This window comes from Phyllobacterium sp. MT110 (genome assembly GCF_058792715.1).
This window is the reverse complement of sequence record NZ_JBXAFE010000003.1, coordinates 516139-609870: the sequence shown is the minus strand read 5'-3', so window position 1 is coordinate 609870 and position 93732 is coordinate 516139. Positions and strand designations below refer to the sequence as shown.

At 59.9% G+C, this 93732-nt stretch carries 85 protein-coding genes and 1 pseudogene (1 of these 86 only partly in view); 47 read left to right on the top strand and 39 right to left on the bottom strand.

The window, feature by feature from the left end; genetic code table 11:
- Positions 1-108: 108 nt before the first annotated feature.
- The 10 genes and pseudogenes from AC1Q5O_RS17925 to AC1Q5O_RS17880 form a co-directional block, all read right to left on the bottom strand.
- Positions 109-1725 carry a GMC family oxidoreductase gene (locus AC1Q5O_RS17925; RefSeq protein WP_492564758.1) on the bottom strand — a complete coding sequence of 539 codons (1617 nt, stop codon included), beginning with the start codon at positions 1723-1725 and terminating at the stop codon, positions 109-111.
- Positions 1722-3251: an FGGY-family carbohydrate kinase gene (locus tag AC1Q5O_RS17920; protein WP_492564756.1), complete on the bottom strand. Its 1530-nt coding sequence runs from the start codon at positions 3249-3251 to the stop codon at positions 1722-1724. The genes AC1Q5O_RS17925 and AC1Q5O_RS17920 overlap by 4 nt, the downstream gene beginning before the upstream one ends.
- Positions 3252-3284: 33 nt before the next feature.
- Positions 3285-4127, bottom strand: coding sequence for a class I fructose-bisphosphate aldolase (locus AC1Q5O_RS17915; RefSeq protein WP_492564754.1), 843 nt, complete (start codon positions 4125-4127; stop codon positions 3285-3287).
- Positions 4100-5844: pseudogene (locus AC1Q5O_RS17910) on the bottom strand (glycerol-3-phosphate dehydrogenase/oxidase). Before AC1Q5O_RS17910 ends, AC1Q5O_RS17915 begins: the two are co-directional and overlap by 28 nt.
- 11 nt (positions 5845-5855) lie before the next feature.
- A complete protein-coding gene (locus AC1Q5O_RS17905) occupies positions 5856-6848 on the bottom strand; it encodes an aldo/keto reductase (protein WP_492564753.1) in 993 nt (330 codons plus the stop codon).
- The gene (locus tag AC1Q5O_RS17900) at positions 6845-7849 is read right to left on the bottom strand and encodes a sugar-binding transcriptional regulator (protein WP_492564751.1); all 1005 of its coding nucleotides are present in this window, start codon (positions 7847-7849) and stop codon (positions 6845-6847) included. The genes AC1Q5O_RS17905 and AC1Q5O_RS17900 overlap by 4 nt, the downstream gene beginning before the upstream one ends.
- Position 7850: 1 nt before the next feature.
- Positions 7851-8840: an ABC transporter permease gene (locus tag AC1Q5O_RS17895; protein WP_492564749.1), complete on the bottom strand. Its 990-nt coding sequence runs from the start codon at positions 8838-8840 to the stop codon at positions 7851-7853.
- Between the two features lie 22 nt (positions 8841-8862).
- Entirely contained in the window at positions 8863-10398 is a 1536-nt protein-coding gene (locus AC1Q5O_RS17890) for a sugar ABC transporter ATP-binding protein (protein WP_492564747.1), read from the bottom strand.
- A 69-nt stretch (positions 10399-10467) separates the two neighbouring features.
- The gene (locus AC1Q5O_RS17885) at positions 10468-11496 is read right to left on the bottom strand and encodes a substrate-binding domain-containing protein (protein ID WP_223614911.1); all 1029 of its coding nucleotides are present in this window, start codon (positions 11494-11496) and stop codon (positions 10468-10470) included.
- 131 nt (positions 11497-11627) lie between these two features.
- Positions 11628-11879, bottom strand: coding sequence for a hypothetical protein (locus AC1Q5O_RS17880; protein WP_492564744.1), 252 nt, complete (start codon positions 11877-11879; stop codon positions 11628-11630).
- Positions 11880-11952: 73 nt separating this feature from the next.
- Between AC1Q5O_RS17880 and AC1Q5O_RS17875 the strand changes: the two genes are divergently transcribed.
- Together AC1Q5O_RS17875 and cfa are read left to right on the top strand one after the other, a co-directional pair.
- Positions 11953-13038 (top strand): diguanylate cyclase, encoded by a 1086-nt coding sequence (locus tag AC1Q5O_RS17875; protein WP_492564742.1) that lies wholly within the window; start codon positions 11953-11955, stop codon positions 13036-13038.
- A 96-nt stretch (positions 13039-13134) separates the two neighbouring features.
- Positions 13135-14325, top strand: coding sequence for a cyclopropane fatty acyl phospholipid synthase (cfa, locus tag AC1Q5O_RS17870; protein ID WP_492564740.1), 1191 nt, complete (start codon positions 13135-13137; stop codon positions 14323-14325).
- A gap of 53 nt (positions 14326-14378) precedes the next feature.
- On the opposite strand, the gene AC1Q5O_RS17865 is transcribed toward cfa, so the two are convergent.
- The 5 genes from AC1Q5O_RS17865 to AC1Q5O_RS17845 form a co-directional block, all read right to left on the bottom strand.
- Complete coding sequence (locus AC1Q5O_RS17865) at positions 14379-14885, bottom strand: Csu type fimbrial protein (protein WP_492564738.1); 507 nt, start codon at positions 14883-14885, stop codon at positions 14379-14381.
- A 343-nt stretch (positions 14886-15228) separates the two neighbouring features.
- Positions 15229-18006: an autotransporter family protein gene (locus AC1Q5O_RS17860; RefSeq protein ID WP_492564737.1), complete on the bottom strand. Its 2778-nt coding sequence runs from the start codon at positions 18004-18006 to the stop codon at positions 15229-15231.
- Positions 18007-18322: 316 nt separating this feature from the next.
- Positions 18323-19261 carry a CDF family Co(II)/Ni(II) efflux transporter DmeF gene (dmeF, locus tag AC1Q5O_RS17855; RefSeq protein ID WP_492564735.1) on the bottom strand — a complete coding sequence of 313 codons (939 nt, stop codon included), beginning with the start codon at positions 19259-19261 and terminating at the stop codon, positions 18323-18325.
- Complete coding sequence (locus tag AC1Q5O_RS17850; RefSeq protein ID WP_472459894.1) at positions 19258-19536, bottom strand: metal/formaldehyde-sensitive transcriptional repressor; 279 nt, start codon at positions 19534-19536, stop codon at positions 19258-19260. The genes dmeF and AC1Q5O_RS17850 overlap by 4 nt, the downstream gene beginning before the upstream one ends.
- 93 nt (positions 19537-19629) lie before the next feature.
- On the bottom strand, positions 19630-20196 hold the full coding sequence (locus AC1Q5O_RS17845; protein WP_403182464.1) for a DUF4337 family protein: 567 nt from the start codon (positions 20194-20196) through the stop codon (positions 19630-19632).
- 258 nt (positions 20197-20454) lie between these two features.
- On the opposite strand from AC1Q5O_RS17845, the gene AC1Q5O_RS17840 reads away from it, so the two are divergent.
- A complete protein-coding gene (locus AC1Q5O_RS17840; RefSeq protein WP_492564731.1) occupies positions 20455-21168 on the top strand; it encodes a transglutaminase-like cysteine peptidase in 714 nt (237 codons plus the stop codon).
- 11 nt (positions 21169-21179) lie between these two features.
- Here AC1Q5O_RS17840 and AC1Q5O_RS17835 read toward each other — a convergent pair whose 3' ends face one another.
- Positions 21180-22166: a DUF1402 family protein gene (locus AC1Q5O_RS17835; protein WP_492564729.1), complete on the bottom strand. Its 987-nt coding sequence runs from the start codon at positions 22164-22166 to the stop codon at positions 21180-21182.
- Positions 22167-22403: 237 nt separating this feature from the next.
- On the opposite strand from AC1Q5O_RS17835, the gene AC1Q5O_RS17830 reads away from it, so the two are divergent.
- On the top strand, positions 22404-23072 hold the full coding sequence (locus tag AC1Q5O_RS17830; protein ID WP_105733521.1) for a response regulator: 669 nt from the start codon (positions 22404-22406) through the stop codon (positions 23070-23072).
- Positions 23062-24504, top strand: coding sequence for a sensor histidine kinase (locus AC1Q5O_RS17825; protein ID WP_492564727.1), 1443 nt, complete (start codon positions 23062-23064; stop codon positions 24502-24504). Before AC1Q5O_RS17830 ends, AC1Q5O_RS17825 begins: the two co-directional genes overlap by 11 nt.
- Positions 24505-24520: 16 nt before the next feature.
- Here AC1Q5O_RS17825 and AC1Q5O_RS17820 read toward each other — a convergent pair whose 3' ends face one another.
- The 4 genes from AC1Q5O_RS17820 to AC1Q5O_RS17805 form a co-directional block, all read right to left on the bottom strand.
- Positions 24521-25399, bottom strand: coding sequence for an ABC transporter permease (locus tag AC1Q5O_RS17820; RefSeq protein ID WP_346305088.1), 879 nt, complete (start codon positions 25397-25399; stop codon positions 24521-24523).
- A gap of 17 nt (positions 25400-25416) precedes the next feature.
- A complete protein-coding gene (locus AC1Q5O_RS17815; RefSeq protein WP_223614899.1) occupies positions 25417-26235 on the bottom strand; it encodes an ABC transporter ATP-binding protein in 819 nt (272 codons plus the stop codon).
- 103 nt (positions 26236-26338) lie between these two features.
- Positions 26339-27355, bottom strand: coding sequence for an ABC transporter substrate-binding protein (locus AC1Q5O_RS17810; protein WP_223614898.1), 1017 nt, complete (start codon positions 27353-27355; stop codon positions 26339-26341).
- A 163-nt stretch (positions 27356-27518) separates the two neighbouring features.
- Positions 27519-29609, bottom strand: a complete 2091-nt coding sequence (locus tag AC1Q5O_RS17805; protein ID WP_492564724.1) for a putative bifunctional diguanylate cyclase/phosphodiesterase — start codon at positions 29607-29609, stop codon at positions 27519-27521.
- A 272-nt stretch (positions 29610-29881) separates the two neighbouring features.
- Between AC1Q5O_RS17805 and AC1Q5O_RS17800 the strand changes: the two genes are divergently transcribed.
- The 4 genes from AC1Q5O_RS17800 (at position 29882) to AC1Q5O_RS17785 (ending at position 33309) form a co-directional block, all read left to right on the top strand.
- Entirely contained in the window at positions 29882-30643 is a 762-nt protein-coding gene (locus tag AC1Q5O_RS17800) for a transporter substrate-binding domain-containing protein (RefSeq protein ID WP_492564722.1), read from the top strand.
- A 46-nt stretch (positions 30644-30689) separates the two neighbouring features.
- The gene (locus tag AC1Q5O_RS17795) at positions 30690-32015 is read left to right on the top strand and encodes a GGDEF domain-containing protein (protein WP_492564720.1); all 1326 of its coding nucleotides are present in this window, start codon (positions 30690-30692) and stop codon (positions 32013-32015) included.
- Between the two features lie 263 nt (positions 32016-32278).
- A complete protein-coding gene (locus AC1Q5O_RS17790) occupies positions 32279-32947 on the top strand; it encodes a helix-hairpin-helix domain-containing protein (RefSeq protein WP_492564719.1) in 669 nt (222 codons plus the stop codon).
- A gap of 41 nt (positions 32948-32988) precedes the next feature.
- On the top strand, positions 32989-33309 hold the full coding sequence (locus tag AC1Q5O_RS17785; protein ID WP_492564717.1) for a DUF982 domain-containing protein: 321 nt from the start codon (positions 32989-32991) through the stop codon (positions 33307-33309).
- Between the two features lie 112 nt (positions 33310-33421).
- Here AC1Q5O_RS17785 and AC1Q5O_RS17780 read toward each other — a convergent pair whose 3' ends face one another.
- Positions 33422-34315, bottom strand: coding sequence for a LysR family transcriptional regulator (locus AC1Q5O_RS17780; RefSeq protein WP_492564716.1), 894 nt, complete (start codon positions 34313-34315; stop codon positions 33422-33424).
- A 103-nt stretch (positions 34316-34418) separates the two neighbouring features.
- Between AC1Q5O_RS17780 and AC1Q5O_RS17775 the strand changes: the two genes are divergently transcribed.
- The 3 genes from AC1Q5O_RS17775 (at position 34419) to AC1Q5O_RS17765 (ending at position 37751) form a co-directional block, all read left to right on the top strand.
- Positions 34419-35654, top strand: a complete 1236-nt coding sequence (locus AC1Q5O_RS17775) for an MFS transporter (RefSeq protein ID WP_492564713.1) — start codon at positions 34419-34421, stop codon at positions 35652-35654.
- A 116-nt stretch (positions 35655-35770) separates the two neighbouring features.
- Positions 35771-36841, top strand: a complete 1071-nt coding sequence (locus AC1Q5O_RS17770) for a DmpA family aminopeptidase (protein WP_492564711.1) — start codon at positions 35771-35773, stop codon at positions 36839-36841.
- 40 nt (positions 36842-36881) lie between these two features.
- Positions 36882-37751 carry a D-amino-acid transaminase gene (locus AC1Q5O_RS17765; protein WP_492564710.1) on the top strand — a complete coding sequence of 290 codons (870 nt, stop codon included), beginning with the start codon at positions 36882-36884 and terminating at the stop codon, positions 37749-37751.
- A gap of 54 nt (positions 37752-37805) precedes the next feature.
- Here AC1Q5O_RS17765 and AC1Q5O_RS17760 read toward each other — a convergent pair whose 3' ends face one another.
- The 8 genes from AC1Q5O_RS17760 to AC1Q5O_RS17725 all read right to left on the bottom strand — a co-directional run bounded on the left by AC1Q5O_RS17760 (position 37806) and on the right by AC1Q5O_RS17725 (position 45752).
- Positions 37806-38714, bottom strand: a complete 909-nt coding sequence (locus AC1Q5O_RS17760) for a LysR family transcriptional regulator (RefSeq protein WP_492564708.1) — start codon at positions 38712-38714, stop codon at positions 37806-37808.
- 91 nt (positions 38715-38805) lie between these two features.
- Complete coding sequence (locus AC1Q5O_RS17755) at positions 38806-40320, bottom strand: serine hydrolase domain-containing protein (protein ID WP_492564706.1); 1515 nt, start codon at positions 40318-40320, stop codon at positions 38806-38808.
- Between the two features lie 11 nt (positions 40321-40331).
- On the bottom strand, positions 40332-41072 hold the full coding sequence (locus tag AC1Q5O_RS17750) for an ABC transporter ATP-binding protein (RefSeq protein WP_223614890.1): 741 nt from the start codon (positions 41070-41072) through the stop codon (positions 40332-40334).
- Positions 41069-41899 (bottom strand): ABC transporter ATP-binding protein, encoded by an 831-nt coding sequence (locus AC1Q5O_RS17745; protein ID WP_223614889.1) that lies wholly within the window; start codon positions 41897-41899, stop codon positions 41069-41071. The genes AC1Q5O_RS17750 and AC1Q5O_RS17745 overlap by 4 nt, the downstream gene beginning before the upstream one ends.
- An 8-nt stretch (positions 41900-41907) precedes the next feature.
- Entirely contained in the window at positions 41908-42810 is a 903-nt protein-coding gene (locus AC1Q5O_RS17740) for an ABC transporter permease (RefSeq protein WP_223614888.1), read from the bottom strand.
- Complete coding sequence (locus AC1Q5O_RS17735) at positions 42807-43820, bottom strand: ABC transporter permease (RefSeq protein WP_105733501.1); 1014 nt, start codon at positions 43818-43820, stop codon at positions 42807-42809. Before AC1Q5O_RS17735 ends, AC1Q5O_RS17740 begins: the two co-directional genes overlap by 4 nt.
- A complete protein-coding gene (locus tag AC1Q5O_RS17730; RefSeq protein WP_492564800.1) occupies positions 43817-45415 on the bottom strand; it encodes an ABC transporter substrate-binding protein in 1599 nt (532 codons plus the stop codon). Before AC1Q5O_RS17730 ends, AC1Q5O_RS17735 begins: the two co-directional genes overlap by 4 nt.
- 94 nt (positions 45416-45509) lie before the next feature.
- On the bottom strand, positions 45510-45752 hold the full coding sequence (locus tag AC1Q5O_RS17725) for a hypothetical protein (RefSeq protein ID WP_492564701.1): 243 nt from the start codon (positions 45750-45752) through the stop codon (positions 45510-45512).
- On the opposite strand from AC1Q5O_RS17725, the gene AC1Q5O_RS17720 reads away from it, so the two are divergent.
- Complete coding sequence (locus AC1Q5O_RS17720) at positions 45751-46791, top strand: dipeptidase (protein WP_492564700.1); 1041 nt, start codon at positions 45751-45753, stop codon at positions 46789-46791. The genes AC1Q5O_RS17725 and AC1Q5O_RS17720 overlap by 2 nt on opposite strands.
- Positions 46792-46824: 33 nt before the next feature.
- Here AC1Q5O_RS17720 and AC1Q5O_RS17715 read toward each other — a convergent pair whose 3' ends face one another.
- Positions 46825-47214, bottom strand: a complete 390-nt coding sequence (locus AC1Q5O_RS17715) for a nuclear transport factor 2 family protein (protein ID WP_223614884.1) — start codon at positions 47212-47214, stop codon at positions 46825-46827.
- A 166-nt stretch (positions 47215-47380) separates the two neighbouring features.
- Complete coding sequence (locus AC1Q5O_RS17710) at positions 47381-48763, bottom strand: FAD-containing oxidoreductase (RefSeq protein ID WP_492564698.1); 1383 nt, start codon at positions 48761-48763, stop codon at positions 47381-47383.
- Positions 48764-48882: 119 nt separating this feature from the next.
- Between AC1Q5O_RS17710 and AC1Q5O_RS17705 the strand changes: the two genes are divergently transcribed.
- The 4 genes from AC1Q5O_RS17705 to AC1Q5O_RS17690 all read left to right on the top strand — a co-directional run bounded on the left by AC1Q5O_RS17705 (position 48883) and on the right by AC1Q5O_RS17690 (position 53742).
- Positions 48883-50043: an FUSC family protein gene (locus AC1Q5O_RS17705; RefSeq protein WP_492564696.1), complete on the top strand. Its 1161-nt coding sequence runs from the start codon at positions 48883-48885 to the stop codon at positions 50041-50043.
- A gap of 227 nt (positions 50044-50270) precedes the next feature.
- Positions 50271-51170 (top strand): substrate-binding domain-containing protein, encoded by a 900-nt coding sequence (locus AC1Q5O_RS17700; protein ID WP_403182400.1) that lies wholly within the window; start codon positions 50271-50273, stop codon positions 51168-51170.
- A gap of 92 nt (positions 51171-51262) precedes the next feature.
- Entirely contained in the window at positions 51263-52777 is a 1515-nt protein-coding gene (locus AC1Q5O_RS17695) for a sugar ABC transporter ATP-binding protein (protein ID WP_492564693.1), read from the top strand.
- Positions 52774-53742: an ABC transporter permease gene (locus AC1Q5O_RS17690; protein WP_223614879.1), complete on the top strand. Its 969-nt coding sequence runs from the start codon at positions 52774-52776 to the stop codon at positions 53740-53742. Before AC1Q5O_RS17695 ends, AC1Q5O_RS17690 begins: the two co-directional genes overlap by 4 nt.
- Here the strand turns inward: AC1Q5O_RS17690 and AC1Q5O_RS17685 are convergent.
- Complete coding sequence (locus tag AC1Q5O_RS17685) at positions 53739-54518, bottom strand: helix-turn-helix domain-containing protein (protein ID WP_464664558.1); 780 nt, start codon at positions 54516-54518, stop codon at positions 53739-53741. The genes AC1Q5O_RS17690 and AC1Q5O_RS17685 overlap by 4 nt on opposite strands.
- A gap of 221 nt (positions 54519-54739) precedes the next feature.
- Between AC1Q5O_RS17685 and AC1Q5O_RS17680 the strand changes: the two genes are divergently transcribed.
- Positions 54740-56962 carry a marine proteobacterial sortase target protein gene (locus tag AC1Q5O_RS17680; protein ID WP_492564798.1) on the top strand — a complete coding sequence of 741 codons (2223 nt, stop codon included), beginning with the start codon at positions 54740-54742 and terminating at the stop codon, positions 56960-56962.
- Positions 56962-57582 carry a class GN sortase gene (locus AC1Q5O_RS17675; RefSeq protein ID WP_492564690.1) on the top strand — a complete coding sequence of 207 codons (621 nt, stop codon included), beginning with the start codon at positions 56962-56964 and terminating at the stop codon, positions 57580-57582. The genes AC1Q5O_RS17680 and AC1Q5O_RS17675 overlap by 1 nt, the downstream gene beginning before the upstream one ends.
- Positions 57583-57584: 2 nt before the next feature.
- Here the strand turns inward: AC1Q5O_RS17675 and AC1Q5O_RS17670 are convergent, their stop codons facing one another.
- Together AC1Q5O_RS17670 and AC1Q5O_RS17665 are read right to left on the bottom strand one after the other, a co-directional pair.
- Positions 57585-59192, bottom strand: a complete 1608-nt coding sequence (locus tag AC1Q5O_RS17670; protein WP_492564688.1) for an acyl-CoA synthetase — start codon at positions 59190-59192, stop codon at positions 57585-57587.
- Entirely contained in the window at positions 59189-60046 is an 858-nt protein-coding gene (locus AC1Q5O_RS17665; RefSeq protein WP_492564686.1) for an IclR family transcriptional regulator, read from the bottom strand. Before AC1Q5O_RS17665 ends, AC1Q5O_RS17670 begins: the two co-directional genes overlap by 4 nt.
- A gap of 236 nt (positions 60047-60282) precedes the next feature.
- Between AC1Q5O_RS17665 and AC1Q5O_RS17660 the strand changes: the two genes are divergently transcribed.
- Genes AC1Q5O_RS17660 through AC1Q5O_RS17640 form a run of 5 tightly spaced genes read left to right on the top strand, consistent with a single transcriptional unit; the run spans position 60283 to position 65667 of the window.
- Positions 60283-61299 carry a TRAP transporter substrate-binding protein gene (locus tag AC1Q5O_RS17660; protein ID WP_492564685.1) on the top strand — a complete coding sequence of 339 codons (1017 nt, stop codon included), beginning with the start codon at positions 60283-60285 and terminating at the stop codon, positions 61297-61299.
- Between the two features lie 11 nt (positions 61300-61310).
- Positions 61311-63212 carry a TRAP transporter large permease gene (locus AC1Q5O_RS17655; protein WP_492564683.1) on the top strand — a complete coding sequence of 634 codons (1902 nt, stop codon included), beginning with the start codon at positions 61311-61313 and terminating at the stop codon, positions 63210-63212.
- The gene (locus AC1Q5O_RS17650) at positions 63212-64015 is read left to right on the top strand and encodes an SDR family NAD(P)-dependent oxidoreductase (protein WP_492564682.1); all 804 of its coding nucleotides are present in this window, start codon (positions 63212-63214) and stop codon (positions 64013-64015) included. Before AC1Q5O_RS17655 ends, AC1Q5O_RS17650 begins: the two co-directional genes overlap by 1 nt.
- Positions 64008-64865 carry a PCC domain-containing protein gene (locus tag AC1Q5O_RS17645; RefSeq protein WP_492564680.1) on the top strand — a complete coding sequence of 286 codons (858 nt, stop codon included), beginning with the start codon at positions 64008-64010 and terminating at the stop codon, positions 64863-64865. Before AC1Q5O_RS17650 ends, AC1Q5O_RS17645 begins: the two co-directional genes overlap by 8 nt.
- Before the next feature lie 34 nt (positions 64866-64899).
- Positions 64900-65667 carry an SDR family NAD(P)-dependent oxidoreductase gene (locus AC1Q5O_RS17640; RefSeq protein WP_492564678.1) on the top strand — a complete coding sequence of 256 codons (768 nt, stop codon included), beginning with the start codon at positions 64900-64902 and terminating at the stop codon, positions 65665-65667.
- A 12-nt stretch (positions 65668-65679) separates the two neighbouring features.
- Here the strand turns inward: AC1Q5O_RS17640 and AC1Q5O_RS17635 are convergent, their stop codons facing one another.
- Positions 65680-66726, bottom strand: coding sequence for a LacI family transcriptional regulator (locus tag AC1Q5O_RS17635; protein ID WP_223614869.1), 1047 nt, complete (start codon positions 66724-66726; stop codon positions 65680-65682).
- A 350-nt stretch (positions 66727-67076) separates the two neighbouring features.
- Here AC1Q5O_RS17635 and AC1Q5O_RS17630 point away from each other — a divergent pair, with 350 nt between their 5' ends.
- The 6 genes from AC1Q5O_RS17630 to AC1Q5O_RS17605 all read left to right on the top strand — a co-directional run bounded on the left by AC1Q5O_RS17630 (position 67077) and on the right by AC1Q5O_RS17605 (position 73263).
- Positions 67077-68321 carry an ABC transporter substrate-binding protein gene (locus AC1Q5O_RS17630; RefSeq protein ID WP_492564675.1) on the top strand — a complete coding sequence of 415 codons (1245 nt, stop codon included), beginning with the start codon at positions 67077-67079 and terminating at the stop codon, positions 68319-68321.
- Between the two features lie 75 nt (positions 68322-68396).
- A complete protein-coding gene (locus AC1Q5O_RS17625) occupies positions 68397-69290 on the top strand; it encodes a carbohydrate ABC transporter permease (protein ID WP_492564673.1) in 894 nt (297 codons plus the stop codon).
- Between the two features lie 2 nt (positions 69291-69292).
- Positions 69293-70189 carry a carbohydrate ABC transporter permease gene (locus AC1Q5O_RS17620; RefSeq protein WP_403182564.1) on the top strand — a complete coding sequence of 299 codons (897 nt, stop codon included), beginning with the start codon at positions 69293-69295 and terminating at the stop codon, positions 70187-70189.
- A gap of 50 nt (positions 70190-70239) precedes the next feature.
- Positions 70240-71340 (top strand): ABC transporter ATP-binding protein, encoded by a 1101-nt coding sequence (locus AC1Q5O_RS17615; protein WP_492564671.1) that lies wholly within the window; start codon positions 70240-70242, stop codon positions 71338-71340.
- A 22-nt stretch (positions 71341-71362) separates the two neighbouring features.
- Positions 71363-72109, top strand: a complete 747-nt coding sequence (locus tag AC1Q5O_RS17610; protein ID WP_492564669.1) for a sugar phosphate isomerase/epimerase family protein — start codon at positions 71363-71365, stop codon at positions 72107-72109.
- A gap of 14 nt (positions 72110-72123) precedes the next feature.
- Complete coding sequence (locus tag AC1Q5O_RS17605; RefSeq protein ID WP_492564668.1) at positions 72124-73263, top strand: Gfo/Idh/MocA family protein; 1140 nt, start codon at positions 72124-72126, stop codon at positions 73261-73263.
- Positions 73264-73321: 58 nt separating this feature from the next.
- Here AC1Q5O_RS17605 and soxR read toward each other — a convergent pair whose 3' ends face one another.
- Positions 73322-73792 carry a redox-sensitive transcriptional activator SoxR gene (soxR, locus tag AC1Q5O_RS17600; RefSeq protein ID WP_464664546.1) on the bottom strand — a complete coding sequence of 157 codons (471 nt, stop codon included), beginning with the start codon at positions 73790-73792 and terminating at the stop codon, positions 73322-73324.
- 149 nt (positions 73793-73941) lie between these two features.
- On the opposite strand from soxR, the gene ggt reads away from it, so the two are divergent.
- Entirely contained in the window at positions 73942-75687 is a 1746-nt protein-coding gene (ggt, locus tag AC1Q5O_RS17595) for a gamma-glutamyltransferase (RefSeq protein WP_492564665.1), read from the top strand.
- A gap of 39 nt (positions 75688-75726) precedes the next feature.
- Here the strand turns inward: ggt and AC1Q5O_RS17590 are convergent, their stop codons facing one another.
- Together AC1Q5O_RS17590 and AC1Q5O_RS17585 are read right to left on the bottom strand one after the other, a co-directional pair.
- Complete coding sequence (locus AC1Q5O_RS17590; protein WP_492564663.1) at positions 75727-76902, bottom strand: aminotransferase; 1176 nt, start codon at positions 76900-76902, stop codon at positions 75727-75729.
- An 11-nt stretch (positions 76903-76913) separates the two neighbouring features.
- Positions 76914-77960 carry a LysR substrate-binding domain-containing protein gene (locus tag AC1Q5O_RS17585; protein ID WP_492564662.1) on the bottom strand — a complete coding sequence of 349 codons (1047 nt, stop codon included), beginning with the start codon at positions 77958-77960 and terminating at the stop codon, positions 76914-76916.
- A gap of 223 nt (positions 77961-78183) precedes the next feature.
- On the opposite strand from AC1Q5O_RS17585, the gene speB reads away from it, so the two are divergent.
- The 10 genes from speB (at position 78184) to AC1Q5O_RS17535 (ending at position 87318) form a co-directional block, all read left to right on the top strand.
- Positions 78184-79248 carry an agmatinase gene (speB, locus tag AC1Q5O_RS17580; RefSeq protein WP_492564661.1) on the top strand — a complete coding sequence of 355 codons (1065 nt, stop codon included), beginning with the start codon at positions 78184-78186 and terminating at the stop codon, positions 79246-79248.
- Positions 79249-79323: 75 nt separating this feature from the next.
- Entirely contained in the window at positions 79324-80133 is an 810-nt protein-coding gene (locus AC1Q5O_RS17575) for a transporter substrate-binding domain-containing protein (protein WP_223614857.1), read from the top strand.
- A gap of 3 nt (positions 80134-80136) precedes the next feature.
- On the top strand, positions 80137-80805 hold the full coding sequence (locus AC1Q5O_RS17570) for an amino acid ABC transporter permease (RefSeq protein ID WP_492564658.1): 669 nt from the start codon (positions 80137-80139) through the stop codon (positions 80803-80805).
- On the top strand, positions 80802-81449 hold the full coding sequence (locus AC1Q5O_RS17565) for an amino acid ABC transporter permease (protein WP_492564656.1): 648 nt from the start codon (positions 80802-80804) through the stop codon (positions 81447-81449). Before AC1Q5O_RS17570 ends, AC1Q5O_RS17565 begins: the two co-directional genes overlap by 4 nt.
- Positions 81450-81526: 77 nt before the next feature.
- Entirely contained in the window at positions 81527-82606 is a 1080-nt protein-coding gene (locus tag AC1Q5O_RS17560; RefSeq protein WP_464664856.1) for an ABC transporter substrate-binding protein, read from the top strand.
- 129 nt (positions 82607-82735) lie between these two features.
- On the top strand, positions 82736-83773 hold the full coding sequence (locus AC1Q5O_RS17555; protein WP_464664539.1) for an ABC transporter ATP-binding protein: 1038 nt from the start codon (positions 82736-82738) through the stop codon (positions 83771-83773).
- Entirely contained in the window at positions 83770-84624 is an 855-nt protein-coding gene (locus tag AC1Q5O_RS17550; RefSeq protein WP_288192218.1) for an ABC transporter permease, read from the top strand. The genes AC1Q5O_RS17555 and AC1Q5O_RS17550 overlap by 4 nt, the downstream gene beginning before the upstream one ends.
- Positions 84621-85421, top strand: a complete 801-nt coding sequence (locus AC1Q5O_RS17545) for an ABC transporter permease (RefSeq protein WP_464664537.1) — start codon at positions 84621-84623, stop codon at positions 85419-85421. Before AC1Q5O_RS17550 ends, AC1Q5O_RS17545 begins: the two co-directional genes overlap by 4 nt.
- Entirely contained in the window at positions 85418-86197 is a 780-nt protein-coding gene (locus AC1Q5O_RS17540; protein WP_492564653.1) for a carbon-nitrogen hydrolase family protein, read from the top strand. The genes AC1Q5O_RS17545 and AC1Q5O_RS17540 overlap by 4 nt, the downstream gene beginning before the upstream one ends.
- Positions 86194-87318, top strand: coding sequence for an NAD(P)/FAD-dependent oxidoreductase (locus tag AC1Q5O_RS17535; RefSeq protein ID WP_492564651.1), 1125 nt, complete (start codon positions 86194-86196; stop codon positions 87316-87318). The genes AC1Q5O_RS17540 and AC1Q5O_RS17535 overlap by 4 nt, the downstream gene beginning before the upstream one ends.
- Here AC1Q5O_RS17535 and AC1Q5O_RS17530 read toward each other — a convergent pair.
- Positions 87300-88211 (bottom strand): LysR family transcriptional regulator, encoded by a 912-nt coding sequence (locus tag AC1Q5O_RS17530; RefSeq protein ID WP_492564649.1) that lies wholly within the window; start codon positions 88209-88211, stop codon positions 87300-87302. The genes AC1Q5O_RS17535 and AC1Q5O_RS17530 overlap by 19 nt on opposite strands.
- A gap of 303 nt (positions 88212-88514) precedes the next feature.
- Between AC1Q5O_RS17530 and AC1Q5O_RS17525 the strand changes: the two genes are divergently transcribed.
- The 6 genes in view from AC1Q5O_RS17525 to AC1Q5O_RS17500 are tightly spaced (at most 55 nt apart) and all read left to right on the top strand, a layout consistent with a single transcriptional unit that may run on beyond the window.
- Positions 88515-89720 carry an ABC transporter substrate-binding protein gene (locus AC1Q5O_RS17525; RefSeq protein WP_464664534.1) on the top strand — a complete coding sequence of 402 codons (1206 nt, stop codon included), beginning with the start codon at positions 88515-88517 and terminating at the stop codon, positions 89718-89720.
- Positions 89721-89725: 5 nt separating this feature from the next.
- Positions 89726-90547, top strand: coding sequence for an ABC transporter ATP-binding protein (locus tag AC1Q5O_RS17520; protein ID WP_492564647.1), 822 nt, complete (start codon positions 89726-89728; stop codon positions 90545-90547).
- Positions 90540-91250: an ABC transporter ATP-binding protein gene (locus AC1Q5O_RS17515; protein WP_223614847.1), complete on the top strand. Its 711-nt coding sequence runs from the start codon at positions 90540-90542 to the stop codon at positions 91248-91250. Before AC1Q5O_RS17520 ends, AC1Q5O_RS17515 begins: the two co-directional genes overlap by 8 nt.
- Positions 91251-91253: 3 nt before the next feature.
- Positions 91254-92141, top strand: coding sequence for a branched-chain amino acid ABC transporter permease (locus AC1Q5O_RS17510; protein ID WP_223614846.1), 888 nt, complete (start codon positions 91254-91256; stop codon positions 92139-92141).
- A gap of 55 nt (positions 92142-92196) precedes the next feature.
- Entirely contained in the window at positions 92197-93126 is a 930-nt protein-coding gene (locus tag AC1Q5O_RS17505) for a branched-chain amino acid ABC transporter permease (RefSeq protein WP_245421075.1), read from the top strand.
- 1 nt (position 93127) lies between these two features.
- Positions 93128-93732, top strand: the 5' end (the start) of a protein-coding gene (locus AC1Q5O_RS17500; protein ID WP_492564643.1) for a GMC family oxidoreductase. Its footprint extends 988 nt past the window's final position; the window shows 605 of its 1593 coding nt (coding positions 1-605); the start codon lies at positions 93128-93130; the stop codon falls past the right edge of the window.

The window sequence follows — 93732 nt, the reverse complement described above, 5'->3', positions numbered from 1 at the left end:
GCCAGCCAATATAGCACCACTGCGAAACAAATACGAAACCAAAAGAAAATATAACGCGCATCAACTCACCCGGCAAGATATATTGCGGACGGGGATGTTCTCCGGCAGCTATTGCACCCCGCGAAGAATGAGATCGGCAGCCTTTTCTGCAATCATGATGACAGGCGAATTGGTATTGCCGGAGACGATGCTTGGCATGATGGACGCATCGACAACGCGCAGGCCCGCGACACCGTGCACCCGCAGGGCATGGTCGACAACGGACCGGTCGTCGCTGCCCATCCTGCAAGTCCCGACAGGATGAAAAATCGTGGTCGCGATATCCCCGGCGCGCTGGATCAATTCGTCGTCGCTCTGGTACTGCGTGCCGGGCAGCATCTCGGACGGACGATACTTTTTCAAGGTTTGCGTCGCCATGAGATTACGCGCGTGGCGGATCGACCGGGCCGCCAGCAGCCTGTCACCCGGCGTGGAGAGGTAGTTCGGCCGGATTTCCGGCTGCCGGCTGGCATCGGGTCCGGTGACATGGACGCTGCCACGGCTTTCCGGGCGCAGATTGCAGACGGACACGGTCACGGCGGGATAGCGGTGCAGCGGTTCGCCGAGACGATCCGTGCTGAGCGGCTGGACGTGGTATTCCAGATCGGGTGTCAGCAGCGCGGGGTCGCTTTTGGCAAAAATGCCAAGCTGGCTCGGTGCCATCGACAATGGCCCTGAACGGCGCAACGCGTATTCCAGTCCCATCGCGGCGCGCGACAAGAGGTTGTGGTAGAGCTGGTTCAGCGTTTTCGCCCCTTCGATGCGGAAAACCGTGCGGATCTGCAGATGATCCTGCAGGTTCTCGCCGACGCCACGCAGGTCGTGAAACGATTCAATACCCGCCTGCTTCAGGAGATGAGAGTCTCCAATACCCGATAGTTCAAGGATTTTCGGCGAGTTGATCGCGCCCGCCGCCAGGATGATTTCGCGAGCGGCAGCCTTGCAAAGCTGGCCGTTTCGTTCGAAGCGGATGGCTGTTGCGCGCTTGCCGTCGAACTCCAGCCTTCGCACCTCCGCGCCGGTCAATACCCGGAGATTGGACCGCTTCAAGACAGGACGCAGAAACGCCTTGGTGGTGTTCCAGCGAACGCCGCCACGCTGATTGACCTCGAAATAGCCGGAGCCCTCATTGTCACCGCCATTGAAGTCATCGGTCTTGCCAATGCCAAGCTCTTCGGCCGCATCGCGGAACGCATCGAGGATGGGCCAGGACAGGCGTTGCCGTTCCACGCGCCATTCGCCCCCTGCCCCATGCAGCGGCGAACGTCCACGGTAATTGTCTTCGGATTTGAGGAAATAGGGCAGGACATCGTCCCAGCCCCAGCCGGCGTTCCCGGCCTGCCGCCAGCCATCGTAATCGGCGGCCTGCCCCCGCATGTAGATCATGCCGTTGATCGACGAACAGCCGCCCAGCACCTTGCCACGCGGATAGGGAAGCGAGCGGCCGTTCAGCCCTGCCTCCGCAGCGGTTTTCATCATCCAGTCCGTGCGCGGATTGCCCATGCAATACAGATAGCCGATGGGCACGTGAATCCAGTGATAGCGGTCGCTGCCGCCCGCCTCGAGCAGGAGCACGCGGTTTTTCGGGTCGGCTGACAGGCGGTTGGCCAGCACGCAGCCGGCCGATCCGGCCCCCACGATGATAAAATCATAGGCGCCTTCATCTATTGGCGATGCATTGCTCACGCTGCAGCCTCCGCCATCACGGCGTCACGCGCGGCCATGCGCTTCCAGACCGGCGCCATGGCGTCGGCGATATCCCGATAGAGCTGATAGCGTCTGGCATAATGGCCAGCCCTTGCAGCATCCGGCCGGTAGGACCGCTCCGTCACCACCATGGCCGCGGCACCGGCATCGAAATCGGGGAAAATGCCGACCGCTGTACCCGCGGCGATTGCTGCGCCGAGCGCCCCGGTCTGGCTCGACCGCGCCACTGTCACCGGAACCCCCAGGACATCGGCAAAAATCTGCGGCCAGATCAGGCTGCGTGAACCGCCGCCGGACAGCACCGCCTCATCGAAATTGGCGCCTGCGTCCCGCAAAGTTTCGATGTGCTGGCGATGGCCAAAGGCCACGCCTTCGAGCAAGGCCCGGATCAGGTGACCTTTCGTATGCCAGCCCGCGACGCCATGAAAACCTGCCCGGGCATTGCCGTCCTGCTGCGCGCCGTAGAGGAACGGGTGATAGATCGGATCGTCGGCGGCCGGTTCCACCGCCGCCGCCAGTTCACAGCAGCGATCGAATGGCGAGCCTCCATCCGGCTGTTCGCCGTGGAAGAATTCACGCACCAGCCACTCAAGGTTGGCGGCCGACGTCGCGCTCGATTCAATCGCCATGTAACGCTCGCGATCGAAGGTCGACGACATGAAGAACGGTTTTTTGAGGCGGGGCGCGTCAACGACGACCTGATTGATGCTCCAGGTACCGGCGATGATCGACGCTGCACCCGTGCGGGTTACGCCCGAGCCGATTGCCGAGGCAATCACGTCGAAAAGCCCGCCAATGACGGGCGTGCCAACGGCAAGTCCGGTCTGGTCGGCGGCGGCCTGCGTGACCGTTCCGGCGATATCGGCACTTTCTATGAGCGGCGGCAGCAGGTCCATGCAATCGCCGAGCCCGAAGGCGGTCATCAGCTCGCGGTCATACCGCCGCTGCGCGACGTCGAGCAGGCCGCAACCTGCCATGTCGGACACCTCGCTCACGCGCTTTCCCGTCAGGCGGTTGACGATGAAATCCTTGCACAGGAACACCGTGCCGATCCGCGCGAATGTTTCCGGCCGATGACGTTTGATCCAGGCAAGCAGCGTCGGGGTCTGTGACGGCCAGGGCCGCTGCAGGCCGATCGGATAGGTGCGGTCGCCGACACCTTCCGCCTGCCATTCTTCCACGAGATCCGCCGCCCGCGTGTCCAGGGACTGGATTGCCAGCAAAGGATTACCCTGACGGTCAAGGGTATAAAGACCGTTGCCATGCCCGGCGCAGCCGATGGCAGCAATCTGCTCCGGGCCAATTCCGGCGTCGGCGATGCAGCGTTGAATGACCCGGCGCGCATTGGTCCAAAGCTCGTCCAGCCCGCGCTCGACGTGACCGGGATGCGGCATGCTGCTGTGCCCCTCCTCGGCAGCCGCCGCAATCTCGTTGCCTTGCCGGTCGAAGATGATGGCCTTGATGATGGTGTTGCCGGCATCAAGACCCAAAAGATACTCTCCCATACGGAACCCCTCCTCAGGTTCTTGTTTTCATTCTCAGCCCTGCTGGTAGAGCGCGTAGGCATCCTCGCCGCTGGCATTGTCATGGATGATGGCCATCAGCCCGCGCACCACCGCGCTCGGATTGGTATGCTGATAGATGTTCCGGCCATAGACCATGCCCACGGCCCCCTGCCGCATCAGGGCAGCCGATTTCTCGAAGACGATGCGCAGATCCTCCTTGCCGCCGCCCCGCACAAGAACCGGACACCGCGCCGCCTCCACCACGCGATGAAAATCCTCCGCCGCCGCCGTCGGGTCCGCCTTGATGATATCAGCGCCCATTTCGCGGGCAAGGCGGGTGAGCGTGACGATCTTGTCGGCATCGCCATCCACCATATAGCCGCCGCGTTCCGTGACGGGCTGCATGACGAGCGGCTCGATCATCAGGGGCATGCCGTATTTGTCGCAGTCGGCGCGGACCCGCGCGATATTCTGCACGCATTGGCGGAACAGGTCCGGCTCGTCGGGCAACATGAAAAGATTGACGACGACGCAGGCCGCATCCATCTGGATTGCGCCGATCAGCGGCTCGGCCTCGTTCTGCAGCACCGCCCACATGTCGCGATGGCGGATGGCATTGTACGGATTGCCCATGTCGATGCGCATGACCAGCGCCGGCTTGTCCTTGCCGGCGACATCCTGCAAAAGATCGGCCTGACCGTAATTCATCTGGATGGCATCCGGCCCTGCCGCCACCAGCGCACGGACGACACCCGCCATGTCCTCAAGACCATTCAGGAATGACGGCTCATTGCATACGCCGTGATCGATCGCCACATCGAGGCAGCGCCCCGCGCCGAACAGCCGGTTCATCCGGACCTTAAGATTGTTGCGCATATCGTACTCCTTGTTCATTGCGTGCGGTGAGTGTGCCGAGGCCAACGCCGTGGCGCCCGGCAAGAAGAGTGAGGAAGCGGTCAAGCTCTGCTTTCCGGCAGGCGGGCGACCAGCCCTTTTCGCGTGCGAGCACGTCGAGCACCGCTTCCGTCATGTCGAGGGATAGCTGGCCGCTGATGGCGAGCGTGGTGCGCCGCAACAGCAGATCGTCAAGATGTTCAACCGCTTCGTTGCGGATGAGGAACGCGATTTCCCGGCTCGAATATCCGGCATTTGCCATGTCCGTGTCCGGGCCGGCCGCGATAAAATGTGCAATCGCGTCGGCATCGGTACCATATCGCTCAAAGAGCTCCGCAATCCGTTTTGGCGGAACGTTTGTTTCGCTGTAAATCCGCGAAATCCATTGGCCGATATCCTCCGGAAATGCCCGTCCGCCGCCTATAGGACGGGCTGTCGTCGTTACGTCCCGTGCCCGGTGCAAGCGCTCCAGCGTCATGTCGGCGGCAAGCTCGCCGAAGGAGCGGAATGTCGTCCATTTGCCGCCGATCATGCACAGCACCGGCGGCGCGCCATCGGATGGTTCGATGATCGTGCAGTAGTGATCGCGCGGGATGCGGCCGGTAAAATCATCCTTGCTGGCCGGGAGGGGACGCACCCCGGAGAACTGAAAGACAATGTCTTCCGGCCGGATGCGGATGCCAGGCAGGACAAAGGCCAGCGACTGCAGGATATAATCCCGCTCGTCCGGTTCGCACCGAACGCTCTCGGGATCGTCAACGCGGATATCGGTCGAGCCGACCAGAACCTTGCCGAGATAGGGAAAGAGGATGCAGATGCGCCCGTCCTCGTTCTCGTAATAGATCATGTGATCGTCGAGAGCTCCGGCGAGGTCCGCATTGTCGATGATGAGATGCGATCCTTTCGTGCCGCCCATCAGCGGCACCGGCCGCTTTTCCTGCGAAAACAGACCGGCATTGGCGATATCGATCCACCCGCCTGTCGCATTGATGATGAAGGCGGGCTCGACTTGCGTTGCCGCGCCGGTGACGTGATCGTGGACGACGAAGCCGTCAGCAGACCGCCGCAGTTCGGCGTAATTCAAGGCGCAGGCGTGATCGCCTGCCGCAAGACCATCTCTCAGCACCTCCATGCCGATGCGTTCGGGATGCTTGACCCAGGCATCGTGATAGGTCGCGGAGCTTTTGACGGCGGGATTTAGCGCCGGCCATTTGGCCAGTGTCGCCTGCCGTCTGCGGAAGCGGTGACGCGGCATCAGAGCCCGCTTGCGGGTCAGGAAGTCATAAATGCTCAAGCCCGCCTTGACCGCAACCGCACCGCGCCGGCTTGGCCTGCGGCTCAGCCCGAGAAACCGCACGATGCCGTTGGCAAGACCGGAGAAAATATCGAAGACCGGGACGGTCGTCGGCAGCGGCGCAACAAGATGCGGCGCGTTTTTCAACAGGCGGTCGCGTTCGGCCAGCGATTCCCGCACCAGGCTGAATTCACCGTTTTCAAGATAACGCAGGCCGCCATGCACCATGCGCGACAGGGCAGCGCTGGCACCGGAACAGTAGTCATGCTTCTCGACGAGCAGTACATTGACGCCCTGCAGCGCCAGCTCGCGGAAGACGCTGATGCCGTTGATACCGCCGCCGACGACGCACACGTCCACCTTCGGACTCCGGCGAAGTCCGTCAAACATCTCTTCACGGTTCATGATGCAGCCTGTTACCTCATGTCTGCCAGTTGCACTGCGATGGCCGCGTCAATGGCCGAGAGGTCGTCTGTGCCGAGCCGGATGGTTCCCGCCCGCGCATTGTCGAGCGCCTGATCGGGGTTGCGCGCCCCGCACAGCGCAAAGGTGATGCCCGGTTGCGCCAGCGTCCACGCGATGACGATCTGGGCGATGCTGGCTGTGTGTTTGTCCGCGACAGGCCGAATGGCATCGGCAAACTGTTTTGCTTTCAGGCGGTTGCCCACGGAAAAACGCGGATTGTCCTTGCGCTGGTCGTCGCCGGAGAACACACGCCCGGGATCAACGGTCCCGGACAGCAATCCCAGCGCCAGCGATGAATAACTCAGCAATGAAACGTTATCTTTGCGCGTTACCGGCAGCAATTCGGTCTCAAGCTCCCGGTCGATCATGCTGAACCGTTCCTGGATCGCATCCAGCGCGCCGGTGGCGATATAGGCATTCAGCTCGGCCAGATTGACATTGCTCGCACCGATGGCGCGGATCTTGCCAGCCCCGCGCAAATCCTCCATGGCCCGCACCGTCTCCTCAATCGGCGTCGTCGGGTCCTGCCAATGGGTGATGTAGAGATCGATGTAATCGGTGCCGAGACGCCGCAGGCTTTCCTCAACCTCGTGAACAACGGCATCGCGCCCGAGATAGCGGTGCACCGGCTTGCCGTCCTGATCGAAAAAGTGCGTGCCTTTGGTTGTGTGCCAGACGAGACCGCATTTCGTGGCAATGACGGCCTTGTCGCGGCGTCCCTTGAGGGCCTTGCCGACGATTTCCTCCGAACGCCCAAGCCCGTAAGCGGGAGCCGTGTCGATGAGACTGACACCGGCGTCCAGCGATGCCTGGATGGCGGCAATCGATTCCTGCTCGTCGGTGCCGCCCCACATCCAGCCGCCGATGGCCCAGGTGCCCAGCCCCACGGCCGACGCCTGCACGCCGGATTTGCCGATTGCCCGCGTCAATTGCTCGTTGCTCATGCCTGTTCTCCTTCAGCGGCAATGTCCAGAATGCGCTGTCCCGTCGCTTCGTCCGTCACCAGCGTGTCCAGATGGTTGCCGCGCATGATGCTAAGGATCGGCCGCGCCTTGTTCGGTCCGCTGGCAACGCCGATCTTGGTCGGAATGGAGGCGAACTCCTGCAGCGTCAGCGAGACCAGCGAACTGTTCAGGCTGTAATCGCAGACCTGTCCGCGCTCATCGAGCAAATGGGCCAGCAGTTCGCAGCGCGCGCCGGAACGCTCGATCGCCTCGAGATCCGTGCTCGATGACGGATGCAGGTCGTAATAACTCGAGTCATCCGTGAGGATCGAGCCGATACCGACGACGGCGATTTTGGCCTCGCGCGCCCGTTTGAAGACATCGGCGACCGAGCGCATGTTGATCAGCATGGCGCGCTCGGAAGGGCTGTCGGCAAACAGCGGCGCGTGAATCTGGTAGGCGCGCCCGCCGAGCCTGTCGGCCATCAGGGTCGAGACATGGTTGACATCGGTATAGTGCTTGCCCTGGACGCAGCCGGTGGCCGGGATCACCTCGACATCGAAACGGCGCGGCGCCTGCAATCCGGCAACCACGGCGCTAACACCCTTGCCACCGGTAATGCAGATCGTATCGCCATCGGTGATCTCCTCGATCAGCAATCGCGCCGCAGCCTCGCCGACCGCCTGAAGCGCCGTCTGCGGATTGTCGGACACCGTCGGCACGACAATGGCACGGCTGATACCGCCCAGCGCCAGCAGCTGTTCCTCCATATCGACCAGCGGCTCGACCGGCGATTTGATCTTGATCTCGACGAGGCCAAGCTGGCGGCCGCGCTTGATGAGGCGGTTGACTGTCGGCTGCGAAAGCCCGAGCTGGTCGGCAATCTGCGCCTGGGTCAGCCCCTCGAGAAAGTGCAGGACCAGCGCCTGGTGCATCTGCCGCGCGATGACGATCTCCTCGCGTGGAGCCGCGTGTTTCGGATTGAGTTTGATAATCGCCATGTCAGGAGGCCTTCCGCTTGTGCAGGAAATGATCGATGGAGACGGCCGTCAGAAGAATGCACCCCTTTATCATGTCCTGCCAGTAGACGGAGACATCGAGCAGTACCAGCGAGCTGGTGACGAGCGACAGCAGCGCTATGCCAAGGATGGCGCCAAGGATCGTGCCGGACCCGCCATTGAGCGAGGCACCGCCGATAACCGCAGCCGCAATGATGTTGAGCTCCATGCCGACGCCGAAGGTCGGTGTCGCCGCGCCAAAGCGCGACATGTAGATCACCCCGGCGAACCCCGCGAGCGTCGAGCAGAGAACCGTTACCCAGAATTTCACCTGCTTCGTGCGGATGCCTGAATAAAGCGCCGCCTTTTCATTGCTGCCTGTATAGAAAACCTTGCGCAGGGCGGTGGCGCGCCGCAGCAGGAAATCGAACAGCATGACCACCGCGAAGAAGATAAGGATGACGTAGGGCACCCCGTAAAACGAGCCCTGCCCGACCGCCTTGAATGCGGGCGGCAGGGTGAAAAGCGAAAGCGGCGTTCCCTTGGTGATGATCAGGCACAGGCCGCGCACGATCACCATGCCGGCCAGCGAGGTGATGAAGTGGTTGAGCCCCACCACCGTGACGAAGAACCCCATGACACAACCGATCAGCCCGCTGGCCAGAACGCCGATGAGCGAGGCTGTCCACGGGTCGAGCCCGGCCAGGAACAGCGTGCCGGAAAGCACCATGGCAAAGCAGACAACCGAACCGACGGCGAGATCGATGCCGCCGACGATCAAAAGGATCGTCATGCCGACAACGACAATGCCTTCCACGGAAAAGCTCATCAGCATGGCGCGGAAGTTGCCAAGCGTCAGAAAATGCGGCGAGACAAAACTCATCGCGATGCAGAGCGCGAGAATGATGGCGATGAGACCGGCTTCGCGCATCGAGCCCAATTTCTTCCAGGATGAAACCTGCACCGTTTTTGCCGTCATCGTCTCGACCGCCATTCGTGTATCTCCCAATCGCTCTTCAGGCTGCATGTTCTGGTGCATGCGTCGTTGTATGTTTCAGTCCGGATGCGAGCCGGATGATCGCTTCTTCGCTCATTTCATCGCTGCCGAGTTCACCGGCCACCGCACCTTCACGGATGACAAGCACCCGGTCACACAGGCCCAACAGCTCCGGAAGCTCGGAGGAAATGACGACAATACCGATCCCGGAGCGGGCGAGTTCGCGCAGAAGCTGATGAATTTCGGATTTCGCGCCGACATCGATGCCGCGCGTCGGCTCGTCCATCAGGATAACCTTCGGTTGGACCGCCAGTTGCTTGGCGATGGCCACCTTCTGCTGGTTGCCGCCGCTGAGCGATGACACCGGCATGTCGACATGGTTCATCCGCACGCCGAGCCTGCGCGCAAAGTCGCGGGCGAGCTGGCCTTCGGCCTTGGCATCGATCAAGCCGAGATGACCGGTGACTGCTTTCAGGTTAAGAACCGAAATGTTCTGCGCAATCGACAGGTCCAGGAAAACGCCCGAGCCCTTGCGGTCTTCGGAGAGATAGACAATGCCGGCCCGGACCGCATCCGCATAGGTTCGAATGGTCTGAGACGTGCCATGCAGGGAAACCTCACCCTCGACAGCCGCACGCAAGCCGCAAATGCCCTCGGCAATCTCGGTGCGCCCGGACCCGATCAGCCCGCCAATCCCGAGGATTTCGCCGCGCTTCAGATCAAACGACACGCGGCTGAAACGGTCCCCGTCGCCAAGCGCGCGAACCGACAAGATTGTCTCGCCCGAGCGCTCGGTTTCGATCTGCTTGGGTGGATAGAGCTGCGTGATCTCGCGTCCCACCATGCGCCGCACCACGTCGTCGGGGGTGACATCGGCGATCGCTTCGGTGGAGACGTAGCGGCCATCGCGCAGCACGGTGACCCGGTCGCACAGGCTGAAAATCTCCGCCATCCGGTGGCTGATATAGATAATGGAAATGCCATGCGCCTTCAGTTCCCGGATGATGCCGAAGAGTATCCGCGTTTCCGCTTCCGTCAGCGCCGCCGTCGGTTCGTCGAAAATCAGCACCCGGCAGTCGAGCGTGAGTGCCTTGGCAATCTCCACCAGCTGCTGGCTGGAAATCGCCAGATCGCCGACCCTTTGCCGGACGTCAATGGGTGCCAAGCGGTCCATGACCGCCTGCGCGTCGCGTTCCAGCCTGCGGTAATTCATCAGAAACGACCGGCGGCGGCTGGTGGTCGCCATGAAAATGTTCTCGGCGACGCTGGCGTCGGGGCAGAGTGCGATTTCCTGATGCACCAATCCAATGCCTAGTGATTGCGCAACCGAAGGCGATCCGATCTTCTGCGGTTTGCCATCGAGCAGAATCTCACCGTCATCGGGCTGAAGGACGCCGGCAAGAATGTTCATGAGCGTGGATTTTCCGGCACCGTTCTCACCGCAAAGCGCATGGACCTCGCCGCGCGCCAGCGTGAAGTCGACGCCCGTCAGCGCTTTCACCGCACCGAAATGCTTGGTGATACCGCGGATACTCAAGACCGGTTCCGATGCCATCGCGCCTTCCTCCCTCCCGTTCGCCGAGGCTATCCGGACCTTGCGAGCCCGGATAGCCGTCTACGAAGACTACTCGTCGATGCCCTTGGTGCCGCGACGCTTGAGGTACTTGTCCCAGAAGAAGTCATCCGCATTGTCGGCTGTTACAATGGACAGGCCATTGTCGACGAAGGGGATGCTCATAGGGTTGGACCCGGCGCGCTTGGCATCGTTCATGGGATCGATCAGTTCCGGATGCTTGGCGAACCAGAGCAGCATGAAACCCATATAGCCCTGCATGCCCTGATTTGGATTGATCGAGCCGAAGACCTGACCGGCCTTGATCATATCAAGGATATTGGCATTGACGTCGGCACACATGACAAGAATCTTGCCGCCGCTTTCCTTGTTGGCCTGCGCGGCGCCAATCGCCGAGTTGGCTTCCGGCATGAAGACGGCTGCCAGATTGGGATTGGCCTGGGCGATGCTCATCAGGCCCTGATACGCCTTTGTCGGGTCCTGATTCGACGCCGCCCTGCCGACCAGCTTCATATCCGGCCACTTTTCCTTCATCCGGTCGATAAAGGCCGTGACGCGGCGGTCATGATTGTCCTGGCCCGGATTTTCCAGAACGGCATATTCGCCCTTGCCACCCAGCTTCGTGGCGATGGCGTCGGCTGCATAAATGCCTTCACGCTTGTTATCCGAGGTGATGAATGAAATCCGCTTGGACAGCGGCGAGTCGGCGGCAAAGGTGACGACCGCGGTGCCCTGGTCGACCGCCCGGTTGATCGGTTCGATGAAGGGATCCGAATTCATCGGATGCACCAGAATACCGGCAGGGTTCTGCGCCAGTGCCTGATCGAAACTCGCTATCTGCTTGTTGACGTCATATTCCGGCGTGCCCGTATAGGCTGTCTCGCAGCCCAGCTGCTTGCCCGCCTGCTTGAACATTTCATAGACGGGAAACCAGTATTCAACGCCCGAAACCATGACGTTCATGACGTATTTTTCACCCGGCTTGCAGCGGAACGGATTTTCCGTTTCCGCGTTCGCCGATGATGCAAAGAGTGTGGTCGCAAGGACCGCCATGGCGGTCGTGCCCAGAAAAGTGCGCAAGTGTCCTCCTCGAGGCCGAAGCCCCTCCCATTGGTGTGTGGCGCCTTGAATGGCGGCCGCTGTTCCTTATGAAGACCAGCAATCCTCCTCGAGTGCTGGCAGGGCTAACTAAGCGTATGATAAAGCGGCTGTCAATATAATTCATAACGTGAATTATAATTCATACAATCCGGGATTTGCCCGGTCAGACGCGGATATGCCCGCGCCTGATAGCCCATTGGAATGGCGCCTCCGGTTGGTGACGATTGCCAGCTGGCCGCGCTGGCGAAAACAGCACCCGCCATGAAACGTTTCATCCATCTCGCGCCGAATTGACCTTTTCTCAACCTATACACGGCAAGTGAAGGCAGTGATAAAATGTGACCGGCAAGCGCTTGCCACATTCTGTCTTCGCTGATCTGATATGCTCATCATCTGCCGCGGCCAGGTTTGATGCACAAACACCAAGAGGGCCACATGGACTACAGCATATTGTTGACCGGTGTTGTTCGTATCCTTGGTCTGACGGCGCTTGTCATCCTCAGCTATTCCATTGTCATCCGCACCTTTTCCAAAGGGTGGAAAAAGGGCGCGGCCGTCGGTGTTCTGCTGGCGCTCGGCGGAATCTTGTCGATGAATGATCCGGTTGTTATCGCACCGGGGGTCATCTTTGATGGACGGACAGCATTGCTTGCCATCGCATACCCCTATGGCGGGCCTGTCGGCACAATCGTTGCCGCCCTCTTCATGGCGGGATACCGAATCTGGCTCGGCGGCGTCGGGGTGGTACCGGGGCTGATTTCGATTGTCCTGATTTGCGCCATAGGGTGCGGGGTCGCGCTTATCCCCGTGCGCAAGCTTCCGATCGGGTTTATCCGTTCCGTTGTGACAGGTATGCTCGCCTCATTGTCACTCGTCTCGATCAGCCTGTTGCCGCACGACATCATTGCAACGATCGTCGGGTTTCCCCTCTTTGCCGTCGTCATCGCCAACATTGTGAATGTCGTGATTCTCTCGGATTTTCTCGAGCGGGAAAAGTCGCGCCTGCGGATCATGCGGGCTCTGGAGCATGAAGCCTGGGTGGACCCGCTGACAAAGCTGCAGAACCGGCGCGCTTTCGATCGCGCGGCGCTTCGGGCCATGAATGACAACAAGTCCAAGGCAGCCCATTGTTCCCTGGTCATGATCGACATCGATCATTTCAAGGCCATCAATGACCGGTGGGGTCACGATACGGGTGACATGGTGCTGGCGGATGTCGCCGCAATCATCCGCAGGAATGTTCGCATCACCGACGTTGTTGTCCGTTACGGCGGCGAGGAAATCGTCCTGCTGCTGACGAATACGCCGCAGAATGTAGCCAATGAACTCGCCGAGCGGGTGCGCAGCGAAATCGAGCTTGCGCGCTTTTCCACGGACCTTGAGAACGTAACCGTCACGGTCAGTGCGGGTGTTGCCAGTCTCAACGGGCAGCACACCAGCATGGAAGCATTGCTGAAAGCGGCAGACAGGGCGCTCTATCGCGCGAAAACCAGCGGACGCAACCGGGTGGAAGTCGCCTGAACAATTTTTGACATTGCGTCGTCCTTTCTGCTCATATGGCTGCAAATCAGGTTTCGATCCCAACGGCACACTTGAAGCACCAGCGCTGGAGCAAACATGGACGTGGATTTCGACGACGCATCAAAGAGAGAAGCCAAACCACAGCCGGCGCCGGTCAGCGGCAGCAAGTCTTCAGCACTCGGTACATTGAGCAATCTTCTGGGCCGTGCCGGCATTCGCGTCAACGGCGACGCCCCCTGGGACATCCAGATCAAGGATCCGAGAGCCGCAACCCGCATTCTGGGGCAAGGCAGTCTGGGCCTCGGCGAAAGCTACATGGACGGATGGTGGGACTGCGCGGCGTTGGATCAGTTCTTTGACCGCATATTTCGCGCCAATCTGACCGAACATGTGACGGCCAAGGACGTGTTGCAAACACTGCGGGCGCGATTGCTCAACTTGCAGAACAGCAGGCGCTCCTGGCAGGTTGGAAAGGAACATTACGATGTTGGTAATGACCTGTTTTCCGCGATGCTTGACCGCCGCATGACCTATTCCTGCGGATACTGGAAAGACGCCGGCAATCTCGACGACGCCCAGAGTGCAAAGCTCGATCTCGTTTGCCGCAAGCTCGGTCTTCAACCGGGCATGCGCCTTCTGGATGTCGGCTGCGGCTGGGGCAGCCTGATGCAGTTTGCCGCCGAGAACTATGGCGTCTCCTGTGTCGGCTTGACCATTTCCAGGGAACAGGCGGAATTCGCGCAACGGACATTGCAGGGCCTGCCCGTCGAATTCCGCCTCGCGGATTACCGGTCGTTCAATGTCGAGGGACTTGAGAAATTCGACCGGATTGCCTCGATCGGCATGTTTGAGCATGTCGGGCACAAGAACTACCCCGCTTTCTTTGACGCCTGCAGGCGCAGCCTGTCGGACGACGGATTGTTCCTGCTGCATACGATCGGGCGGAAACGCACCCGGAACATGATCGATCCATGGTTTGACCGGTATATCTTCCCCAATGGCGAACTGCCGTCCCTGGCTGAGATTTCCACCAGCGTGGATGGCCGCTTCGTCATCGAGGACGTGCACAATTTCGGTGCCGACTACGACAGGACACTGCTGGCATGGCATGCGCGGTTCGAAGCCGCATGGCCGCAATTTGCTTCCAAATATGGCGAGCGTTTCTATCGCATGTGGCGCTATTATCTGTTGTGCATGGCCGGATGCTTTCGGGCGCGCCAGATCCAGCTTTGGCAGACGGTCCTCTCGCCCCAGGGGGTTGCCGGAGGATATCAGCGGCATTCCTGAACGAGAGCAGGAAGACCTGTGCGGCAGATCAGCCGCGCATATTCGGCTTATCCTCAATAGGTGACTGTCACCGTGATCGTATCGGTGTAGGTGCCGGGCGCCGGTGTTGTCTGGACGGGAACCCGCCCGTACACGGTGTAGGGCTGCGCCGCGCCGCTACCTGACGCTGAAACCGTATCGGTACCGACGGTCTGCCCCCACACGGTGGTTCTGTTGGTATCGGAATAGAGGGTATAATTGACCAGCGCGCCGCCGGGCGCGGTCATCTTGCGCGAAGCGACCGTGGCACCCACGCCGATCCCCGCATCGAGGCCGATGTTGTACGGCGTCGTGTTGGTGCACTGCACAGAAAGCGTGGTGGACGCATCGTCATTTGCCGCGATCACACCCACCGAGGTGAAGGTCAGCGTCGCGGTGCTCACCAGAACACAGGATGCCTGAATAGCGATCTGGACTGTAAAGGTACCGGTTGTCGTGACGGCCAATGCCGGACTGGAAAGGCCAAGCAAAGCAGCAAGACCGACTGTTGAGAAATTGCGCACCGAATAGCCGAAACTCATTCATCCTCCTCAAGGGTTGCTTGCCGTTGGCAAGCACCTCCAATTCTCTAAAAAGGACTCAGTAATTATTCACTGCATAATACTTAATTCTTACATATTTAAAAGAACTTATCGAAAAGCTACTATTTACCCTCAACGAGGCAATATTTAATCACGTATCATTGGTAAGTGAATTTACATTAAGTATCTGACTGCGGAATATTAACGCATCGGCCCTGTCATTCATCTGTCCGATACATGGCTTTCCATGCAACATGCCGGCGCGGTTGAATGTGAACACGTGGAACACTTCAAATGAGCGCTCCACGAGCCACAAAGCCAGGGCGGCTTGCAAGACTGGCTGCTACCACTTCACGGTCAGACCAATATTCCCCTCGAAGGCGCGCTTCCGCTCGCCGCTGACATCAAAGGTGTAGTCGGCGGTGGCGAAAGCACTCACATTCTTGGTGAAGTTATGGACGATACCGCCGCCCAATTCGAGTGACGTGCTTTCCGCCTGGGTCGTGATCGGATCGGTGCCGAACAGCACCGTATCGGTGGCCTTGAAATTGTGCCAGAGATTGGCCTTGAGGTAGGGCTGGAACAATCCACGCGCGGTCTGGTAATTGCCTTGCAGCCGCGCACCGATACGGCCTGTGACGGCATCGTTGCTGTCGAACGAAACACTGGAGAACGCATCCTGCTGATCGTCGAGCCAGGCGCGCTGCCAGATGAGCTGCGCCTGCGGTTCAAGCTGCCAGTTGTCGGTCAGTGCGAAGGGATAGCCGCCTTCGAGCGACACGGTAATGCCGCTGCCGTCATTGTCTATGCCGGCTCCGCTCACCGACCGCGCATTGCCGCCATACCAGGTCCCCATCACAATACCGTCCAGATACCAGCCGGAGGGGCCAATATGGGTCCAGTAACCGCCGACACTTGTCGCGTCGACCTTGATCTTGCCTGTACTCAAATTGTTCCAGCCAAGGGCCTGACCTTTGACATCGGAATTCATGCCGGCATACCCGAAGAAGATACCCGCAATATCCCGATGGCCGCCTTCACTCTGCCGGCGCAGGATATCGATACCTGTCTGGAATCCCCAGATTGATCCGTCAATCGAGGGTGATGCCGTGCCTGCCCAGCCCTGCTCGATGCTTTGACCGAAAACGCGTCCCCAGGCCGCCGACAGGTCACTGCCCGGCGTGAGAACGCTCTGCTCGCCGCGGCGCTCGTGGAACGTGCCCAGCGTTGCCAGCGTTGCCAGCCTGGCGGCCGGCGGAACTGCGGAATAGGTCGCGACTTCCGGACGAAGCAGCGGCACGACGCTGACGAGCACTCCGCCCCGCTCCTCAACCACCGGGGTGACCGGCGTTGCACCGGGTTCCGGCGGTTGTCCGCCTGGAACGGGCGGCTGTACAACGTTTGGCGTTGCCGGATCGGTTGGCGCAATGACAGGTCCTGTCGGCGTCGGATTGTCCGGCGTCGGCGTGGGCGTGACATAGTCCGAGCGCAAATACCAGTTCTGGGTCGTGTTTGCGCTGACGCCACCCTTGAACAGAAAATACTCGTATGCCCCGGCCGCTGCGCGGCCACTCAGAAAAAATGCACTCCCGGCCGTCGTCGCACCATTCACGGCATCGACCACTTTGATGCCGTCAATCACCGTCGCAGCGCCGGTCCCTCCGACGTTGGTAACGGCAATGCCGGTTGTACCGGTCGCCGTTCCACCGGATAGAACGAGCCTATCCGATGCGGAAGAGTCATCGCCAAGAACGGTGTTCAGGAGAAGTGAGCCATTGTTGCCGACATAATTGCCCACGATGGTCAGCCGGTCTCCCGCAGCACCCGAACCATTGGTCAAATCGATGACACCCGCATTGGTGACAGTGATTGCCGGTCCGCCGGCATAAGGCATGATCGATGGATTGAAGCCACCTCCGGCGAGCAGCTTCGCCCCCGGGGATACGGTTACATTGCCGGTCAGATCCTTTTGCAGAGTGAAATTGCCTGTCTGGATGAAACTGTCGTGAAAATCTCCAGTTCCCGCCCATGTCCAGTCAGTACCCTTCATGTACATCGTCTGGAAATTGGTAAAGGCGTTGTCGATCAGCCCCGAACCCTGAAGGGTCAGCTGATTGTTGCCGCCCCCACCATTGGCGGTTCCGATGATTTTTGAGCCGGTCTGCAGCGTAAAGTCGATACTGCCGTTGCCGCCGCTCAGGGCGAACCCATTGCCGCCGCTCAGCAATCCGGCATTCGTGATCTTGGTCGGGCCGTTGAGCGTGCGGATCGCGGGTCCCTGATCGCTGATGATTTGACCGCCAGCCAAATTCTCGATTGTCGCGTTGAAGCTCGATCCCAGCGTGTTGGAAAACACACCATCCGAGGGCAAGCCACCGGATGCCGCGCCACCCTGCGCGTGAATCACGCCGCTGTTGGTGAGACGGGCATTGGTGCCCTGCATGTAAACCGTTGGGGCACTGTTGCCGGTTGTCATCAATGTACCGGTATTGATGACGGTTCCGTTTTGCCCGAGAATGGAGGCCGCACGCGCATTGCTTCCGTTGGTTGTGACCGTTCCATTGTTGATAAGGGTATTGTTCGGTGATCCGCCGCCGCTCTGCCCCCAACTTGCCGTCATGCCGTAAGCGTTGGGTCCCGTTGTGGTGATCGTGCCATTGTTTGTGAGCGTATTGCCGGAGCCGTCTGCGGCCATGCCGTCATTGTATTGGTTGGTCGTGCTGATCGAACCGTTGTTGGTCAGGCTGTTGTTGCTTCCGGTGCCGACCAGACCTGCACCGCGATTGAGCCCCGTGCTGCCCGCTCCCGTCAGTGATATCGCGCCGCTGTTCACGACAGTGCTGCCATCGACGACACTGACACCGGAGTTCTCGGTGGGGCTGCGGACAATATTCAACTGGACACCGCTGCCAATGTTGACCTTGACGCCGGAGCTTCCGGCTACCGCATGCACGCCCGCCGTCGCGGGATTGGGTGCCGAGGTATCGCAAGTGACCGTCTGGCCCGATACCGGCGCAAGGCTGGTGCATGCAGCCCAACCGATGGATGGACTGGCAATTGAGATGAGTGCTGTTGTGGTAAAAAGAGACAGAAATTGCGTGTGCAACACGGAAAAACGCATGGTGGCTCCCCCAGCATTCCGGTGCGAAGACGCACCCAAGCAGCTCAAAATGCATATTTTGTCGAAATGAGGCTAGTCAGTTCAGAGTATTTCTCTGCTTAATCCACACGGAATAAACATCGAGTGGCAAAAATAACACAATTAAGCACCGCTACTTTCCAAGAGTGTGGAATAAACGCGCAATGCCTTCTATTGCGCGTTTATTCACTACAAGCAGGTACCCAGAAAGGGTTAACGCCAACCTCGGAAATACACGCTTTCCAAAGGCAACCCCATGAGAATCATTGGTGCATGGGAATCAATTCTGTCGCAGTTGTCAGGCTGCCTTATGCTCAACCTCGACCGTCACGTGCGACAGATCATGAATGTGGGAAAGCTTTGCCCGATAGGAAGACGGCGCTTTCGGATGATCGCTCACCAGCGAAACAATGGCGCCGTGATGACCCGGGCCCAGCTGCCAGACATGCAGATCCGTGATCACATCCCCTTCCCGTTCGATGGCCGAACGGATTTCTTCCGGCAGATCCTCGCTTGACGGCACATAGTCCAGCAACACGCCCCCGGCACGCCGGATGAGCCCGAACGACCAATTGGCGATGACCAGCGCACCAATGATGCCGATGGCCGGATCGAGCCAAAGCCATCCATAGAGACTTGCCGTTACAAGAGCGCCGATGGCCAGCACCGAAGTCAGCGCGTCAGCGAGCACGTGGATATAGGCCGCTTGAAGGTTATTGTCGTGCGCATGAGCATGATCGTGATGGTGATCATGGTCGCCATGATGCGAATGATCGTCGCGCAGGAGCCAGGCGGAAAGCAGATTGACCGCAAGACCAACCACGGCAATCGATATCGCCTGGGGAAAATTGATCTGAACGGGATTTGCCAGCCTGACAAAGCTTTCCCAGGCAATCAGCAGTGCAATCAGAGCCAGAACTACCGCACTGGCAAAGGCCGCCAGATCGCCGAATTTTCCGGTTCCGAACGTGAACTGCGAATTATGCGCGTGCTTTCGCGCATAGAGATAGGCTAAGGCCGCTATCAGCATTGCCGCCGCGTGGGTTGACATGTGCCAGCCGTCCGCCACCAGCGCCATTGAACCGTAGACGGTTCCGGCGGCAATTTCAGCAATCATCATGACCGTGGTCAAGGCGATAACCATCCATGTGCGCCGTTCGTTGCGCTCGTGGTTCTGGCCAAGGAATATATGGTCGTGCGAGCCGGCATTTGACTGTGCCGCGTGGTGATTTTTCATTTGAGATATTTCCTTACGACATCAATGAGTTCCGCAGCGCCTTGGGCCCGTTCCACATCGGGGTCCTTGTCCGGATCGACCACATGCATGCGAATGTGATCTTCGATCAGCTCGACAACCAGGCCGTTTACAGCGCCACGGACGGATGCGACGAGATTGAGGATTTCACCGCAGGCAACTTCCGCCTCCAGCGCGCGCTCCACTGCCTCCATCTGCCCTTTCAGGCGGCGGATGCGGGCGAGGAGCTTGGCCTTATCTTTGGTTGTGTGTGACATAATATACCCCCCTACCCTATATTACGCAATGAAGCAACATATTCTTCCCGCCCCTTGATGGGAGGCGCTGACGATCAAACGCGGGAAAGCAGCTCAGATCGCGTAGGTCGCGCCGGCGATGATTGTACCGATGACTCCGAGAAGAATGGACGCATACCAAGGCCAGCGGCGGCCGCCGGTGATAATGGCAATGGTCGCGACCGCGATCGCTATATGCAGGAATGTCGCTGCGATTGTCAGGTGATGGTGCCGCCCTTCGTGGACGAGGCCCTCCTGCAAAGCATCCTCCGATTTGACCTCGAAATCCCGCGCCGTTTTCTGGATCTCCTGGCTTTCCGCTTCATTGCGCTGTGACTGGGATGCGAAGTCGGCGGCTTTTGGTCCGCCTTGCGCAGCGGCAATATCGTACATGTTTTTCTTGAGGCTCTTGGCCTGGAAGAAATTCCAGTTATCCGTTGCCTTGTTCTGGAAGAGCACGGCCTGGGTCTTGGCCGCGGTGGCCCCGCCGCTCTCGATTGTTTCCAGACTGCCGACGCCCGCAGCGACGACTGCAAGAACTGCAATCGTTACCGCAACAATGGCGAGAAAGGCATTCTCGCTGTGCAGGGCGTGCTGGGCATGTTCCGTATGTTCAAATGCTTCAGACGAGATTTCTTCCATCGAGTTTCTCCCATTCTCCTGGCGCTATGGGATCGCTCGCAATTTGGTCGAATTGTGATGAATGCGAACCTACGCATTCATCCCCCTGTCCAGCAATCCACACCGCTGAGAACCTACACCTCATTGCCGATCGATACGAGCGGAGAAACCCGGCGGCACGACGCGCCTAGCGCCGTTAACCATTTGTTTAACATTTGATTGATTGACGCAGCCGTTTTGGCGTTAACTCCTTGTTAAGAGTTTGTTGGGGTAGCGGCAATGTTGCGTGTGTTGAGCGTTGCGATCTGTGTGTTTCTGGGCCTTTCATCGCTGACGCATGCGGGTTCCTCGAATCCGTCCACGGCGGCCACGGCACGCTCCGTGTCCTTCGAGCGCCGCGCGGCCCTGTTCGGCGCGATCCCCGGCAGCACGAAGCCCTCGGCGGCAAGCGCCGCAGCCACCGGCGGCAAGACGAGCATTCCCTATGGCTGGGTGGATTTTTGCGGCCGGCGTCCCGCGGAGTGCAATGTCTCGCCGCTGCCGGCAGCCGATATCAAACTCACGGCCGAGACATGGAATTATCTTGAACGCATCAACCGCGAGGTGAATGCATCCATCGAACCGATGAGCAATCTTGAGCATTGGGGCACGATGATGGATCACTGGGATTACCCAGTCGACGGCAAGGGTGACTGCAAGATTTACGCTCTCTACAAGCGCAAGCTGCTGCTCGAGGCTGGATTTCCGCGGCAGGCGCTGCTCATGACCATCGTGCGCGACTTGAACGACGAAGGTCACACGATCCTGACGGTAAAGACCGACCGCGGCGATTTCGTCCTCGACAATCTGGCTGACCAGGTCAGGCCATGGGACGTCACCGGCTATAATTTCCTCAAGCGCCAGTCGCAGCAGAACCCGAATATCTGGGTCTCCATCAATCTGCGCGGCGACGCATCAAGAGCCTCCACCGCAAACCTTCAGGCAAGAAACTGATCTGACGCCGACTATTGCCCGCTCGATTGAAGAATGCCTTCGAGGTCATCGAGCTTTTCATTGATCAGCCAGCCATAATAGTTTTCGACCGGATATTTGCGGTTGCTGCCGCTTGCGATCGCCTGCCGCAACTCGGCGGCCCGGCGCCGTGGCTGCCCGACATTGTACAGGGTCGCCGTGATGCCGGGATTCTTCGAAATGTCAAAGCCCTGCGCCGCATAGGCGTCGATGGCATCGCGCACGATTGCCGCGATGTAGACGACGCTGCGGTCTGGATCCATGACATCGCGATAAACCGCCTGAGGCTGATCGGGAGAAAGCTTTGGAAGTTTGCTGACCTGCGAGACAAGGTCCGTCACCTCCAGGGCCGCCAGCGGGCTTATCTGACCGAGGCCAAACGTCTGACCGCCGTAGAACGGCTGGAAAAACGCCCGCTGCAGTGAAATGGGTTCATAGGCCACATCATCGACGGTCTTGCCCCTGAATCGGTCATCCCAGACCTGATCGCGGCAATTCCACAGCTCGGCGCTGGCTGTCAGCGCGGCGCAGGCGGCAAATTCCGGCCTTTTGACAAAAGCCTGGATCGTGACGCCCTTGTACCGGAAGGAGAAGTCCGCATTGGCATAGGCCAGCGCCTTGACATAATAGGTCTGCACCTTGCCGACGGCACTGACATTGTAGGTATGCTCCCCGACCAGCGCACCGACGATGTGAATGGGATCGATGTGATAGGCGCGGGCGGCATCCTTGATCTGCGCAACCAGCTTTGTCTCGCGCGTGAGCAGCGCAATGATCTGCTTGTATTTTTCGTCGTATGTCGTGTTGAACGCTTTTGCCCGGTCCGCCGATGTCTTGGGGATGGGTGGCTGCGTCTCGGAACGGTTGCCCGGCGGCACCAGCACCTCATTGGCAGCATCGGCCGGTTGCCCAAGGAAACTACCGATGCCAATGCCGATGACCAGCATTGCGGCCAAGCGAGATACCGCGGGAAAGCTCATAAAGTACGTCTCCATTCTTGACCGAAAGCATAGGGGAAGCATGCGCTCGAAATATACAGGTAGGAATGTCACGCAGGTATGATTGTGGTAAAGATTGGGTCGGCACCTGCGGCTCTTTTCCACACCTGGCGCTCTTATCATGAATCCCTGCGCTGGCGAGATGCAAGAATCATGTTTGTCCATAAAAAGACCAGGCACATTGGTAAATTCCTGCACCCCGTAGTATATCCTACGCGCATGCGCATACTCCTCGTTGAAGACAATCGTGATTTGGCATCCTGGCTCGATAAGGCGCTGCGGCAGGCCCATTATGCCGTCGACACCGTCTATAATGGCGAGGATGCCGACCATGCGCTGCGGGTCGCCGACTATGCCCTTGTCATTCTCGATCTGTCGCTGCCCAAAATGGACGGAATGACCGTGCTGCGACGCCTGCGCAAGAGCGGCAGTACCGTTCCGGTCATCATACTGACTGCGAATGCAAGCCTTGGCGGCCGGGTTGCAGGGCTCGACGAAGGCGCCGACGACTATCTGGCCAAACCATTCGAGATTGCCGAACTGGAGGCGCGGATCCGGGCGCAGCTCCGTCGCGGGCATAACCGGGCCAATCCCGAGATCGAGCTGGGTGAATTGCTGTTCGACGGCAGGACGCGGCAGTTCTTTCTGTCGGGCAAGCTCATGTCGCTGACACCGCGCGAGCATGCAGTGCTGGAGCACCTGATCTTCAAGGCGGGGACGACGGTCAGCAAAACCGTCCTGTGCGAAAGTGTCTTCGGTTTCAATGATTTGGCCGATGCAAATGCCATAGAGATTTATGTTCACAGGGTACGCAAGAAGCTGGAAGGCAGTTCGGTGAAAATCGCGACGTTGCGCGGCATGGGCTATCTTTTGCGCCATGGTGAATGACGGCAAGCCCCAGACGCAGTCGAAATTCCGCCGTTTGTGGAAACGGTTGAGCGAGAGCCTGCGGGTCCAGCTTCTGCTCTGGATCGTTCTTCCGCTGATCGGCGTGATCTGCGTCAATCTCGTCATCAGCTTTCAATCCGCCGAGGCCACCGCCGATCTGGTCAGCGATCAGCTGCTGCTGGCGTCCGCCCGGGTGATTGCCGAAGCCGTGACGGTGGACACCAACGGGACGGTTGCCGTGGATATTCCGCCCGCTGCGCTCGAGATGTTCGATATCGGCCATGGCGACCGGGTTTTTTACCGGGTGCTGACGGCATGGGGAACCCTGGTCTCCGGCTTCGACAACCTGCCCGAACCCAAGAAGGAACAGGTGGGCGAGGATGCGGTTTTCAGAGACTCTCCGGTACGCGTGCTGACATTGAACCACCCGGTGATCGGCCTGGCGCGGGATGCCGAAGTGTCCGTGTCTGTCGCGGTGACGCTGAATGGCGAACGGGCAATGCGGCAAAGACTCTGGCTGTCGGATTTCACCAAACAGGTACTGCTGGTTCTCGTCGCCGGTTTTGTCGCCATTGTGGGGCTGCAGCGCGGGCTCACGCCCGTCCTGCGCCTGCGCGATGCGGTGCGCGAACAGGGACGGGAGCGGCTTGATCCGTTTTCCCCCGAAACCGTGCAGACCGAACTGCGTCCCCTGGTCCACGCCCTCAATGATTATATGGAGCGCGTACAAAGCCAGATGGCGGCACAGAGGCGGTTCGTCTCCAACGCGGCGCACCAGTTGCGCACCCCCCTGACCCTGGTCGCGACCCAGGCAAGCTTTGCCGCCCGGGAACAGGACAACGACCGCCGCAACGAGGCCTTGCAGGCTCTCCGGTCCAGCACGAAGCAGCTCGCCCGCCTCGCCAGTCAGCTGCTGACATTGTCGCGCGCCGAACCGGGCAGCCGCAGGCCGCGGCGCGACAGGGTCGATATGACCGCGGCAACACGGCAGGTCCTCGACACCTATGCCGAAATGGCCTTGCGCCGCCAGATTGATCTCGGTTTCGAGGCAAGCGAACCGGCTTTCGTCGAGGGCGACGGCCCGATGCTGTCCGAGATGATCGTCAATCTCATCGACAATGCGCTGCGCTACACGCCGGTTGGCGGCACCGTCACGGTTTCCGTTTCCAAAGGCGATGAATGGGTGCAGCTTCGTGTCGAAGACAACGGGCCGGGTATACCCGACGATGAAAGAGCAAAGGTTTTCGAGCGGTTCTACCGCATCATGGACGTGCAGCCCGAGGGTAGCGGGCTGGGCCTTGCCATCGTCAAGGAAGTCGTCGACGGCGCTGACGGTACGGTGAGTTTGGGCACCTCCCCGAGCGGAGGATTGACTGTGGACATCAAGCTGCCAACAATAAAACAGGACCGGAGCGAGCCGGTCCTGTCTTGATCGCTGGCATGCTGAATTACTGCATGTCGGTGTGCTGTTGCGGGCGCCACTTTGCCAGCCGGGTTTCGATCATGGTCATGATCATTTCCGCCAGCAGCGTGACAAGCATCACCAGGATGATTGCGGCATACATGCCGGCCGCATCGAATGTGCCTTTGGCAATCGAGATCAACTGACCGATACCAAAGCGTGCACCGACAAATTCACCAACGATCGCGCCGATGATGGCAAAGCCGAAACTGACGTGCAGGCTGGCGAAAATCCAGCTCATCGCCGATGGTACGATTACCGTGCGCGTCACCTGCCAATTGGACGCCCCGAGAATACGGGCATTGGCAATCATGTTGCGGTCGGCTTCGCGCACGCCCTGAAATGCATTGGCGAACACCACGAAGAACACCATGATGAAGGCCAGCGCCACTTTGGATGCCAGTCCCAGCCCCATGATCATGATGAAGATCGGGGCAAGAACGACGCGCGGGATCGAGTTGATCGCCTTGATATAAACCGAGAAAATGTCGGAGAGGAACTGGTTGCGGCCAAGGCCGATGCCAACCAGAACGCCGGCAATGGAGCCTGCAAAAAAGCCGATCAATGCTTCTTCCATGGTGACCCACAGATTGAACCAGAGCGACCCTTCAGCGGTACCCTCCGTGATCCATTCATACAGGCGCATGACAATGCCGCTTGGGCTGGAATAGAAAAACGGATCGATCCAAAGCCTGTTGGCTGCAAGTTCCCAGATGCCGAGAATGCCGACCAGGATGACAAGCCGCCAGAACAAGACAGCGTGTTTGCGGCGTTGCATTGCCTTGAGAGCGGCAGCCTCTATCTCTGCGTCGGAGGTTCCGGCGCGGAAAATCGGAGCAATGTTTTCCAATGGGGTATCGGTCATGATGAAATTCCTCCGTTTCAGGCTGCCTGACTGGCGCGGCGATAGCTCATTTCCACTTCATCGCGCAGATCTTCCCAGATCGTGCGGCAATATTCGATGAAACGGGGCTCGTAGCGAATGTCAGCAACCACGCGCGGACGCGGGAGATTGATGGGATAGACGGATTTCACCGTTGCGGGTCCGGCAGTCAGCACATAGACCTTGTCCGCGAGGGCGACGGCCTCCTCAAGGTCGTGCGTCACAAAGATGACCGAGGCCTTGCGTTCCGCCCACAGGCGCAACAGCTCTTCGTGCATCACGGTCCGGGTCTGCACGTCCAGCGCGGAGAACGGCTCGTCCATCAACAGAATTTCAGGCTCATTGATGAAAGTCTGGGCCAGGGACACGCGCTTGCGCATGCCGCCCGAAAGCTGGTGCGGATAATGCTGCTCGAAGCGGGACAGCCCGACACGGGCGAGCCAGTCTCTGGCGCTGCGGGTGGCTTCCGCATGGGATTTTCCCCGGAAGAGCGGGCCGGCCATGACATTGTCAATGACATTGCGCCACGGGAACAAGGCGTCGGTCTGAAACACGAAACCGACTCTTGGATCGATGCCGTTGACCGGGCCGCCCATGAGGCGCACTTCGCCGGCGCTTGGCCGGGCAAGTCCGGTGACGAGATTGAGTGTTGTGGACTTGCCGCAACCTGTCGGTCCGACAACGGCGACGAACTCGCCGGGTTCGACCACCATATTGAAATCGCGCAAGGCAGTCAGCGACTTGCCGGTCGGTGAAACGAAGCGGCGGCTGACATTGATCAATTCAATGGCAGGGGTCTGGGATGCATTGTCTTTCATGGCAAATACCTGGGGCGTGCTGAATAACGGGCGTGCACGCAATGCCCGATACCAAGGGATCGCTTCCAGCCGCTGGCGGCCGGAAGCGATAGGCTCGGAAAGGTTATTTGGCAGCTTTCACGAATTCAGACGTGAAGGTCTTGGAAAGATCGATCTGCTTGCCTTTGACGTTCTTGGAAAAGCTCGACAGAACGTTCAGTACGGTCTGCGGACCGTCCGCCGGCATAACGCCGTCTGCGGTGAACATGCCCTTGCCGTCGGCAAGCGCCTTTACATAACCTTCCTTGTCGCCGACGTAGAAATCCTTCGGCATCTTGTCGGCAATGTCATCCGCGCTGTGGGTGTTGATGTACTTCAAGGTCTTGACGAAGGCATTGGCCAGCTTCTGCGTCGTTTCCTTGTGTGCATCGACCCACGATGTTTCCATATAGAGCGATGCGGCGGGATAGGTTCCGCCGAGAGCGGCCCGCGTGCTTTCAATCGTGCGCATGTCGATCAGGACGCTTGCTTCCTTGGTCTTGAGCATGCGCGAGATGGTCGGCTCGGTTGTCATGCCGGCCTGGATCTTGTCCTGCTGCATGGCGGCAATGAATGTCGCTCCGGCGCCGACAGGCACGGATGTAAACTCTCCGGGCTGCAAGCCGCTCTTGAACGCCAGATACTGCGTGAGGAAATTGGTGGAGGAGCCAAGCCCGGTGACGCCGAGGCTCATGCCCTTGAAGTCAGCCGCAGACTTGATCTCGGGATGTTTCGTCGAAACCAGTTCGACTTCGCCCGGCGCCTGGCTGAACTGAACGATCGATTCAACAAGCTTGCCCTTGGCCTGCAGGTCAATGCAGTGATCGTAGAAACCGACAACGCCCTGGACGGCGCCTGCCAGCAGCTGGTTTTCGGCATCGACACCGGCCGGTTCGTTGAGCAATTCAACATCCAGGCCTTCGTCCTTGAAATAGCCGAGCGCTTCGGCAAGCTTTGCAGGCAAGTAAATGTGCTTTTCATAGCCGCCCACCATGATGGTGATCTTGTCGTCGGCATGAGCGGCGGATCCGGCACCGAATGTGCTGGCGGCCATCAAAACGGCAAAAGAAGCCGTGTGAAAAAAAGAGCGTGAAAGTGCCATTGTTCCGTCCTCGATTTGTTTCCCGCACCCTCAATTCTTTGTCACACCGTGGGTGTGTTCTTATGGATGCAGGGGTACTATAGATGACGCAACCTTTCAGTTAGCTTTCAGCGGTGAAAAGCCGTTTTTCTGTTCTGCGATGCCCCCGTGGAACGGCGGAATTCTAGGCCGACAATGCCAGAATGGTGGTTGGTTGCGGCAGTGGCATTTCCGCTGCAATACCGTCTTCAATCCTGCTGATCTGGCCGCTGATCATGATCTGGTCCAGCGGGGCGGGCCTGCCCAGATAAAAGCCTTGCGCCGCATCGCACCCCTCCGCATCCAGAAGCGACAGCTGGCTCTGCGTTTCAATACCCTCGGCCAGAACCGGGATGCTGAGGCTCTTGCCCAGCGCAAGAACCGCGCGAATAATGGCCTTTGCCTGCGGGCTCGTCTCGACTTCGCTCATGAAGGAACGGTCCAGCTTGATCGTATCGAAGGGAAACGACCGCAGGGTTTCAAGCGACGAATATCCCGTTCCGAAATCATCGAGGGCGATGGTGACACCCAGCTGTTTGATCTGGCGCAGGATATGCAGGGTCCGGACCTTATCGGCGATGATCGTCGATTCCGTGAGTTCGAGCTCGAGGCGGCTGGCGGGCAGCTGGGTTTCCAGCAGGATTTCATGGATCAGCTTCGGCAGGTCCGCATGGGAAAGCTGAACGGGCGACAGATTGACCGCAATCTTGTATGCGGGCGTCCAGGATGTGGCGGCGGCACAGGCCGTGCGCAGAACCCATTCGCCCAGTTGCAGGATCAGCCCGGTTTCCTCCGCAAGCGGGATGAATTCTGACGGCGGGATGAAACCGTGCTTCGGATGCTTCCAGCGCAGCAGGACTTCATAGCCGCGAACTTCGCCGGTCGAAACCGCGGTCTGCACCTGATAGTGCAGGTCGAGTTCATTGTTGTCGAGCGCCTCGCGCAGCTCTCCCGCCAACGTCCGGCGGGCCCGGACCGTTTCGTCCATTCCCTGTTCGTAGAAGCAGACTGCCGTGGTCCGGTCGGCCTTGGCACGATACATGGCAAGGTCGGCATTGTTGATCAGCATTTCCTTGGTATCGGCATCCTCGGGATAGAGTGCGACGCCGATGCTCGCTCCAGGGTTCACGTCAAAATCGCCAATGCGGATGGGCTTGAACATCGCTGATTCAATGCGGGCGAGAAACCCGTTCAGCGCTTCTCCGCTGTGCGCGTGATGAATGGCGGCAAATTCATCCCCGCCCAGCCGGGCGACAAATTCCCCGTCGTGCAACAGATCGCTCATGCGCAGCGCCAGTGTGCGCAGAACCTCATCGCCGGAACTATGCCCACGGACATCGTTGATTTCCTTGAAGCGGTCGAGATCGATGCAGATCAGCGCAATCCGGTTTCCGGTATTGCCGGCGGCGCGGATTTCCCGGTCGAGGCGGTCATTGAAGCTGGCGCGGTTGGGAAGGCCCGTCAGACTGTCGTTCATCGCCATCTGGCGCAGCCGCTGATACGAATCCGCCCGTGTGCGGTCATCGATGAGGTAACTGACGAGCCCCGTACCCACGACAATCATGCCCACCAGCGCAATTGCCAGGGCCATGGCCTGCAGGGCCGCGTGATCGGTGAACGCACCCGCCGTCGACAACGGGGTAATTTTGAACGCCGTCATGCCGGTAAAATGCAGGCTGACAATGGCAAGCGCCAGCACGCCGGACGCAGCGGCCAACCGCCTGTTGAATTTGCCATTGACGGCAAGGTGCAGTGAAACCGCTGAAAGGACGACCGACAGAACAATCGAGGCCATCAGATAGGTCATGTCCCAATCGACGATACCCTGGACGCGATAGGCGAACATGCCGGTATAATGCATGGCTGCGATGGATACACCCAACAGCGAACCGCCGACGATGGAAGGCAGCCGGCCCGATCCGCTCGTGGCTATGACGAAGCTTACCAGCGCCCCGCCGATTGCGACCAGAAGCGAAACGATGGTCAGGACGGCATCGAAGGCGACGGGCGCTCCCGGATCATAGGCCAGCATGGCGATGAAGTGGGTACACCAGATTGCCGATCCCGCTGCCGTTGCCGTCAGGAAGTGCCATCCGATTTTTTCCGGGCCCGTTGTATTCGCCGCCCGCTGAAACAGGCGGAAGATCGCCCATGAACCCGATACGCAAACGAAAGCCGCAAGGAGAACAAGCCAAATGTTGTGTTTTCCGCCGATACACGCCATCACCAACATCATGATTACGGTTCTCTCTGTCCCTGTTTGCATCCTCCCGTGGTCTTCCACTACGGACAAACACTTGATGTTGAATTAACGGATCAGGTTATTATTGGGTTGATTTCCAGCTCGCCCAATGGGTGGCACACAAACGTCCCGCCGAAGCCGGTTTTTCTAAATTTGAACTTGAGCTGTTCAATCAAAATAAATCATGTCGCGACATCGCGGGGCGCCGGTTACACTTTATTCATTTCGAGGCAACCAAATGGTTCAAAATGCTATTTGGGGCACACATGATGAAATCGGTATTGGCTCTTGCAATTGCAGCTTTGGTTTCGCTCGGCGGTATGGCTTCGGCGGAAAAGCAGACATTGAGAATAGCGACCGAGGGCGCCTACCCTCCCTTCAATTTCATCGATGCCTCCGGCAAGCTGACCGGTTTCGACGTCGAAATCGCCCATGCCCTCTGCAAGGAGATGGACGCAAACTGCTCAATCGTCACGGTGCCGTGGGTGGAGATCATCACGCGGCTTGAACAGCACGAATACGATCTCGTGGTTGCCAGCATGTCGCTGACCGATGAACGCGCGAAGCGCATGGAATTTTCCACGCCCTATTACCGTTCCCATTCGGCTTTTGCCGGCGATCCGCAGAAATTCCACGACATTTCCCCCGCTGCCTTGAAGGGCATCAAAATCGGCGCGGGCAAGGATACGATGCAGGCGGAATATCTCAAGAAAGTCTACCCCGAAAGCACGATCATTCTGGCCGCGGATCAGCCCTCAGCTCAGAAACTGCTGACCTCCGGCAGTGTCGAGCTGATGCTGGCGGACTCGATAGAACTGCTTGCCTTTCTGCAGTCACCCGAAAACTCCAGGTTCGACTATGTCGGCGATCCGCTCACCAGTGATCTCCTGCGCAGCACATCGCATGTGACGGCCTCGAAGGGCAATGCCGAGCTTATCCAGCAGGTCAACGAGGCGTTGAGCCAGATCCGGCTGAACGGAACCTATGACCGGATCAACAACAACTACTTTCCCTTCAGCATCTATTAGGCCGTTACACGACATGCGTAATCCTTTTCAGGGAATGCAAATTTCGATGCGGGCTGCAGGTCAGCTCCTGATTGCGCTTGTCCTCGTCTATGCCGTTGCGGCGGCCGGCTATTCATTCTTCCTGCTGCAAAAGATCGAAAGCAACGCCGATTACGCGCAGGAAAACCAGCTGCCGCTCGTCCTGGCCCAGAACCGCAATGCCCTGAAGATCGAACGGCTGGCGTCGCTTGTCCGCTCCGCCTATCTCGCCCGGGATCGCGAACTGGAACGGCAGGTGCAGCTGCAGACCCATGTCCTCGCCCGAAGCTTCACCCTGGATAACAATGCGCAACTGGCCGACAAGGTGCTGGAAGTCGCCGAACAGGTAAAGCGCATCATTGCCAAGCGGGAACAGATCAGGCGAAGCGAGACACTGGCCCAAACGAAAACCGAAGGGATTTCCGCCGCACAGCTGGATAAGCAGGCGCTCGAAGCCTATCAATCGGCCATGCATCTGACGGACAGCCTGACACAGGACCTGACGACGGACGCCGCGGCGCTCGCCTATGCGATGTCGGGCGACATTCAGAAGACCGCCAGGATGATCCAGCTGGCATGGATCGTCATCCTGATACTCCCGGTGGCAATCGCCATCGGCGCGCTGTTCGTTGTGGCCCGCCACATCATTGCCCCCATCCATACGGCGATCAACTATCTCGGGTCGATTGACCGGCAGGAAGCGGGCGACGTCAAATTCCGCCATCCCCTGTTCCGGGAGCTTTCAACCATTTTCGATGCCATTCAGGCCTATGGCCGGGTGTCACGCGACCTGTTGGAGACCAACACCATTCTGCACACGCTGTCCGAAGAGGATGGCCTGACCCGGCTCGCCAACAGGCGCAGTTTTGAGCGAAAGCTGGTTGAGGCGTTCAACACGTCCGTCGAGCGGGGCGATGATCTGGCCATCGTCATGGTCGATCTCGATCACTTCAAGTCCATCAATGACCGCTATGGCCATCAGGCCGGTGATACGTGTCTCAAAGCCGCCGCCAGCGTCCTCAGCGGCGTCTGCTCGGACCGGACATGCCATATCGCACGGTACGGCGGCGAAGAATTTGCCCTTGTTCTTCCCGCCTGCAGTCTGGAAGACGGTGTCGCCGTGGCAGAGGCGATCAGGACCGCCATCAGCGGCCTGCGCATCAAGGCCCCGCAGGACGACATCATAAGAATGACCGCCAGTCTTGGCGTCGCCTCGATGCGAAGCGGCGTTTTCGACAGTTCGGAACAGATCCTGGAAAATGCCGACAAAGCGCTGTACCGGGCAAAACACAGCGGCCGGAACAACGTCAAGGCAATCGCCGGACACGACATTGCCGTGCCAATCGTCGCTTGAGCCGGTAACCGGGCAGCCAACGCCCGCCGTTCTGACGCTGTGTGGATCAATCGGGAAGAATCCGGACAAATTGCGTCACTAGAAAGAAGGCGCGGAAACGTATAGGTTGTCCCTGCAACTTAAGGTTTTATTCATCCGGGGACAATGCGCGGCTGACTGCCGTCGACCTCGGTTCCCCATATCCGATTGCATCGAACGATACTGATATAGGCAAGGCGCTTGATCGCCCGATTGAATTCTCTGTCAAATAGGAGAGAACGGCAATGACCTATCTACTTTCGACGTATTGGCCTTGGATGTTGATTGCGCTTCTTCTGGGTATTGCAGTGGGTTTCATGACCTTCCAGCGATCGGTCCAGGCATGGCGGCCGGCTTCCTGGCCGGGCTCGCTTAAACTGCTTTGTCTGCTCTTCGTCGTCGGCCTCGTCGTCGCGGTGCTGAAATGGCTGCCGGGCCTTGCCGGGCAGTATCTGGAAGCGGCACTGCTGCTTGTCGGCAGCTATGTCGTCGGTTATTTCGCCGGCAGCTGGCTGGCAAGTCTGCGCGCCGCCGAACCGGCTGTCCAACAGCAACCCGCCATGGCGCCAGCGGCACCGGTTGCCGCCGCGCCGACCGCAACGGCTCTGGCCAGCGACGGTCATCCCGGACAGCGCCCGCCGTCAATCGACAGGGTTGCAACCCCCGACAATCTGAAACGGATAGCGGGCGTCGGCCACACCAACGAGATCAAACTCAACGAGCTCGGCATCTGGACGTTCAGCCAGATCGCGGCGTGGAACCATCAGAATGCGGAATGGGTCGGCAGCTACCTCGCCTTTCCCGGACGCATTGAACGGGAAGACTGGATCGGTCAGGCGGCACGGCTTGCACAGGGCCTGGAAACGGAATTCTCACGCAGGGTGGATCATGGCGATGTCCCCACATCGCTCTGACGCAAGCATGCCGGAATGCCGGTTGCGGCAGGGATGACTCATTGCTGCCCCAAAATTCTGCGATCATCGAGATGTTGGAATCATGCGATGGAAAAGAGGAAGAGATGAGTGAAAAACGTTTTTCTGTCCCCGTTGCAGTACGATTGGGCATTGCGGGACAGAGGATGATCTACAGCACATGGGAGGCCGTAGAATGTCTCAAAATCCACTGGCCGCGCAATCACGGCCCCAAATACCGGAAGGCACTCCAATCCTGTATGGACGCCCTTGACGGGTGGAAACCCGCCCACAAGGCCCGGCGTGCCTTTGTTGATGCGGCACGCGAGGCCGGCATTTTCCTTGAGGTCAAACCTCAGCATTAAACCGTCTCACCCGGGCCTATATGGCCGTGAGCTGTCCGCGCGGCGGTGACAGAGATCGAGTGAGGTATCAGCTGCAAGTTATTCTTGCAGCTGCATGTTTTCCTTTGAACCGCTAAACTGGATTAAGTGCTTCGGACAAAGCTTGACCAAATCGTGCGATCGGGTCCGCCAGCCGTCCAGCGGGCGGGCGATACAGCAGCCAGACTTCCACCCTGGGGTGGAAGTCGACGGTCTCGATGACGGCAACTGCATCACGCCACTGGCTTTCGATCAGCGCCGACGGCGTGATAATGCCAATGCCCATTCCGCGTGCCACCAGTGACAGGCGCAAATCGGAACTGATGGTTTCCACCGCTATATCGAATGGCAGGCGGGCAGCATCAAACGTTTCCCGCATGAAGGTGCGATAACCGCAACCGCTTTCGTTCATGACCCAGGGATGACGGGACAGATCGAGCAATGTCGCGGGAGATGGGATACCCAGGCTGGGCGCTGCCACGAGAAGCACATTCTGCAAACCGAAACTCTGGCTGACAAGATCATCCGGCGGCTTGATGCCTTCAGCCAGACAGATGGCGGCAGCGTCGATCTCATTGCGCTGCACCTGTTCGATCAGACGCGGCGACCAGCCCGAACCGACCTTCAATGACAGCCGCGGAAACTCCGCGCGAAGCCGGTCAATCGGCAGGCTGAGCGCTGCATTGGACAGATAGGGCATGACGCCGAGGCGAAACTCCCCCGACAACTCGCCTTCGGGTGAAACCTCGGCTTTCATGTTCTCGATGGAATGCAGGACCCGCCGGCCGTGTTCATAGGCGGATCGCCCGGCCGTTGTAGGCTTAAGCGGCTTGGAGTGCCGGTCAAGCAGTGTCTTGCCGACGGCACTTTCCAGGTTCTGCACCCGCCGCGTGACGGCAGGCTGCGTCAGGTTCAGCCGTGTCGAGGCGGCAACGATGGACCCCGTTTCAACCACCGCAACGAAGGCCTGAATATCTGGGATGTTCATACGAATCTCGCATAATCATTATACTTAGTATTCAATTGTATCATAACAAGAACAGTCCATAAAGTCTGGTCGAACACCATCTACACCCATTCATGGAGCTGGAATGTCCCACCCGATCCAAGCTGCGCACTGCGCGCCAGACAGCGCAGAATCGTCCCTGCCGGCCTCTCTCACCATCCTCTTCGGCTCCGCGGTCGGCGTCATCGTCACCAACCTGTTTGCGTCGCAAACACTGGTCGGCATCATCGGGTCCGAATTGCATCTGACGCCGTCGATGAATGGTCTCATTTCAACGGCAACGCTCATCGGCTATTCAGCCGGGCTCTTCCTGCTCGTCCCCCTCGCCGATATGCTGGAAAATCGCCGGCTGGTTCTGCGGATGCTCGCCATCGCCGTTGCGGTCGCCGTCTGCACCGCACTTGCGCCCGGCGCGGTCTCCCTCATTATCGCGCTGCTTGTGCTCGGCGCGGCCTGTTCGGCGATCCAGATACTGGTTCCGGTCGCCGCGGCCATGGTATCCCCGGAACACAGGGGGAAGGCGATCGGCGACGTCATGAGCGGGTTGATGATCGGCATCCTGCTGTCGAGACCGATAGCAAGCGCCCTCGCCGATGTGCTTGGCTGGCGTACCTTCTACTGGTCGAGCGCCTTGGCCATGTTCATCCTGGGGAGCGTGCTCGCCTATCGCCTTCCCACGCGCAAACCGCAATCGCAACAGACCTATCCGCAGTTGATCGGATCGCTCTGGAGCCTCTTTCGCGAGGAGCCCGTTTTGCGCCGCCGCGCACTGTCCGCCAGCCTTGCGATGGCGGTATTCAGTCTGTTCTGGACGGCAATCGCGCTGCGGCTGGCAATGCCTCCCTTTGCTCTTGGGCAAGCCGGCATCGCGCTCTTTGCTCTCGTCGGTGCCGGAGGCGCCGTGGTTACCCCGATCTTTGGCCGGATAGGCGACCGCGGCTGGACGATGACGGCGACGCTCGCCTGCCACATCCTCATCGTTCTGGCATTCGGTCTGGCTGCCATAGCTGGCTGTTCCGATGCGGCGTCTCCCTTCACCTTGCTCACGCTGCTCGGCCTCAGCGCCGTCCTATTGGATGTGGGTGTGACCGGCGACCAGACGCTTGGGCGGCGGGAAATCAACCTGTTGCGGCCGGAGGCAGGCAGCCGGTTGAACGGTCTTTTCGTCGGCCAGTTTTTCATCGGCGGCGCGATGGGATCGGCACTTGCCGGCATTGCGTGGATTTCGGGCGGCTGGGGTCTCATCTGCGCGATCGGTGCGGTCCTCGGCATCTGTGCCTTGATCCTGGACATCAGCCACGTCCGAACCGGAAGACCATAGGACAAAATGCCGGCCCGTACCGTGCCTATTGCGCATTCGACATAGAACTATTCCACATTTGCGATGCCATCCCGTGCGGAAGAGCGCTATGAAAACGCCATAAGGGAGCGCACGGGATGGCACAGGCCAACGGCAATACACAACGATCGAGAGCGCGGGATATCGGCATTGTTCCCGGCCACTATCCGCCCGGTCCGCTCAACGCGATCACCGATGTGGCTGGCGTGCGTGTGGGGCACGTGACGATTGTCGAAGGCGAAACCATCCGCACCGGCGCCACCGCGGTCCTGCCGCATGGCGGCAACTTGTTCCAGGACAAGATACCGGCCGCGATTGCCGTACTCAACGGTTACGGAAAGTTCGCCGGGTCGACCCAGATCGAAGAGCTGGGCGAGATGGAAACGCCGATCCTTCTGACAAACACATTGGCAACCGGCAGGGCCATTGAAGCCATCAACCGCTGGACCCTGTCGCAGCCGAACAATGGCCAGCTGGTCTCCATCAACGCTGTGGTCGGCGAAACCAATGATTCCCGTCTCCATGACATCCGCAGCGGGCGCCCCAGCATTGAGGAGATGGGCGAGGCGCTTGCAGCGGCCACCGACGGCCCTGTCGCGGAAGGCAGCGTCGGCGCAGGCACGGGAACGGTGGCCTTCGGGCTGAAAGGCGGCATCGGCACCAGTTCCAGACGCGTCAGCACAGGCGGCAAGGATTATACCGTCGGCATTCTCGTCCAGTCCAATTACGGCGGGCATCTGCGCATCGATGGCCAACCCTATGCCAGTTCGGCAAGCGAAGACCGGGACGGCTCCATCGTCATCATCGTGGCCACCGACGCGCCCCTGTCGGACCGCAATCTGAAGCGTCTGGCCACGCGCGCTTTTGGCGGCCTCGCCCGAACCGGTGCGGCGCTGAGCAATGGTTCGGGCGACTACGCCCTGGCCTTTTCCACCGCAACCGAGGTTCGCCGCACGAAAAAGCAGCGCAAGAAAGTCACGGCAATCCCGGATCTGCCGAATGAGCTTGTGTCGCCGCTGTTCGAGGCAGCCATCGAAGCAACGGAAGAAAGCATCCTCAATTCCCTGTGCATGGCGCAAACCACCGAAGGCTTCAACGCCGGCACATCGAGCCCCAACCGGGTCGAGGCCATCTCGCTCGAGACATTGAAGCGCCTCGCCCGCCGGTGATTTTCCGGCCGGCGCACCCATTTCATACCAAGGAGTTCCCATGAAACACACGGCCGACAGCCGCATCGCCTACGTCAACGGCGCGTTCGTTCCCGCTGCGGAAGCACGCATTTCCATCTTTGATCGCGGCTTTCTTTTCGGCGACGGGATTTATGAAGTCACTGCCGTTCTTGGCGGCAAACTGGTCGACAGCAAGCCTCACACCACGCGGCTGCAACGGTCAACGAATGAGATCGGCATCCGGATGGCGGTCTCCCCCGAGGAGATCGAGCAGATTCAAAAGACCCTGATCGAGCGGAATGCGCTCGTCGAGGGATTGATCTATCTGCAGATGACGCGCGGTGCCGAGGAACGGGACTTTCTGTTTTCCGATGACCTCGAACCGACCCTTATCATGTTCACCCAGGTCAAGAAGCTGATCGATTTGCCGGCCGTGAATACGGGGCTCGCCATCAAATCCGTCGACGACATGCGCTGGGCGCGCCGGGACATCAAGAGCACCTGCCTGTTGCCGCAGGTCCTGGCCAAGCGTATCGCCAGGGAAGCGGGCTGCCAGGAAGCATGGATGATCGAAGACGGCCTGGTCACCGAAGGCGCATCCTCGACGGCCTATATCGTGACACCGGAAGGCTCGATCGTCACCCGCGCCAACAGCAGCAAGACGCTGCCCGGATGCACGCGTCTCGCTCTTCTGCAGCTGGCACAGGAAACCGGCATGCGTATCGAGGAGCGCCCGTTCAGCCTCGCCGAGGCTCTTGCCGCCACCGAGGCGGGCATGAGCAGCGCATCCAACTTTGTCCTGCCGGTCACGACGATCGACGGCCTGCCCGTTGGCAACGGTACACCCGGCCCCGTCATGCGGCGATTGCGTGAACTGTATATCGAGCACGCTTACAAGACGGCGGTCTGACCCCTCGGCACCGCGGATCTGCCTTTCCTATGCGGCAAGGCAGATCGGACGGCATCAGTGCGATGACGTCATTTCGGCGATGGCTTGCCAGACGCGGCGAACCACGGGCCGCCGGTTTTGCCTGGACCGGTAAAGCCGGATGTCGACGCTGATATCCCAGCTTGGATCGGCAGCGCGGACCAGCGCGCCCTGCGCGAGATCGGCTCGCGTCAGGCTCTCCGGTGCCCAGGCGACACCCCAGCCGGCCAGCGCCATGCCCGTCAGTCCAACGGCCATGCTGCCCTCATGCACAAGCGTGTAGTCCGGCTGCCGCCTGGCAAAGAGGTCGGCCATCAGCTGGCCGAAAAACGAAGCCTTTTCATAGCTGATATAGGCGACCGGTTTCCCCTCGCGGCCGAGCGCGTGCAACGGATCTCCATCGGCGCCGGGTGCCGACACCGGAATGATATTTTCCGAACCGAGCAGCTGATACTCGAATTCCAGCGGATCGAGCAGCAACGGCACCGACGCATGGGCGTAGGTCAAAAGGAAATCACATTCGCCATCCACCAGGGAATTGGCGTTCTGTTCCATGATGCCGGAGTCCGGGCGCAACCGGGATAGCACCGGTCCGGTTTTCGTGTTCAGTGCCTTCAACCATTCCGGGAAAAGGGTGAATGACAGGGTGTGCAGCGCCGTGAAGGTAATCGTGTGCGCATCGATCCCCTCGTCCACCTTGAATTTACGCCGGGCCTGATGAAGCGTCTTCAACGCCTCCTGCGCGACGGGCACAAACTTGTCTCCCGCATCGGTCAAGCGGGACGGATAGGTCGCCCGGTCTATAAGGGTTGTTCCGAGCCAGGCTTCCAACTGCTTGATACGCCGGCTGAAAGCGGACTGCGTGACATGTCTCTCATCGGCAGCTTTCGAAAAATTCAGCGTATTCGCCAGCGCGAGAAAGTCTTCGAGCCACTTGATTTCCAATGGGACGGTTCCTGCTTCACAACAAAAAGGCACCCGCGGTGGGCGGGCGCCTTCCCGTATTACGGAAAGCGATGCGGATTTCAAATCAAAATCAGCGTGCCAGCGTATATTCCATCATGCGGCTGCGGCTGAGAACCAGCTCGACTTTTCCGTCGGCAAGACAATGCAGGCAGATGCGCTTGCGCCAGGGTCCATCGATGAGAGTGAAGAGGAAACGGCCATTGCCCAGGGGAACCAATGGCATGGTATGGCGCGTCGGGCCGATCCCCATGCTTACCATGCCATCGCATATATCGAAACGCGCGCCATATTCAGCGGCGACCCAATGGCCGTTGAGATCTGCGGATGCCAGTCCCGGCTTTACCGGCAGGAATCGCCGGTTGATATAACCCGCCTCGCCTTCCAGAGCCGTGCCGGTCCAGCGCAACCGCATCGGCGATGAAGCGGATCGCGATGAAAACCAGCCGTCGCCATCATCATAGAGCGTGTCCTCGGCGTCGAGATAGGTGGCAATGCCGCCCGCCATTTCAATCCAGTAGGGACCGGTTTCCGTGACGTAGAGACCGTCGGGAATGGTGCAGTTTGTCTGCGGCAGCGGCAGTCCCGTGAGGGCACCCATCGCGGCCAGGGCAATCTTGTAGCCGTTGGTATCGTCGCGATTGGACACAACGACAAACCCGGCACCGGCTTCCGGATCAAGGAGGAAATAGGATTTGTAGCCGGGGTGCGATCCGCCATGGCCGACGAAGCGGCGCCCGGCCAGCTCCGACCAGCGCAGACCAAGTCCGTAGCTGGATGGGCGGCCATCGCCCATGCAGCGGGTGGCGGAAAGTGCCGCGAGCAGGCCCGCATGGCGATCACCGTCCGCAAGCAAGTGCTGCAGCCATACGGCAAGGCTGTTGCCGCTCCCCGTCAGACTGCCGGAAGCGGAGATATGCAGGCCGGCAGCACTGAGCTGCCACGCTTCATCGTCCTTGAAGTAGCCCGGCACGAGACCGGAAACCGGATCGTTCCACACTTCCGGTGCATTGAGGAAGATACCGAGCGGACCGGCAATCTCATTCTGGACAAAAGCGTCGAAGGTCTTTCCCTTGCGTTCGAGAGCCGCCTCGACCAGACGATAACCGGTATTGGAGTACGAAACGTCCGTGCCGGCATCGAAGTTCAGCCGTGTCAACGAGCTGAGAAAATCCAGGAGCGGCTGTTTCTGTGTTTCCGTATAAACGGACAGCCCGAGAAGCGTCAGGCATTCGCGCACATCCGGCAAACCGCCGCTCATGTCGAGGGCACGGCCAACGGTTACGTCGGCGAGCGGCGGCTGCAGCTCCGCAAGATGGTCACCGAGGCGATCATCCAGCGCGATAAGACCAGCGTTTTGCAGCACCATTGCCGAAAAAACATGTTTGGTCACCGAGGCGTAGCGCACCACGCTGTCAGCTGAAAACGCCGTGCCTGTCGCAAGGCTTTCCAAACCTCCGGCGTAGGCGAAGCGGATGCCTTGCCTATCGAAACCGATGATGGCCCCGCCCGGCTCGTTGGCCGGCCATTCACTTGCAAAGTTTTCGGCACAGGCTGCAGCGGCCACCCAATTCAAACTGACGGACATCCTGTCCTCCGTTATGCCGGTTCTTCGAGATTGATGCTCAACGTGCGAAGCGCCGACGTATGCGCGTGTTTCGTGCGTCCTGCCCGCAGATCGTCGGCGCTCAATTGCTCGACCATCTCGCCGTTCAGCATGACGCCAAGCTGCGGACACAGATGCGCGATGACCGCCAGATTGTGACTGACGAGGACATAGGTCAAATTCCGTGCCTGCCTGAGATCGGCCAAGAGGTTGAGAATCTCCGCCTGCACCGACACGTCAAGCGCGCTGGTCGGCTCGTCCAGCAGCAGGACCTGCGGTTCGGCAATCAGTGCGCGGGCAATGGCAACACGCTGGCGCTGGCCGCCGGAAAGCTGGTGCGGATAGCGAAAGCGCACGGTCTGCGGCAAGGCAACGTCCGAAAGTGCCTGCTTGATGCGTTTTTCGACGTCCGGCAGCTTGTGCACCAGGAGGAGTTCACTGAGAATCCGGTCGATGGTCTGGCGCGGGTGCAGCGAACCGAACGGATCCTGGAACACCATCTGCACCTGCCGGAAAAAGGCCGGCGGACGCTTCAGCGGCGCATCCGTGCCGTCGAAGGCGATGCGCCCGCTCCAATCTTCATTGAGACCGGCCATCGCGCGCAAAACCGTTGATTTGCCCGATCCGCTTTCGCCGACGATGCCGAAGCTGCCGCCCTTGGCAACATCAAAGGAAACGCCGCGGACAACTTCATGCGTGCCGAATGAGATTCTGAGTTGATCGACCTTGATCATGGGTTGAGCCACGCTGCATCGCGAGTGAGAACGGGAAGTCTTTCCTTGGGGTGCATCAGCGACGGCATGCAATTCAGCAGGCCCTTCGTGTAGGGATGCTGTGCCTTGGCGAGCTCGGAAGCCTTGAGCTCTTCCACAACCCGGCCGGAATACATGACGGCAACCCTGTCGCAGAAATGCGAGACCAGCGGCAGGTCATGGCTGATCAGGATGAGGCCCATGCCCCGGCGCGACACCAGATCGTCGATGAGACGCAGGATTTCCGCCTGCACCGTTGCATCGAGCGCGCTGGTCGGTTCATCGGCGATCAGCAGTTCCGGATCGGGCGCCAGCATCATGGCGATCATGACACGCTGTCCCATGCCGCCCGAAATCTCGTTGGGGTAAGCACCCGCCACCTTGCGTGGGTCGCGGATCATCACCTGATCCAGCAGTTCAATGGCAGCTTCCGCCGCTTCTTTCCGGCTGCCCTTCTTGTGGGTGCGCCATGATTCGGCGATCTGGCTGCCAACCGTCTTCACCGGATTGAGCGAATATTTCGGGTCCTGCAGAATGAACCCGGCGCGCTTTCCGCGGATCTGGCGCATGCCGCGCTCCGAAGCACCGAGAATATCGATGCCATCGAATGCAAGCCTGTCGGCTTCAATCTTGGCATTGCTTGGCAGAAGCTTCATCAGGGCGCGCGCCGTCAGGGACTTGCCCGAACCGCTTTCGCCGACGATGCCGAGTTTTTCGGTACCCAGCTGCATGGATACGCCGCGCACGGCCTCGAACCGGCTTGTTCGTGTTTCAAAGGCAATACGAAGGTTCTTGATATCGACCAGCATCCTGTTTCCTAATTCTGCTTCGGGTCGAGGACGTCACGCAGGCCATCACCCAGGAAGTTGAAGGCGAGCGATACCATGAAGATCGCTATTCCCGGGATTGTCGCAACCCACCACTGTTCGAAGATGAAGCGTTTGGCCGTGGCAATCATCGCGCCCCATTCCGGGGACGGCGCCTGCGCGCCCATGCCGAGAAAACCGAGACTGGCCGCAGTGATGATGATCGAACTCATGTCGAGCGTGGTGCGCACGATCAGGCTCGGCACGCACAGCGGCGCGATATGGCGCAGCATGATGCGCCAGCGCGATGCGCCGGTCAGGCGGTACGCGGCGACATAATCGGTGTTGCGGATCGTCATGGTTTCCGCCCGGGCGAGGCGCGCATAAGGCGGCCATGCGGTCAAGGCGATCGCAAGGATTGCACTCTCCACGCCGGGCTTCAGCGCAGCGACGAAGGCGAGAGCAAGAATGAGACGCGGAAACGCCAGAAACACGTCGGTGATCCGCATGAGAGCGGAATCGACCACCCCGCCCATATATCCGGCAACACAACCCACAGCCAGACCAATCGGCGCAACGACGGCAACCACCGACACCACCATTCCGAGGGTGACGCGGCCGCCGAACAGGATGCGCGACAGGATATCCCGCCCCAGTTCATCCGTTCCGAACCAATGCACAGCGGAGGGACGCGCCAATCTGTTGCCGAGATTTTGCAGGCTCGGATCATAGGGCGCGATCAAGGGTGCCAGCAGTGACAGCAGGGCAAACAGAAGGATGATGCCGAGGCCGATCATCGCCAGAGGATTGGACTTCAGGCTCAGCCAGATACGGTACCGGCGTCCCCAATTGGCTTGCGAGCGCGAGGCGGGGGTTTCATCCAGCGCCCAGTTACGAAAAGATGTCTGTATCATCGGACGCGTGGATCCAGCAGTTTGTATAAGATATCGGCGAGCAGGTTGAGAACGACATAGATCAGGCCGATCAGCAGCGTTGCGCCCACAACCGGGTTCATGTCCGCATTCATCAGCGAGATGGTCAGATATTGTCCAAGGCCCGGCCAGCTGAACACCGTTTCCGTCACGACCGCCCCTTCCAGCAAACCGGCATAGGTGAGCGCGAGAACCGTGACGAGCTGAACCGCGACGGTCGGAAAGGCATGTTTCCAGACAACGGCGGCGGCAGAAAGCCCCTTGGCCCGCGCGGTAATGACAAACTCGCCCTTGAGCGCATCCAGCATGAAGGCGCGGGTCATGCGCGTGATGTAGGCCATGCTGAAATAAGCGAGGATGCAGACGGGCTGGATCATGTGGATGAGCGCGTCATAAAGCGCATCCCAATCCCCGGCAATGATGGAGTCGATCGTCAGGATGCCGGTGACGTGCGGCACCATATCCTGAAAAATGATGTCCTGACGCCCCGGCCCCGGCGCAATGCCGAGTACGGCGTAAAACACCAGCAGCGAAATCATCGCCAGCACGAAAACCGGAACGGAATGGCCGGCGAGGCAGACGACGCGGATGGTCTGGTCGACATAGCTTCCCTGCCGGACCGCGGCCCAGACGCCAAGCGGGATGCCGATCACGGCGGCAAGAATGAGCGCCGCTGTTGCCAGTTCCAGCGTGGCCGGGAAATAACGCGCGATATCGGTTGCGACGGGATTGCGGGTCAGGATGGATTTGCCGAGATCACCCTGAACGATCTGCGCGAGATAGTGGAGGAACTGGATCACCACCGGCTGATCCAGTCCCATTTCGATCCGCGCCCGGGCGATGACGGCCTCGGGCGCATTGTCGCCAACGGCGGCGATCACGGGATCGACCGGCATGACGCGGCCGATCATGAACGTGATCACCGTCAGCCCGAGCAGTGTCAGGAAGACACTGCCGAGAAGGCTGGACAGATTTTTTATCCGCGCGTTCAAGCCTTTGCGATCCCTGCATAGGAGTGGGAGTCAGACAAGGTGCCAAGGCGCATGCCCGAAACAGCCTTGCGGCAGGCAGCCGTGGTTTTTGTCTGCAGCATCAGGGCAAAGGGGCTGTGCTCCATATGCGCCTTCTGCAAGGCTTCGTAGAGCTCGATGCGCTTCTGCGGATCCTTCTCGTCGCGGGCTTCCTCGGCCTTTTTGGTCATTTCCGCATCCTGCCAGGACGAGCGCCAGAGGAACGGCTTGGTCTTTGCATTGTCCGAGTTGTCGAGATTGATGTTGAAGACATCGGCATTGGCATGCGGATCGAAATAGTCCGAACCCCAGGCGGACAGCGCCATCTGATGTTCACGGGCACGCATTTTCGTCAGAACCTGGCGGTTTTCGGCCGCCTGCAGCTGAACGCGGATGCCGATTTCGGCAAGGTTCGCCTGAAGAGCCTGCGCAATATCCGGATAGGGCTGGGCCGAATAATGGTCCATGACGATATCGAAACCGCCGGCAAGGCCTGCCTCGGCCATGAGTGCCTTGGCCTTTTCGACGTCCTTCTGGAAGGGAGTGTCGTTCACCGCGCCGGGAAAGCCCTCGGGCAGGAAGCTCTGATGGATTTTGTGCGTCAGCGGCACGATGTTCTGCTGGATGCCCTTGTAGTCGATCGCCCACTTGACCGCCTGCCAGACCTGCGGCTTGGCCAGATTCGGGTTCTTCTGGTTGAGCGAGATGAGAACCAGCGAAGCCACGCCCTTCTGCACAAGCGTGTAGTTCTCGTCGCCCTGAAGCGTGCGCAGCTGCTCGGTCGTCAGGTTGCGCGCGATATCGGCGTCGCCCTTCTGCAGCATCAGCAGCTGGGATGACGGATCGACCACATGGCGCAGGATGATGCGCTTGATGTTGCCCTTATAGGCACCCTCGGGGTTGACCTTGAGCGTGACGCTTTCGCTGGGCTTCCAGGCCATGAGCACCCACTCGCCGGAACCGGCGCTGTTCTTCTGCAGCCAGCCATTGCCGAAATCGTCGCCCGCCACGTTTTCCAGGACAATCTTCTTCTCGACGATGCTGCCGACATTGGCGGACAGGCAATAGAGCAGGAAGGACAGGGAAACCGGCTTTTCAACGGTGATCTTCAATGTCTTGTCGTCAACAGCCTTGATCTGCTGCTCGACATTCTCGGCGGTAAAGCCGAACTGCGTGATGATGAACGCGGGTCCCTTGTTCATCTTGACGGCGCGCTGCAGGGAAAATGCCGCATCTTCGGCCGTCACCAGCGCACCGCTGGCAAACTTTGCACCCGCGCGCATCTTGAACGTGAACACCTTGCCGTCGGCATCGGCTTCCCATGATTCGGCCAGGCCGCCATCGACCTGATCGGCATTTTCGAGATTGGGATGCACCAGCTTATGATAGATATTGCCGGCAATCTCGCTGCCGACCGCCTCAAAGCTTTCATGCGGATCGAGGCTTGTCATGTTGTCGATCTGCTGCGCGACAACGAGGATGTCCTTCGGCGTATCGGCAAATGCCTGGGTCAGATTGACATAGGATAGAAACGGTATCGCTGCGCCGCCAATCAACAGATTGCGTCTTGAGATCATGGTGCGTGCCCCTTTGCTCATGGTTCTTTTGTTCCCGGACGCCGCCCCGCCGCAGACATCGTCTGACTGGCTCGCCGCCCAAATTTCTTGCGTGTCAATTTTTTAAGCAGGCTCTATCATGCTGGTCGAACGGGCGGCCAATGCCGATTTTGGCAGTACCTATGCACACTGTGCATGCGGCAGGAACAGAGGTACGGAACAGGCGTGCCGATGCGTTGCGCGCATGGGCAGCGACCGAAAACGCATTTGCCATTTGCCGGTATTCGCGCCAAAGCTGGTGACAGCTTCGGGACTCGGCTCCCGCCACCGCAAAACGCACCAAGGTTTCCTGACCCATGACCAGCCATTCAATCGTCCCGGTTTTCGACGGGCACAACGATGTCCTGCTTCGCCTCTGGATGTCGACCGAACCGTCGCCGGAGAAGCGCTTCATCGAGGGGGAAAATGTGGGTCATATCGACCTGCCGCGCGCGAAAAAGGGCGGACTGGCGGGTGGACTGTGCGCGATTTACGTTCCGACGCCATCGCCGCAGAAGAATACCAATGGCGATTACAACACGCCGGACATGGAAAGTGCGCTCAACACCACCCTGGCCATGGCCGCGCTTCTGACACGGATCGAACGGCAGGCGGAAGGCCGCCTGCGCATCTGCCGGACGGCGGATGACATCCGCAATGCAATGAAAGACGGGGCGTTTGCCTCGGTGCTCCATATCGAAGGCGCGGAAGCCATCGGGCCTGACCTCGATGCACTCTACGTCCTGCACCAGGCAGGGTTGCGCACGCTCGGACCGGTGTGGAGCCGCAGCAATATCTTTGCCCACGGCGTACCCTTCCGCTTTCCCAGTTCCCCGGATATCGGGCTGGGCCTGACCGATCACGGCAAACAGCTGATCCGCGCCTGCAATGAGCTGCGGATCATGGTTGATCTCTCCCACATGAACGAACAGGGCTTCTGGGATATTGCGGCCATATCGGACGCGCCGCTCGTGGCCTCGCATTCCAATGCGCATGCGCTGTGCACGCACAGCCGCAATCTGACGGACCGCCAGCTTGACGCGATCCGCGATACAGGCGGACTGGTCGGCCTGAACTTCGGCGTCCTGTTCCTGCGTCAGGACGGCGTGAGAAATCCCGACACGGATCTGAGTGAGCTGGTGCGGCATGTCGATTACATCGTCGATCGCATCGGGATCGATCACGTTGCGCTTGGATCGGACTTCGACGGCACAACCATTCCAGCCGCCATGCGCGATGCCGGCGACCTGCAATTGCTGGTCGATGCCCTGCGCCAGGCGGGTTATGATGGGGAGGCGCTCGACAAGATCTGCCACGGCAACTGGATAAGCGTTCTCGAACGCACGTGGACAAACTGACCGGAGTTTCGCCGGTCGGTTCTCTGCTTTTGTTTACATGGTGATTCTGGAGCAATGGGCCAGGGTAACGGCCCAGTCATCCGCCGTGCGGCTCCAGACACGGGTAAAGGCCAGTTTTTCAGAAAACTTTTCGCCGTAATAGGTTCCGGTAAACCTGACCCGCAACGAAACCAGGACTGCATTGCCGAGCGGCCGGATGATGCTGTCGAGGACGTCGATCTGTTCGAGCGCCAGGACACCGCTGCGATGCGCTTCAAGGTCCTGCGCCTTTTCAATCCGGCGTCCCTGATGATCGATGAAAATGAGATCGTTGGCCAGCAACACATCGAGCGCTTCAACGTCGCTGCGCAGCATCGCAGACCTCAGGCGTTCTTCGCACTGCTGAATGGCGGCTTCATCGGCTGTATCGAATGCAGTGGTCATCTCATCATCTCCTCCCCTTTTATTCCGTATCGGCCGAAACCACCGGAGGGCGTGGGCATCGACCGCAAACACGCATAAAGGCTATCCGTCATATCTGAACAAGGCAATAACCTCTAATTTTCTCCGGAACAAGTTGCGCCGTCGCTCCACTTTGACGCGGGCCTTGTCAGAGCGCCGGGGCGGACAAATCGCCGAGCACTGTCGGGATCAGTTCGGAAACGGTGGGGTGGACAGGCACCGCCCATTTGAGCGTGGGATAGCCCACCTTGGCGCTCATCGCGTCGATTATCCCATGGATCGCCTCATCGCCGCTGGTACCCAGAATCGCCGCGCCTAAAATCTGCTGTGTCTGCGCATCGGCGATGATCTTCATGAAGCCCTGCGTTTCGTCCTTCTCGACAGCCCGGCCAACCCGGGTCATGGGCCGCTTCGACACCAGAATGGGGCGGCCCGTTGCTCTGGCCTGGGTTTCGCTCATTCCGGCCCGGCCGAGCGGCGGGTCGATATAGAGCGCATAGCCGGGAACCCGATCGCTGACCTTGCGGCGCTCGCCATCCAAGAGGTTGGCCGCCACGATCTCATAATCATTATAGGCCGTGTGGGTGAATGCGCCCTGCCCGTTGCAGTCTCCAAGCGCCCAGACACCGTCGGCACTCGTCGCCAGAAAGTCATCGACCTTGATGTAACCCCGCTCGTCCGTCTCGATGCCTGCCTTGTCCAGACCGAGATCGTCGGTATTGGGACGGCGGCCAATCGCCAGCAGCACATGCGAGCCGACCACGCTGCGCGCACCGGAATCGCAATCGAGATGAACTTCCGTGCCGTCGGCATGCGGTTTGAAAGCGATGCAATTGGCATCGAGACGGCAGGCAACGCCTTCATTGTCCAGGATGGACCTGATCGCCTCGGACACATCGGCGTCTTCGCGTCCAACCAGCCGGGGACCTTTCTCAACGACAGTGACCTGCGATCCGAAGCGCCGGTACATCTGCGCAAATTCGAGGCCGATATAGCTGCCGCCAACCACCACCAGATGCCGAGGCAAGGTATCGAGCTGCATCATGGTCGTATTGGTGAGACAATCGACATCCCGAATACCCGGCATATCCGGAATGTTGGCGCGCCCGCCCACATTGATGAAAATGCGCGGCGCCTGAAAAAGCACTCCGTCGACAGCAATCGTATGAGCGTCGACGAACCGGGCATGCCCCTCGACAACCCGGCAATTGCGCATTCCGCGCAGCCAGGTCTCGACACCCGTGCGGGCATTGAATGAAACGGTATCGGCACGCTGCCGCACACGCTTCATGTCGACGCGAATAGGCTGTTCTATCACAACGCCATAATCGGCCCCGCGCCGGGCAAGGTGCGCCGCGTAGGCGCTGGCAACCATCGTCTTCGTCGGCATGCAGCCGGTATTGACGCAGGTGCCGCCAAACAGTTTTCGCTCGACAATCAGCACGCTCATGCCAGCCGCGGTCAGCCGGCTTGCGAGCGATGGGCCCGCTTGCCCCGCCCCTATGATGATCGCGTCGAATGCGTGGCCCATGGCAGTGCTCCAGCGTTAAGGGTGTGCGAGAGTAACAAGAGCGGCATTGGTTCGGAAGCCGCGTCTTGCGCGGAAATCGAAACATCGACAGCCGGCTGCAAGACCGGTAGAAGCAAACAATGAACTATCTGCGGCAAGCCACAGCCAGCCTTACTGTTTTCGCAACCGCAAGCGTGCGGGAACTCCGGTCGTTGGCAAGACCCGGACCGCGTATGGTCGACGAGTTCGAGTGCGTCATATCCGTGCTGCTCGCCATCATCTTCGCGCACGTCCTTGAGGCGAAAAACGTCGGTTGGGCGGCGTTCAGCGGCTACATGGTGATGCGCTCGCATGTATCGGAAAGTCTCACCCGCGGCATTCTGCGCATCATCGGCACATCGGCGGGTGCGGGTGCCGCTTTGGCCCTGGCCCCGCTTGTCATCGGCACGCCGTTCCTTCTCAGCCTGTCGCTTGTCATTATCGGCGGCGTCACCCTTTACTTCGCCCTCGTCGGAAAACGCAGCTATGCCTGGCTGTTCACCGGGCTGACATTCTGCATGGTGCTGATCGACGGCATGAAACATCCATCGGAATCGGTGCTGCCGTTCGCCCAGTCGCGCCTCGTCGAAATCCTTGCGGGCACCCTCGCCTGCATTCTTGTCAGCGCAGTATCGACCTTCACCATCCGGCGCCGGCTGCCGCGGCAATCCCGGGAAACGCCCGCGCAGACCGCGATAAGACACTCCGTGGTCTGGCACCGGGGTGCCGCGAAGCATGCGCTGCAGGCCGCAATCGCCCTTGGGCTGATTCCATGGATATGGCTGTGGACCGGCATCACCTCCCTCAGCCAGTCGAGCATTACCATCATGGCCGTGATGATGATTCCGGTGAGCAGTCTGGCCGCAAGCGTGCTCAACCCGATCACATCGCGGCTGGTGCTGCGTTTTGTCGGCTGCAGCGTCGGCGGCCTGATCGCCACGATCATCCTGCTCGGCAGTCATCATTCGCCCATCCTCATGACGCTTGGCGTGTGTATCGGCGTCCTTGTCGGGCGGCATATTGAAAACAGCAACTCCTCCATCAGCTATATCGGAACGCAGTTCGTCCTCGCCTTTCTTGTCGTCCTCGTGCCCGACACCTATAGCAGTGCCGCGCTGGAACCCGGCATCGAACGGCTTGCGGGCATCCTGTTCGGCGTGGTCATCCTGGAGCCGGTTCTCCTTGCCTCCCACTATCTCTTCCGTGACCACACCCCGCGAAATGACGGCCCTGACATCAAGCAGCCATCATCAAACGAATAAAATATTGTGACGAATGCAGATCATCTTTCTGCAATAAACTTTACGCGCGCAAATTTTTATATTGACACAGCAACATAAATTGAACATCCATGCGGCGGACGAAGGTGGGAGGAGCATCGGCCATCGCCAACGGACGAAGCACGGCAGAACGGCCATGCAGTATCCGGTTGTGTATCGCCAATGCCCATCTGCCGGCTTTCGAGAAAACAACTGTTCTGGAGGGAACAATGATCCGTACCCATTTTACCAAACTGCTGCTTGCTGGCGCCGCCGCACTGATGGCCACCGGCGCTTTTGCCGAAGGTATCGGCGCTTCGCTGCTTACCCAGCAGCATCCGTTCTATATCTCGCTTGCTTCGGCAATGACCGCGGAAGCCAAGGCGGAAAACCTGCCGCTTGAAATCGCGATTGCCAATCAGGACCTGAACAAGCAGCTCGCCGATGTGGAAGATTTCATCACCAAGGGCGTCAGCGTCATCATCATTTCGCCTGTGGACAGCACGGGCGTAAAATCCGCCATCGCCAAGGCGCAGAAGGCTGGCATCAAGGTGATCACCGTGGACGTTCCCGCCAAGGGCGTTGAAGTCACCTCGCATGTCGGCACCGACAACTATACCGGCGGCGTCAAGGCTGGCGAGCTGATGGCCAAGCAGATCGGCGACAAGGGCAATGTGGCCGTCATTGACTACCCGACGGTGCAGTCGGTGGTCGATCGCGTCGAAGGCTTCAAGAAGGCGATTGCCGCGCATCCCGATATCAAGATCGTCTCCATCCAGACCGGCATCACCCGTCCCGAGGCGCTTGCCGCCGCCCAGAACATCCTGCAGGCGAACCCCGACGTCGTCGGCATCTTCGGCTTCGGCGACGATGCGGCCCTTGCTGCAGCCTCGGCCGTCAAGTCGGCAAAGCTGCAGGATCAGGTCAAGGTCATCGGCTTCGACGGCATGGAAGAAGCCCGCAATGCGGTCAAGAACGATCCTGTCATGGTCGGCGTGATCGCGCAGTATCCGGATCAGATGGGCAAGGTTGCGGTTGCGACCGCAGGCAAGGTCATCAAGGGCGAGACCGTTGACGCCAAGCAGCCGATCGTTCCTGGCGTTGTCACCAAAACAGGCGAAGAAAAGTAAGCCCCGCCAACGTCAACGATCAACAGTGCCACCCGCGCAGGACCGCCTCGCGGGTGGCAGTTCAGGAAGACCTCCGGTAAGGATTGTCATTCATGGCCGTTTCATCCAACGCACCTGTGCTTGAAATCAAGGACGTCGCCAAGACCTTCGGTCCGGTGACGGCACTCAAGCGCATGAACCTTTCCGTGCGGCCCGGGCGCGTGCACACGCTGCTGGGCGAGAACGGTGCCGGCAAATCCACGCTCATGAAAATTCTCGTCGGCCTGTTCCAGCCGACATCGGGCTCGATCACGCTGCGCGGCGAGCCATACGCTCCAAAGAACCCTATCGAGGCAAAGGCGCTGGGTTTGAGCATCGTCTTCCAGGAACTCAGTCTCTGCCGCAACCTGTCGGTTGCCGAAAACATTCTGGCGACGCATGAACCCAACCGGTTCGGCTTCATCAATGAACGCGATCTCAACGCACAGGCCGCACAGATCGTTCAGGACCTCGGCCTGCCTGTCAATGTGCGCACCAAGGTCGGCGATCTGTCCATCGCCCAGCGCCAGCTGGTGGAAATCGCCAAGGGGCTCAGCCGTCCCGCCGACGTGGTCATCCTTGACGAGCCGACATCCTCACTGTCCGACAGCGAAGCGGAAATCCTCTTCACCATCATCGAACGCCTGAAGGCCAAGGGAACGGCCATCATCTATATCTCGCACCGCATGGAGGAAATCATGCGGATTTCCGATGATATCACGGTGATCCGCGACGGTTCTTTTGTCGCGACGACGGAAAAGCAGAACACGAGCATCGAAGGCCTGATCGCGCTGATGGTCGGGCGGGAGATGAAGGACATCTACCCGCCGCGCCTTGTCGAACGCCCCTCATCTGCGGTGCCTCCGGTTCTTGCGGTTGAAAATCTCTCCGAAGCCGGAAAATTCGAAAATGTCTCGCTGGACGTGCGGCCGGGCGAAGTTGTCGGCCTATTCGGCCTGATCGGATCCGGCCGCTCCGATGTAATGAAGGCCTTGTTCGGTTTCGTGCAACCAGCCGGAACGATCCGCCTCAACGGCAATCCCGTGCATCTGCGCTCCCCGGCCGACGCGATCCGCCACGGCATCGCCTTCGTTACGGAAAACCGCAAGGAAGAGGGACTGGTGCTGCAGCACAGCGTCGAGCGGAACATCAACATGGTCGCTCTGGGTCAGCTGTCCGGACAGTTCGGCTTTACCCGCCCGGCCCGTGAACGGGCGGCGGCCAAGACGGAAGTGCTGCGCCTTGCCATCAAGACCGCCTCCATCGATACCCCTGCCGGCTCGCTCAGCGGCGGCAACCAGCAAAAGATCGTCATCGCCAAATGGCTGCAGACGCAGCCCAAAATACTCATTCTTGACGAACCGACACGCGGCGTCGACGTCGGTGCAAAATTCGAGATTTACCGCATCATCCGCGAGCTTGCCGCCGCGGGGACCGCGATCCTGATGGTGTCGTCGGAATTGCCTGAAGTGCTCGGCCTCAGCGACCGGCTCGTCATCATGCACGACAAGCGCGTGGCAAAAACGCTGGATGCGCAGGGCCTCAGCCCCGAAACCGTTATGACCTATGCAGCAGGAATACACCAATGAGCAATTCGACCGAGACGAAGCAGGCGCTTCTGGCTTCCCCCCTCATCCGGCAATATGGTGGCATCGTCATCTCGCTGATCATCCTGTGCCTGGTCTTTTCCTCGATCAGCCCGCGGTTTCTCGCCTTCAACAATTTCATGAACATCATGCAGCAAGTGGCTGTGATCGCAGTTGCTGCCTATGGCATGACCTATGTGATCTTGCTCGGCGATATCGATCTTTCCGTAGGCTCGATCATCGCCGTGGCGGGCATGGTGGCCGCGCAGGCCTTTTCCATGGGCTTCGGCTTTGCGCCGACCGTGCTGATCACGCTGGCGGCAGGCGCCATCATGGGCGGACTCAACGGCGTCCTGTCGGCAAAGCTCATGCTGCCGTCCTTCATCGTCACGGTTGCGACCATGGGCATCTATCGCGGCGCTGTCAGCCTGCCGACCAACGGCGCGCCCGCCTCCATCGAGAATGAAACATGGCTGGCCATCGGCAGCGAAAGCTGGCTTGGCCTTCCCATCATCATCTGGATCGTCATTGCGCTCTTTGCCATCAACCACATCGTTCTTTCCCGCACGATCTTCGGCCGCCGCGCCTATCTGGCCGGCGGCAACCGCGAGGCGGCGATCTATTCCGGCATCCGCGTCGACCGGCTGAAGATTATCATCTTCATGATCTCAGGCGTCATGGCGGCCATCAGCGGCATCCTGCTGTCCTCGCGCCTTTCCTCGGCCCAGACCAATGCCGGCATGGGCTATGAACTCGACGCGATTGCCGCGGTCGTGCTCGGCGGCACCAGCCTTGCCGGCGGCGTCGGCACCATGGTCGGCACCATTCTCGGTGCGCTCATCATCGGCGTCATCAACAACGGCATGAACATGCTGGCCGTCCCCTATTTCTACCAGCTCATCTTCAAGGGCATCGTCATTCTCTTCGCCGTCTGGCTGGACGTGCGCAGCAAATCAATGCGGGCCTAATCGCGACCGGCAGGCCCGGGGAGGAACACGGCGAACGGTTCCTCCACCGTGCGTTTGAGATAGGCGAGATAGGATGCGTAGCTGCCGTGATCGGGCGCGATGCGCCCGAACTGTGCGTCCGGCATGGATGCCATCGGAATGAGAACGATAGGTGCTGATATCGGCGTCAATTGCGCGCCGCGTCCCGCCTGCAATGTGGTCAGGATTCCGTACATTTCACCCGTAATAGACGGGCGCGAAACGATGATCAGCCGCTGCTGACCCGACGTATTGGTCGCAAGATAGATGTGGCCGGAGAGATTCGGGATCGCCACCGTCCCCTGCTGGGTAAAGGCCGCATCGAGCCGTTCCTTTTCAATGAACCGCAGATTGGACGCGGCATCGTTCCAGCCGATCTCGGTGCAATAGGCAAAGATTGCCTTCGGATCGCCAAAGGACGGCCGTAACGTCAGGTACCGGCCTTCGATCCATCCGACAGCCGCGCGGGAATAGGCGCCGAATTCCTCACTGGCATGTCCATTGTTCACCGCAACCGGGTTATCGAGCAGGTCCGCCGCACGCAGACGCATGCCCAGCGCTTCTTCAAGCCGGATCGTGGTTGCCAGTGTAAACGGCCGGTGGCCGGAAAGCGCCTTTTCCAGGGTGGACAGGCTGATCTTCGCCTGGTCGGCCAGATACTGCCGCGAAACCCGCCGCCGCGCCATTTCCTCGCGGATTTTCGTGGCAACCGCCTGGTTCTGCCGCTCCGATAGCTGACTGTCGATATCCCCGGCCATAGGCCTCGCTCCCGTCAAATCACGTACATTCCTTCACATATCCACACAAGGCCGTCGGGGGCAAGACATCTCGTGACGGGGCCGTGCGGAACATTCCCGAAGCTTACGCTGGCGGCAAAAACGCCCATGTATGAAATGGGGAAAGCTTCCCGATGGGAGCACCAACAGGAGCTTTCCCGATGAAAACCGCAACCTTCCATACCCAGCAATCTCCCCGAGCGATGCCCCATTGGCTGCGCCGTACCTGCCAGGCACTCTGGTTGATCAACGTCGTTGGTCTGCCATTTATTGCGCTCGCGGTATTCTTTTTCAGCCTGGCGACGGCGCATGCCGAAACCGCCCGGTCGCCCCTTGTCACCCTCGATGACGTCAAATCCGGCACGCTTCTGCTGAAGAGCTCGGAAGCCGGCCGCTACGTCGAAGCGCCGCGTGTCGCCACAGATGTCGACATCGTCGTCAGCGGTCCAACGGCTCGCGCCCGCATCACCCAGATATTCACCAACCCGTCCAATGGCTGGGTCGAGGCGGTCTATGCCTATCCGCTGCCGGAAGACAGCGCCGTGCATGCGCTCAAAATGGTTGTCGGCAAGCGCGTGATCATCGGTGATATCAAGGAAAAGAAGGAAGCCAAGGCCATCTATGAAACGGCGAAGGCATCCGGCCAGAAAGCCAGCCTGGTTGAACAGCAGCGGCCGAACCTTTTCACCAATTCCGTCGCCAATATTGGCCCGCACGAGCAGGTTGTTGTGCAGATCGACTATCAGGAGCCCGTGCGCCTGTCCGGCGATGAATTTTCCTTGCGCGTGCCGCTGGTTGTCGCCCCGCGCTACAATCCTGCACCGATCACGCAGACCGCCGACCTTGCGGTCGACGGTTCCGGCTGGGGCACCACAGCCGATCCCGTCCCCGATCGCAGCAAGATCACGCCGCCCGTGCTTGATCCGCGCATCAACACCCCGGTCAATCCGGTCAGCATCAAGGTCCGCCTGCAGGCTGGCTTTGCCCTCGGCGAGGTGAAGAGCCATCACCATGCCGTCAACACCGAAACCATCGATGCCCAGACGCAGGTCATCGCGCTGGCGGGTGACAACCACGCCGACCGCGACTTTGAACTGACCTGGAAACCGCAGAATGCCAAGGCACCCGCTGTCGGCCTGTTCCGCGAAACGGTCGGCAAGCATGACTATGCGCTCGCCTATGTGACGCCGCCGGTTGTCGAACAGAAGCAGGAGCAGCGCCCGCGCGAAATCGTCTTCGTCATCGACAATTCCGGTTCGATGGGTGGAACATCGATGAATCAGGCCAAGGCCAGCCTCGACTATGCCCTGAGCCGCCTCAAACCCGCTGACCGCTTCAACGTTATCCGCTTCGATGACACCATGACCTCGCTGTTCCAGGATACCGTTGCTGCCGACCGGGAAAACGTCACCACGGCCCGTGAATTTGTCGGCGCCCTCGAAGCATCCGGCGGCACGGAAATGCTTGCGCCGCTGGAAGCAGCCCTCAACGACCGGCGTCCCAACGATCAGTCCTTTGTCCGCCAGATCGTGTTCCTCACCGACGGCGCCATCGGCAACGAACAGCAATTGCTCGATACCATCGCCGCCAGGCTCGGCCGTTCGCGGGTTTTCATGGTCGGCATCGGCTCTGCCCCCAACAACTATCTGATGAACCGCGCCGCTGAACTTGGCCGTGGCACGTTCACCTCCATCGGCTCGACGGATCAGGTCGATGAGCGCATGCGCTCACTCTTTGCCAAGCTGGAAAGTCCCATCATCACCAACCTCAGTGCCACTTTCTCGCCCGGCAATGCCGATGTGACACCGGCAATCCTGCCTGATCTCTACCGCGGCGAGCCGCTCGTTCTTGCCGCCAAGCTCGGTTCGCTTTCCGGCACCCTGACAATCAAGGGCATGATCGGCACGCAGCCATGGGAGGTCACGCTGCCGGTTGCCAAGGCCGCGGAAGGTGAAGGCCTGTCAAAACTCTGGGCCCGCCGCAAGATTTCCGATGCGGAGGTCGAAAGCACCCTCGGCAAGATCAGCCGTGACGAAGCCGACAGGCGCATCCTGAAACTCGCCCTTGAAAACAGTCTCGTCTCACGCCTGACCAGTCTGGTTGCCGTCGACACAAATCCAACACGGCCGCAGAACAAGCCGCTGACCCGCGCCGACGTCCCGCTCAATCTCCCGGCAGGCTGGGATTTCGACAAGGTGTTCGGTGAACAGGCAACACGCAAGGCCAGCCTCGACAATGGTGCGGACGTCCAGCTGGCAAAACTGGCGGCAGGCAAGAAGCCGGTTGTCCAACAGGCTCCTGCCGATCAGCTTGCCCTGCCGCAGACGGCAACCGATGCGGAACTGCGCATGATCGCCGGGTTGATGCTGCTCTTCGCCAGTGCCGGGCTGTTCTTCTTCAGCCGCAAGACAATGGGGAAAGCATGATGAGCACGATCCGCACACGGTACGGCGTCTCCAAGCAGAAAGGCAGGGCGGTTCTCCGCCCTGCCCTGCGCGCCGGGATGATCGTGATGGCTCTGGTCGGGCTGGTACTGGTCAGCCAGGGCCTGTGGATTCACGCGAAAGCCATGGTGGCGCAGGTGCTTCTCGACCGTGCCTTTACCCGGAGCGTCGCAACCGGCCAGCCGGTCAAACCCTGGTCATGGGCCGATACCTGGCCGGTTGCGCGGCTTGAATTCCCGCGTATCGGCGAAACCTCCATCGTCCTGCACGGGGCAAGCGGACAGGCCTTGGCCTTCGGCCCCGGCCATGTGGACCGCAGCGCCGAAGCAGGCGACAGCGGCACGGCAGTCTATGCCGCACACCGCGATACGCATTTTGCCTTTCTGAAGGACGTGCAGATCGGCGATACGGTCCGGATTACCCGGCGTGACGGCAAGGTCTTCACCTATCAGGTCACGGAAACATCGGTCGTCCGCTGGGATCAGTCCGGCATTGATGCCAATGCCGCCGGCAGGAATCTGGTTCTTGCCACCTGCTGGCCATTTGATGCCGCAACATCGGGACCGATGCGCTATCTGGTGAAAGCGCGGATGCTGGAATGAGATCAGCTGTCCAGTTCACCCCGCCGGATCAGTTCTTCCCTGATGAGCTTCTTGGCGATCTTGCCATAGGCGGATTTGGGCATATCCGGCCAGAAGACGAAACGCTTCGGCAGTTTGTAGCGCGCCATCTTGCCGTTCAGCCACGCCATGACGGCCTCGCCATCGGGGGCGCTGCCGGACCGCGCGACACAGACCGCCAGCCCGACCTCGCCCCACACCGGATCGGGAATGCCAAGCACCGCCACTTCGCTGATATCCGGATGGGTGAGTATCTTTTCCTCGATCTCGCGCGGATAGACGTTGGAACCGCCGGAGATATACATGTCGGACGCCCGGCCGGTGATGTAGACGAAACCCGCCTCGTCCATGTGGCCGAGATCGCCGGTCCGGAACCAGCCATCGCGAAAGGCTTTCGCATTGGCGTCGGGGTTGTCGTAATAACCCGCAAACACCGCCGGCCCGATGACACAGATCTCGCCGGTTTCGCCCGGTTTGACCTCTTGGCCGGTGTCGTCCTGAATGGCGATCTGCATGCCGGTCCGCGCAAAGCCGCAGGTGCCGAGCCGTGCATCGGGACCATCCTGCGTCGTATGATAGGCAGGCGGCAGGACCGTGATGTTGCCGGTCACCTCGCCAAGACCGAAATACTGCACGAGCACCGGCCCAAGCGTCTTCAACGCATGAATCTGGTCGGTCCGGTACATGGGCGCACCGGCATAGATCACGTAGCGCAGGGAGGAGTGATCACGCTCATGCACGGACGGGTGTTCCGTCAGCATTTTCAGGATCGTCGGCACCGTGAACATGTTGCTCACGCGCCATCGCTCGACCAGCCTCCACGCTTCGGCAACGTCAAACTTCTCCGTCGGCAACAGGATCGTCTTCGCACCGTGTGCCACCTGGGTCAGCTGGTGAATGCCCGCGCCATGCGACAACGGCGCAACCACCAGCGAAGCATCTTTTTCCGTGGTGCCGGGCATGAGATCGCACAGGTGATTGGTGATGACGAAAGCCATCTGGCCATGGGTGAGGACGGCCGCCTTGGGCCGCCCCGTCGTGCCTGACGTGAAGAAGAACCAGCAGGGATCGCCGTGATCGACAGCGGCGGTTGCAACTTTTCGGCCGTCAAAGCGGGCGACGATGTCATCGTAATCGTCGCCGAAATCCGCCTTGCCGATGGCAATGACGAAAGCAAGATCGGGGTTCATGTCCCGGCTTGCCGCCACATGGTCGGGGAAGAGGTGACCGCAGATCATGCCCTTGGCTCCGCTCGCCTTGGCGAGATAGGCGACCTCATCCGGTGTCTGACGGAAATTCGCCGGTACCCATACGGCACCCAGATGGAAACAGGCGAACATGGATTCGAACATCTGGTTGCAGTTCTGCGACTGGATCAGAATGCGGTCGCCCTTGACGACACCGAATTCGCTCTGCAGTGCCGCAGCCATCGCATCGACGCGCCGCTGCAGCGCGCTCCAACTCCAGCTTTTCTCACCCCAGACGAAACCTGTTTCATCCGGCAAACGGCGCGCGGTCTGCGCCAGGAAACCCGACAGGTTCATCACGCGTTTCGACATGGCCGTGATCAGGGCTGCGTCCGTGCTGCTCATGCTTTGATCCGTTCGGGTCTTGCTCTGGATTTCACACCGGCCGCCGAAGCCCGTTTCGGCCGGTCATTGAGCGGTTGGAGATGGGCCAGCCGCGCCTCGATCTTTTTCGCCTCGATGCGCATCAGCTCCGCCAGTTCCTGCTGGCGTGCCGGCTGCATGCGGCTGTCGATGGCCGCGATGCTCAGCGCACCGGCGGCCCGCCCATCCGGAAAATGGATCGCAAAGCCTATGCCCCAGGAATTGGCCAGGATACGCCCGGGGTTGAGGGCAAAACCCTGTTCCCGCGTTGCCGCGATATCCTCCCTGATCTGCCACGGCGGAAGATTGGGGTAATCGGCAAGCAGCACCGCCTCGTTGGCGGCCAGGATGATGTCGATCTCGTCATCCGGCATCGTTGCAAGGATGGCCAGTGAACCGCCGCCGACGCCGAGAGGATGCCGGTACCCCGCCTGCAGCGCATGGGTGCGGATGGGATAGGTGCCTTCCTCCCGGTGCAGACACACCGCATAGGTCTCGCGCTGGATGGAGAGAAAACTGGTATCCTGCGTTTTGGCGGAGAGAATGCTGAGGCTGTCGCGCGTGATCTGCAACAGGCCGTAACGGCGGGTGGCGAGCGTTCCCAGCACATAGGCTTCCTGTCCGAGATAGTAGCGCCGGGTCTGTGCATCCTGTTCGACCAGCCCCGAGCGGATGAGTGCAAGCAGCAGACGCCGCGTCGTCGGCTTGTTGAGGCCGCCCTGCTCGACAATCTCGCTCAGCGATCCGCCCTGATCGCCGAAATAGCTGACAAGACTGAGAAGACCCAGTGCCCTGTCGACACTTTGCGACCCGTTGAGACTGGCTGGTGCCGTCATCTTTTCTTCCATGCTCTCCCACACGCATTTTGATCCATATTGTGGATCATTTTGTTGTTCTATTGAACTATGGCATAAAAAATATTGCAAGATGCCAGCATTTGTTTATGGTTTTATCCAATTCAAGGAGGAATTGCATTCTATAATATGGACCTATGATTTGAACCGATGCGATGGAGGTTGCTTCGTTCAATGAGTTCCAGGGGAATGCGCCATGCTGTTCGGGAGGAAATCACATGAACAATCTGTCACGCCGCCAGGTCCTGGCCGGCACCGCTGCAACGCTCGTTGCCAGCCCCTTCATCATGCGGCGTCCGGCCCATGCCGCCGAATTTTCCTATAAATACGCCAACAACCTGCCGGTGTCTCATCCGATGAACATCCGGGCGCAGGAAGCCGCCGACAAGATCAAGGCGGAAACCGGCGGACGCTTCGAACTGTCGATCTTCCCGTCGAGCCAGCTCGGTTCCGACACGGATACGCTCAGCCAGCTGCGTTCCGGCGCGGTGGAATTCTTCACGCTGTCCGGTCTGATCCTGTCGACCCTTGTTCCGGCCGCATCGATCAATGGCATCGGCTTTGCCTTCCCCGACAGCGCCACCGTCTGGAAGGCGATGGATGGCGATCTCGGCGCCCATGTGCGCAAGCAGATCGAGAAATCCAATCTCGTCGCCATGGAGAATATCTGGGACAACGGCTTCCGCCACATTACGTCGAGCACCAAGCCGATCACCACACCGGATGATCTGAAGAACTTCAAGATCCGTGTTCCGGTCAGCCCGTTGTGGACATCCATGTTCACCGCTTTCCAGTCATCCCCCGCCAGCATCAACTTCAACGAGGTGTATTCCTCGCTGCAGACCAAAGTTGTCGAGGGGCAGGAAAATCCGCTCGCCATCATCTCGACGGCCAAGCTCTATGAAGTGCAGAAATACTGCTCCATGACCAGCCATATGTGGGACGGCTTCTGGTTCCTGTCGAACCGCCGTGCCTGGGAAGCCTTGCCCGACGATATCAGGTCCGTCGTTGCCAAGCATATCAACGCCGCCGGCCTTGCCGAACGCGACGATGTGGCCAAGCTCACCGAAACCCTGCAGGCCGACCTGAAAACCAAGGGTCTTGAATTCAACACGCCGGATCCCGTGCCCTTCCGCGATGCCCTGCGCAAGGCAGGCTTCTATTCCGAATGGAAGGGCAAGTATGGCGAGGAGGCCTGGGGTCTTCTGGAAAAAGTCGTCGGCCAGCTGGCATAGGGGCGAACCCGATGGCAGGGCTCAGACTGACCGAAGGCGCCGTGGCGGCGGAGGGCGAAAGCATGCTTTCTCCCCCGCCCCGCAATGACCACTCCATCGCATCGAAACTCGACCGGCTGCTTGGCCATCTCGTCGAGTTTCCCGTGGCAATCCTCGTTGTTGCCGAGGTGGTCATCCTGTTTGCCGGCATCATCGCCCGCTATGTCGTACACCAACCGCTGATCTGGTCGGATGAACTGGCATCGATCCTGTTCCTGTGGCTCGCCATGTTGGGTGCCGTGGTGGCATTCCGGCGCGGCGAGCACATGCGCATGACGGCGCTGGTCGGCATGATGAACCCGCAGCGCCGGGCGTTTTTCGACGTCATCGCCATTGTTGGCGCAATGGCATTTCTCCTGTTCATCGTCTACCCCGCCTATGACTATGCCCACGAAGAAACCTACATCACCACGCCGGCCCTGGAGATAACCAATGCATGGCGCGCGGCGGCATTGCCCGTCGGTGCCGGACTGATGATCGTCTCGGCGCTCATCAAACTCTTTCAGGTGTCGAACCTGCGGCATGTCGTGACGGCGATTGCCCTTATCGGCGTGCTGACGCTTGTCTTCTGGCTGCTCGGACCTTCCCTGAAGCCGCTGGGCAACATCAATCTGCTGATCTTCTTCGTCGGTGTCGTCGCAGCCCTCGTTCTCAGCGGCGTTCCCATCGCCTTTTCCTTCGGTCTTGCCACCTTCGGCTATCTCGCTTTGACGACGAATGTGCCGATGATCGTGGTCATCGGACGCATGGATGAAGGCATGTCGCACCTCATTCTCCTCGCCGTGCCGCTCTTTGTGTTTCTCGGCGTGCTCATCGAAATGACCGGCATGGCACGTGCCATGGTGCAGTTCCTGGCAAGCCTCTTGGGGCATGTGCGCGGCGGCCTGTCCTACGTGCTGATCGGCGCGATGTATCTGGTTTCCGGCATATCGGGCGCCAAGGCCGCCGACATGGCCGCCGTCGCGCCGGTGCTCTTCCCGGAAATGAAGGCACGCGGTGCCAAGCCGGGTGATCTGGTTGCCCTGCTCTCCGCCACCGGCGCGCAGACGGAGACCATTCCGCCCAGCCTCGTGCTCATCACCATCGGCTCGGTCACCGGCGTGTCCATTGCGGCGCTGTTCACCGGCGGCCTGCTCCCCGGCGTTGTCCTGGCTGTGATGCTGTGTTTCGTCGTCTGGCGGCGCTATCGCCATGAGGACCTGTCGCATGTCACGCGCGCCACCGGACGGCAGATCGGTCGGGCTTTTGTCATCGCCCTGCCTGCCCTGGCGCTTCCCTTCATCATCCGTGCTTCCGTCGTCGAGGGTGTGGCGACGGCAACGGAAGTATCGACCATCGGCATTGTCTACTCCATCGTGGCGGGGCTTTTCATCTACAGGCAATTCGACTGGGCACGGCTGAAGCCGATGCTGGTGGATACCGCCTCGCTTTCCGGCGCCATCCTGCTGATCATCGGCGCGGCAACCGGCATGGCCTGGGCATTGACGCAGTCTGGCTTCTCGCGCGAACTTGCCGCCGCCATGACGGGGCTGCCCGGCGGCCCCATCACATTCCTTGCCGTTTCGATTGTCGCGTTCATCATTCTCGGCAGCGTTCTGGAAGGCATACCCGCCATCGTGCTTTTCGGCCCGCTGCTGTTTCCCATTGCCCGGCAGGTGGGCGTGCATGAGGTGCACTACGCCATGGTCGTGATCCTTTCGATGGGCATCGGCCTTTTCGCCCCGCCCTTCGGCGTCGGCTATTATGCGGCCTGCGCCATCGGCCGAGTCAATCCCGACGAGGGCATGCGGCCCATCTGGGGCTATCTCGCCGCCCTTATTCTCGGCATCATTCTCGTGGCTGCCGTCCCGTGGATTTCGATTGGCTTCCTTTGATGACTGAACGACTGAAAGATAAAATCGCTATGGTTTTCGGGGCAGGCTCGTCCGGCCCCGGATGGAGCAACGGCAAGGCTGCCGCCGTCGCCTACGCGCGGGAAGGTGCAACCGTCGTTTGCATCGACCTGCAACAGGAAGCCGCCGAGGAAACGGCAGCAATCATTGCGGCGGAAGGCTTTTCCGCCTTGGCGGTTACGTCGGATGTCACCAGCAGCGCTTCCGTCACAGAGGCCGTGGACGCCACGATCGAGCGCTATGGCCGGATCGATATTCTGCACAACAATGTCGGCGTCGCCACAGCGGGCGGACCGGAAGACCTCGATGACGAAAAATTCCGGATGTCGCTCGATATCAATGTCGGCTCGGTGTTCCGCACCGCCAAGGCCGTCCTGCCGCACATGAAGGCGCGCAACTCCGGGGCAATCGTCAATATTTCGTCGCTGGCGGCCATCCGCTGGACCGGCTACCCCTATTTCGCCTATTACGCAGCCAAGGGCGCGGTCAACCAGGCGACCGTGGCGCTTGCCCTGCAATACGCACCGCACGGCATCCGCGCCAATTGCATCATGCCCGGCATGATCGATACACCACTGATCTACAAGCAGATTTCCGGCAACTACATATCGAGCGAAGAGATGGTTGCCGCGCGCAATCGCCTTGTTCCGCTGGGTCAGATGGGCAGCGCGTTCGATGTCGCCAATGCCGCCGTCTTTCTTGCCTCCAACGAAGCAAAATTCATTACCGGGGTCTGCCTGCCCGTCGATGGCGGACAGAGTTGTTCGGCGGTGGTCGGTGCCTGAGCGCCGGTTGCAGCAACCCGGCCCGGCGGCGGCGGAACGGTTCGAGAGTTTCGTCGGCACCGGGCGTACATTCAGCTTTGAGCTCCAGCCGGGTCTCAGCCTCAACGACGCCATTGCCATCCCGCTGGCCGCCGCCAATCTGCGCGCCGCATCGCTTGTCATCGAAGGCGGCGCTTTTGCTCCATTCCATTATCTCATGCCGGCACTCTCGACCGATGGTCTTCATGCGGCGTGGTACAGCGACACCTTCGCACCGGCAGGCGAAACCGTGATGGAACATGGCAATGTCACGTTCGGCGAGCGCGACGGCGCAGCCTTCATCCATTGCCACGCCACCTGGATTGAGCCGGATGGCAGGCGTTGCGCCGGCCACATCCTGCCGCACGAGACAATCGTCAGCCGGCCGATCCGCGCCGCGGTGTGGGGTGTCGAGACCATCCGCATGGTGTCGGAGCCGGATGCGGAAACGGCATTCACCATTTTCCATCCCGTGCCGGTCAGCGCACCTGCGGCCGATGACGCCGGTCCGCGGACAGTCATCGCCCGCGTCCGCCCGAACGAAGACATCACCGGCGCGCTCGAGGCGATCTGCCGCAAGCATGGTTTTGCCGGGGCGTATCTGCGTGGCGGCGTCGGCAGCCTGATCGGCGCCCGATACGCCGATGGCCGCCGCGTCGAGGATATCGCGACGGAAGTGTTCATCACCGGCGGGTTTGTTTCGGCAGATACCAGCAGGACCCGCATAGAGATCACCATGGTCGATACCGGAGGCGGCATCACCCGCGGCGATCTGGTGCGCGGCGACAATCCCGTCTGCATCACCTTTGAACTGTGTCTGGAAGAGGCCTGACCACCTCTTCTTCCGCAACAGAGAGGACCACGTCATGACGACATTCGATAGCGGCGAGCGCACCGCCCTTGTCACCGGCGGTGCATCGGGGATAGGCCTTGCGACGGTCCATGCCCTGGCCGGCGACGGCTGGAAGATTGTCGTTGCTGATCGCGACGTGAAGGAAACGGTGAAGGCAGACCTCGGCAAGGCCCATCCCGGCCGCATCCGCTTTGCCCAGTTCGATGTCACCGACGAGCACGCGGTCGAGGCACTCATGGCGGAGACGGAAGCAGGGTTCGGTCCGATCAGGGGGATTGTCTGTTCGGCGGGGATCGGCCGCGATACACCATTCTTCGATACCACGGCGGACATGTTCCGGCAGATCCATGAGATCAACGTCATCGGCACATTTCTGGTCACGCAGGCCGGTGCGCGCATCATGGCGGCAAGCGGCGGCGGGGCCATCGTCAATCTCGCCTCGATCTCCGGCATGCGCGGCAATATCGGGCGGGCAGCCTACGGTGCGTCAAAGGGGGCGATCATCAATCTGACCCAAGTGATGGCGGTCGAGCTTGCACCCTATAACATCCGCGTCAATGCCATTGCGCCCGGCCCGGTTGAAACACCCCTGGCCGCCGCCGTGCATACGCCTGAAATACGCGAGGGCTGGAGCAAAACAGTGCCGCAGCGGCGTTACGGCCAGCCGGAGGAAATCGCCAGCACGATCGCCTTTCTGCTCGACGAAAACCGTTCAAGCTATGTGACGGGCCAAACGCTTGCTGTCGACGGCGGCTTCACGGCCGGTGGCCTCATCGGCTAGCAAACCGCTGGCTTACTCCGCCTCCGGGTAGCTCAGGCTCTGCAACTGCGTCGGGTCCGCTCCTTCGATGCGCCGCAACACGGCCCGGGCAAGTTCGCGCCCGGCATGCCGCACGTCTTCGTTGAACACAATGATTTCCGGGCGGAACCATTGCAGGAAATGCGTCGTCTGCTTCGACACCAGATCGATGTCCCGGCCAAGTTTCATGCCCGTTGCCTCGATGCCCGCGACAACAGCGACGGTCAGGCCGCCGGTGCAGCAGATGATGCCATCCGGCGGATTGGGCTGGCGCATGAACATTTCCGTCCGGTTGCGCACATCGTCCAATGAAATGCTGCCGTTCCAATGGTCGAGCATAACGGGCACTGCCCCGCTTTCCTGCAGGCCCCGCCTGAAACCATCGTCGAGATGCCAGTAGTAGGTATGGGCCGGGCCCGGCCCGGCAACCATGGCGATCCGGCGGCGGCCGCGCTCAACCAGGCTTTTCACCGCTGCATAGGCATAGGCTTCATTGTCGAAATCGTGGAACGGATGCTCGATACCCATTCGCGTCCGCCCGTGCGTGGCGAAGGGAAAGTGATGATCCGTCAGATAACGCACGCGCGGATCGGACGGCTGGGTCTGGGACATGATGATCCCGTCAGCCGATCCGGTTTCAATGATGTAGCGGATGGGCTGCATCGGATCGTTCTCGGGCGAGTATGGCGTCACGATGAGATGGTAAGGCGTTTCAGCCAGGACTTCGGAAATACCGTAGACGAGATTGGAGGTCAGCCCCATGATCTCGCTCTGCGCATTGAGCACCAGACTGATCACATTCGTCTTGCCGGTCCGCAGGCGCACACCCGCGCGATTGGGCCTGTAGCCGATCTGCTTGGCGATCAGCTGCACCCGGGTCTTGGTTGCCTGCCCGATTTCCGGCGCATCCTTGAGCGCGCGTGAAACGGTCGTCACCCCGAGCCCGGCCATGAACGCGATGGTTTTCAGCGTCGGCCTCTCGCCGTCCGCGAGAGCCGCCACTTTTTCCCCGTCGTCAGGGTGATGCTGCTTGTCGTTCATGTCAATTCAACCGGTTAACCGAAACCTGCCTCCTGTATGGACCCGCGAAGAGCGATCTTCAAGATACCTTCTGCAACTTTCTGTATCGTTTCAGATTCTGTGAAAATTGAAGGAACATCCATGCCTATTAGACCAAGTGATTAGATTGATATCTCCCTTATTTCGAGAAAATTTCGAAAATCCAAAGGCTGCGTATGTGACAGAAATTAGCATAATTATCTGTTTTTATTGCATATATTTATCGGCCCTATGGATTATGTCGATGACCGAAAAAAATCGGATGCGCCTGATTGCCTCATTCAAAGTTTTCAATTACCGTACCTGTAACGTTTCAGATTTGGGAGGATAGGATGCGTTACCGGACATCTCTGGCCATTTTGGCTGCATCCACATTGTTATGGACGACCGGCATGGCCGGCGCCGTGGACCTTGAAGTCACCCATTGGTGGACATCGGGCGGCGAAGCGGCTGCGGCCAGGGTCCTTGCGGAATCCTTTGACAAACAGGGCGGCGACAAATGGGTTGACGGCGCGATTGCCGGCAGCGGCTCGACGGCAACCCCGATCATCGTCAGCCGCATCCTGGGCGGCAACCCTATGGGCGCAACCCAGCTCAATACGGGCCGCGACGCGGAAGATCTGGTCAAGGCCGGAATGATGACCGACCTTTCGGAACTTGCGGCCAAGGAAGGCTGGGCCGATTTCATCCGCCCCGCAAAACTGCTCGATGCCTGCAAATATGACGGCAAGATTTATTGCGTGCCGGTTAACATCCATTCATGGCAGTGGATGTGGATCAATCCCAATACCTTCAAGGATGCGGGTCTGCCTGTTCCAGCGAACTGGCAGGAATTTGTTGCAGCGGCGCCCAAGCTGAAGGAAAAGGGCATCATCCCGCTCGCCACCGGCGATGCCTGGCAGGTCACCGGTATTTTCAACGTCATGATCCCCTCGCTCGGCGGCAAGGACCTGTTCCTGAAGGTCTATCAGGACAAGAATGCCGAAGCCGCCGCCGGTCCGGAAATGAAGGCGGTGTGGGAAGCGTACGCACAGGCCCGCAGCCTGGTCGATCCCGGCTATGTCGGCCGCTCCTGGAACGAGGCAACCACGCTCGTCATGACCGGCAAGGCCGGGGCACAGGTGATGGGCGACTGGGCGCAAGGTGAGTTCGGCGTGGCGAAAAAGGTCGCCGGAACCGATTATGACTGCCTGCCCGGGCTGGGCGGCAACGCCATTCTCGACACGGGCGGCGATGCCTTCTACTTCCCCAAGAACCAGAACCCCGAGGTGACCAAGGCGCAGCTGAAGCTGGCGAGCCTGCTTCTTTCCAGGGAAACGCAGGTTGCCTTCAATCTGGCCAAGGGCTCGCTGCCGGTGCGCGGCGATGTCGATCTGGAAGCCGCCAATGCCTGCATGAAAAAGGGCATCGAGATTCTGAAAGAGCCGGAAAACATCCTGCCGTCGCTGAACCAGAACCTGACCGCGGACACCAAGGGGCAGATCGAGGATCTGACCAAGGAGTTCTTCGCCGACGCCCATATGTCCGTCGATGACGCGCAGGCGCGCTTCGTCGCTATCATCAAGCAAGCCCAGTAGAACCGACCTTCCTCCTGGCACCCCGCCGGTCGCGCAAGCGATTGGCGGCCGTGCCAAGAGTTGACGGAGAACGCCATGAGTTCCACCGCGCGTCCCAACACATTGTTCAAGAACCTGAACGCCAAGGTTGCGGCCCTGCCGATGATTGCAACCGTTCTGGTGGTCTTCATCGGCTGCACGCTGTGGACTGTCGTTTATTCCTTCACCGCCTCGCGGGCATTGCCGGAGCTGACATTCGTCGGGTTCGACCAGTATACCCGCCTCTTCAACACGCCGCGCTGGAATATCTCCGCTGTCAACCTTGCGATCTTCGGCGTCTTCCTGCTGTTCTTTTCATCGGTCATCGGCTTCATTCTCGCGGCGCTGATGGACCAGAAAATCCGCTTCGAGAACACGTTCCGCACCATCTTTCTCTATCCCTATGCCCTCTCGTTCATCGTCACGGGGCTCGTCTGGCAATGGATACTCACGCCGACCTACGGCATCCAGCGGGTAGTGCGGGATCTCGGCTTTGAAAGCTTCACCTTCTCGATCCTCAACGACCAGCGCTACGCCATTTATGCCATCGTCATTGCCGGCCTCTGGCACGGTACCGGCCTTGTCATGGCGCTGATGCTGGCAGGCCTGCGCAACATCGACGAGGAAATCTGGAAGGCCGCGCGGGTTGACGGCATCCCGATCTGGAAAACCTATCTCTTCATCATCATTCCGATGATGCGCCCCGTCTTCATCACCACCATTGTCCTGATCGCCGCCGGTATTGTCCGCGTCTACGACCTCGTCGTCGCCCTGACCGATGGCGGCCCCGGCAATGCCAGCGAAGTACCGGCCAAATATGTCTACGAATTCATGTTCCGTCGCGCCAATCTCGGACAGGGCCTTGCCGCGTCCACCATCATGCTGACCACCGTTCTCATCGTCCTCATTCCCTGGGCTTTGATGGAATTCCGCGAGGGCAAACGCAAATGACCATGGCAAGCCAGACCGCCGCCGAACCGCGCGGCAAACGTCCCACGACGACCTTCGCGCCGTCGACAATCATGATCTATGGCGTCCTGCTGGTGGCGGCGATCTACTACCTGCTGCCGCTCTACGTGATGATCGTCACTTCGCTGAAGGGCATGCCGGAAATCCGTCTCGGCAATATCTTCTCGCCGCCCGTGGAAATCACTTTCCAGTCGTGGAGCACAGCCTGGGACAGCGCCTGTACCGGCCTCTACTGCGAGGGCCTGAAGGTCGGGTTCATGAATTCGGTGAAGATCACCATACCGAGCGTCATCGCTTCGATCCTCATCGCATCGGTCAATGGCTATGCCCTGGCCAACTGGCGCTTCAAGGGTTCGGAGGTGTTTTTCAGCATCCTCCTGTTCGGCGCCTTCATTCCCTATCAGGTGATGCTGTATCCGCTCGTGATCATCACCCGCAATCTCGGCATCTTCGGAACGCTGACCGGCGTCATCGTGATCCATACCATCTTCGGCATGCCGATCCTGACACTGCTGTTCCGCAACTACTTCGCCTCGCTGCCGGCGGAACTCTTCAAGGCGGCCCGCGTCGACGGGGCGGGTTTCTGGCGCATCTTCTTCCAGATCATGGTGCCGATGTCCGCGCCGATCTTTGTCGTCGCGATCATCCTGCAGGTCACCGGAATCTGGAATGACTTCCTCTTCGGTGTCGTCTTTGCCGGCACGAAAAACGTGCCGATGACGGTGCAGCTCAACAACATCGTCAACTCGACGCAGGGCGTCAAGGAATACAACGTCAACATGGCAGCCACCATCCTCACCGGCCTGGTGCCGCTGCTCGTCTACTTCTTCTCAGGCAAATATTTCGTCAGGGGCATTGCCGCTGGCGCCGTCAAAGGATGATCGCGGATGCAGCCAATCTTTCTACAACAGTTTCACGGGAGCGGATCGGTATGACCCAGCAGAGCCCCAGCGTTTCGATCAAGGATCTTTCGCTCAACTACGGTTCGGTGAGCGTGCTCAAGGAGCTCAATATCGACGTGGCCGATGGCGAGTTTCTCGTGCTGCTCGGACCATCGGGCTGCGGAAAATCGACCTTGCTCAACTGCATCGCTGGATTGCTTGAAATCTCGGACGGGCAGATTTTCATCAAGGACAAGAACGTCACGTGGAAGGAGCCGAAAGATCGCGGCATCGGCATGGTGTTCCAGTCCTATGCGCTCTATCCGCAGATGACGGTCGAGAAAAACCTTTCCTTCGGCCTGCGGGTAGCGGGCCTGCCCAAGGCGGAGATCGACAAGCGGATCACCAATGCGGCGGATATTCTGCAGATCGGGCCGCTCCTGCAACGCAAGCCCGGCGCGCTTTCCGGCGGCCAGCGCCAGCGCGTCGCCATCGGCCGTGCCCTGGTGCGCGACGTCGACGTATTCCTGTTCGACGAGCCCCTGTCCAATCTGGATGCCAAGCTGCGCTCGGAGCTGCGTGTCGAGATCAAACGCCTGCACCAGAAGCTCGCCAATACCATGATTTACGTCACCCACGACCAGATCGAGGCCCTGACGCTGGCGGACCGTATCGCCGTCATGAAGGGCGGATTGATCCAGCAGCTGGACGAACCGCTCACCATCTACAACAAGCCGCGCAACCTGTTCGTCGCCAGTTTCATCGGCTCGCCGTCGATGAATTTCATCAAGGGCGAGATTGCAGAGAAGGACGGCAAACCCGTCTTCCGTATCGCCGACCTCGATATCTCCCTGGAAAACTACGTGGCACAAGAATCTCTGCAGATCGGGCGGTCCGTCATTTTCGGCCTGCGTCCCGAGCACATTGCGCTCAGCGATCAGCCCGGCCCGGCAGGCCGCTCATGCAAGGCGACCGTCGATCTCGACGAGCCCATGGGCGCCGACAGCCTTGTCTGGCTGAAAGTCGCCGGCAAAGCCGTGTCGGTGCGCGTGGATTCCGGCCGCCGCTACCAGAACGGCGAAACCGTGCACCTCACCTTCGATCCAGCCCTCGCCTCGCTTTTTGACTCCCAGACTGAAGACCGCATCTGACAAACCTTATGGAGTACTGACCGTGACTGACTTTTCCTACCAGCTCTACAGTTCCCGCAACTTTCCCCCGCTCGATAGAATTCTTCCGATCCTGCAGAAGAATGGTTATGTGCAGGTGGAAGGCTATGGCGGGCTTTACGCGGATGCAGCGGCAACCCGGACCGCGCTCGATGCCCATGGCCTCACCATGGCATCAGGCCATTTCAGTATCGACCTCCTGGAAAACGAGCCGAACAAGGTGCTGGATATTGCCGGAACGCTGGGCATGAAAGCCATCTATTGCCCGCATCTGGCCGTCGAGCAACGTCCATCGAATGCGTCCGGCTGGTCGGATTTCGGCAAGCGGCTTGAGGCGGCTCATGCAACCTACCGCAAGGCAGGGTATCTCTTTGGCTGGCACAATCATGATTTCGAGTTCAAGGCACTGGCTGACGGCTCGATCCCGCAGAAGCTCATCCTCGATGCCGCGCCGAGCATTTCCTGGGAAGCGGATATCGCCTGGATCATCCGCGGCGGCGCGGACCCGTTCCAGTGGATCGGGGATTACGGCTCCCGCATCAGCGCCGTTCACGTCAAGGACATCGCACCGGCTGGCGAAAACACCAATGAAGACGGCTGGGCGGATGTCGGTTACGGCACGGTCGACTGGAAAGCACTCTTTACAGCGCTGAAGGGCACACCGGCCCGATATTTCGTCATGGAACACGACAACCCGTCGGATGACGAACGGTTTGCCCGCCGTTCCATCGCCACGGTCAAGGCATTCTGAAGAAAGACAGCATCATGGCAAAAACACTTGGTATTGGCATCATCGGCGCCGGCAACATTTCCGCCACCTATCTGAGGCTCGGGCCCCTGTTCAAGGGCATCGAAATCCGGGCCGTCGCTGACCTCAACAAGAAGGCGGCGGAAGCGCGCGCCAAGGAATTCGGCATCGAGGCACGCAGCATCGACAAGCTGCTTGCAAGCGATGACGTCGACCTTATCGTCAATCTGACGGTGCCGGACGCGCACTTTGCCGTCTCGCACCAGATCCTGTCGGCCGGCAAGCATCTCTATTCGGAGAAGCCGCTGACCCTGTCGCTCAAGGATGGCCTTGAGTTGCAAAAACTCGCCAACAAGAAGGGGTTGAAAGCCGGCTGCGCGCCGGACACCTATCTGGGCGGTGCGCATCAGCTGGCGCGCAAAGCGGTGGATGACGGCCAGATCGGCACGATCACATCGGGAACCGCCCACGTCATGAGCCACGGCATGGAGCACTGGCATCCCAATCCGGACTTCTTCTTCCGTCCGGGCGGCGGCCCGATCCTTGACCTCGGCCCGTACTACATCGCCAATCTCATCAACCTGATCGGACCGGTGAAGCGGGTGGCCGCCTTGACATCGATGGCTACACCGACCCGCACCATCACCAGCGAACCGCGCAGGGGTGAAACCATCGCGGTGACGACACCGACCACCATTCAGGCCCTGCTTGAATTTGCCAGCGGCGCCTCCATCACACTGTCGGCAAGCTGGGATGTCTGGGCGCATCATCACCCGAACATGGAGCTCTACGGCACGGATGGCTCGCTGTTCCTGCCCGATCCGAATTTCTTCGGCGGCGATGTCAAACTGGCCAAGCCGGGCAAGAAGGCGAAATCACTGAAAAACTGGGCGCATCCTTTCGGCATTCCCAACCAGAAGCATTCCGTCGGCATGATGGCCAATTACCGCACGGCCGGGCTTGCAGACATGGCGGCAGCGATTCTCGAGGGCCGCGATATCCGCTGCTCCATCGACCGGGCGCTGCACGGTGTCGATGTCATGGTTTCAATCCTGCGCTCCGGCGAAGAAAGGAAGTTCATCGACATCAAGACCAGCTGTACCCGCCCCGAAGCACTTGGGATCAAGGAAGCCAAATCCCTGCTGAGGAAGAAATAAGCCTCCCAAGGCTGTTCACCCCCTCTGCCCCGTGCGGCAGAGGGGCCCGGCCCGTGCTTTAATCGGCGCTTGGTGCTGGATCCAGCAATCGCGGCCCCGGTCCCTGCTCGGACAGCTCATCCCAGGGGTTGCGCAAGGGGCATTCCTGCATTGACAGGCAACCACACCCAATACAGCAGTTCAACTGATCGCGCAGGCCGATCAGTTTGTTGATCCGGTCATCCAGATCCGCCTTCCAGCCAGCCGAGAGCCGCCGCCAGTCCGCGGGCGTCGGAGCCCGTCCCTGCGGCAGGGTCGACAGGGCTTCGGCAATCGATGCCAGTGGTATGCCCGTCCGTTGCGCCACCTTGATGATGGCAACACGCCGCAGAACCTCGCGCGAGTAGCGGCGCTGGTTGCCACGGTTGCGTTCGCTGTGAATAAGGCCCTTGCTCTCGTAGAAATGCAGCGTCGAAACCGCCACGCCGCTGCGTGCCGCCACTTCCCCCACCGTCAACTGCCTGTGCCGCTCACTTGGTTTGATTGTCATCCGCTCAATCCATACCTTAACATTACTTCAGGTTTATAGTGGTCTCCGCAAACTTTGTAAAACTTGCGTACAAGTCGCTTTCATACTGGACATCACATGCGGGAGAGGTTCCTCTAGCCGTTCCCGAGATTGCCAGCAGGAGGAAGAGTATGCAGACCCGTTTCACGACGGTGGTTTCTTTCACCGTTTCCCTCGCCTTGAGCACAATCCCCATCACCACAGCCTTTGCAGCATCGCCTGAACCGGCAAAAGCCGAGCATGGCATGGTCGTATCAGCCCAGCATCTGGCAACGGAAGTCGGCGTTGACGTTTTGAAAAGTGGCGGCAATGCCGTGGACGCGGCGGTAGCGGTTGGTTATGCGCTCGCTGTGCTTTACCCTACGGCAGGCAATATTGGCGGTGGCGGATTCATGACCGTCCGCCTCAAGGACGGTAAGACCACCTTTCTCGATTTTCGCGAGCGCGCTCCGCTGGCATCCACCAAAACCATGTATCTCGATGACAAGAGCAATATCGTCAAAGGTCTAAGCCTCGACGGATATCTGGCGGTTGGCGTGCCGGGAACCGTTGCAGGATTCGAACTGGCGCGTGAGAAGTACGGCACCAAAAAACGCGAGGAATTGCTGGGACCGGCGATCCGTCTTGCGCGGGATGGTTTCGAGCTGGTTCAGGGCGATATCAATTCACTCAAAGCCGGCAACAAGAAGCTGGCCAAGGACCCTGCCGCAGCGGCGATCTTCCTGAAGCCCGACGGCAAGCCCTATGCGGTTGGCGAAACGCTCGTCCAGACCGATCTTGCCGCGACCCTGTCCGGCATCTCCGACAAGGGGCCTGATTCCTTCTACAAAGGCACTACTGCCGATGCCATTGCGAAAGCCAGCCAGGACAAGGGCGGCATTCTGACCAAGCAGGATTTCGAGCAGTATTCGGTGCGCGAGCTGGAGCCGGTGAAGTGCAATTATCGTGGTTATGACATCGTGTCGTCGCCGCCCCCAAGCTCCGGCGGCGTCATCATCTGCGAAATCCTCAACGTGCTCGAGGGCTATCCGCTGTCCTATCTCGGCTACGGCTCCGCCGAAACCGTGCATGCCATGGTCGAGGCCATGCGCTATGCCTATATCGACCGTAACGCGGCGCTGGGTGATCCGGCCTTCGTCAACAATCCGGTGTCGAAATTGCTCGACAAGGCCTATGCCAAGGAAATCCGCGAGAAGATCAGCCCGTTCAAGGCCGGCGTATCGCAGGAACTGATGCCGAAAGGTTTTGGCGAGAGCACGGAAACAACGCACTATTCGATCATCGACAATGACGGCAATGCGGTTGCCGTCACCTATACGTTGAACGGCTCCTTCGGCGCGGGCGTCGTGGCGCCTGGAACCGGTGTGCTTCTTAACAACGAGATGGACGATTTCACCTCTAAGCCCGGCGTTCCCAATCTGTATGGGCTGGTACAGGGCGAAGCCAACGCCATCGCGCCGAAGAAAACACCGCTCTCCTCGATGAGCCCGACGATCATTTCCAAGGACGGCAAGCCGTTCATGGTGATCGGCAGCCCCGGCGGTTCGCGCATCATCACTATCACGCTGGAAGCGATCCTCAACGTCATCGATCATGGCATGAACATCCAGGAAGCCATTGACGCGCCGCGCGTCCATCATCAGTGGCTGCCCGACAAGGTCTTCATGGAGCCCTATGCCCTCTCGGCAGATACGCGCAAGGTATTGAGCGATATGGGCCACACTGTCCAGATCGACAAGGATTGGTCGATCTGGGGCCAGGCCGCAGGCATCCTCGTCGGCGGCGCGAGCCTTTCCGACATCGAAAAGGGTGACGGCGCGCGGTATAACGGCGCCATCGACAGCCGCGCCAGCTCGGGCGAAGCAAAAGGCTACTGAAACCCCAGGAGCTGGCAACGACGTTGCCAGCTCCTGTTGTCAGATGCTGAAATCGACCATGCGGCCACGCAACTGCCGAATAGTTGCGGCATCTGCATTGGCAAAGGCAAAGCGCAGGAACTGCGTGTGTCCGGCGCCGAAATATTCACCGGGAATGGCCAGTATGCCCGCCTGTCTCGCCAATTGCTCGGCCACTCCGACCGAGGTCTTGCCCGGGAAGGGGTGGCGGACAAACGCGAAGTAGGCACCGACGGCTTCGAGCTTCCAGCCGCCAAGACCGGACATGGTCTCACGCAGGGCCTGGGCACGGGTTTCAATTTCCAGCCGGTTGGCGGCGCGCCAGTCGCTCAATGCGGGAAGCGCATGCGCTACGGCAATCTGCGGTGCGCGCGGCGCGCAGATCTGCAGATTGTCCATGATCTTGGCAATTTCCGTAACAACGGTTTCACCCGCCGTTACCGCCCCCAGCCGGTGTCCGGGAATGCAGAAGGATTTGGAAAAGCTGTAGAGCTGGATGAGGTTGTCTTCCCAGCCGCCTTCATTGAAAAGACCATGCGGTGCACCCGCGCCATCGGCAAGAAAGTCGCGGTAGGTCTCATCCAGAATGAGCCAGATGCCATGCTTCCTGCAAACCTCGAAAATTGCGCGGAGCCGGTCAGGTGAATAGACCGCGCCGGTCGGATTGTTCGGGGTGACCAGCGCCAGGGCCCGCACGCCCGGCACCAGCGCTTTTTCAACCGCCTCCACTGTCGGCACGAAACCGTCGGCCGCATCGCAGGCGACAAACCCCGTCGTGATACCGAGCATCGACAGCGTGGTTTCATGGTTGAAATAAAAGGGATCGGTGACAAGCACCGTTTCGCCCGCGGCGGCCACGACCATGGCGGCGCAGATGAAGGCCTGGTTGCAGCCCGATGTGATGTGGATGTTCCGGCCGCTGATTCCAGCGCCATAAAGCGCCGACACATGCGCGGCATAGGCATCGCGCAGAACCGTCTCGCCCTCGATCGGCCCGTAATTGGCATAAGCAACCGAAGATGCCGCTTCGCCCAGCCAGCGCAGCATGTCGGGATGCGGCGGATAGCCCGGAACCGCCTGCGACAGGTCGATCAAGGGGCCATGTCCGCCGGCATAGGCCCGGCCCCAGGCCTGTACGGCCGGAATAGGCGGGGGAGACAGGCGGGTGACGAGCGGGTTCAGCACAGCAGCAGTCATGGATGATCGTCCTATCGGGTATCGGCCTTGGCACGCCGTTTCTGCGTGCGGTCAGGCCTTTTGGCTCGTGTTGTGGGAATGGATGGCGGTGTCGCCGCGCGCTCGGGCGCACTGATCTTGCCGTTGCGCCGCCGGATGATCCGGCGGGCCGAGGTCTGCGGTTCCGTGATGGTATCGGTTTCCAGCGAAGCGAAGAACCAGTCGATGAAAACCTTGACGATGGGCGCATTGCGCACCTCGTTGCGGCAGGCGACATGGAATGCGTCGTTGGCGGGAACGGTCAGGTCGAAGGGAACGATGAGTTCACCCTTGGCGATCAGGTTGCTCGCGGTGATCGTATCGCCAAGCGAAACGCCCTGCCCGTAAAGCGCAGCCTCCGTCGAGAGCCGCGCATCGCTCATGAAATGCTGGGCACCGCGCGCAAGATCCGTGGCATCGGCGGCGGCCAGCCAGGTGTTCCATTCGCGCCCGTCATCGCCATGCAGGAGCACATGGTTGCGCAGGTCGCGCACCGAGCGCAGCGGGCGGCTGTTGAGCAGCGTCGGGCTGGCCACCGGAAAAAGCTTCAGCGTGCTCCACAAACGTGACCAGCAGTCCGACCATTTGCCATCGCCATAGAGCACGCAGACATCCACATCCGGCGACTGGAGATGATGCGCCTCATTGGTGGCAATCAGTGTCAGCCGGATATCGGGATATTGTTCGGTGAACTGGTTCATGCGCGGAATGAGCCAGAGCGACAGAAGTGCCGGCACGCAGGTCACCGTCAATTCGCCTTTGGTCGTGGGGCGCTTCATCAGGGCTGTCGCCGTCGCAATATCCTCGAATGCCTTGGAAATGGTCGGCAGCAGCAGCGCGCCCTGCGCCGTCAGTTTCAGCCGCTGCGCACCGCGCTCGAACAATTGCACATCGAGCGTTGCTTCCAATGCTTTGATCTGGTGGCTGATGGCACCGTGGGTCACGTTGAGTTCGCGGGCAGCGGCAGTCACGGAACCGTGCCGCGCCGTCGCTTCGAAGGCGCGCAGGGGATTCAATGGAGGCAACCGGCCAAGCGTCATGGGAGACTCCAATAGACATCAAATTTGGATTTGTCATGTGAGATTTTCTCACACTAATCCCTACAACAATGTCAATTGCTTTTCCATCGCCTTTGCATCGATAATATGGCCAACGAAGGCGAAAAGCCCAGGGGAACTGACAGAAGCGGATCACATCGGACAACCCTCGCAAGGGCAATCCCTCCCGCGTTTCCCCCGAGCTTTCAGAGAACGGGATAGTGTCATGACATCGTGGGATGAGAAGAAGCTGAGCGATCTGCGGGCCAAGTATGGCGAAAGCCATGGCGGCGAGCTGTTCGATCCAATCTTCCGCAAGGTTGCGGACAAGATTTTCTCCAAGAGCGGCACGCGGCTTGCACCCTATGCGGGCATTCCGACATTCCTCACCGCGCCCTATATGCCGGTCGATGCAGTGACACCGGATTTCGGCAATCTGCAGGTGGCCATTGTCGGCGTTCCGATGGACCTTGGCGTCACCAACCGTCCCGGCTCGCGCTTCGGTCCGCGCGCCGTGCGCACCATCGAACGCATCGGACCGTACAACCATGTGCTCGGCTGCGCGCCCGTTTTTGACCTGCGCGTTGCCGATATCGGCGACGTGCCCTTTGCCAGCCGCTACCGGCTGGAACAGAGCCATGACGATATCGAGCGACGGTTCAACCAGATCGTCGACGCCGGCGTGGTGCCGCTTGCCGTCGGCGGCGACCATTCGATCACCCATCCTATTCTCAAGGCCGTCGGCAAGAAGCGTCCGGTCGGCATGATCCATATCGACGCCCATTGCGATACGGGCGGCGCCTTCGACCAGACGAAGTTCCATCATGGCGGGCCATTCCGCAATGCGGTGCTCGACGGGGTCCTCGATCCGACCCGCACGGTCCAGATCGGCATTCGCGGCTCGGCGGAATATCTGTGGGAATTCTCGTACGAATCCGGCATGACCGTCATCCATGCGGAAGAGGTAACCGGCCTTGGCATGCCCGCCATCATCGAGAAGGCCCGCAAGATCGTCGGCGACGGTCCGACCTATCTGTCGTTCGACATCGACAGCGTCGATCCGAGCTTTGCGCCAGGCACCGGCACGCCCGAGGTGGGCGGCCTGACCACCCGCGAAGTGCTCGAACTGATCCGCGGCCTCAAGGGCATCAACCTGGTGGGCGGCGACGTGGTGGAAGTGGCACCGCAATATGACGCGACCACCAACACCGCCCATGCGGGCGCACAGGTGCTGTTCGAAATCCTGAGCCTGATGGTGTTCAGCCCGTTCGTTGCAGGAAAACGCGACTGACACGTATCAACAGACCAACAAACGGTGCGGCGATACCATTCCGCACCGTCACATAATAACAAGAAGGGGACTGCCATGACATTCAAAACCACGCTCAAATCATCCTTTGCCGCGCTTCTGCTGCTGGGTGGAGCAACCATCGCCATGTCGGCAACGGCGGCACGCGCCGACGCCATCGACGACATCACCAAAGCCGGCGTTATCAATGTCGGTGTCTTTGCCGACTTCCCGCCCTTCTCGTCGGCAAGCGCCGACATGACCCTGAAGGGTTATGATATCGACGTGGCCCAGGCTCTTGCCGACGCATTGAAGGTCAAACTCAAGACTGTCAGCGTCACCGGCCAGAACCGCATTCCCTACCTCACGGAACATCGCGTCGACCTGCTGATGAGCGTCGGCTACAGCAAGGAACGCGAACAGGTCCTCGATTTCGCCGCGCCTTATGCGCCGTACTACATCGCGGTGATCGGGCCGAAGGCGCTTGAGATCAAGAACAAGGACGATCTCGCCGGAAAGAGCATTGCCGTCAATCGCGGCACGCTGGAAGACACATCCCTGACTGCGGCGGCACCGGCTTCGGCCGACGTGAAGCGCTTCGACAATTACAACGCCGTCATCCAGGCCTTCATCTCCGGCCAGACGCAGCTCATGGTGGTGGGCAACGACGTGGGCGCACAGGTGCTCGCACGGCAGGAGGCCCTTGCGCCGGAACAGAAATTCCAGCTTCTGACCTCTCCCTCGCATATCGCCCTGAACAAGAAAGAGGACCGTCTCAAGCAGGCCGTCAACGATGCCGTCGCGAAGATGCTGGCGGATGGCTCGCTCAACAAGAGTTCCGAGGCCTGGCTGAAGACACCGCTCAATCCAGCCAATCTCAAGGACTGACCTGTGGGTTATGCGCTCGATTTCGGTTGGTTGAACGATGCGATCGGCATGATTGCCAGCGGTGCGGCCATGACGGTCTTTCTGATCGCCGTGACCTCAGTCGCTGGCACATTGCTCAGCATCTTCGGCGCCATCGGGCGCCGCAGCCGCCATGCGATCCTGCGCAAGCTGGTTGCCGGATACGTCGAACTCATCCGCAACACACCGTTTCTGGTGCAGCTGTTCTTCATCTTTTTCGGCCTGCCGCGCCTCGGCATCCGCCTTGACCCCGTTGCGGCAGCGATCCTTGCCATGACCCTGAACATGGCGGCCTACAGCACAGAGATCGTTGGCGCCGGACTGGATGCCGTTCACAAGGGGCAGACCGAAGCGGCGAAGGCGCTTGGCCTTCGCCCGAGGATCATCTTCATCAAGATCGTACTGCCTCAGGCGCTAAAGGTTATCTTCCCCGCCCTGACCAGCCAGATCGTTATCATGATGCTGGAATCCGCCGTGGTTTCGCAGATCGCCGTGCGGGAGTTGACCTACGAGGCCGACATGCTTCAGGCACGCACCTTCCGCGCTTTCGAAACCTATTTCATCGTGACCCTGGTCTATCTCGGGCTCAGTATCGCCCTGCGCAGGCTGCTCTATGCGGCCGGACGCCGATCAATTGCCGGAGGCATGGCATGATCGAGTTCACCTTCTGGGACATAGCGCGCAATCTGCTGCTGGCGGCCCGCTGGACGGTATTGCTTTCCATCGTCGCTTTTACCGGTGGCGCCGTCGTCGGCGTGGCTATCCTTCTGGCACGCATCTCGAAACGCAACTGGCTGCGCCGCGGCGCCCAATATTACATCGGCCTGTTTCAGGGAACGCCGCTGCTGATGCAGCTGTTTCTGCTGTTCTTCGGCCTGCCGCTGCTCGGCTTCCGCATCGAAGCCTGGACGGCCGCGGTGCTGGGTCTGACGCTTTGCGCCAGCGCGTTCCTCGCCGAAATCTGGCGGGGCGGTGTGCAATCGCTGCCGAACGGACAATGGGACGCCGGCAGCAGCCTTGGCCTGCATTATTTCGCACAGCTGCGGCTGGTCATCCTGCCGCAGGCCTTTGCCATAACACGGGCACCGACAGTCGGTTTTCTCGTGCAGTTGATCAAGAGCACGGCTTTGACGTCGATCATCGGATTTGAGGAACTGGTCAGGACGTCGAACGCCATCAACAATGCAACTTTCGAACCTTTCACCGTCTATGGGCTGGTGGCACTGATCTATTTTGTTCTGTGCTATCCGCTGACGCGCTACACTAAGAAACTGGAACTTCGTACCGCACAGCGCTAGAGCGCGCGCAGTGTTGGTAAAAGAGTGGGAATCAGCCAGAAACTGGCCAACAAGAAGGAGATCGGACTATGGATACAATGATCAAAACAGCCGTCAACCGGCGTACCGTGCTGGCTGCCGGGGCTTTGGGCACCGCAATGCTTGCCATGCCGTCCGTGCTGCGCGCACAGGACAAGTCCCTGAAAATCGGCGTCTATGGCGGCTACTTCAAGAATTCGTTCGACAAGAACATTTTCCCCGAATTCACCAAGGCAACCGGCATTGCAGTTGAATCCGTCGCAGAACCGACGGGCGAAGCCTGGCTGGTTCAGCTTGAACAGGCTGCCAAGGCCGGTGCTGCCCCCGCCGATATTTCGATGATGTCGCAGGTTGCCATGATCAAGGGCCAGTCGACCGAACTCTGGACGCCGCTTGACACGGCAAAACTGCCGAACGCGAAGAACCTGCTCGACCGTTTCATCAACAAATATCCCGATGGGCGCATCGCCGGTATCGGCGCGGTGGCATGGTATATCACGCTCGTGACCAACACCGATGTCTACAAGGAAGCGCCGACATCCTGGCAGGCCTTCTGGGATCCGGCAAACGCCGACAAACTCGGCCTGCTTGCCCTCGTTTCCAACTCGTTCCTTCTGGAAGTGACCGCAAAAACCTTCTTCGGCGGCACCAATGCCCTCGATACGGAGGAAGGCATCCTCAAGGTCTTCGACAAGCTGGCCGAAGTGAAGCCGAATGTCCGGCTGTGGTACCGCGACGAAGCGCAGTTCGAGCAGGCGCTGAAATCAGGTGAAATCCCGATGGGCCAGTATTATCACGACGTTACCGGCCTGGCAGCGTCTGAGGGGCATCCTGTCCGCTCCACCTTCCCGAAGGAAGGCGGCATCCAGGATTCAGGCTGCTGGGCGGTGTCGCGCGCGTCAAAGAAGATCGACGAAGCGCATATCTTCATCGATTACATGAGCCAGCCAGCCATTCAGGCGACCCTGTCCCGCAAGGTGGGGACGGCTCCGACGGTCAAGCGCGAACTGCTCGACCTGAATGAAAAGGAATTCGCGGCTGTATCGTCGGATATCGAACCGATCCTGCCGCGCTACGACCTGCTGACGACCAAGGCCGACTTCCTCAACCAGAAATGGACCGAGCTGATCGTTGGCTGATCGCGTTTGCTGCCGGTCGCGGATACGCTTTCCGGAACCGGCGGCAGCCTGCCGGATTGTACAAAGGTGAAACCCGGCCTATTCCAAACCGGGTTTCTTTTTAACGACGACGAATGAAACGAGGGCTCGATGTCCGGACTGGTATTGAACGGTGTAACCAAGCAATTTGGTACATTTACCGCCGTGGAGAATGTGCAGCTTTCCGTGCCGCACGGCACGTTTGTATGCATGCTCGGGCCATCGGGTTGCGGCAAGACCACGCTCCTGCGGATGATTGCCGGGCTCGACGACCCGACCGGCGGCTCCATCCTGCTCGACGGCGAAGACATCACCAAGGTCCCGACCCACAAGCGCAATCTGGGCATGGTGTTCCAGTCGCTGGCCCTGTTCCCGCATTTGAGCGTTGGCGAGAACATCGCCTATCCCCTGCGCATTCGCGGCAAAGGCCGTGAAGACCAGAAAAAGCGCGTCGATGAACTGCTGGCCCTGATCCACCTGCCCGGCTACGGCGACCGGCCCGTTTCGAAACTGTCCGGCGGCCAGCGCCAGCGCGTGGCCATCGCCCGCGCTTTGGCGCTTTCGCCCAAACTGTTCCTGCTGGACGAGCCGCTCTCGGCGCTCGATGCAAAGCTGCGTGAAGCGATGCAGGTGGAACTGCGGCAGCTGCAGCAGAAGCTCGGCATCACCACCATCGTGGTGACGCACGACCAGCGCGAAGCCATGACCATGGCCGATACGGTGGTCGTCATGAATGGCGGCCATATCCGCCAGGCCGCCTCCCCGATCGAAATCTACCGCAAGCCCGCCGATACGTTTGTCGCCGACTTCATCGGCTCGACAAATCTCATCGAAACAACGGCCGACAGTTCGGGCGCCGCCACCATCTTCGGGCACAGCGTGCCCGGTCTCGTCCTGCCTGCAGGACTGCAGAAAGCAACGATTTCCGTGCGGCCGGAAGATGTGCACCTGACGGCGCCGGGCAATGGCGCCATCAACGGCACCGTGACCTTCGTGCGCGATCTTGGCGGCACGATCGAAACCTTCGTGGAAGCGGGCGGCAAGCAGATCGTCGCCGTCTCGACGCCGCGTGCCCGGCCCGAGGTGACAGCCGGACAACAGGTCGGCATCGTGCTTGCACCCGATGTCTGCGTGGTGCTGAAACAATGAAACGCGAAGCCCCCCAATCCATAGCCGATTACGGGCCGCTGTTTTTCCCCGCGGGCATGCTGCTGGTGTTCTTTGTGGTGCCGTTCGGCACCATGATCGCTGTGAGTTTCTTCCAGCGCCAGCAGGGCGGCTTCTATACGCCTGCCTTCGTCTTCTCCAATTACGAGCGCTTTCTCAGCGTCTTCTTCGGCGGCGTTCTCGGCTTCTCGCTGATGCTGGCTGTCACCGTCGCCATCTGCTGCGTCGTCCTTGCCCTGCCCTTCACCTATCTCCTGTCCAAGCTGCCGCGCCGGTTGCAGGTGATCTGGCTCGTGGCCTTGCTCTCCGTACTGTCGCTGTCGGAAGTCATCATCGGCTTTGCCTGGTCTACCCTGTTTTCCCGCACGGCCGGGATCACCAACATTCTTGTCCAACTGGGTTTGATGAAACAGGCCGTCGCCCTGTCGCCGAGCTTTGGCGCGGTGCTGACGGGTATGGTCTATCAGGCGCTGCCCTATACGGTGCTTGTCCTTTACCCCGCCCTTGTCCGGCTCGATCCCACCCTGATGGAAGCGGCGCGGACATTGGGCTCGTCGCCGGTGCGCGCCTTCTTCAACGTGCTTGTGCCGGCGCTGCGCAACACGATCATGGCGACGCTGATCATGGTGTTCATCTTCGCGCTGGGTTCGTATCTGCTGCCGCAGATTCTTGGCAGGCCGCAGCACTGGACGCTCTCCGTCCTCATCACCGATCAGGCGATCTACCAGTCCAACATGCCGTTTGCGGCGGCCATGGCCGTGTTTCTGGTGCTTGTGACGCTTGGTCTGGTGGCCCTGACATTGCTGATCGGACGCAAGGGAGAAAAGGCATGATGACCACCCTCAGACGCCTTTATTTCTTCCTCGTCGGGCTGTTTCTGGCGCTTCCGCTGATCGTGGTTGCCGGCGTGTCGGTCAACGCGAAGCAGACGCTTGCCTTTCCGCCGCAGGGCTTTTCGCTGGCCTGGTACGGCGAAATCTTCCTCAATCCGGAATGGCGCAGTGCTCTCATTGCCTCGGTCGTCCTCGCCACCACGTCGGCGGCCTTGGCCGTGCTGATTGCGCTGCCGCTTGCATGGTTCCTGTGGCGCCGCATTGCACCGTGGGCGAACATCTTTCAGGTCCTCGGCATTGCGCCGTTCACGCTGCCGCCGGTCATCACCGCGCTCGGCCTTCTGACATTCTGGGCCACCACCGGCTTCTATGGTCAGCCATGGACCGCTGTCATCGGTCACGCGATCTTCTTCGTCACCCTGCCGCTGGTGACCTTGTCGCTCGGCTTTTCATCCATCGACCGCTCCTTCGTCGAGGCTGCGGCCACCATGGGCGCGAGCGATCGCACCATTTTCCGCACGGTCATCCTGCCGCTGATCCTGCCCTATCTGGTTTCCGGCTACGCCTTCGCTTTCGTCTTGTCGCTCAACGAGTATATCGTTGCCTATATGACCGTCGGCTTTACGCTGGAAACGCTCCCCATCAAGATTTTCAATGCACTGCGCTACGGCTATACGCCGACCATGGCCTCGGTGACCATTCTCTTCGTCGCCACCGCCGCCGTGATCTTCTCGCTGGTTGCAAAATTCGGCGACCTGCCCAAGCTGCTTGGTGCCATGGCCACGGATGACAAATGATGCGGATGGCAGCACTCCAGATGCAGGCGGTTTGCGGCGATGTCAGCGCCAATCTGGCACGCATCGGGCAAGCCGCGAAAGCTGCCGCCAAAGCCGGTGCCGACCTGCTTGTCGCCCCGGAACTCGCCCTGACCGGTTACGGTGCGGGAGAGACGATCACGGGATTGGCAGAGCCGGCCAATGGCGAACAGATCGATCGGTTGCAGGCCATATCCAAGGCCAACGCCATAGCCATCATCGCGGGCTTTGCCGAACGCGACGGCGATCACATCTACAACAGCGCAGCCTTTGTCTGCGGCGATACCCAGCCTGCCATCTACAGGAAATCGCATCTCTATGGCGATTATGAGCGGGCCCTGTTTACCCCGGCAAAACCGGCCAGCTGCATTGTCCCGCTTGCCGGGCTGAAGCTGGGCATGCTGATCTGCTACGATGTGGAATTTCCGGAGAATGTCCGCCGCCTGGCACAGGCGGGCGCACAGATGATCCTCGTGCCGACGGCGCTTCCCGCGGGCCCATCCGGCGAATTCATCGCCGCGCACATGATTCAGGTACGCGCGTTCGAAAACCAGCTATTTGTCGCCTATGTCAATCACGCCGGCAGCGACGAACGCTTCACTTTTGCCGGCCTCTCCCGTATAGCCGCGCCGGATGGCAGCCTTATCGCTGCCTGCACGGACGCCAATGAACACCTGGTTTTTGCCGACATCGACCGGCACGCCTTTGCAGCATCGATTGACAGCAATCCCTATCTGAAAGACCTGACGCGGATATGACCGACATCATCGACACCGACATTCTCATCATCGGCGCCGGCATTGCCGGCGTTGGCGTAGCCGCCGAGCTCGCCCATACGCACAAGGTCATCATAGTCGAACGGGAGAGCCAGCCGGCCTACCATTCGACGGGACGCTCGGTTGCCATATTCCTCCCCAATTACGGCAACGATGTTATTCGTGCGCTCAATCATTTCAGCGCGCCCATGTTCACGCAGCGTGACACGAACCTGTTTCCCGAACCGCTGCTGACACCCCGTGGTGCCCTCACCATCGCCGATGAAACCGGCATTGCAAGCTGCGAGGACATGATTAAAAACGGCGTCAATGTCGAGGAGATCAGCGTAGACCGGGCCGTGGAAATGGTGCCTATCCTCAACCGCGATCATATCAAGGCGGTCTGCTATCAGGCTGAAGCGCAGGACATCGACGTGAATGCCCTGCACCAGGGCTGGCTGCGCAAGGCGACGGGCCTTGGCGCCGAACTTCGCACGTCATGCGAAGTCATCGGCGCGAACCGGGTGAACGGCTTTTGGCTGGTCGAGACACCGGGTCAGACATTCCGCGCCCCTACGGTCATCAACGCTTCCGGCGCATGGGCCGATGTCATCGCAGGCATTTTCGGCGGCAAGCCGCTTGGGTTCACCCCCTTGCGCCGCTCGGTCGCCGTGCTGCCCGCGCCGGAGGGCTACGACACCCGCAGCTGGCCGGTGGTCGACGATGCCAATGAGAGTTGGTACCTCAAGCCTGACGGCGGACGATTGTTCGTCTCGCCCGGTGATGAAACCCCGGTGGAACCGCATGACGCCTATGTGGACGACATGATCCTCGCCGAAGGCCTCTACCGCTATGAACAGGCGGTCACGATACCGGTCAACCGTGTCGAACGGAGTTGGGCCGGGCTGCGCACCTTCGCGCCGGACCGCACACCCGTTGCGGGATTTGACCCAGAACTCGACGGGTTCTTCTGGCTCGCCGGACAGGGAGGATATGGTATCCAGACTGCACCGGCGCTATCGCAGCTTGCTGCCAAGCTCATCCGCCAGCAATCCTTGCCGGATGGTCTGGCAAACATCGCCCCGCGCCTGTCTGCTGCCCGCTTTCAATCAAGCAGGGGATAGCCGCCAAAAATCGCCGTCTGGCTGCCAACCTCCGAGCGGATGAAATCGCTGAGCACGCGGATGCGCGGCGTGTTGACGATATCCTCATGGCAGATCAGCCAGTAATCGCGATTGAGGTGCATTTCCTTTGGCAGCACCGGCATCAGTTCCGGATAATTGTAGGCAATGAAGTAGGGCAGGATGCAAAGGCCGAAACCCGAGCGGGCGGCGCTCAACTGGGCAAAAATGCTTGAGCTCTGGTAGGCCGGCCGCAGACCGGGAAGAATCTCGCGCATATAGTCGAGCCCGGGCGTGAAAATCATATCCTCGATATAGCCGATGAAGCGGTGAGCGGAGAGATCGGCGCGTTGCCGGATCGCCGGATGCCGGGCGAGATAGTCTTTCGCCCCATAGATGAACAAGCGGTAGGGCATCAGTTTTTCCTGATGATAGGGGCCCGTGCGTGTCGGATTCAGCGTGATCGACAAATCCGCCTCGCGGCGCGACAGCGAGACAATCTGCTGGATCGTCACCATTTCCACGGAAAGACTGGGGTAGGACTGCGCCATGATGGGCAGGCGGTTCGCCAGAAAGAAATTGGCTATCCCCTCCAGAATGCTCAAGCGCACGACACCGCTGAGCGAGACCGTTCCGCCGGAGGCTTCATTCTGAAAGCGCTCGGCTTCGCGCTCCATGATTTCAGCCGATTCAATCAGCTTCTCGCCAAGTGCCGTCAGAATGTATCCACGCGGATTCCGCTCGAAAAGACGCGCCGAAAGTGCCTCCTCAAGCCTGTCAATGCGCCGGGAGACGGTGACGTGATTGGTGCGCAGGCGACGCGCTGCCGTCGTGAGCTGACCGGTCCGCGCCACCGCCAGGAAATATTGCAGATCGTCCCATGTGTATTGCCGCAAGGCGCACCCATATGTACGTATTTGTACCTATTCTGTGCAAAAATAGGTGTTTGTGTACTTATTTGTCAATGCTACAGTTTTTTCAACGAATGGTTGCCTGCCACGAGAAACGGGACAATCATAGGGGCAAGAATTATCCGGCAGAGAGGAATGGCTGACCGGATTGAGGAGGAGAACCGAACCGATTGGGCGCAGACATCTCTGCGTCATGGCTTTGGGTCATTTTCAGCCGAGACGATCAAGTCCGCGACGGTCCATCATACGATGATTCTGTGAGCGGCGTTTCTTTGGGAGGAGAACAGAATGAAATTATTGGCAATTGCAACCGCTGCCCTGATGGCTGCAACCGTTATGCCCGCTGCAAGTGCAGGCATTTCGGACGGCAAAGTCAAGATCGGCATCCTGAACGATCAATCCGGTGTCTATGCGGATTTCGGCGGAAAGTGGTCGTTCGAAGCGGCGAAGATGGCCGCCGAAGACTTTGGCGGCAAGGTTCTCGACGCGCCGATCGAGGTCATCACCGCCGACCATCAGAACAAGCCGGACATTGCCTCCAATATCGCCCGCCAGTGGTATGACACGGAGCAGGTCGATGCGATCATGGAATTGACCACCTCGTCCGTCGCGCTCGCCGTGCAGGGCATCTCCAAGGAAAAGAAGAAGATCGATCTTGTGACCGGTGCGGCCACGGCCGAACTAACCGGCAAGCAGTGCTCGCCCTATGGTTTCCATTGGGCCTATGACACCCACGCTCTCGCTGTCGGCACCGGCGGTGCACTCGTCAAGCAGGGTGGCGATACCTGGTTCTTCCTCACCGCCGACTATGCCTTCGGCTATTCCCTGGAAGAACAGACGACCAAATATGTGACGTCGAAGGGCGGTAAAGTGGTCGGCTCCGTGCGTCATCCGCTGGCAACAGCCGACTATTCCTCGTTCCTGCTGCAGGCGCAGTCATCCGGTGCCAAGGTGATCGGTCTGGCCAATGCCGGTCTCGACACCGCCAATGCCATCAAGCAGGCCGCCGAATTTGGCATCGTATCGGGCGGCCAGCGTCTGGCAGCCCTGCTCTTCACCCTGGCGGAAGTGCACGGCCTCGGCCTTGAAGCAGCCCAGGGCCTGACCCTGACGGAAAGCTTCTACTGGGATCGCGACGACCAGTCCCGCGAGTTCGGGCGCAGGTTCTTCAAGCGCACCGGCCGCATGCCGAACATGATCCAGGCCGCGACTTATTCCGGGGTCACACAGTATCTGAAAGCCATTCAGAAAGCCGGCACCGATGACACGGAAAAAGTTGCCGCTGCCATGCATGAAATGCCTGTCGATGACGTCTTCGGACGTGGCGCCAAGGTCGGAGCCAATGGCCGCCTGATCAGCGATGTCTATCTGATGGAAGTCAAGAAGCCATCGGAAAGCAAGGAGCCATGGGACTATTACAAGGTTCTGGCCACGGTTCCGGGCGATGAGGCCTATATAAAGCCAGCCGAAAGCGGCTGCGATCTGGCCAAGTAGTCCGGATGACGGCTTCGTTGAGCAGTACGGCATTCGGGGGAGGACATACTTCCCCCGGCAGCGCCGGTAACGCCGGATCCCGGGTGGTTCTCTCCGCCCGCGGCCTGCGCCGGGATTTTGGCGGCTTCATCGCCGTCAATAATGTGGATCTGGATATCCATCATGCGAAAGTCCACGCACTGATTGGCCCCAACGGCGCGGGAAAGACCACTGTTTTCAATCTCCTGACCAAGTTTCTGCAGCCGTCGAGCGGCACGATCACCCTGCTCGATCAGGACATCACCAGAACAGACCCGGCAAAAGTCGCCCGTATGGGGCTGGTTCGCTCGTTCCAGATTTCTGCGGTTTTCCCGCATCTCACCGTTCTCGACAATGTGCGCGTGGCCCTGCAACGCCCGGCCGGCCTGTCGACGCAGTTCTGGCTGCCGACCAGCGCGCTCAACCGGCTGAACGACCGGGCCATGGAACTGATTACGGCCGTCGGATTGCACGACGCCCACAAGAAACTGGCCGCTGACCTCTCCTATGGCCGCAAGCGCGTGCTGGAGATCGCCACAACGCTGGCGCTCGATCCCAAGGTACTGCTTCTGGATGAACCCATGGCGGGCATGGGCCACGAGGACGTACATATCGTTGCCGAGATCATTCGCGAGGTGGCCCGCGACCGGGCAATCCTGATGGTCGAACACAATCTGAAGGTCGTTGCCGATCTTTGCGATCAGGTCACCGTCCTGCAGCGCGGCGAGATTCTCATCTCAGGCGACTACCAGACGGTCAGCCAGGATGAACGGGTGCGCGTTGCCTATATGGGGACCGAACATGAGTGATGCCAAACCCCTCCTCGCCGTCCGCGATCTCCATGCCTGGTATGGCGAAGGCCACGCGCTGCATGGTGTCAATCTCGATATACACGAGGGCGAAACCGTCACCCTGCTTGGCCGCAACGGCGTCGGCAAGACCACGACCCTGCGTTCGATCATGGGCATTATCCGCAAGCGCACCGGCAGCATCGCCTTTGACGGCAGGGATATGATGCGCGTTCCCCTGCACCGCACGGCCCATGCCGGCATCGGTTTCGTGCCGGAAGAGCGCGGCATCTTCGCGACGCTCTCCGTCGATGAGAATCTCAACCTGCCGCCCATCGTTGCCAAGGGCGGCATGTCGATACCGGAGATTTATGATCTTTTCCCCAATCTGAAGGAGCGGCGCAACAGTCCCGGAACCAAACTTTCCGGCGGCGAGCAGCAGATGCTGGCCATTGCCCGCATCCTGCGCACGGGGGTCAAACTGCTGCTGCTTGACGAACCGACCGAAGGCCTTGCCCCGGTCATCGTGCAGCGCATCGGCGAAGTGCTGGTGACGCTGAAGCAGCGCGGCATGACCATTCTGCTGGTCGAGCAGAATTTCCGTTTCGCCAGCAAGGTCGCGGATCGCTTCTACGTGGTGGATCACGGCAAGATCATCGACAATTTCCATGTCCGGGAACTGCCGGAACGCATGTCCATGCTCAACGAAGCGCTGGGAGTCTGACCCATGACCATGATCTTCGGCGTTCCCCTGCAGGCCTTCCTCGGACAATTGCTGATCGGCCTCATCAACGGTTCCTTCTACGCCATGCTCAGCCTTGGCCTCGCTATCATCTTCGGCCTCTTGCGCGTGATCAACTTCGCCCATGGCGCGCAGTATATGCTGGGTGCCTTTGTCGGGTATCTCCTGCTTGCCCAGCTCGGCATCGGCTATTGGCCAGCCTTGATCCTTGCGCCCGTCATCGTCGGCGTCGCGGGTGCGATCGTCGAACGCGTCGCACTCTCGCGTCTCTATAATCTCGATCATCTCTATGGCCTGCTCTTCACTTTCGGGCTCGCGCTGGTGATCGAAGGGACTTTCCGCTATTACTACGGTGCGGCGGGACAACCCTATGCGGTGCCCGCCGCTCTCACCGGCAGCTATAATCTCGGCTTCATGGTCCTGCCGAAATACCGCGCCTGGGTGGTGCTGGCATCCCTTGCCATCTGTCTTGCCACCTGGCTTCTGATCGAGAAAACCCGGTTGGGTTCCTATCTGCGCGCGGCGACGGAAAATCCGACGCTTGTTAGGGCCTTCGGCATCAACGTGCCGATATTGCTGACCTTTACCTATGGCCTCGGCGCCGCGCTTGCCGGGCTTGCGGGCATCATGGCGGCACCGATCTATCAGGTGAGCCCGCTCATGGGCACCAACCTGATCATTGTCGTGTTCGCCGTGGTGGTTGTCGGCGGCATGGGTTCCATTCTCGGCGCCATCGTCACCGGTTACATGCTCGGTATTTTCGAGGGCCTGACCAAGGTGTTCTACCCCGAGGCCTCCAATATCGTGATCTTCGTCATCATGGCGATCGTTCTGCTTGTCCGTCCGGCAGGCCTGTTCGGAAAGGAGGTCTGACATGACCGATACAACAGTTTCCCCAGGCCAGAAAAGCAGGTTTCTCAATCTTGAAATGCTGCTGATCCTTATCGGCGTCGCAGCGCTCATTCTCGCGCCCTTCCATTTCTACCCGGTCTTTCTGATGAAAGTGCTGTGTTTCGGACTGTTCGCCTGCGCCTTCAATCTGCTTCTCGGCTATACCGGCATACTCTCTTTCGGCCATGCGGCATTCTTTGGCGGAGCCGCCTATTTTACCGCCCATTCCGTCAAGGAATGGGGCTTTCCACCGGAACTCGGCATCCTGCTCGGCGTCTTCGGCGCAACGATCCTCGGACTGATCATCGGTTTCTTTGCCATCCGGCGTCAGGGTATCTATTCGACGATGATCACCCTCGCCCTGTCGCAGATGTTCTTCTTCTTCTGCCTGCAGGCATCCTTCACCAAGGGCGAAGACGGCATTCAGGGCGTGCCGCGCGGCAAGCTCCTCGGCTTCATCGATCTGAACGATCCGCTCAACATGTATTTCTTCGTGCTGGCCGTGTTCCTCATCGGTGTCTTCATCATCTGGCGCATCATCAATTCGCCCTTCGGCATGATCCTCAAATCCGTCCGGGAAAACGAGAACCGCGCCATTTCGCTCGGTTATTCCGTTGCCCGCTACAAGCTTGCGGCCTTCGTCATGTCGGCAGCGCTCACCGGCCTTGCCGGCGGCTTGAAGGCGATCGTCTTTCAGTTTGCAACGCTGACAGATGTCAGCTGGCAGATGTCCGGCGAGGTCGTGCTCATGACCCTGCTTGGCGGCATCGGCACGCTGGTCGGCCCGATCGTTGGGGCCGGATTCATCACGGCGCTGGAAAACTATCTCGCCACATCGGAATTCCCTGTCACGGTGATCACCGGCATCATTTTCATGGTCTGCGTCCTCGTCTTCCGCCGCGGCATTATCGGCGAGCTCTACGCCTCGCGGTTCGGCAAGAAACTCGAGAGCAGCTCCGGGCACTGACATGACAGCCAGCTATGACTACATTATCGTCGGGGCAGGCACGGCAGGCTGCACCTTGGCCAACAGGCTGTCGGAAGACCGGAACGTGTCCGTCCTCCTGCTCGAGGCCGGCGGCAAGGACAATTACCCCTGGATCCATATTCCGGTGGGGTATCTCTACTGCATCTCGAATCCGCGGACGGACTGGTGCTTTTCGACCGAGGCTGAACCTGGCCTCAACGGCCGCGTCCTCAACTATCCGCGCGGCAAGGTGCTTGGCGGCTGCTCGTCGATCAACGGCATGATCTATATGCGCGGGCAGGCGCGCGATTACGATCTGTGGCGGCAGGATGGTTGTGCCGGATGGGGCTGGGATGACGTCCTGCCCTATTTCCGCAAGTCGGAAGATTACTATCTCGGCAGCGATGAATTTCACGGATCGGGCGGCGAATGGCGCGTGGAGGAAGCGCGCCTGCACTGGGATATTCTCGATGCGTTCAGGGATGCTGCCGAAGCGGCGGGGATCCCGCGCACCGACGATTTCAATCGCGGCGACAATGAAGGCAGCTCCTATTTCAAGGTCAACCAGAAACGCGGCATCCGCTGGAACACGGCAAAGGCGTTTCT

Bases quoted from the DNA above. Each gene is read 5' to 3' on its own strand.
- AC1Q5O_RS17845 (WP_403182464.1), bottom strand. From the start codon at position 20,196: ATGGAAGAAATCTCGTCTGAAGCATTTGAACATACGGAACATGCCCAG.
- AC1Q5O_RS17815 (WP_223614899.1), bottom strand. From the start codon at position 26,235: ATGAAAGACAATGCATCCCAGACCCCTGCCATTGAATTGATCAATGTC.
- AC1Q5O_RS17875 (WP_492564742.1), top strand. From the start codon at position 11,953: ATGGACTACAGCATATTGTTGACCGGTGTTGTTCGTATCCTTGGTCTG.
- AC1Q5O_RS17680 (WP_492564798.1), top strand. From the start codon at position 54,740: ATGCCCCATTGGCTGCGCCGTACCTGCCAGGCACTCTGGTTGATCAAC.
- AC1Q5O_RS17630 (WP_492564675.1), top strand. From the start codon at position 67,077: ATGCGTTACCGGACATCTCTGGCCATTTTGGCTGCATCCACATTGTTA.
- AC1Q5O_RS17730 (WP_492564800.1), bottom strand. From the start codon at position 45,415: ATGATCTCAAGACGCAATCTGTTGATTGGCGGCGCAGCGATACCGTTT.
- AC1Q5O_RS17830 (WP_105733521.1), top strand. From the start codon at position 22,404: ATGCGCATACTCCTCGTTGAAGACAATCGTGATTTGGCATCCTGGCTC.
- AC1Q5O_RS17890 (WP_492564747.1), bottom strand. From the start codon at position 10,398: ATGGCATCGGAACCGGTCTTGAGTATCCGCGGTATCACCAAGCATTTC.
- AC1Q5O_RS17590 (WP_492564663.1), bottom strand. From the start codon at position 76,902: ATGACTGCTGCTGTGCTGAACCCGCTCGTCACCCGCCTGTCTCCCCCG.
- AC1Q5O_RS17775 (WP_492564713.1), top strand. From the start codon at position 34,419: ATGTCCCACCCGATCCAAGCTGCGCACTGCGCGCCAGACAGCGCAGAA.
- AC1Q5O_RS17820 (WP_346305088.1), bottom strand. From the start codon at position 25,399: ATGACCGATACCCCATTGGAAAACATTGCTCCGATTTTCCGCGCCGGA.
- AC1Q5O_RS17640 (WP_492564678.1), top strand. From the start codon at position 64,900: ATGACGACATTCGATAGCGGCGAGCGCACCGCCCTTGTCACCGGCGGT.
- AC1Q5O_RS17860 (WP_492564737.1), bottom strand. From the start codon at position 18,006: ATGCGTTTTTCCGTGTTGCACACGCAATTTCTGTCTCTTTTTACCACA.
- AC1Q5O_RS17880 (WP_492564744.1), bottom strand. From the start codon at position 11,879: ATGTGGCAAGCGCTTGCCGGTCACATTTTATCACTGCCTTCACTTGCC.
- AC1Q5O_RS17765 (WP_492564710.1), top strand. From the start codon at position 36,882: ATGAAACACACGGCCGACAGCCGCATCGCCTACGTCAACGGCGCGTTC.
- AC1Q5O_RS17695 (WP_492564693.1), top strand. From the start codon at position 51,263: ATGGCCGTTTCATCCAACGCACCTGTGCTTGAAATCAAGGACGTCGCC.
- AC1Q5O_RS17625 (WP_492564673.1), top strand. From the start codon at position 68,397: ATGAGTTCCACCGCGCGTCCCAACACATTGTTCAAGAACCTGAACGCC.
- AC1Q5O_RS17535 (WP_492564651.1), top strand. From the start codon at position 86,194: ATGACCGACATCATCGACACCGACATTCTCATCATCGGCGCCGGCATT.
- AC1Q5O_RS17865 (WP_492564738.1), bottom strand. From the start codon at position 14,885: ATGAGTTTCGGCTATTCGGTGCGCAATTTCTCAACAGTCGGTCTTGCT.
- AC1Q5O_RS17545 (WP_464664537.1), top strand. From the start codon at position 84,621: ATGATGACCACCCTCAGACGCCTTTATTTCTTCCTCGTCGGGCTGTTT.
- AC1Q5O_RS17810 (WP_223614898.1), bottom strand. From the start codon at position 27,355: ATGGCACTTTCACGCTCTTTTTTTCACACGGCTTCTTTTGCCGTTTTG.
- AC1Q5O_RS17705 (WP_492564696.1), top strand. From the start codon at position 48,883: ATGAACTATCTGCGGCAAGCCACAGCCAGCCTTACTGTTTTCGCAACC.
- AC1Q5O_RS17745 (WP_223614889.1), bottom strand. From the start codon at position 41,899: ATGCTGGTCGATATCAAGAACCTTCGTATTGCCTTTGAAACACGAACA.
- AC1Q5O_RS17525 (WP_464664534.1), top strand. From the start codon at position 88,515: ATGAAATTATTGGCAATTGCAACCGCTGCCCTGATGGCTGCAACCGTT.
- AC1Q5O_RS17805 (WP_492564724.1), bottom strand. From the start codon at position 29,609: ATGATGTTGGTGATGGCGTGTATCGGCGGAAAACACAACATTTGGCTT.
- AC1Q5O_RS17505 (WP_245421075.1), top strand. From the start codon at position 92,197: ATGCTGCTGATCCTTATCGGCGTCGCAGCGCTCATTCTCGCGCCCTTC.
- AC1Q5O_RS17725 (WP_492564701.1), bottom strand. From the start codon at position 45,752: ATGGGTCAGGAAACCTTGGTGCGTTTTGCGGTGGCGGGAGCCGAGTCC.
- AC1Q5O_RS17660 (WP_492564685.1), top strand. From the start codon at position 60,283: ATGAACAATCTGTCACGCCGCCAGGTCCTGGCCGGCACCGCTGCAACG.
- AC1Q5O_RS17770 (WP_492564711.1), top strand. From the start codon at position 35,771: ATGGCACAGGCCAACGGCAATACACAACGATCGAGAGCGCGGGATATC.
- AC1Q5O_RS17715 (WP_223614884.1), bottom strand. From the start codon at position 47,214: ATGACCACTGCATTCGATACAGCCGATGAAGCCGCCATTCAGCAGTGC.
- AC1Q5O_RS17700 (WP_403182400.1), top strand. From the start codon at position 50,271: ATGATCCGTACCCATTTTACCAAACTGCTGCTTGCTGGCGCCGCCGCA.
- AC1Q5O_RS17790 (WP_492564719.1), top strand. From the start codon at position 32,279: ATGACCTATCTACTTTCGACGTATTGGCCTTGGATGTTGATTGCGCTT.
- AC1Q5O_RS17720 (WP_492564700.1), top strand. From the start codon at position 45,751: ATGACCAGCCATTCAATCGTCCCGGTTTTCGACGGGCACAACGATGTC.
- AC1Q5O_RS17560 (WP_464664856.1), top strand. From the start codon at position 81,527: ATGATCAAAACAGCCGTCAACCGGCGTACCGTGCTGGCTGCCGGGGCT.
- AC1Q5O_RS17710 (WP_492564698.1), bottom strand. From the start codon at position 48,763: ATGGGCCACGCATTCGACGCGATCATCATAGGGGCGGGGCAAGCGGGC.
- AC1Q5O_RS17550 (WP_288192218.1), top strand. From the start codon at position 83,770: ATGAAACGCGAAGCCCCCCAATCCATAGCCGATTACGGGCCGCTGTTT.
- AC1Q5O_RS17605 (WP_492564668.1), top strand. From the start codon at position 72,124: ATGGCAAAAACACTTGGTATTGGCATCATCGGCGCCGGCAACATTTCC.
- AC1Q5O_RS17615 (WP_492564671.1), top strand. From the start codon at position 70,240: ATGACCCAGCAGAGCCCCAGCGTTTCGATCAAGGATCTTTCGCTCAAC.
- AC1Q5O_RS17670 (WP_492564688.1), bottom strand. From the start codon at position 59,192: ATGAGCAGCACGGACGCAGCCCTGATCACGGCCATGTCGAAACGCGTG.
- AC1Q5O_RS17650 (WP_492564682.1), top strand. From the start codon at position 63,212: ATGACTGAACGACTGAAAGATAAAATCGCTATGGTTTTCGGGGCAGGC.
- AC1Q5O_RS17620 (WP_403182564.1), top strand. From the start codon at position 69,293: ATGGCAAGCCAGACCGCCGCCGAACCGCGCGGCAAACGTCCCACGACG.
- AC1Q5O_RS17915 (WP_492564754.1), bottom strand. From the start codon at position 4,127: ATGCGCAACAATCTTAAGGTCCGGATGAACCGGCTGTTCGGCGCGGGG.
- AC1Q5O_RS17575 (WP_223614857.1), top strand. From the start codon at position 79,324: ATGACATTCAAAACCACGCTCAAATCATCCTTTGCCGCGCTTCTGCTG.
- AC1Q5O_RS17850 (WP_472459894.1), bottom strand. From the start codon at position 19,536: ATGTCACACACAACCAAAGATAAGGCCAAGCTCCTCGCCCGCATCCGC.
- AC1Q5O_RS17555 (WP_464664539.1), top strand. From the start codon at position 82,736: ATGTCCGGACTGGTATTGAACGGTGTAACCAAGCAATTTGGTACATTT.
- AC1Q5O_RS17690 (WP_223614879.1), top strand. From the start codon at position 52,774: ATGAGCAATTCGACCGAGACGAAGCAGGCGCTTCTGGCTTCCCCCCTC.
- AC1Q5O_RS17635 (WP_223614869.1), bottom strand. From the start codon at position 66,726: ATGAACGACAAGCAGCATCACCCTGACGACGGGGAAAAAGTGGCGGCT.
- AC1Q5O_RS17840 (WP_492564731.1), top strand. From the start codon at position 20,455: ATGTTGCGTGTGTTGAGCGTTGCGATCTGTGTGTTTCTGGGCCTTTCA.
- dmeF (WP_492564735.1), bottom strand. From the start codon at position 19,261: ATGAAAAATCACCACGCGGCACAGTCAAATGCCGGCTCGCACGACCAT.
- AC1Q5O_RS17900 (WP_492564751.1), bottom strand. From the start codon at position 7,849: ATGGCGATTATCAAACTCAATCCGAAACACGCGGCTCCACGCGAGGAG.
- AC1Q5O_RS17920 (WP_492564756.1), bottom strand. From the start codon at position 3,251: ATGGGAGAGTATCTTTTGGGTCTTGATGCCGGCAACACCATCATCAAG.
- AC1Q5O_RS17800 (WP_492564722.1), top strand. From the start codon at position 29,882: ATGATGAAATCGGTATTGGCTCTTGCAATTGCAGCTTTGGTTTCGCTC.
- AC1Q5O_RS17780 (WP_492564716.1), bottom strand. From the start codon at position 34,315: ATGAACATCCCAGATATTCAGGCCTTCGTTGCGGTGGTTGAAACGGGG.
- AC1Q5O_RS17540 (WP_492564653.1), top strand. From the start codon at position 85,418: ATGATGCGGATGGCAGCACTCCAGATGCAGGCGGTTTGCGGCGATGTC.
- cfa (WP_492564740.1), top strand. From the start codon at position 13,135: ATGGACGTGGATTTCGACGACGCATCAAAGAGAGAAGCCAAACCACAG.
- AC1Q5O_RS17655 (WP_492564683.1), top strand. From the start codon at position 61,311: ATGGCAGGGCTCAGACTGACCGAAGGCGCCGTGGCGGCGGAGGGCGAA.
- AC1Q5O_RS17565 (WP_492564656.1), top strand. From the start codon at position 80,802: ATGATCGAGTTCACCTTCTGGGACATAGCGCGCAATCTGCTGCTGGCG.
- soxR (WP_464664546.1), bottom strand. From the start codon at position 73,792: ATGACAATCAAACCAAGTGAGCGGCACAGGCAGTTGACGGTGGGGGAA.
- AC1Q5O_RS17895 (WP_492564749.1), bottom strand. From the start codon at position 8,840: ATGGCGGTCGAGACGATGACGGCAAAAACGGTGCAGGTTTCATCCTGG.
- AC1Q5O_RS17905 (WP_492564753.1), bottom strand. From the start codon at position 6,848: ATGAGCAACGAGCAATTGACGCGGGCAATCGGCAAATCCGGCGTGCAG.
- ggt (WP_492564665.1), top strand. From the start codon at position 73,942: ATGCAGACCCGTTTCACGACGGTGGTTTCTTTCACCGTTTCCCTCGCC.
- AC1Q5O_RS17795 (WP_492564720.1), top strand. From the start codon at position 30,690: ATGCGGGCTGCAGGTCAGCTCCTGATTGCGCTTGTCCTCGTCTATGCC.
- AC1Q5O_RS17685 (WP_464664558.1), bottom strand. From the start codon at position 54,518: ATGGCCGGGGATATCGACAGTCAGCTATCGGAGCGGCAGAACCAGGCG.
- AC1Q5O_RS17740 (WP_223614888.1), bottom strand. From the start codon at position 42,810: ATGATACAGACATCTTTTCGTAACTGGGCGCTGGATGAAACCCCCGCC.
- AC1Q5O_RS17515 (WP_223614847.1), top strand. From the start codon at position 90,540: ATGAGTGATGCCAAACCCCTCCTCGCCGTCCGCGATCTCCATGCCTGG.
- AC1Q5O_RS17510 (WP_223614846.1), top strand. From the start codon at position 91,254: ATGACCATGATCTTCGGCGTTCCCCTGCAGGCCTTCCTCGGACAATTG.
- AC1Q5O_RS17665 (WP_492564686.1), bottom strand. From the start codon at position 60,046: ATGACGGCACCAGCCAGTCTCAACGGGTCGCAAAGTGTCGACAGGGCA.
- AC1Q5O_RS17675 (WP_492564690.1), top strand. From the start codon at position 56,962: ATGAGCACGATCCGCACACGGTACGGCGTCTCCAAGCAGAAAGGCAGG.
- AC1Q5O_RS17750 (WP_223614890.1), bottom strand. From the start codon at position 41,072: ATGATCAAGGTCGATCAACTCAGAATCTCATTCGGCACGCATGAAGTT.
- AC1Q5O_RS17835 (WP_492564729.1), bottom strand. From the start codon at position 22,166: ATGAGCTTTCCCGCGGTATCTCGCTTGGCCGCAATGCTGGTCATCGGC.
- AC1Q5O_RS17585 (WP_492564662.1), bottom strand. From the start codon at position 77,960: ATGACGCTTGGCCGGTTGCCTCCATTGAATCCCCTGCGCGCCTTCGAA.
- AC1Q5O_RS17825 (WP_492564727.1), top strand. From the start codon at position 23,062: ATGGTGAATGACGGCAAGCCCCAGACGCAGTCGAAATTCCGCCGTTTG.
- AC1Q5O_RS17520 (WP_492564647.1), top strand. From the start codon at position 89,726: ATGACGGCTTCGTTGAGCAGTACGGCATTCGGGGGAGGACATACTTCC.
- speB (WP_492564661.1), top strand. From the start codon at position 78,184: ATGACATCGTGGGATGAGAAGAAGCTGAGCGATCTGCGGGCCAAGTAT.
- AC1Q5O_RS17755 (WP_492564706.1), bottom strand. From the start codon at position 40,320: ATGTCCGTCAGTTTGAATTGGGTGGCCGCTGCAGCCTGTGCCGAAAAC.